Below are 115,343 nucleotides of genomic sequence, written 5' to 3' on the forward strand. Positions count from 1 at the left end.
TCCCTGCCCTATAAATCTTACTGGCTTTACTGGAGCTCCTATAAATAGAAGCAATAAGATTAACCCTCCTAAAATGGAGATCACTGCAATAGGGTCCAAAAGAAAAATCCTCCTTTCAGGAAACTTGTACTACTAATTTATGATTAGCGCGTACAAAAAAGACCTTGGAGGAGGACAAGTATTTTGTAATGATTGATTTTCTTTCCGCAATGGGAACAAACTACATTCTGACTCTTACATTTCTCTTTTTAGCTTCCCTGAAAAGAAAAAAGTACTTAGCTTCGGCCAGCTTCGCCTGGCTGATTGCTTCCGGGGATGGATCAAAGCTCTTTTCCACTAGCGATTTCTGGTTGTTCCAATCTGTTTTCAATCTGTTCAGCTGCTCCAAAAGCTTCTCATCAAACTCGCTTCGAAGCCATCCTTTCCTGCGAAAAAACATAAATTCCGCCTCCGTACTTAAACTTCTCTTCTGCCTTCTAATGCTTTTGATAGCGTTACTTCATCAGCATACTCTAAGTCTCCGCCCACTGGCAGGCCATGGGCAATCCGGGTAGCCTTTATGCCGGATGGCTTAATCAGGCGGGAGATATACATGGCTGTTGCTTCCCCTTCGATATTAGGATTGGTGGCAAGAATAATTTCCTGTACTGTTTCATCCTGAAGCCTTTTCAATAAATCAGGAATATTGATATCTTCCGGCCCTATTCCATCCATCGGTGAAATGGCTCCGTGAAGGACATGATAAAGTCCGTTATATTCCTTCATCTTTTCCATGGCAATAACATCTTTCGGATCCTGGACCACACAGATTACTGACCGGTCGCGTCTCTGGTCCTCACAAATATAACACGGGTCCTGATCAGTGATATGGCCGCAGACAGAGCAGTAAGATAAATTTCTTTTCGCATTGACAAGCGCCTTGGCAAAATCCAGCACAGTATCTTCTTTCATACTTAAAACAAAAAACGCCAGACGCGCAGCCGTTTTTGGGCCGATTCCGGGCAATTTCATAAAGCTGTCAATCAGCTTTGATATTGGTTCAGGATAGTGCATGTATAATTCCTCCTATATGAAAAGGAAAAGCGCCGCGAGCATGACGGACTGATGAAGATTCCCATCAGTCTATGTTCGCTGGCGCTCAGCCTGTCCGTTCTTTCGTGCATAACTCTATTATAGATAAAACATGCAAGAAAGCACTCGTTCAGGACGTTTTATTAAAACATTCCCGGCAGGTTCATTCCTTTAGTAAATTGGCCCATTGTGTCGTTTGTTAAGTCATCCGCTTTTTTCAGTGCATCGTTCGTTGCCGCCAGAACAAGGTCCTGAAGCATATCAATATCTTCCGGATCAACAACTTCTTCTTTGATGTTTACTTCTAATACTTGTTTATGTCCGGATACAATGACAGTCACCATTCCGCCGCCAGCTGTTCCTTCAATTCTTTTTTCGCCAAGCTCTTCCTGTGCCTGAGCCATCTTCTTTTGCATTTTCTGCATTTGTTTCATCATATTTTGCATATTTCCCATTCCACCGCGCATTTTACATACCTCCAGCTATTTTCTATTCTTTAATTTCAATTAGTTCAGCGCCAAATAATTTGACCGCTTCAGCCACATGGGGCTCTTCCTCATTTCTGCCGAAGCCCTCACCAGACTCATCTCCGTCACGCTGGCTGCGCAGGAAATCCTCCCTGACACTTTGCCATTGTTCATCCGGAATGCCAACCAGCTGCAATCTCTTGCCTAATAGCTCAAACATGACATTCGCCAGTGTATCCAGGAATTTCGCATTATCCATGGCCATCTGACAGTGGATTTCATATTTGAACTTTACGATAAGAGCTGTTTCGGATGCGGCAACAGGTTCTGCTTCATTGAGAAGCGCTGCCTGAGAGCGCATCTGGTTTTGAACAAGCAGATTCAGCATTTCACCCCAGCGGCTTTTTACAGCCACCAGGTCGTTTTTCGTTGCCTGCTTCAGGACTTCATTCACTTTTCCTACTGGTGCCTGGAATCCTTTACGTGAACTTCTCTGCGGTTTTTTCTGTACAGCAGGAGCTCCATCATCTTTTACCGCTATGCCGTTTTTCTTTAATTCCGCCAGCTCATGCTGAAGCTGTTCGATTTTTTGCATCAGCGGCTTGATGTCTGCAGACTGTCCTGATTTCTCTCGCTGTTCAAGCTGGCACAGCTTCACAATCGCCACCTCCAGGAAAATCCTCGGATGGTTGGTCCATCGCATTTCCTGCTGGGCTTTGTTCAGCACCTCAATCAGTTCATAGAGCTCTTCCGGCTCCACTTCCTGGGCAAGCTGCTGGAATTCTTCATCAAGCATGACTCTTTCCAATGATTCCTCCAGCCTTGGAGCTGCTTTATATAAGAGCATATCCCGGTAATACAGGATAAAGTCTTCTATAAAACGGGCTGGATCTTTCCCCTGAAAAAGGAGCTCTTCCAGAAATCCCAGCCCGGATGCGGCATCCCTGTCTTTAACCGCTCTTGCCAGCTTATTCAGAAACCCTTGTGACACAGCACCTGTTACAGACAGGGCATCTTCAACTGTAACACGATCCTGGCTGAAGGAAATTGCCTGGTCAAGCAAGCTAAGGGCATCACGCATACCGCCTTCTGCGGCTCTCGCAATGATCTGCAGTGCCTGGTCCTCATATGCTGCACCTGTTTCATCCGCAATCAGCTTCATTCTCCCTGTTATCGCCTGAGCCGTAATCCGTTTAAAATCGAATCGCTGGCACCGGGAAATTATCGTCAGTGGAATTTTATGAGGCTCTGTAGTGGCTAAAATAAATATGACATGCTTAGGCGGCTCTTCAAGCGTCTTTAACAGGGCATTGAAAGCGCCAATGGAAAGCATATGTACCTCATCGACGATGTAAACCTTATACTTTACAGCGTTCGGGGCATATTTCACTTTGTCCCTGATATCCCTGATTTCTTCTACACCATTATTGGATGCAGCATCAATTTCAATGACATCAGGAATAGAACCGTCTGTAATGCCTCTGCAGGCAGCACACTCATTGCACGGTTCAGTAACCGGAGCCTTCTCGCAGTTAACAGCCTTTGCGAGAATTTTAGCTGCACTTGTTTTACCTGTTCCGCGGGGGCCGGAAAACAGATAGGCGTGTGATATCTTCTCCTGAAGCAGGGCGTTTTGCAAAGTCTTTGTCACATGTTCCTGTCCGACGACATCGATAAACTGCTGCGGACGCCAAACACGATATAAAGCTTGATAACTCACTGACACGCCCCCTTCCTATGTATAGTCCTTTATCTATTATAACGTATCTATTTTCCTTTTTACAAAACCTAGAGCGAAATAAATTACAACAAAAAACCCATCCTGCAAAAGGATGAGTTTTATTTACAATATAAACTGCCGTGCACCTTCCGTCGACTGACGCCCATAGGCGTTACTTAAGCAGTTAGCTCGGCCCAGGCAACCCTGCGGCACATGGGAGCTTCCACTTAATGCTGCTTCCTTCCGGACCTGACATGATTCATGGATTCCCATTGCGCAGGACCCGGGCGTCAACACCACTTACTTAAGGCAGGCCCTACAGGACATCAGCCTCGGGAAGGGATTCAGCCTCGCTAGAGCGGATTGCGAGTACAGGGCACCGCTACCTCCCCGCCTAGCACGGCAAAGTTGATACCATATTTAGTTGCGTCTTTGTCCGACGCATTTATAAGTATACTAACATTTAGGTGAAAAAGCAATGCCTAACCATTGTCAATTCCTGTATCAAGTTCCATCTGCAGCAATTGCCTTCTTTTTTCTCTTCTTTCTTGCGCTTTCGCAACCCTCTGAAAAAGCTCGAAAGCATCTCGCCGCATTCTTCTTCCAACACCCCTGGCACAACTTCACTCTGGTGATTGAACCGCTCATCCTGCAATAGATTCATAAGCGTCCCGGCACAGCCTCCCTTTGGATCCTTAGCCCCATACACCACCTTTTTGATGCGCGAGAGAATAATGGATCCCGAACACATCGGACAAGGCTCTAAGGTAACATAAAGAACAGCATTCTCCAGCCGCCAGGTTCCGAGGTTTTTGCATGCCTGATCAATGGCAAGCAGTTCTGCATGCGCAATCGCAGTCTGATTCACTTCTCTCAGATTATGTGCCCGGGCAATGATTTCCCCTTCCAGAACAATGACTGCCCCAATTGGAACTTCTTCCAGACCTTCCGCCAGCTTTGCTTCTTTAATGGCCTCCTGCATATACAGTTCATCTTCAGTGAATGATGCTTGCCTCATTATATCTTCATTCCTTCTCTTAACATCTGTGTAAAAGCCGCCCCTTTTACAAAAAATAACCTTAAAGGAGCGATACCATGAAAAATCCGCAAGCCTATAGACCGGCTCTTATCATTATTGACATGATTAACGACTTTAATTTCCACCATGGAAGGATCCTTGCTGACAAAGCTTTGAATATCGCAAAACCCATCAATACATTAAAGACCGCTTTCTATGAGCAGGATCTCCCTGTCATTTATGTGAATGATCATTATAATCTCTGGCAGGCTGATCTGGATACAATTACGACTCATTGCCGCAATCCTATCAGTGCACCTATCCTTCATGAGATGCACCCATCGCCGGATGATTATTTTTTAATAAAACCTAAGCATTCCGCCTTTTATGGCACTGCCTTAAATACCCTTCTGCACCAGCTCGGCGTCAATATGCTTGTCATGACAGGCATCGCTGGCAATATCTGTGTCCTATTTTCGGCCAATGATGCCTATATGAGAGAATATAATTTACATATACCGCATGACTGCACCGCTTCTAATGATGACCACGATAATGAAAATACCTTAAAGATGATGGAAAAAGTATTAAAGGCCAATATATCTTCTTTCTCTGAAAACAATTATAACATTTCTTCTATGTTTCCTTCATAAAATGGCAGTAGTGTTCTAAGACGTGTTTTTCAGGGAGGGAGATAGATTGCAGATTCATGTGGTTCAGCAAAACCAGTCTTTGTTCGGCATTGCCCAGGCATATGGAACGACGGTTGAAGATCTGATAGAGGCAAATGAAATTCCCAATCCAAATAATCTGGTGATCGGCCAGACACTTGTTATTCCGATAATAGGACGCTTTTATTGGGTTCAGCCCGGAGACAGCCTTTACTCAATTTCAAGAAGGTTCGGCATTTCTTATCAGCAGCTCGCATCTGTCAATGGGATTTCGGTGAGCCAGCCGCTGCAGGTGGGGTTCCGCCTTTATATCCCGCCACGCCCGAAAACGAACGCAGAGTTCAATGCCTATGTGGAGCCAAGAGGCGATACAGTCGCCCCTGAACTGGTAGAAAGCGCAAGAGAGGCTGCGCCTTATTTGACCTATCTGGCACCTTTCAGTTTCCAGGCCCTTCGAGATGGTTCTTTGAAGGAGCCGCTTCTGAATGATTTCCCGGCCATAGCGAGAGCCAATAATAATGTATTGATGATGGTTATTACCAATCAGGAAAACGATCAGTTCAGTGATGAACTCGGCAGGATATTGTTAAATGATATGGCGATTCAGAATAAATTCCTGGATAACATTACAGCCACAGCAAAAAAATATGACTTCAGGGATATTCATTTTGATTTCGAGTTTCTGCGCCCCGCTGACCGGGAAGCCTATAACAATTTTCTCAGAAAAGCGAAGGCAAGATTCGAGCAGGAAGGCTGGCTGATTTCTACAGCATTGGCTCCGAAAACAAGTGCAGAACAGCAAGGCCTCTGGTATGAGGCCCATGATTATAAAGCCCATGGGGAGATTGTTGATTTTGTCGTGATCATGACCTATGAATGGGGCTACAGTGGAGGCCCTGCAATGGCTGTTTCCCCGATTGGCCCAGTGCGGCAGGTTTTAGAATATGCCATTAGTGAGATGCCTTCTTCCAAAATTATGATGGGCCAGAACCTATATGGTTATGACTGGACGCTTCCTTTTGTTCAGGGCACCACTGCAAGAGCAGTCAGCCCGCAGCAGGCCATACAAATCGCTGCAGAAAATAATGCAGCCATTCAATATGATTACCAGGCGCAGGCGCCATTTTTCAATTACACAGCACCTGACGGCAAAAGGCACGAGGTCTGGTTTGAGGATGCCCGCTCCATCCAGGCCAAATTTGATTTAATCAAGGAACTGAAGCTGCGGGGAATGAGCTACTGGAAACTTGGCCTTTCTTTCCCGCAAAATTGGCTTCTGATTACAGAAAACTTCAACGTGACAAAAAGAGCTTGATCTCTCAGCAGCTGCCGCTTACAGGCAGCTTTTTTATTTTTCAGACTATATGCTCTTATTTTCTTATTTCCAGCTTAAATTCCATATCCCATCCACTCCATACTGTGATAAAATAAGCTTTGTGTCATTTTGGAACGTACCTATAAATGGTTTCTATAGATAAATAAGCAATGCAGGAGGACGATCAATATGGGGGGAATACCTTTTATTACAGTAGAGGGGCCGATTGGCGTTGGGAAAACATCTCTCGCTAAAGCGATTTCTGAAAAATTTCAGTATGCACTCTTAAAAGAAATTGTTGATGAAAATCCTTTTTTGGGTAAATTCTATGAAAACATTGAGGAATGGAGCTTTCAGACTGAAATGTTTTTCCTCTGCAACCGCTACAAACAGCTGGTTGATATCAACAATCACTACCTTGCTCAAAAAAAGCCTGTTGTGGCTGATTATCATATTTTCAAGAATCTTATTTTTGCCCAGCGCACATTAAATCAGAATGAGTATCAGAAGTATTTGAAGATCTATGACATTCTGACAGGTGATATGCCAAAGCCGAATGTCATTATCTATCTCAATGCAAGCCTTGAAACACTGCTCGATCGAATCGAGCTGCGGGGCCGTGAAATTGAAAAGAATATCAGTCCATTATATCTCGAGCAATTATCCCTTGATTATGAAACGGCTATGAATGAGTTCGAGAGGCAGCACCCGGATATTCCAGTGATCCGTTTCAATGGAGATCAGCTGGATTTTGTGAAAAATGAATCAGACTTAATGCATATATTCGATACATTGTCGACATCATTAAAAAAGAGGAGCATACACTTATGAATCTAAGGCAAAAATACGAGATTCCTTCGAACGCAGTGATCACGATTGCCGGAACCGTCGGAGTCGGAAAATCAACGATGACCAATGCGCTTGCGGACGCACTGGGGTTCCGAACCTCTTTCGAAAAGGTTGATACGAACCCTTACCTGGATAAATTCTATGCAGATTTCAACCGCTGGAGCTTCCACCTGCAGGTATACTTCCTGGCGGAACGGTTCAAGGACCAGAAGCGCATCTTCGAATATGGCGGCGGCTTTGTTCAGGACCGATCCATTTATGAAGACACCGGCATATTTGCGAGAATGCATTATGAAAAAGGCACCATGTCAAAGGTAGATTACGAAACTTACACCAGCTTATTTGATGCGATGGTGATGACACCTTATTTCCCGCACCCTGATTTGCTTATTTATCTGGAAGGATCCCTTGATGATATTCTTTCCCGCATCCAGGAGCGCGGCCGTCCGATGGAGCAGCAGACACCTATTTCCTACTGGGAAGAAATGCACCAGCGCTATGAAAATTGGATTAACAGCTTTAACGCATGCCCGGTCCTGCGCCTGAATATCAATGACTATGACATCATTCAGAATGAGCAATCCATTGAGCCGATTGTAGAGCGCATTTCTTACTTTTTAAGACAAACTCAATTATTAAAAAAATAACCGCCATTTAGGCGGTTTTTTGCTGTTTGATTAATGGCCCCGAGTACTTAGCAGAAATGAGAATCGCTGACGAAATTCTTTCCCCGGTCCTCCAAAAATATTTTTATCTGTCAATTTCAACAGAATGAAATTATATAACAAAAAAACCGCTGATCATCAGCGGTTTTATGTATCTCCAATTTTTATGCGCGTGTTAGATGTCAATTAAAATGGAGGAGGAAAGGGATTCGAACCCCTGCGCGGTTTGACCCGCCTGTCGGTTTTCAAGACCGATCCCTTCAGCCAGACTTGGGTATTCCTCCGCATCGACAAGAAATACTATATCATTTCTAAATAGGCATGTCAACATTATTTTTATAAAAAAAGAGCGGATCAAAACCCGCTCTTCAATTAAGGCTTTATAACTTCGCGATTGCCCATATACGGACGCAATACCTCCGGAATGATGACACTTCCGTCAGCCTGCTGATAATTTTCTAGAATAGCTGCCACCGTGCGGCCGATCGCAAGGCCAGATCCATTCAGTGTGTGCACATGCTCCGGCTTGCCTTTTGCCTCGCGGCGGAAGCGGATATTTGCACGTCTTGCCTGGAATCCTTCAAAGTTACTGCAAGAAGATATTTCTCTATACGTGTTATAGCTTGGAATCCAAACTTCGATATCGTATTTCTTCGCAGCTGTGAATCCAAGATCGCCCGTACACATGCTCATCACACGGTATGGAAGGCCAAGCATCTGAAGGACTTTTTCCGCGTGTCCTGTCAGCTTTTCAAGTTCCTCATAAGACTCTTCTGGCTTAACAAATTTCACAAGCTCGACTTTGTTAAACTGGTGCTGGCGGATAAGCCCGCGAGTGTCACGGCCGGCAGAACCCGCTTCAGAACGGAAGCATGCACTAAATGCCGCATAGTTTATCGGAAGCTCGTCTGCATTCAGAATCTCTTCCCTATGCATATTGGTGACAGGCACCTCAGCGGTTGGAATCAGAAAATAATCTTCGCTTTCAATTAGGAATGCATCTTCCTCGAATTTCGGAAGCTGTCCTGTTCCTGTCATGCTTGCACGGTTAACCATGTACGGAGGAAGAACCTCCTTATAGCCATGCTCGTCTGTGTGCAAATCAAGCATGAAGTTGAATAAGGCTCGCTCAAGGCGGGCACCAAGGCCTTTGTAGAATACAAAGCGGCTGCCTGTTACTTTGCTCGCACGTTCGAAATCAAGGAGATCAAGATCTGTCGCAACATCCCAGTGCGGCTTTGGCTCGAAATCAAATTCACGGACTTCTCCCCATTTGCGGATTTCCACATTATCATCTTCTGTTTCGCCGACAGGCACACTTTCATGCGGAATGTTCGGAATGCTCAGCAGCAATTGGTCCAATTCTTCCTCGACTGTACGGAGCTCCTCATCCAATGCCTTGATTTTATCGCCGACTTCTCTCATTTCAGCGATTAAATGGTCTGCATCCTGCTTTTCGCGCTTTAAGGCAGCCACCTGCTGGGATACTTCATTTCTTTTGCTCTTCAGCTGTTCTGCTTCTACAATTAGCTCACGTCTTTTTACATCCAGATCTTCGAATTTTCCAAGATCGGTTAAATCTTCGCCACGGTGCTGAAGCTTGTTTTTCACTTCTTCAAAATTGGCTCTTAAAAACTTAATGTCCAGCATTTTTTAGTACCTCCTGAAAATAGTTTAAAACACAAAAAACTCCCGTCCCCAAAAAAGGGACGAGAGTTACCCGCGTTGCCACCCTAGTTGAAAGCATGAGCTTTCCACCTTAAATCCATAACGGTTTTAACCGAAAGCATTTACTTTTCCCGAGTAGTACCGGGTGTTCCATGCTTTGCTCGAGGATGGATTCACAGGGTTTATTCACCGGTTTCCACCAGCCACCGGCTCTCTTTTAGAACAAAGTCCTGTTACTAGTTCCTCTCATTGCTTTTCAGCTATAAGAATTTTGTAATTCATAATGTACTACAATTATGTTCCATTTGCAACCAAAATATTCAAATTGTTAATTGCTTGGACTCTTTGATCATTTCAACGAAATAGCCTGTCAGGCGATGGTCATCCGTTAGTTCCGGATGGAATGAGCATCCGAGGAATCTGCCTTCGCGCGCCGCCACAATCCGGCCATTGTGCTTGGCCAGGATTTCAACATTCTCTCCAGCCTCCACAATATGCGGTGCACGAATGAATACAGCTGCAAAATCTTCTGCCACTCCGGCAATATCAACATCCGCCTCGAAGCTTTCGCGCTGGCGGCCAAATGAATTTCTTTCCACCTGGACGTCCATCACACCGATATGCGGTTCATCATAGCCAATGATATTATTCGCAAGAAGAATTAAGCCTGCACATGTCCCGAACATCGGCTTTCCTGATTGCGCAAACTCCTTAAGGCTGTCCATAAAATCATATTTATCAATCAAGCGTCTCATGGTCGTGCTTTCGCCGCCAGGCAAGATAAGCCCGTCTACCTCGTCAAGCTGCTCTTTGCGTTTGATGACTACAGCTTCGGCGCCGGATGCTTCTACAGAAAGAACATGCTCTCTGACCGCGCCCTGCAGCCCTAATACTCCAACCTTTATCATGTTCAATTCTCCTTACCAGCCGCGCTCCTGCATACGAGCTTCAGGAGCCAATGAAGAAATTTCAATTCCCTTCATCGGTGTGCCTAGTTCTTTTGAAAGTTCAGCAATTAATTTGTAGTCCTGGTAATGTGTAGTTGCTTCCACAATGGCACGTGCAAATTTCGCAGGGTTTTCAGATTTGAAGATGCCTGATCCTACGAACACTCCATCAGCACCAAGCTCCATCATTAGAGCTGCATCTGCAGGTGTTGCAACGCCGCCTGCTGCGAAGTTTACGACTGGAAGGCGTCCAAGGCTCTTGATTTCCAAAAGAAGCTCATATGGCGCTCCCAGAAGCTTAGCTTCTGTCATTAATTCATCTTCGTTCATGCCGACAACCTTGCGCACCTGTGCATTCACCTTGCGGATATGGCGGACAGCTTCAACGATGTTTCCAGTTCCAGGCTCACCCTTTGTGCGAAGCATGGAAGCACCTTCACCAATACGGCGTGCTGCTTCGCCTAAGTCACGGCATCCGCAAACGAATGGAACTGTGTAGTCTCTTTTATTAAGATGGTATTCTTCATCAGCAGGAGTTAAAACTTCACTCTCATCTATGTAATCGACACCCATCGCTTCAAGCAGACGAGCTTCTACAATATGGCCGATACGCGCTTTTGCCATTACCGGGATTGAAACTGCACCCATTACTTCTTCCATAATACGCGGATCTGCCATGCGTGCCACACCGCCGGCTGCACGGATATCAGAAGGAACGCGTTCAAGTGCCATAACTGCTACTGCACCAGCTTCTTCTGCGATTTTTGCCTGCTCGGCGTTAACAACGTCCATAATAACGCCGCCTTTTTGCATTTCTGCCATTCCCCGTTTAACACGATCTGTACCTGTCTTCATGTTTATCCCCCTTCATAAATACCATCTGCTTTGGATGGGTTAAATATTATGATAAAAATCATTTTTCAAAAAAAGGAAAATAGATTATTTTACTAGGAATTTTCCCTATTGAAAATATGCAATGAAAAAGGGCTCCTGTCAAGACAGGAAAGCCCTTTTTCTTAAAACCAACCTTTTACAGTTGAGGAAACACTTCCCCAAACATCCCCGAAGAAACCTCCGATGCTGCGCATAGTCAGCACGAACCAGTTTGCTTTTTCAACACTTTCAGCGGCTACGACATCCACTTGAATATTGCCTTTGCCTTTATCGGACAAGAACTCAATCTTCCCGTCCTCTTTCGATTCAATCGTTAGATAGCCGATTTTTTCTCCTTTTTTAATAGGAGCTGTCAATTCGCCGTTTTCATTTAATTTCTCTTTATCAAGAACAAGAACAGGCTTATAGTTTTCTTTTTCCCCGTTTCTTACAACCATTTCGATTGCATCTTTAGAAGAAATCTTTACTTTGTCCTCTTTGCCTTTTGTAACAGGCACTGTTTTCTGGCCTTTCACCTGATAGTTGGCAGGAACGATTTCTTCTTTCGTGAAGTTGCTGAAACCAAAGTCGAACATTTTTTTGTTTCATCGAATCTGGATTTGTAAGTAGCCTGACCATTCGCACCTTTAGCGTTCATGACAACACTGATGTAGCGGTTGCCATCTCTCATGGCTGTACCGGTAAAGCAGTATCCGGCAAAGTCAGTCGTACCTGTTTTAAGGCCATCTGCACCTTCATAGCCATATACTAGCTCTGGAAGCATCCAGTTCCAGTTTTCCATTTTAATTTCATCATCTGTACCCTCTCTGAACGTCTTTCTAGGGGTACTTGCTGTTTCCAATACTTCAGGGAATCGGTTAATCAATTCCTTGGCCAGCATCGCTGTATCTTTTGCTGACATCACGTTTTCTTCTTCAGGGCCTCCTGCAGGAGGAGATCCCTTTAAATCACGGTTGTTTAAACCGCTGGAATTGACAAATTTATAATCCTTTAATCCAAGCTCTGCAGCTTTTTCGTTCATCATTTTAACAAAGTTTGTCTCAGAACCGGCAATCGTTTCTGCAATTGCGATGGTTGCACCATTTGCAGAGTAGATCGCCATTGCTTCATACAATTCACGGATATTGTATTTTCCGTCTCTTCTTAGTGGGACATTTGATAAATTGCGATCCTGTGAAACTTTCCACACATATTCACTTACTGCATATTCCTGGTCCCACTTCACTTTGCCTTCTTCAACGGCTTCAAGAAGCAGGTATTCTGTCATCATTTTAGTCATACTGGCAATGCCCAGTACTTTATCCGCATTTTTTTGATATAAAATTTTTCCGGTCTCTGCATCTACTAAAATAGCAGCATCTGCATTAATGTTTAAGATATCTTCTGCATGAGCTTTATGTATACCAGGTAAAAGACCTAATATCATGACCAAGGCAAGGAATCCAGCGATAGACTTACGGTAAAATGTTTTCTTCAATTTACTGCCCTCCAACGTTTTAATACACTTTTGTTATTTTATCATAACTCTGGTGCAAAGAATAGATAGAGTAATTACCTATTCCTGCCTGCCCCGTGGCATGATTGTCCCATAGTTATGCATTAGTATTTTCCTAGGTTTGATCCCAGGATATTTTAGGATAAAATGACTCTGTTAAACTGGCTATGATTTCCGCTGCAGGATGCTAAAAAACTGCCATCATCTTTATCAGAGACGAAAAAAAGCAGAAAAGGTTTCCCTCTTCTGCTTTGTATTGATTATAGTGAGTAGTTTGGCGCCTCTTTTGTGATCTGCACATCATGAGGATGACTTTCTCTTAGGCCTGCACCAGTCATTTTAATAAATTGGGCATTTTCACGGAGGTCGTGAAGATCCTTTGTTCCGCAATAGCCCATTCCAGAACGGATACCGCCGACAAGCTGGTAGATGGTATCGGCTAATGGCCCTTTATAAGCAATGCGCCCTTCGATTCCCTCTGGAACAAACTTTTTATTATCTTCCTGGAAGTAACGGTCTTTTGAACCTTTTTCCATGGCTGCAACAGAACCCATTCCTCTGTATACCTTGAATCGGCGTCCCTGGAAAATTTCCGTTTCGCCAGGGCTTTCAGAAACTCCTGCAAGAAGGCTTCCAAGCATAACGGCATGTCCGCCTGCTGCCAATGCTTTCACGATATCTCCTGAATATTTGATTCCGCCATCGGCGATGATTGATTTGCCATGCTTGCGTGCTTCTGTTGCACAATCATATACAGCTGTAATTTGCGGTACACCTACACCTGCAACAACACGTGTTGTACAAATGGATCCAGGCCCGATTCCCACTTTCACGATATCTGCGCCTGCTTCAATCAAATCCTTTGTCGCTTCAGCTGTTGCCACGTTACCGGCAATAATGGCCAGGTCCGGATAAGCGTTCCGGATTTCGCGTACGGTATCAAGCACCCCTTTTGAATGTCCATGTGCTGTATCCACTACGATGACATCTACATGTGATTTAACTAGCATTTCAACACGCTTCATCGTGTCGCCGGTTACGCCGACCGCTGCACCTGCCAGCAGGCGTCCGCGCTCATCTTTTGCCGAGTTTGGAAACTCAATTACTTTTTCAATATCCTTAATGGTAATTAAACCTTTTAAAACACCTTCATCATCCACTAGCGGCAATTTTTCAATTTTATGCTGCTGCAGAATTTTTTCTGCCTCATCCAAAGTGGTACCAACTGGAGCTGTTACAAGATTTTCTTTTGTCATCACATCGGAAATTTTTATCGAATAGTCCTGAATGAATCGGAGGTCACGGTTAGTCAGAATGCCGACAAGCTTTTGTTCCTCATTATTATTAACGATTGGCACACCGGAAATCCGGTACTTGCCCATTAAATGCTCTGCGTCAAATACCTGCTGTTCTGGAGTTAGAAAGAATGGGTCAGTAATAACGCCGCTTTCTGAACGCTTTACTTTATCCACCTGATCAGCCTGCTGTTCAATGGACATGTTCTTATGGATAACCCCCAAACCGCCCTGGCGAGCCATAGCGATCGCCATTTCAGCTTCAGTTACCGTATCCATTCCGGCACTGATTACTGGAATGTTGAGTGCAATCTTTTCAGTCAAATTTACTTTAAGGCTGACATCACGAGGAAGCACCTCTGATTTCGATGGAACCAGTAAAACATCATCAAAAGTTAAACCTTCTTTTGCAAACTTAGTTTCCCACATCTTTTTTGACCTCCTGGACTCGAAAATATTATTAGTAGGTTATCAATTGGACAAAATACTGTCAAGGACGGATTAATATGTTGGATTTTTCAAAAGATTCGGAGGTTTCACTGTGATACATTCATTTGACCTTAAAAACTCCTTTTTATACTTCTTTTCTGCGAACACTTCACAGGAATTTTTAAAGAAATGCTACCAAAAGCAAAACCTGGATCAGGCTGAACAAAAGAGCTATGAAAACAGTTACCCTTTTATATACTATCTAGAACACGGACAAGTATACTACGAGCAGGCAGAGAAGGCACCATTGGTTATCAAGCCGATTCTCTTTTTTTATGGACTTGTTCACCTTGTCAAGGCCTGCATTCTGACAGTAGACCCTAATTATCCGGAAACCACTTCTGTTTTGGCACACGGGGTCTCCACCAGGAAAAGAAAAAAGCAGCAATATAATTTTTTTCAGGACGAAGTGAAATTTCAAAAAAGCGGGCTTTTCCCCTATATGGGAGAAAAATTGTTCCACATGAAACATTTGGAAGGCGAAAAAACAACGATGGGAGAGTTATTTGGCCAAATTCCCGAGCTTAACTATTTGTACAGCCAGACAGAGGGCCGAACTACTTTTCTTGAAGCAGAGCTGGAAAAGGATGTATTCATTTTGCCAAGAATGATCCTCGATCGCTTTCATATGACCGAGTCCCGCTTTGTTGAATACCTGCAGTCAAAATCAGACTTTAATATATGCTTTCAGGAGTCAGCGGGATTAGACCTTAAATTTTCTGCAAAAAACTTGAATACATATAATTATAAGCCCTTAAGATATAGTCTTGATGCCGGAAAGTTTTTCTTTCCGCTTGCTAAAGACGGTCTGATTGATTTTCCTGAACTTCTTATTCATTTCCTGCTGCTGTATAATTTAAGCATGATTGCCCGCTACGAAACAGAATGGTGGAGCGAACTCATCAAAATGATGCCTAATAAAGACTATCCTTTTATTCAGACTTTTCTACAGATTACATCCTCAAAGGGGCCATATCTGATTTATCAATATTTGGCTGATAAGAAACACTAAGCAGCTGGAAGATGATAGTGATCGCGGATTTCTTGTGCATGTGTAACCTGATTTTTGCGGGCAATTTAGGGATAGCGGAGTGGAAGGATGCTTACTTGTAGACTGGGGATTTATCTGAGGCATTCCGTAGGGCTTATCTGGCATGAATCGGATTTGATCCATCATGTATTGGATTTTATGTAACAGGTTTTTGATTTAACTAGCAGGAATTCGATTTTATCTCGCATGTTTTGATTTTTATTTCACATTTGGCACACTTCATCTTTGCTGCAAACAGATTTGACTTTTAAAACAGACGGCGGAATAAAGAGTGGCGCATATCATTTAATTTTGGCACATATATGAGTGAAAGTGGCGCATTTTTTTAGCTGAAGTGACGCATATATGCATTTTTCATAAAAAGATGAGTAAGAAGATATTTGGATTCAATAAATCATCCACATACAAAAAAAGAGCACCCATCAGGTGCTCTTTCATATGCCCGGCAGCGTCCTACTCTCACAGGGGGACAGCCCCCAACTACCATCGGCGCTGAGAAGCTTAACTTCCGTGTTCGGTATGGGAACGGGTGTGACCTTCTCGCTATCGCCACCGGACTATTTGGTTGAAGAAACTTCGTTCCCTCAAAACTAGATAATGTATGAAGAAGCATTTGCCGAGTATTAACCATATAACTTGGTTAAGTCCTCGATCGATTAGTATCAGTCAGCTCCACATGTCGCCACGCTTCCACCTCTGACCTATCAACCTGATCATCTTTCAGGGATCTTACTAGCTTGACGCTATGGGAAATCTCATCTCGAGGGGGCTTCATGCTTAGATGCTTTCAGCACTTATCCCTTCCGCACATAGCTACCCAGCGATGCCTTTGGCAAGACAACTGGTACACCAGCGGTGCGTCCATCCCGGTCCTCTCGTACTAAGGACAGCTCCTCTCAAATTTCCTGCGCCCACGACGGATAGGGACCGAACTGTCTCACGACGTTCTGAACCCAGCTCGCGTACCGCTTTAATGGGCGAACAGCCCAACCCTTGGGACCGACTACAGCCCCAGGATGCGATGAGCCGACATCGAGGTGCCAAACCTCCCCGTCGATGTGGACTCTTGGGGGAGATAAGCCTGTTATCCCCGGGGTAGCTTTTATCCGTTGAGCGATGGCCCTTCCATGCGGAACCACCGGATCACTAAGCCCGACTTTCGTCCCTGCTCGACTTGTAGGTCTCGCAGTCAAGCTCCCTTGTGCCTTTACACTCTGCGAATGATTTCCAACCATTCTGAGGGAACCTTTGGGCGCCTCCGTTACTTTTTAGGAGGCGACCGCCCCAGTCAAACTGCCCACCTGACACTGTCTCCCGCCCCGATAAGGGGCGCGGGTTAGAATTTCAATACAGCCAGGGTAGTATCCCACCGACGCCTCCACCGAAGCTGGCGCTCCGGCTTCTCAGGCTCCTACCTATCCTGTACAAGCTGTACCAAAATTCAATATCAGGCTACAGTAAAGCTCCACGGGGTCTTTCCGTCCTGTCGCGGGTAACCTGCATCTTCACAGGTACTATAATTTCACCGAGTCTCTCGTTGAGACAGTGCCCAGATCGTTACGCCTTTCGTGCGGGTCGGAACTTACCCGACAAGGAATTTCGCTACCTTAGGACCGTTATAGTTACGGCCGCCGTTTACTGGGGCTTCGATTCAAAGCTTCGCTTGCGCTAACCTCTCCTCTTAACCTTCCAGCACCGGGCAGGCGTCAGCCCCTATACTTCGCCTTGCGGCTTCGCAGAGACCTGTGTTTTTGCTAAACAGTCGCCTGGGCCTATTCACTGCGGCTCATCAGGGCTATTCACCCTAATGAGCACCCCTTCTCCCGAAGTTACGGGGTCATTTTGCCGAGTTCCTTAACGAGAGTTCTCTCGCTCACCTTAGGATTCTCTCCTCGCCTACCTGTGTCGGTTTGCGGTACGGGCACCTTTTCCCTCGCTAGAGGCTTTTCTTGGCAGTGTGGAATCAGGAACTTCGGTACTAAATTTCCCTCGCCGTCACAGCTCAGCCTGTGTGGTAACGGGATTTGCCTCGTTACCGGCCTAACTGCTTGGACGCGCTAATCCAGCAGCGCGCTTACCCTATCCTCCTGCGTCCCCCCATTGCTCAAACGGTAAAGAGGTGGTACAGGAATATCAACCTGTTGTCCATCGCCTACGCTTTTCAGCCTCGGCTTAGGTCCCGACTAACCCTGAGCGGACGAGCCTTCCTCAGGAAACCTTAGGCATTCGGTGGATGGGATTCTCACCCATCTTTCGCTACTCATACCGGCATTCTCACTTCTAAGCGCTCCACGGGTCCTTGCGATCCCGCTTCAACGCCCTTAGAACGCTCTCCTACCACTGACATCGTAAGATGTCAATCCACAGCTTCGGTGATACGTTTAGCCCCGGTACATTTTCGGCGCGGAGTCACTCGACCAGTGAGCTATTACGCACTCTTTAAATGGTGGCTGCTTCTAAGCCAACATCCTGGTTGTCTAAGCAACTCCACATCCTTTTCCACTTAACGTATACTTTGGGACCTTAGCTGGTGGTCTGGGCTGTTTCCCTCTTGACTACGGATCTTATCACTCGCAGTCTGACTCCCATGGATAAGTCTTTGGCATTCGGAGTTTGTCTGAATTCGGTAACCCGATGGGGGCCCCTAGTCCAAACAGTGCTCTACCTCCAAGACTCTTACTACATGAGGCTAGCCCTAAAGCTATTTCGGAGAGAACCAGCTATCTCCAAGTTCGATTGGAATTTCTCCGCTACCCACACCTCATCCCCGCACTTTTCAACGTGCGTGGGTTCGGGCCTCCATCCAGTGTTACCTGGACTTCACCCTGGACATGGGTAGATCACCTGGTTTCGGGTCTACGACCACATACTCATTCGCCCTATTCAGACTCGCTTTCGCTGCGGCTCCGTCTCATCAACTTAACCTCGCATGTAATCGTAACTCGCCGGTTCATTCTACAAAAGGCACGCTATCACCCATTAACGGGCTCTAACTACTTGTAGGCACACGGTTTCAGGATCTCTTTCACTCCCCTTCCGGGGTGCTTTTCACCTTTCCCTCACGGTACTGGTTCACTATCGGTCACTAGGGAGTATTTAGCCTTGGGAGATGGTCCTCCCTGCTTCCGACGGGATTTCTCGTGTCCCGCCGTACTCAGGATCCACTCTGGAGGGAACGAAGTTTCAACTACAGGGCTTTTACCTTCTCTGGCCGGCCTTTCCAGACCTGTTCATTTACCTCGTTCCTTTGTAACTCCGTGTAGAGTGTCCTACAACCCCAAGAGGCAAGCCTCTTGGTTTGGGCTAATCCCGTTTCGCTCGCCGCTACTCAGGGAATCGCGTTTGCTTTCTCTTCCTCCGGGTACTTAGATGTTTCAGTTCCCCGGGTCTGCCTTCTATACCCTATGTATTCAGGTAAAGATCCTATCCCATTACGGATAGGGGTTTCCCCATTCGGAAATCTCCGGATCAAAGCTTACTTACAGCTCCCCGAAGCATATCGGTGTTAGTACCGTCCTTCATCGGCTCCTAGTGCCAAGGCATTCACCGTGCGCCCTTTCTAACTTAACCTACTTCGGCCGCTGATCGACTGCGGATCTCTGCGTCAGCTCTCTCGCTCCGCTCCTCACGTACTGAAGTACGCTCCGGTGCTCACTCGGTCGCTTCCTTGATCTCCTTGCCGCTCATCGTCCTCATGGTTTGTGCTCTTACTTATTTTCAAAATAAGAGAAAAAACTAAGATGGCGATTACTCGGTTATTGCTTCTTCATTAACATTATCTAGTTTTCAAGGAACAAAAAATAACGAATGGATTCGTTATGGTTGGTGGAGCCTAGCGGGATCGAACCGCTGACCTCCTGCGTGCAAAGCAGGCGCTCTCCCAGCTGAGCTAAGGCCCCATTATATGAGATGGTGGGCCTAAATGGACTCGAACCATCGACCTCACGCTTATCAGGCGTGCGCTCTAACCAGCTGAGCTATAGGCCCACATAATAGGTAAAGTATTAAAATGTGAGAGGTTGAACTCTCAAAACTGAACGAACAAAACGCGTCACGTTTCATGTAAATATCCTTAGAAAGGAGGTGATCCAGCCGCACCTTCCGATACGGCTACCTTGTTACGACTTCACCCCAATCATCTGTCCCACCTTAGGCGGCTGGCTCCAAAGGTTACCCCACCGACTTCGGGTGTTACAAACTCTCGTGGTGTGACGGGCGGTGTGTACAAGGCCCGGGAACGTATTCACCGCGGCATGCTGATCCGCGATTACTAGCGATTCCGGCTTCATGCAGGCGAGTTGCAGCCTGCAATCCGAACTGAGAATGGTTTTATGGGATTCGCTTAACCTCGCGGTCTCGCAGCCCTTTGTACCATCCATTGTAGCACGTGTGTAGCCCAGGTCATAAGGGGCATGATGATTTGACGTCATCCCCACCTTCCTCCGGTTTGTCACCGGCAGTCACCTTAGAGTGCCCAACTGAATGCTGGCAACTAAGATCAAGGGTTGCGCTCGTTGCGGGACTTAACCCAACATCTCACGACACGAGCTGACGACAACCATGCACCACCTGTCATCCTGTCCCCCGAAGGGGAACGCCCTATCTCTAGGGTTGTCAGGAGATGTCAAGACCTGGTAAGGTTCTTCGCGTTGCTTCGAATTAAACCACATGCTCCACCGCTTGTGCGGGCCCCCGTCAATTCCTTTGAGTTTCAGCCTTGCGGCCGTACTCCCCAGGCGGAGTGCTTAATGCGTTTGCTGCAGCACTAAAGGGCGGAAACCCTCTAACACTTAGCACTCATCGTTTACGGCGTGGACTACCAGGGTATCTAATCCTGTTTGCTCCCCACGCTTTCGCGCCTCAGCGTCAGTTACAGACCAAAGAGTCGCCTTCGCCACTGGTGTTCCTCCACATCTCTACGCATTTCACCGCTACACGTGGAATTCCACTCTTCTCTTCTGCACTCAAGTTCCCCAGTTTCCAATGACCCTCCCCGGTTGAGCCGGGGGCTTTCACATCAGACTTAAGGAACCGCCTGCGCGCGCTTTACGCCCAATAATTCCGGACAACGCTTGCCACCTACGTATTACCGCGGCTGCTGGCACGTAGTTAGCCGTGGCTTTCTGGTTAGGTACCGTCAAGGTACCGGCAGTTACTCCGGTACTTGTTCTTCCCTAACAACAGAGTTTTACGATCCGAAAACCTTCATCACTCACGCGGCGTTGCTCCGTCAGACTTTCGTCCATTGCGGAAGATTCCCTACTGCTGCCTCCCGTAGGAGTCTGGGCCGTGTCTCAGTCCCAGTGTGGCCGATCACCCTCTCAGGTCGGCTACGCATCGTTGCCTTGGTGAGCCGTTACCTCACCAACTAGCTAATGCGCCGCGGGCCCATCTGTAAGTGATAGCCGAAACCATCTTTCAGCTTTCCCTCATGTGAGGAAAAGAATTATCCGGTATTAGCCCCGGTTTCCCGGAGTTATCCCAGTCTTACAGGCAGGTTGCCCACGTGTTACTCACCCGTCCGCCGCTGACTTCAGGGAGCAAGCTCCCATCTGTCCGCTCGACTTGCATGTATTAGGCACGCCGCCAGCGTTCGTCCTGAGCCAGGATCAAACTCTCCATATAAGAGTTGATTAAGCTCATAAGTTGTCTTTTCAAAAAAGACTAAAGAATTAACGTTGACGTTTTTGTTCGTTCAGTTTTCAAAGATCAATCTGCCGCTTGAGGCGACTTAATTAATATATCATTTCTGATAATCAATGTCAACAAGTTTTTTTATCTCATCAAATGATGATGTTCATCTCTTGCTGACTTGAATTAGTATACCAGCTCTTATCTATTAATTGCAAGCACTTTTTAATAGAATCTATATCTTTTTTCAAAAGTAAGGTCTGTTTAATTTGTCTGTTGTATTCAGCATCGAGTCTTAGCAGAGCCAAATAAAAAAGACCGCGGTATGCAGTCATTTTAATACTTCATCAATATATAACTGGCGGTTTTTCTCTAATTGAATTATTTCGCCGGTTTCTACCAGTTTCACAAGCGGTCTCGTAGGTGATTTACCTTCTATAAAAAGTATTTCTGCCGTCTGGCCATCTGAGAGCTTCACCATACTGCCAATGGAAAAGTTCATGATGCCGGAACCCAGAGCTTGAATGGATGGGATGTCATATTTGCCGAAGCTATCCTGAATCAGCATTTCAAGCACTTTAAATGGAGATTGTTTCCGTCTGTAGAGTCTTTGAGAGGTCATGGCATGAAATGCATCCGCTGCGGCAATGATTCTCCCAGCCTGATTGATTTTGCTGCTTTGTTCTCCAAACGGATAGCCGCTGCCATCCAGCCGCTCATGGTGCTGGATAATGCCGATTTTAGTGCTTTCTCTTAATAGTGATATATTCTGAACCATTTTAAAGCTAAGGGTTGAATGCCTTTTTATTTCTTCAAATTCTTCGGAGTTTAATGAAGTGCTTTTATGCAGGATGGATGGGTTTATCTTCGCCATGCCTGCATCTGCCAGGCAGCCTCCCAGGGCAAGCTGGACAATTTCCCCCTTATTCAAACTCAGTTTTTTCCCTATAAAGGCACTGATCATTCCCACGGCAACAGAATGCTGATATAAATAATCTTCATTCGTAGAAAGGTGATGCAGGGAGAAGATTCCGGAGGGGCTTTTCTCCATTTTTTCAATCAGCGGAATCATAATATTTCTTATTTTTGCAATATCCACCGGAAGACCTGATTGCCAGGACACAAATTCTCTTTTGAAGTTTTGAACACCTGTTAAGAATGTATTTAAAAAACCTAATTCATTTGATTCTGTCAGTTCCTCAGCTTCTTCCAAGCTTCCTGCAGAAGCAAAAGGCTTTCCGTTAACCATGGTGGTTTCAACTTCCGCTTCATCAATCAGGAATATTTTCATAATATCCAGCAGTTCCTTCGTCAGCACTGTTTTTTGGCTGATAATAGGGCGATTCGTCAAACTGAAAACATCCTGTGTTAAAATACAGCCCTCTCTTAATTCCTGTATTGGTACTCGCACCATTTCCACACCCCATATGTAATGAGTCTTTTATACTATTTTACATTATTTGGACAAAAAAAGGAACACAAATCTGTGTTCCTTAAAATTTATTCTTCGCTATTATCTCCATTTACTTCTTCTTCAGGAAGTGAATTGGCATCTTCAAGAGGCTTTGTTAATTCTTCTTCATCTTTTTCCTCTTCTTTTTCAACTTTTGCTACAGTGGATACCGCTTCGTCAGCATCTTCATTTATACGGATGAGTCTGACACCTTGCGTGTTTCTTCCCATAGTGGAAATATCGTTCACTGCCATTCGGATTAGTACGCCGCCTGTTGTAATAAGCATAACGTCTTCTTCTCCTGTGACAGCTTTCATGGAAACGAGGCTTCCGTTCTTATCTGTGATGTTGCAGGTCTTGATTCCTTTACCGCCTCTTCCCTGAACACGGTATTCTCCGGCAGGAGTGCGTTTTCCATAACCGTTTTTGGTTACGATCAGGATCTGGCTGTCATCCTCAAGGACTTCCATCCCAACAACTTCATCACCGGCACTTAAGCTGATTCCTTTAACACCAGTAGCTGTTCTTCCCATTGAACGAACATCTTCTTCTGGGAATCGGATCAGCATGCCATGGCTGGTTCCAATAATGATCTCCTTGCTGCCATCTGTCAGACGCACCGAAATTAATTCATCATCTTCGCGAAGATTCAGGGCAATTAAGCCATTATTACGGATATTGGCAAAGGATGATAATGGTGAACGCTTGGAAATCCCTTGTTTAGTGGTGAAGAACAGGAACCAATCATCGGCAAATTCTTCAACAGGAATAATTGCATTTACCCACTCATCTTTGTCCACTCCAAGAAGGTTAATGATTGGTATTCCTTTCGCAGTACGGCTGAATTCAGGAATTTCATACCCTTTAGCGCGATACACCTTCCCTTTGTTCGTGAAGAAAAGGATGGTATCGTGTGTGGAAGTGGTAATGAGGTGTTCAACAAAGTCATCCTCATTGGTTCCCATTCCCTGGATTCCCCGCCCTCCGCGTTTTTGGGCACGGTAAGTGGAGACAGGAAGACGCTTGATGTATCCCTTATGAGTTAAAGTAAGAACAATATTCTCACGCGGAATTAGATCTTCGTCTTCAATTTGTTCGATGCCGCCGGCAACTATTTCTGTACGGCGTTTATCGTTGAATCTCTCTTTTACTTCGGTTAACTCTTCTCGGATAATTTCCAATACTTTTTCTTCATCAGCCAAAATAGCTTTTAATTCGGCAATCAATGCGACAAGGCTTGAATATTCGTCTTCAATCTTTTCGCGCTCTAAGCCAGTCAAACGCTGGAGACGCATATCTAGGATCGCCTGGGCCTGCTTTTCAGAAAGATTGAACTTGGTCATTAAGCCTTCACGTGCGATATCGGTTGTTTGAGAACTGCGGATAAGGTTGATTACTTCATCCAGATGATCAAGGGCAATCCTTAAACCTTCCAAAATGTGTGCACGGGCTTCTGCCTTTTTCAATTCGAATTCTGTTCTGCGGCGGATTACAACCTTTTGGTGATCCAGATAATGCTGCAGACACTGTTTGAGATTCAGAACCTTAGGCTGGCCATCTACAAGCGCAAGCAGGTTTATCCCGAAGCTTGTCTGCAGAGCCGTCTGTTTATAAAGGTTGTTCAGCAGAACATTGGCATTCGCATCTTTACGGACCTCGATCACAATGCGCATACCGTTTCGATCTGATTCATCACGCAGGTCGGTAATGCCATCAATTCGTTTATCCCGAACCAGTTCGGCAATTTTTTCAATCAGTTTAGCTTTATTCACTTGGTAAGGAATTTCATTAACAATGATAACTTCTTTTCCGTTGGACTTCTGCTCAATTTCCACTTTGGCCCTTAATGTAATGGAACCGCGGCCTGTTTCGTAAGCTTTGCGGATGCCGCTCCGTCCAAGAATGAGACCGGCAGTCGGGAAGTCTGGACCTGGAATGATTTCCATGAGTTCCTGAACAGTGAGATCCGGCTCCTGGCTGATGGCAAGGACTCCATCAATTACTTCGCCAAGCTGATGTGGCGGAATATTGGTCGCCATACCAACTGCAATTCCAGACGTTCCGTTTACGAGAAGGTTTGGGAAACGCGCAGGCATAACAACTGGTTCTTTCTCAGCACCATCATAGTTATCCTGGTAATCAATCGTGTCTTTATTAATATCGCGCAAAAGCTCCATAGAGATTTTGGACATGCGTGCCTCAGTATAACGCATCGCAGCTGCAGCGTCACCATCGACAGACCCGAAGTTTCCGTGTCCATCAACAAGCATATAGCGATAGTTGAAATCCTGAGCCATACGCACCATCGTGTCATATACTGCGGAGTCACCGTGCGGGTGATATTTACCGATTACTTCCCCAACGATACGGGCTGATTTTTTAAATGGTTTATCAGAATGCATTCCTAAATCATGCATTGCATATAAGATTCTTCGGTGAACCGGCTTTAAACCATCCCGTACGTCCGGAAGGGCACGTGAAACAATTACACTCATGGCATAGTCCAGGAATGATGAACGCATTTCCTGGCTAATATTAATTTCTTTTACTTGAGAATTCGGTGTATCGGCCATTTAAAGGAACCTCCTTTAAAGAGACGCAGGATGAACTGTCATCCGTTTGTCACTTCGTTTAGCTGAAACCTGTATGGTCTTTCCATACAGCTTCTGCTTTTTTCATAAATTAGACGCACTTGGGGCATTAAATAAAAAGAATAAACCAATTATGTAAAAGCAGGATAGAGAACCTCTATCCTGAAAGAAAGCGAAGGCGCGCTGCCGTGCTTTAGGTTTGCTTTTACAATTAAATATCCAAATTCTTTACATAAACCGCATTTTCTTCGATAAAGTTCCGGCGAGGCTCTACTTTGTCACCCATTAGGATTTCAAACGTTTCGTCAGCTTCGATGGCATCCTCAAGATTTACCTGGAGAAGGGTTCTTGATTCCGGATTCATTGTCGTTTCCCAAAGCTGGCCCGGGTTCATTTCCCCAAGTCCCTTATAACGCTGAATTCCCGGCTTAGGCTGGCTCGGAAGTTCACCAAGAATCTTATCCAGCTCGCGGTCATTATAGGCATATTCAATCTTTTTGCCCTGCTGGATCTTGTAAAGAGGCGGCTGGGCAATATAGATATAGCCAGCTTCAATAATCTGCCTCATATAACGGTAAAAGAACGTTAATAATAACGTGCGGATATGTGCACCATCGACATCTGCATCCGTCATGATGACAATTTTATGATAGCGGGCCCTGGAGATATCAAAATCTTCGCCTATCCCGGTTCCGATTGCGGTAATAATCGCACGGACCTCATTATTGGACAGGATTTTATCCAGGCGGGCTTTTTCTACGTTCAGGATCTTTCCTCTTAGGGGAAGGATCGCCTGGAAATGACGGTCACGCCCCTGCTTGGCAGATCCGCCCGCAGAGTCACCCTCAACCACATAAAGTTCGCTTATAGAAGGATCTTTAGATGAACAGTCAGCGAGTTTACCAGGCAAGCTGGATACTTCAAGAGCACTCTTTCTTCTTGTAAGCTCCCTTGCTTTTTTGGCGGCCAGTCTTGCTCGTGCTGCCATAAGCCCTTTTTCGACAATTTTTCTGGCTACCGTCGGATTTTCGAGCATGAATTTTTCAAGAGCTTCAGAGAAAATTGTATCGGTTGCTGCACGCACCTCTGAGTTTCCAAGCTTCGTTTTCGTCTGCCCTTCAAACTGAGGATCAGGATGTTTAACGGATACAATAGCCGTTAAGCCTTCACGGACATCTTCACCGGAAAGGTTTGCGTCACTCTCTTTAAAGACGCCATTCTTGCGTGCATAGTCGTTGATAACCCTTGTTAAGGCTGTCTTAAAGCCGGATTCATGCGTACCGCCTTCATAGGTGTGAATATTATTGGCAAAAGAATAGATATTGCTTGTAAATCCATCATTATACTGGATGGATACTTCAACAGTGATGCCTTCGCGTTCACCATCAATGTAAATAGGCTCTTCATGAAGAACTTCCTTCGTTCTGTTCAAATGCTCAACGTACGATTTAATTCCGCCCTCGTACATATATTCACTTTTCTTGTTTTCTTCACGCTTGTCCTCAATCGTGATCTTTAATCCTCTGTTTAGGAATGCCAATTCACGGATTCGATTTGCAAGTGTTTCATAATCATATTCAAGCGTTTCAGTGAAGATTTCACTGTCCGGCTTAAAATGGATGGTTGTTCCAGTATGATCTGTTTCCCCAATCACTTCCAGATCGGCACTAGGGACTCCGCGCTCAAACTTCTGATAATATTTCTGTCCATCACGATGAACAAATACTTCGAGCACAGTTGAGAGAGCATTAACTACAGAAGCACCAACACCATGCAGACCACCGGAAACCTTATATCCTCCGCCTCCGAATTTACCGCCTGCATGCAGAACCGTCATAATGACTTCTACTGCCGGTCGTCCCATTTTTTCGTGGATTCCGACTGGAATACCGCGTCCGTTATCCACTACCGTAATACTATTATCCTTTTCGATAATCACATTGATTTCAGAACAGTAGCCTGCCAGTGCTTCATCAATACTATTATCGACTATTTCCCAAACAAGATGGTGAAGCCCTTTGGCACTTGTTGAACCGATATACATTCCCGGACGCTTCCGAACTGCTTCCAGACCTTCCAGTACCTGTATCTGATTCTCATCATAGGATTGTTCCTGCACTGCCTTTTGCTCCATTGCCACATCGGTCACCTACACTTTCCATTTCACTAATCTATAAAAAAGCCTGGCTTTAAGATGAGCCAAACTGTAGTTTTCACTGACTTGCCTTTCGTTCCATCAGGGAAGTTCTTCCGGCAGTCCTGCATTTCTTTAAAATTCGTGAACACTTAATTTATGGGATCGTTTTTTTAATGTACCTGAGGATAGCGGAGAAAAATAGATCTTTTCTGTTGTGACAACCACAGATTTATAGGAACCTTTTGCGAGGTTCACTACTGACTCCTCCAGGTCCTCCTTACGTTCTTCCGCATACTCGGAAGCAAGGGCTGTTTCTTTATCAATAATGGCGACAATATCCCTTGCCCGGACCAACACATCTTCACCTATATGGATGTACATGCGATCACCTCACTGAATCTTCTTGATTCTCCCTGCCTCAACACTGAACGCTGCTGCTTCTTTAAGCGTCTGGTGGTCTATTCCATCAACGCTAGTAGTAGTGACAAACGTCTGTACTTTCCCTTGAATGGTATTTAATAAATGAGATTGGCGATAATCATCCAATTCCGAGAGGACGTCATCCAGCAGCAGAATGGGATATTCTCCAATTTCAGAATGGATCAGTTCGATTTCGGCAAGCTTAACCGACAGAGCTGTCGTTCTTTGCTGCCCCTGTGAACCGAATGTTTGCACATCTCGCCCGTTCACATGGAAAATCAGGTCATCGCGATGCGGTCCAAACATGGTGACACCGCGGTCTATTTCCCTGTTTTTCACTTTCGCAAATTTATCCTGGTATACTTTAACCATTTTCGACAAATCTTGTTCTTCTGATACCTCGGCAGAAGGCTTGTACTCAATTTTCAAGGTTTCAAGCCCTCTTGAAATTCCTTCATGAATCGGCTGTGCCCAATTCTCGAGGAGTCTGAGGAACTCGTAACGCTTTGAAACAATCTTTGCAGCCATTTCAATAAATTGCTCTGTTAAAATCTCAAGCATGGTATGGTCGGTCTGCTTTTTGATCTGGAGCATTTTCAGGTAGTGGTTGCGCTGCTGGAGGATTTTCTGATACTGGCTGATATCATGCAAATAGACAGGTGAAACCTGCCCAATCTCCATATCAATAAAACGACGCCTTATTTGAGGGCTCCCTTTCACAAGGTGGAGATCTTCAGGCGCGAACATCACAACATTCATATTGCCGACATACTGGCTTAATTTCTGCTGCTCTATATGATTGCATTTGGCTTTTTTGCCTTTTTTGCTGATGACTAATTGCATGGGCAGGGATCCTTGCCTTTTTTGGACCCTTCCTTCTATTTTAGCATATTCCTGATCCCAGCGAATAAGATCTTTGTCATTTGATGTCCGATGGGACTTTGCCATGGCCAGGACATAGATCGATTCCATGACATTTGTTTTTCCCTGGGCATTCTCTCCCAAAATTACATTCACTTTATTTTCGAAATTAACTTCAAGCTCTTCGTAATTCCGGTAATTTTTTAATAGCAACTGCTCTATATGCATAGACGCTACATCCTTTTAGATAATAAGAAAAGCGGAGGCGCCTTGCCCACCCACGACAAGCACAAGACGAGCCTCAAGAAAAGGCGTTCTTTGCCTTTTTGGGAGGATTGGCTTGTGACCTCGAGGGGGGCGCCGGAGCTAGACAGTTATCGAAGTTCAAAATTATAAACTTTTTAATTAATTTACTTAGCGGGCTAGACGATCGTAAATTCACCCACATCCGGAATTTCGATTTTATCCCCGGTTCTTAGCTTTCTTCCCCGTCTTTGATCCTGTTCCCCATTGACGAAGACTTCGTATTCACTCAGGAACCATTTGGCCATCCCGCCTGTTTGAATAACATCAGCGGCTTTTAAAAATTGGCCCAGCGTAATATATTCTGTATCAATTTGAATTTCCGTCATATTTTCACTCTTTTCCATTGTCCGACTTAAAGTGCTGCAGTGATTTCTGCACTTTGGCAAAACAATTTCAGAATGGTATCTAATATTCTATTTTACTAAATAAATCACAGATACACAAAGAAAACTCGCCTGCAGCTGGTTATTTTCATTATTCCCCTGCAATTGGCCAATATTCTTGCAGACAGGGGGACAGTTTTAGATATCTGCTTCACCAAAAAAGTAAGCCGCCGGCACAACCGGCAGCTTTTTTCTTAATACGTCCTTACTGGCAGGATCAATTGCAGTATTGATTCATCGTTTAAAGGTTTGATGATAAATGGTCTCATAGCGCCGGTGAAGCTGATTGTAATTTCAGAGCCTTCAAGTGCTTTTAGGGCATCCATCATGAATTTCGCGCTAAAGGAGATTTTTAATTCTTCGCCTTCTATGGATTTGCTCTGCACTTCTTCGACAACTTTTCCAATTTCAGGAGTGTTGGATGAAATTTCGATTACACCGCCATCAATTGTTGATAGTTTGACCACATTGTTTCGGCCTTCTTTCGCCAATAAAGATGCACGGTCAATAGCCTGCAGGAACTCCTTTGTATTGACGATAACATCTGTTTTGCTGTCTGAAGGGATCAATCTGGATGTATCCGGGTAATTTCCTTCCAGCAGCCTTGAGAAGAACAGCAGATGTTCGGCCTTAAAGAGAACCTGGTTTTCGGTAATAACGATATCGATTAAATCATTGTTGTCATCAAGAATTTTGCTTAACTCACTTAAGCTTTTTCCTGGAATGACTACATTGTAGCTTTCGCTGGCATTTGTTTCGATTTGAGCTTTTCTTAGGGCTAGCCTGTGACTATCTGTTGCAATACAGGTTAATGTCCCGTTTTCCACCTTCCAGTTTACACCTGTCAAGATAGGGCGTGTTTCTGAGGTGGACACTGCGAATACCGTTTGGCGAACCATTGCTTTTAATAAGTCTGTAGGAATTTTAAACACATTCTCTTCCTCGATTTGAGGCAGATGAGGATATTCCTCAGCATCCAGACCATTAAGATTGAATTCGGATTTACCTGAACGGATGACTGTCTGCAAATGGTTTTCAACGCTGATCTCTACAGTGTCAGTCGGTAGCTTCTTAACGATTTCGCTGAAGAACTTCGCTTGGAGCACAATAGCACCAGCCTGTTTGATCTCGACGATTTCATCTCCGGCTTCTTCTTTAGGTATAAAAGATTCGATTGAAATATCAGAGTCGCTTCCCGTTAATGTGACCCCTTCTTCAGATGCAACGATTTTAATTCCCGTTAAGATGGGAATAGTCGTTCTGCTTGTTACAGCTTTCATAACATCCTGGACGCTTTGGACCAAACGGTCGCGCTGGATAATAAATCTCATTTTTTAAATCCTCCAAGCATATTTTAATGGCGTATTGAATATATATATATTTTTTATAAAAAAATAGTAGAAGTACTAGTAGGGCCTGTTAGTATGTGGATAACTGCATTTTTCGAAAGGAAACACAGCCTATCCACATGTGGACAGACTGTGTGTAAGTTTGGTCAAGTTATACACATTATACCTTGAGCATTTCATTGATTTCTTTCAGCTGCTTCTCAAATTGCGAATCTGCCTGAAGCATCTTTGAAATTTTTTCATGGGCATGAATGACGGTCGTGTGGTCCCTTCCGCCAAATTCCTCCCCTATTTTTGGAAGAGAAAAGTCGGTTAATTCCCTTGAGAGATACATGGCAATCTGACGGGGGAATGCGACAGACTTTGTTCGTTTCTTCGCCTTAAAGTCCTCAAGCTTTACGTTAAAGTGTTCCCCAACTACCCTTTGAATTTCATGGATCGTAATGACCTTCGGTTTGGAGCTTGGAATAATATCCTTTAATGCTTCTGCCGCAAGATCTGCATTAATATCTTTATTTATTAAAGAGGAATAAGCTACTACACGAATCAGAGCGCCCTCAAGCTCACGGATGTTGGAATCAATCTGATTGGCAATGTACAGCATAACCTCATTAGGAATATCAAGTCCCTCCGCTTTGGCCTTTTTGCGGAGAATCGCGATTCGCGTTTCCAGGTCCGGCGGAGTTATATCTGTAATAAGGCCCCATTCAAATCTGGAGCGAAGCCTGTCTTCCAATGTCGGAATTTCTTTTGGAGGACGGTCACTTGAGATGATGATCTGCTTGCTTTCTTCATGCAATGTATTAAAAGTATGGAAAAATTCTTCCTGCGTCTGTTCTTTTCCAGCCAAAAACTGAATATCATCGATAAGAAGAACATCCACATTTCGATATTTATCGCGGAAATCACCCGCTTTGTTATCTCGGATCGAGTTAATGAATTCATTTGTAAATTTCTCGGAAGATAAGTATACGACTTTAGCTGATGGATTATGATCTAATACATAATGGCCGATTGCATGCATAAGGTGAGTTTTTCCGAGTCCAACTCCCCCGTAAATAAATAAAGGATTGTATGCCTTGGCCGGTGCCTCGGCTACAGCAAGTGAAGCTGCGTGGGCGAAGCGGTTTCCGGACCCGATGACAAACGTGTCGAATGTATACTTCGGATTCAGCATCGTTAATGGCAGTTCAGGCTGTTCTTCCTCCGGCTTTTTCTTTTTTGGCGGAAGAGGAAGATCGACTTCTTCTTCACTTTGATTTTGCGGAATGATGAATTTTACTCCTAATTCTTCACCGGTAATGTCATAAAGAATTCCGGAGATCAGCTGGGAATAACGCTCTTCAAGCCAGTCACGGGCAAACTCATTCGGGGCCTTAACGATTAAAGTGTCTCCCTGCAGAGAATGCGCTTTTGTCGATTTTAGCCATGTATCAAAACTTGGTTTGCTGATTTTCTTCTCAATATTGGCCAGAGCATTATTCCAAAGATCCGCAATGTTTTCCAATGATATCCCTCCTTTTCCATCTATATTTGGGAATTTAGATTACTGTCCAGCTCCGGTGCCTTTTGAAGGCCCCCTCGCTTTTCTTTGTTTCGAGCCACAAAAACGATAGGTTATACACGCTGTATAACCCTTAAGTTTATAAATATACGAAACTGTTTATGTGGAAAAATATATAATAAGGAAGTAAAGTGGAATTTCGACAGTATCCACTGTCTGTGGACAAACTTTTACAAACCCCTTGGATAACCTGTCCACATGTTATCCACAATCTGTGGATAATGAAGATATGCACAATGATTTATTAAGTGTTAAAACACAATTATGATAACAGATAATGCTTTTGTCTGCAATGCTTTTTAAACCTTTATCCACAACATGCCATCCCTGTTCATAAAAATTGTCCACAGCCTCTGGTTGTGTGAAAAACTTGTCAATATGTGATGTGGATAATGAAAATGCTGTCGAAATTTTATCCACAGACCTGTTTTTAGAGAAGATCCAATTCAAAGGGACTTCGGAATATCAGATGGAGAGATGCCATTTTTTCATGGCCAGATCGTCTGGCGACCGGAGGAACTTGCAGTCTCAAAAAGTAACTTTTACTATGAACTAATGAGAAAAACGTGGAAAAATGAAATTTAAGGATGACATTCATGCGAAAAGAAGGTAAACTTTCTGAGTGGGTTCTTTCAGATTTGTAAAAAAGAAAAAAGAGCAGCTAAGAGAGAAGCCAGGTTCATACTCCAATTTTTTTGCCATTGAAGGCAGATTGACTTATATGCATAGTTGACAATTTTCTAGTTACATCTATATAATTAGAAAGACTGTCTTTAACAGCAATTCCTCAGGGAGGTGTCATATATGAAAAGAACTTATCAACCAAACAAGCGTAAAAGAAGCAAGGTTCATGGTTTCCGCAGCCGCATGAGCTCTCCGAACGGACGTAACGTTCTAGCTCGCCGCCGCCGCAAAGGAAGAAAAGTATTATCTGCTTAGGCCACTGAAACGTCAGTGGTCTTTTTTTCCATGTAAAGATAAATGTTCAAGGCGCTCTGCGCTTTTTTGAAAAGGTGATGACATGAAAAAAGAGTTCCGTGTAAAAAAATAAAGAATTTCAAGAGGCCTTTAAAAAGGGAAAGTCATTCGCCAACCGTCAATTTGTCGTTTACATCTTGAGAAAAGAGGAGCAGAATCATTTCCGCATCGGCCTTTCTGTCAGTAAAAAAATCGGCAATGCCGTTATGAGGAACCAGATCAAAAGGTATATCCGCCAGGCATTCTTAGAACTGGAGGAGGAAATAAAGCCGCAATATGATCTGATTGTCATTGCGAGGAAACCGGTGGCAGAAATGGATTTCCATGAAGTGAAAAAGAGTTTGATCCATGTATTGAAGGTTTCGCGGGTTTTGAATAAACCGAGACTTGGAAATACTAAAAATCAATAATCTTTATCTATCTTTATTTTGAAGCACTTCATTTTAAAAGATGTTAAAATAAGATACATATGAGCTTGTGCCCTATGACCGGGGACAAGCAAATGAAATCCATACTATTATCAGGAGCAATTAAGGAGGAAAAAACGGTTGAAGAAACGAATATTCCTATTAATCGGTTTAGTGTTTGTGATGGCCCTTTTATCGGGCTGTACAGAAATCAACCAGCCGATTACGTCTGAAAGCGAAGGCTTTTGGAACGAGTATATTGTCTACCCGCTTTCGCTGTTTATTATTAAGGTAGCAGAATTTGCAGGCGGCAGCTATGGACTATCGATCATTATTGTGACGATCATTATCCGTCTGGTCATCCTGCCATTAATGATTAAACAAACGAGAAGTTCAAAAGCGATGCAGGCGATTCAGCCAGAAATGCAGAAGCTTCGTGAAAAATACAGCTCTAAAGACCAGAAAACCCAGCAGAAGCTGCAGCAGGAAACAATGGCTTTATTCCAAAAACACGGCGTTAATCCGCTTGCCGGATGTTTCCCGTTAGTGATTCAAATGCCGATCCTGATCGGTTTCTACCATGCCATTACACGTACGCGCGAAATTGCAAACCATAATTTCCTTTGGTTTGACCTTGGTTCTCCAGATCCAATTTACTTATTGCCTTTAATTGCAGGTGTGACAACGTTCATTCAGCAGAAAATGATGATGGCCGGCACTCAGCAAACTGGGCAAATGGCTGCACAAATGAAAATGATGCTTTACCTTATGCCGATTATGATCGTTATTTTTGCCATTAACTTCCCGGCAGCTCTTTCTTTATACTGGGTAGTGGGTAATATCTTCATGATCGTTCAAACGTATTTCATTAAAGGTCCGGACCTGAAAGCCGCAGCGGCCGGAAATGCAGGAGGAGCCAAAAAGTGAAACAAGTAACTGCTACAGGACATACCGTCAAGGAAGCAGTAGAGTCAGCTTTAGCTCAATTAAACACAACAGAAGACCGCATAGAGATTACTATTGTTGATGAAGGTAAAAAAGGCATTTTCGGGATTTTCGGATCCCGGCCGGCAGTGGTGAAAGCTGTGAAAAAGCCTGATCCGATTGAGGAAGCCGAAAAATTCCTCAAAGACGTCAGCGGGAAAATGGGCGTGTCCATTGAAATTGAAACATTAAGGGACGGAAAAAATGTTCAATTTATCCTATCCGGTGAGAAGATTGCCCTTTTAATCGGAAAAAGAGGACAAACGCTTAATTCCCTCCAGTATTTGACACAGCTGGTCATTAACCGATATGCCGAGCAATACTTAAATGTGGTGCTCGATGCAGAGGATTACCGAAAAAGACGCCAGGATACCCTGATTCAACTGGCTGAAAGGCTTGCTCAAAAAGCTTTGAAGACGGGAAAAGAAATTGCGCTGGAACCTATGCCTTCATATGAACGCAAAGTGATCCATACCGCCCTCGTAAATAATAAGCGAATCAAGACATATTCTGATGGCAATGACCCGCATCGGCATATCGTCATTGCACCAGCCAGAACAAGATAGCAGGAAAAGCGGAAACGCAGTTATCGACGTTCAAAATATAAAAAATTTCTTATTTTGCAAAATCCCAATCTATTTACGGATTGGGATTTTTTTGTCGCACTTTGTCATCTCCCTGCAAATTATTAAATCTCAATTGGTTTTATTGTTATTCACATGTGGATAAGTTAAAATAGAGCATATTAATTATGAGACGTGTGGATAATTTTTTTCACTGGCTGTATTCAAGCGGGCTGTTGATAAGTATCATGCTGACTGATGGACAAGCCGGAACTGCGGGCTGATATGCTTTTCTAAAAAAGCCATGTGATATTCTATTAATTTGGGGAATCGATATTATTATTCATTTTGTATATAGATCAATGAAGTATGAAAAGAGAGGTGAACAAATTGGAATTCGATACAATAGCCGCGATATCTACTCCGATGGGGGAAGGAGCCATTGCCATTGTCCGCCTGAGCGGTGACCAGGCTTTTGAAATTGCGGACCGGCTGTTCAGAGGGGTGGGAGGCAAGCGTCTAAAGGATGTTGCTTCCCATACCATTCATTATGGGCATATTATGGACCCCAAAACCGGACAGATTGCTGAGGAAGTAATGGTATCGGCCATGAAGGGGCCGAAGACATTTACTAAAGAAGATGTCATTGAAATCAACTGCCATGGCGGACTGGTTTCCGTAAACCGCGTGCTGCAGCTTTTGCTGAATAATGGCGCACGCCTGGCAGAGCCGGGTGAATTTACAAAGCGCGCCTTTTTGAACGGGCGGATTGATTTATCCCAGGCAGAAGCGGTTATGGATTTAATCCGCGCCAAGACGGACCGGGCTATGAACATGGCACTTGGCCAGATGGAAGGAAGGCTGTCAAAGCTTATTCAGAAGCTTCGGCAGGAAATTCTGGAGATCCTTGCTCACGTAGAAGTCAATATCGACTATCCGGAATACGATGATGTCGAAGAAATGACCCATCAAATGCTGATGGAGAAGGCTTCTTATGTAAAGCAGGAAATCGAAAAGCTTCTTCAGACTTCACAGCAGGGGAAAATACTGCGTGAAGGACTTTCAACGGTCATCGTCGGGCGGCCAAACGTTGGAAAATCTTCCTTATTGAATAGCCTTGTCCATGAGAATAAGGCGATTGTGACAGATATTCCGGGCACCACCCGTGATGTCATCGAAGAATACGTGAATGTAAGAGGAGTGCCTCTCCGCCTGGTTGATACAGCCGGCATTCGTGAAACGGAAGATATTGTGGAACGGATCGGTGTAGAAAAATCAAGGCAGGTATTAAAGGAAGCAGATTTGATTTTGCTTGTGCTCAATTACTCGGATGAATTGACCTCTGAGGATGAAAATATATTTAAAGCCGTTGAAGGCATGGATGTCATTGTAATTGTCAATAAAACCGATCTTGACCAAAAAATCGACATGAATCGCGTCCGTGAGCTTTCCAAACATCATAAACTGGTTACAACTTCTTTATTGGAGGATCAGGGAGTCGACGATCTTGAGGAAGCTATTGCTTCTCTATTTTTTGCAGGCTCCATCGAAGCCGGGGATATGACATATGTATCCAATACCCGCCATATTGCCCTATTGAACCAGGCGCAAAATGCCATTGACGAAGCGATGCAGGGTGTTGAGATGGGAACCCCAATTGACATTGTGCAAATTGATTTGACGAGAACATGGGAGCTGCTTGGTGAAATTATTGGCGATAGCGTCCATGAAAGCTTGATCGACCAGTTATTCTCGCAGTTCTGTTTAGGAAAATAGATGATTTAAGCAGGCTGTGTCAGCTGACGCAGCGGAAATAGATTTTTTAACTTTTGCAATCGGCCGGCTCAGCCTCTGTTTAGCTTGTGCCTGCCTGATTGCTGCAAAGGAGGCCGCATCATGACATATGAAGCTGGAAGTTATGATGTCATAGTAGTCGGAGCCGGACACGCGGGTGTGGAAGCAGGCCTTGCTTCGGCCCGTCTCGGCGCAAAGACATTAATGATTACAATCAACCTGGATATGGTAGCCTTTATGCCCTGCAACCCCTCAGTAGGAGGCCCTGCAAAAGGGATTGTGGTAAGGGAAATCGATGCACTTGGCGGAGAAATGGGCAAGAACATTGATAAAACCCATATTCAGATGCGCATGCTCAATACAGGAAAAGGCCCTGCAGTCCGTGCCTTAAGAGCTCAGGCCGATAAGTTCACGTATCAGCATGAAATGAAAAAAACGCTGGAAAATGAACCAAATCTGACATTAATTCAGGGAATGGTTGAACGGCTGATTGTCGAAGATGGAGAATGCAGGGGCGTCGTCACCCAGACAGGTGCCGTTTATCATTCAAAAGCAGTAGTCATTACGACAGGAACCTTCTTAAGAGGGGAAATCATCCTCGGTGAGCTGAAGTACTCAAGCGGTCCTAATAACCAGCAGCCATCCATTAAGCTCTCAGAGCATTTGCAGGAGCTTGGCTTTGATCTGGTCCGTTTTAAAACAGGAACACCGCCGCGCGTTAATAGCCACTCCATTGATTACAGCAAAACGGAAATTCAGCCAGGCGATGACGTGCCAAGAGCTTTTTCCTATGAAACCACAAAGTATATTACAGATCAGCTTCCTTGCTGGCTTACGTATACCAGTGAAGAAACGCATACATTGATCGACAATAATCTTCATCGCTCGCCAATGTATTCCGGTATGATCAAAGGGACAGGACCTCGCTATTGCCCGTCGATTGAGGATAAAGTTGTCCGTTTTAATGATAAGCCGCGCCATCAGATCTTCCTGGAGCCTGAAGGCCGCAATACACAGGAAGTGTATGTGCAGGGGCTTTCAACAAGCTTGCCGGAGGATGTACAGCAGAAGATTCTCAGAACCATTCCTGGACTTGAAAATGTACAGATGATGCGTGCCGGCTATGCGATTGAGTATGATTCCATCGTACCAACGCAATTATGGCCGACACTTGAAACCAAAAAGGTTAAAAACCTCTATACTGCCGGCCAGATTAACGGGACATCCGGCTATGAAGAAGCTGCCGGCCAGGGGCTAATGGCAGGCATGAATGCCGGATTAAAATCACTGGATAAGGAAGAAGTCATTTTAAGCCGTTCAGATGCTTATATTGGCGTCCTGATTGATGACCTTGTGACCAAAGGCACGAACGAGCCTTACCGTCTATTGACTTCTAGAGCGGAATACCGTCTGCTGCTTCGCCATGATAATGCCGACCTGCGCTTAACAGAGCTTGGCCGCAAAGTAGGGCTGATCAGTGAAGAACGCTATGAAAAATTCCTGATGAAAAAGCAGGCGATTGAAGAAGAGAAAGCACGTCTGCAAGGCATCATCATCAAACCGACTTCTGATGTGCAGGAGCTGATCAAAAGCCAGGGCGGAAGCGAGCTGAAGGATGGCATCCGCGCATCTGATTTGCTGAAGCGTCCGGAAATGACATATGAGCATATCCAGCAGGTAGTTCCGGCTGAGAGCACGCTTGATCCGGATGTAACCGAACAGGTAGAAATCCAGATCAAGTATGAAGGCTATATTGAAAAGTCACTTCAGCAGGTAGAGCGCCTGAAGAAGATGGAAAACAAAAAGATCCCTGAAAACATCGATTATGATGATATTAACGGACTGGCTTCCGAAGCAAGGCAAAAGCTTAAGGAAGTAAGGCCGCTATCTCTCGCGCAGGCTTCACGGATTTCCGGTGTAAACCCTGCCGATATCTCTATTTTGCTTGTTTATTTAGAGCAGGGCAGAATTGCACGAGTTTCAGCGGAGTAAAAGGGAAAATCCGATCATGTCTGAGAACCGAAAGGATTTATAAATGAATACCGAACAATTTACAGAAATGCTGGCGGCGAAGGGGATTGCCCTTTCGCCACAGCAATTGCAGCAATATGACACCTACTATTCCACACTGGTGGAATGGAATGAAAAAATGAATTTAACAGCCATCACGGAAAAGGAAGATGTTTATCTTAAGCATTTTTATGACTCGATAAGCGCTGCTTTTTACTTTGATTTCAACCAGCCGTTAAAGGTTTGTGATGTCGGTGCCGGTGCCGGTTTTCCAAGCATACCGATTAAAATTGCTTTTCCAGGTTTACATATTACGATCGTTGACTCTCTTAATAAGCGCATTGGATTTCTGGAACATTTGGCAAAGAAGCTGGAGCTTGATAATGTGCGCTTTATCCATGACCGTGCGGAAACCTTTGGCCAGAACAAAGAATACCGTGAGTCTTTTGATGTTGTGACAGCACGGGCTGTTGCCAGATTGTCCGTTCTAAGCGAGCTGTGTCTGCCTCTGGCAAAAACAGGCGGCACATTTGTGGCCATGAAGGGTGCCAGTGCAAAAGAGGAACTGGATGCCGGCAAAAAGGCTATCTCGGTTCTTGGCGGAACACTCGTGGATTCCCACACGTTCACCTTGCCTGAAGAAGAGAGTGAGCGGAATATTTTAATCATTAAAAAAGAAAAGAGCACTCCTAAAAAGTACCCGCGGAAGCCGGGGACACCCAATAAAACACCAATTGAATAGGGTGCGCAATCTGCCATTGTATGACATAATGGTTTAAACTAATCGATTTTTCCAGATATTTATATTGCTCCTGTCCAGCAGGATTTGTCATGATGATAGAGAATATGTAATAGGGAGTTTCGTAAAGGTGGTGCAGGGTGATGAAGCATTCTTTCTCACGCTTTTTTGGCCTAGGCGAAAAGGGAGAACAAGTTACAGCGGAAAAACCAGCAGAAGAACAATTGGATATTGAAGACTTAAGCGACAGAGAAGAAGTTAAGAAGATACCTATTGATCAAATCGTCCCCAACCGTTTTCAGCCAAGAACGGTGTTTGATGATGAGAAGATAGAAGAGCTTTCTCGGACCATCCATACACATGGTATCATCCAGCCGATTGTCGTACGGGAATTTGAGGATGGCCAGTTTGAAATCATAGCAGGTGAACGCAGATACCGGGCCATGAAAAAGCTGGGCTGGGAAGAAGCTCCGGCTATCGTAAAAAATTTAAGTGATACAGAAACAGCTTCAGTGGCTTTAATTGAAAACCTTCAAAGGGAAGAACTGTCTCCAATTGAAGAAGCTGTTGCCTACGGAAAGCTTTTAGAACTGCATAATCTGACACAGGAAGCGTTGGCACAGCGCCTTGGAAAAGGCCAGTCAACCGTTGCAAACAAGCTTCGGCTGCTGAAATTGCCGCAGCCTGTCCAGGATGCGTTATTAAACAAATCAATCACAGAGCGGCATGCCCGTTCGCTCATTCCGCTGAAGGACCCAGAGAAGCAGGTCGCCCTGCTTCAGGAGATAGTGGAGAAGAATCTGAATGTGAAGCAGACAGAAGACAGGGTTGTCAAAATTCTCGAACAGAAAAATCCAAAGCCGAAGCCGAAGCGAAAGGCGTTCAGCAAGGATATGAGAATTGCGGTCAATACGATCCGCCAATCATTATCCATGGTTTCTGACAGCGGCATTAATCTTGATTCGGAAGAAGAAGAATTTGATGAATTTTATCAAATTACGATTAAGATTCCTAAAAAGAAATAATTTTTTAACGCGAGAGATGAAGCAGGGCCTCCCTGTTTTGTTTTTCGCGTTTTTTTTGAAGGACGATAAAAAGACTATTAGAATCTTCTTATTTTTTACAAAAAAATTATTCTGTCCTGTTTTTCGTGATAAAATAGACTACGTGATTTAACCATTCTAATAAATTCGCAGATAGATAGATCGTAATACTGATAGATGAAAGCAGGTGACACCGTGGGCAAGATTATAGCCGTTGCGAACCAGAAAGGCGGAGTCGGCAAAACGACCACTTCCGTCAATCTTGGCGCATGCCTGGCATACATAGGCAAGAAAGTGCTGCTGGTCGACATTGATCCGCAGGGGAACGCCACAAGCGGAATTGGCATTGAAAAAGCTGATGTCGATCATTGCATCTATGACGTTCTCGTTGATGATGTGGAAGCATCAAAGGTTATAAAATCAACTTCGGTAGAGAATTTATATGCAATCCCGGCAACCATTCAGCTGGCAGGTGCAGAAATTGAATTGGTGCCGACCATCTCGCGGGAAGTAAGATTAAAGAGGGCTCTTGAAGAAGTAAGAGCAAACTTTGACTATGTTATTATCGACTGTCCCCCTTCTCTCGGATTACTGACAATTAACTCGCTGACCGCTTCGGATGCCGTCATCATACCAGTGCAATGCGAGTACTATGCGCTTGAGGGTCTGAGTCAGCTTCTGAATACGGTCCGTCTTGTGCAGAAGCATCTGAATCATGATTTGAAAATCGAAGGCGTACTGCTGACGATGCTTGATGCCCGTACAAATCTTGGCATTCAGGTCATTGAAGAAGTGAAAAAGTATTTTCAGGATAAAGTATATAAAACAATCATTCCCCGCAATGTGCGGCTGGGAGAGGCTCCAAGCCATGGAGAACCTATCATTACTTATGATCCGAAGTCACGCGGAGCTGAAGTATATTTAGAACTGGCAAAGGAAGTGGTTTCAAATGGCTAAAGGTTTAGGAAAAGGTCTGAATGCTTTTTTCAATAATATTGAAACCGAAAAAGAAGAAACCGTACAAGAAGTCAAAATAAAGGACATCCGTCCAAACCCTTATCAGCCGCGCAAAGTGTTTGAAAAGGAAGCCATCGAGGAATTGAAGCAGTCCATCCTTGAACACGGAATTCTGCAGCCGATCATCGTCCGAAAAAGCATCAAAGGCTATGAAATTGTAGTTGGGGAGCGCCGCTACCGGGCAGCAAAAGAAGCAAATCTTGAAAGAGTTCCTGTTGTCATACGGGAATTGAATGAACAGCAGATGATGGAGCTCGCTGTTCTTGAGAATCTGCAGCGTGAAGACTTAACTCCAATTGAAGAAGCGGCTGCATACCAGCTGTTAATGGAGAAGCTCAAGGTGACACAAGAGGAGCTGGCAAAGCGCCTGGGAAAAAGCAGGCCGCATATTGCCAACCATATTCGCCTGCTTTCCCTTCCTCCGAAAATTCAAGGTTTGATTTCTGACGGGAAAATCTCCATGGGTCATGGCAGAGCCCTATTGGGCCTGCGGAAAAAAGAGAAACTGCAGGCGCTCGTTGAAAAAACAGTTAAAGACGGCTTAAATGTCCGTCAGCTTGAACAGCTGATTCAGCAGCTGAATGATGTTTCACGTGAAACGAAAAAGCCAAATGCTCCAAAAGACATTTTTATTAAGGAACGCGAATCCTCCCTCCGAGAAAGATTCGGAACCACGGTCCATATTAAACAGTCCAAAAACAAAGGGAAAATAGAGATTGAATTTTTCTCAAAAGAAGATTTGGAACGCATTATGGAACTTTTAGAAACCAATTCGTAAGCCATCTTAATGATGGTTTATTTTTTTACAGGTATTCAAAAAAAGATTGTAGGTCAGTACCTTTCGTGGTAATTTTAATAGAAAATAATTCGCATTGCGAAATAATTAGGTGAAGAATATGTTTTTGCTAGGAACGCTTGTGAATGGATTATTGATAATTATAGGAACACTGCTGGGGAAATTGCTTCATCGCATTCCTGAGAGTATGAAGGGGACGGTGATGCATGCGATCGGCCTTGCTGTCATGGTGCTCGGCCTGCAAATGGGTCTTAAAAGCGAGAACTTCCTGGTTGTGATTTTAAGTCTTGTTTTCGGAGCAGTTATTGGAGAATACTTTGCTCTCGAAGATAAGCTGAACAAACTTGGCGATTGGCTCGAAAGCAAAATCGGCTCAAAAGGCCAAGGCAGCATTTCGCAGGGCTTCGTAACGGCTACGCTTATCTTTGTCATTGGTGCTATGGCCATTATCGGCGCGCTCGACAGCGGTATCCGGGGCGACCACTCGGTTCTTTATACCAAATCGATTATTGACGGCTTCACCTCCCTTATCTTAACGACTACATTAGGGATTGGTGTGCTCTTTTCAGCTTTTCCGGTCATGCTTTATGAAGGACTCATTGCCCTTTTTGCCACCCAAATCGACCGGTTTGTCCCCCAGCTTCTTATGGACAGCTTTATCAAGGAAATGACCGCGACAGGCGGAATCATGATCTTTGCGATTGGTCTGAATCTGACAGGGATAACAAAGATCAGGGTTGCGAACCTGCTTCCTGGAATTGTGGTTACGGGGATTATTGTGTCGGTTGTTTATTTTTATGGGCTTTATTTTTAGGTGATGGGGATTTAGTTGTTGGTGCTGTGATGTGAAGCATGTGCACTGGAATTTATTGTGCTAGCGGTAGCTTAACAAATTGGGTGCAGCGCATAAACTAATGAAATTGCGCATGTACCTGATACGAGCGCGAAAATCTGCTATGAGCGCACGAAAAGAAGAGAGAACGGCGCATAAACCGGGTGAGAGCGCAAAAGCATCTTCAGATAGCGCATAAAAAAACCGAATCAGTGCGAAAACCTGTAAAAAGAGCGCGAAAAGATGGTAGAACGGCGCCTAACCGGGTGAGAGCGCAAAAGCATCTTCAGATAGCGCATAAAAAAACCGAATCAGTGCGAAAACCTGTAAAAAGAGCGCGAAAAGATGGTAGAACGGCGCCTAACCGGGTGAGAGCGCAAAAGTATCTTCAGATAGCGCATAAACTTACTGAATCAGCGCGAAAATCTGTAAAAAGAGCGCGAAAAGAAGAGAAAACGGCGCATAAACCAGATTGGGAGTGCTAATGCATCTACATACAGCGCATAAACTCATCGAACGAAACCCTGTCAGAACAGCGCAATGCCACCCCTCCCATCCCCAGCTAACCAAAAAAGCCGCAGGCCCAATTCCCCTGCGGCTTTCCTATTCATTAAGGTGTTTGTTCACGGTTTAGTTCCCACTTGAATGCAGGCCAAGCTGGTGCAGTCTGGTGGGTCAGGCTTGCTTCATAGATGCCGCCTGCGATGGTTTTGGCCATTTTCAGGACGAGGTTGAGTCTTGTGTTCTGGAGGACGAAGAATTCCATAAATCCGCTGACGTTGACGATGCCGGTTATGTGCATGTCCCCTACTTCCGGCAGGTCTTTATTGACTCCGGCGCCAGGCTTGACGGGCCCTTCTCCGATTTGGATGACTCCGACGCTTTTTAAGCGGCCCAGGCAGGCGTCGATCCCGATGATAAAGGGATTGAAATGCTTCTTTTTGATTTCGTTCAGTTTTTCTTCCAGGTTTACGGCATGGATCGGGTCCTCCAGTGTTCCGTATACATGGAAAGATGAAATGGATTTTTCCTCGAGGAGTGTGCCGACCAGCGGACCTAATGAATCGCCTGTAGAGCGGTCTGTGCCAATGCAGACAAAAACGATGGGACGGCAGCTGATGCCCGCAGGCAGAATATTCTTCAGTTCAGCAGCCAATTTTTCAGCAGAGTTTGTTTCTTCATGCGAGATTCTGGCAGAAGCCCCGCCTTTCTTGTCAAACAAGTTTGGTTTGAAGTTCATATAGGTCCACTCCCTCTTTATTCCTTGCCATGCCCGAAATACAAGTATTTATACGTTTTTAACAGTATACGGAAATTTTGTGTAATCTATACATACCTGTATTATTTAATCGTTAAACAATCGAGTTTTAAACTGTAAAGTCATGAGAAAAATTGATAAAATTATTTTGTTTTACAGAGGGATTCGCACTGAGAGGCAAGATGCAGTATAATTTCATAAAAGTAAAGGATTGAAATTTTGAACGCGATAACTGTCTAGCTCCAGGCGCCATCGGCTCTCGGGTCTAAGCTTGTCTAGTTTCGGCTCCTAGGGACTCGAGGTCATAAGCCGTTCCCTTCCAGAAGGAAAAAACACCTTCTTACAGGGACCGTCTTATGCTAGTCATCCCTGGGCAGTCGCCTCAACTTTTCTTTCAATCCGTCCAAAAGGTTAAAGAACACCTTACAGCCGGCTCGTCTTATGCTTGTCGCCGATAAGCAGGAGCCTTCCGCTTTTCTATATTTTCACTAAAGTAAAGCAGGTGAAATCATGAGTCCTATTGAAAAAATGATTAACAGTATGATAGATAAGCTTTCTAATGAACAGACATGGATAAATATCGGAGAAGGCATCTTTAAAATTTTTGCGATTCTGATCGTTACGAGCATCCTGATCAGGATTGGCAAGCTGGCGATCCGCAATATTTTTAAAGTGAGGGCACCTTCAAGGCTCCGAATCTCAGAGCGCAGGGAAGCTACCCTTCTGAAGCTGCTTGAGAATATGCTTACGTATGTGGTGTTTTTCGTTGCGGCGATCATGATATTATCGGTGCTGACGATTGATGTAAAAGCCCTTTTGGCCGGTGCCGGAATCGTCGGGCTGGCTGTTGGGTTTGGGGCACAAAGTCTTGTAAAGGATATCATCACCGGGTTTTTCATCATTTTTGAAGACCAGTTCTCGGTGGGGGATTATATCCGGATTGATCAATTTGAAGGAACGGTAGAAGAAATCGGATTGCGGACAACAAAGATTAAAAACTGGACAGGTGAAGTTCATATCCTTCCGAACGGAAGCATTATGCAGGTCACTAATTTTTCCATAAATAACAGCGTTGCCTTTGTGGATGTCAGCATTGCTTATGAAGGCGATATTGTGAAAGCTGAAAGAGTTCTTCAGGAATTATTCGAAAAGCTGCCGGGCAAATATGAGGATATGGTCAAGCCGCCGGAAATTCTCGGCATCCAAAATCTGGCTGCTTCTGATGTGGTGCTGCGCGTGGTTTCAGAAACGCTGCCAATGAGGCACTTTTATATTGCACGGCAGCTGCGGAAAGAAATTAAGCTTTGTTTAGATGAGCATGGCATTGAAATTCCGTTCCCGCGACTTGTTATGTATACACGGAATGATCAGGCAAAGGAAAATCCTAAACTGAATGCGGAGGGATAAATATGGAGCAAAAGGAATTTGATCTACACGATGTGGTGGAAATGAAAAAGCCTCATCCATGCGGGGTTAACAAATGGAAAATCATCCGAATGGGAGCAGATATCCGCATTAAGTGCGAAGGCTGCGGCCACAGCGTGATGATTCCAAGAAGGAATTCGCCCGCAAAATGAAGAAAATTCTTGTTAAGCATGAGGGGTAAATAGATAAATACGGGGAGATGAGGGTTTTGGCGGATACATTCAAGTCAGCCTGTCCCCTTAACTGCTGGGACAGCTGCGGCTTTCATGTAACAGTTGAAGACGGTAAGGTGACAAAGGTAGATGGCGATCAGGACCATCCAATAACAAAGGGGAAAATTTGCGGCCGCGGCAGAATGCTTGAAAGCAGGACCAATTCTCCGGAGCGCCTGCTTCATCCGATAAAGAAGGTGGATGGAGAATTTGTGCGAGTTTCATGGGAGCAGGCTTTGCACGATATTTCCCTGAAAATGAAAGAGCTAAAAGAAACAGCTGGGACCACTTCGGTCCTGCACAGCCATGATTATGCCAATGGAGGCTTGCTGACGAACCTGGGTCAGCGCTTTTTTAACTGCTATGGCGGAGTGACTGAGCTGACGGGATCCATCTGCTGGGGAGCCGGCATCGAGGCTCAGAGCTGGGATTTCGGAGATGCGTATAGCCACGGGCCTGAAGATATTTTAAACAGCAAACATATTGTTGTCTGGGGCAGAAATGTCGCGCGCACCAATATGCACCTGTATCAAAAGCTGCAGGAAGCAAAGAAGCAAGGTGCCAAGCTGTATGTAATTGATCCGATTTTTAATGCGACGGCTAAAATAGCGGACCGCTATTTTTCCATCAAGCCGGGAATGGATGGATGGCTTGCGGCCGGCATCATGAAGGAAATGCTCCGTCTGGGCGCAGAAGATAGAAGTTTCATAGATAAGTATTCTATTGGCTTTGAAGACCTGAATGAACTGCTGAGCAGTGTGACACTTGAGGAAGTGGCAGAAAAAACGGAAGTGCCTGCAGAGGTGATGACCGAGCTTGCGATGGTCTATGGGGACCGCCCCGTTTCCACTTTCTTTGGCCTGGGCATGCAGCGCTACGAAAACGGCGGAAACACGATCCGGCTGATGGATGCTTTAATTGCTGTGAGCGGAAATATTGGCATCCCGGGCGGAGGCGCAAACTATGCCAACAGGCAGGTTGGGCAAAGCTTTGATGGGGCAGCCCTCACCCTCCCTGAACGGAAAACGGCTTTCAGGCAATTTACGATGATGCGGCAGGCAGAGGGAATATTAACAGCAAAAGACCCTGAGATTAACATGATTTTCGTTACGTGTGGAAACCCTTTAACTCAGGTCCCTGACTCATCAAGGGTACGCGAGGCTTTTGCATCTGTTGAGACAGTCGTCGTGATGGATCAGTTTATGACAGATACGGCCAAAATGGCTGATTATGTGCTTCCGGTTGCCACAGTTTTTGAACAGGAAGATGTCTATTACTCTTCCATGTACCATCACTTTGTCAATCATGGTCCGAAGCTGGTTGAACCGCCAGGGGAAGCGAAGACTGATTTATGGGTTTGGACTGAGCTTTCTAAGCGTCTTGGATTCGGAGCCGATTTTGATTTTACAAGAGAAGAGTTTATCAGCATGGGCCTCGGTTCACTAAGTGAGCATGGGATCACATTGGATAGCTTAAGGAATTCCCACCATAAGGAACTCCCGGTTGATACGGTGCCCTGGGCAGACCGGCAGTTCAAAACGCCAAGCGGCAAGTATGAATTCACCTCTGCTGCGGCGTTCCGAAAGGGTTCCGAAAGCAGGCTGACACTCGCTCTTCCCCGGGAAACCAAGTGGACGGACAAGGAGCGTGCCAATCAGTTTCCTTATACACTGCTGACGATTCATCCGCTTCGCTCCAATCATTCGCAGCATTATCACCTTTTGAAGCCTGAGCCAAAGGCAAAGGTGGAAATTGCCGACAATATTGCTGAGAAGCTTGGCCTGCAGGAGAACGATTATGTCAAAGTGTGGAATGACCGAGGGGAAATGAAGGGCTTTGTCCATATAATGAAAAAGCCCATCCGGATACCATCAATATTGATGAGGGCATTTGGTCAAAATTTGGCGGTCCCGTCAATAATCTTACTTCCAGCCGCGAATCGGACAATGGCCTTGGAAGCACTTTGTACGACTGCCTTGTTAATATTGAGAAGATATAAAATTGGGTGACAGGCACCTATACCAGTTCAGCAAAGTGGTATAGGTGCCTGTCACCTTTTCTTTACATTTCAACGGCAACTATCTATAATTGTTAGAGGCTTGTTTAAATGAGAAACAATCGTATTTTTTTAAACATAAGAATCATAACTTTGAATTTCGATAACTGTCTAGCTCCAGCGCCTACCCCCTCGAGGTCACAAGCCAAACCTCCCAGAAAGGTAAAGAACACCTTTCCGTTAGGTTCGTCTTGTGCTTGGGGCCCACAGGATGTGGGTCATGCAGACGTTGCCACAGGACGTGGCGTTCTTAGTCTGCGTTCCTTTGGAACCAAGGCGCTTGCGCTTTTCTTATGATGAATAAAGTTGAGGAGTGACTTGGATGGCTTTAACAGCTGGTATTGTAGGTTTGCCGAACGTCGGAAAGTCTACGTTGTTTAATGCAATTACCCAGGCAGGAGCGGAGTCTGCGAACTATCCGTTCTGTACAATTGATCCGAATGTGGGAATTGTTGAAGTGCCTGATCACCGTTTGAATAAATTAACTGAATTGGTTCAGCCGAAAAAGACTGTGCCAACGGCTTTCGAATTTACGGATATTGCCGGCATCGTAAAGGGTGCGAGCAAAGGGGAAGGTCTTGGGAATAAGTTCCTGTCTCATATTCGTGAAGTAGATGCCATCTGCCAGGTTGTCCGCTGTTTTGCGGATGACAATATTACACACGTTGCAGGGAAAGTTGATCCAATCGACGATATTGAAGTCATCAACCTGGAATTGATTCTGGCTGACCTGGAATCGGTTGAAAAGCGAATTGGCCGCGTGAGCAAGCTGGCAAAGCAGAAAGATAAAGATTCTGTGTTTGAGCTTGAAATTCTGGAAAAATTAAAAGAAGCGTTTGAAGCAGACAAACCGGCGCGTACAGTTGAGTTTACAGAGGAACAAATGAAGCTTGTAAAAGGTCTTCATCTGCTGACAATTAAACCTGTGCTTTACGTGGCGAATGTTAGCGAAGATGATGTAGCTGATCCTTCTTCAAACGAATATGTGCAGCAGGTTAAAGAATTTGCTGCAAAGGATAATGCGGAAGTAATTGTCATCTGTGCAAAAATTGAATCTGAAATTGCGGAGCTTGATGGGGAAGAAAAAGAAATGTTCCTTCAGGAGCTTGGCATCGAAGAATCGGGCCTTGATCAGCTGATTAGAGCAGCCTACAATCTTCTTGGACTTGCAACTTACTTCACAGCCGGTGTACAGGAAGTCCGCGCCTGGACATTCCGCAAAGGCATGAAGGCTCCCCAGTGTGCGGGAGTTATTCACTCAGACTTTGAAAAAGGCTTCATCCGTGCAGAAACGGTTTCCTATGAAGACCTTGTCGCTGCAGGCAACATGACAGCTGCCAAAGAAGCAGGAAAAGTCCGCCTTGAAGGAAAAGAATATATTGTTAAAGACGGAGATGTCATGCACTTCCGCTTTAACGTTTAATTTACTGAGAACCTCTATATTAGGGGTTCTTTTTTTCTATGCAACAGTATGATGTTGATTTCAAGTGCGGTGACCGATAAAGCAGCCGGTCATCTCTGCTGCAGCGAAATCGATCTTCAGAATTAAAGCTCGAAAAGATATCCTCTCTCAAATAAACTTCCATCTAGCAATTAACTCCAGTGATATTGCTTTTGCATAATTAATGTGCTATAATTTCAACTTGTGAGTAATGAATATATTGCTCCTTGCCCTTTTGAAGGGCCGTTAGACCAAAAGGAGGTGAAAGTGATGAGAAAGTACGAAGTTATGTACATCATCCGCCCAAACATTGAAGATGAGGCTAAAAAAGCCCTAGTTGAGCGTTTCAACACAATCTTAACTGACAATGGTGCGGAGGTTTCTGAATCAAAGGATTGGGGTAAGCGTCGCCTTGCATACGAAATCAATGATTTCCGCGATGGCTACTACCAGCTAATGAACGTTAATGCTGAAGCAAAAGCAGTTGACGAGTTCACTCGTCTAGCTAAAATCAGCGAAGACATCATCCGTTACATCGTTGTTAAAGACGAAAAATAATAGATAAAGCCATTTTTACCGAGAGGAGTTGATTCTGATGATGAACCGTGTTGTTCTTGTCGGACGTTTGACAAAGGATCCTGATTTGCGGTATACCCCGAACGGAGTTCCTGTCGCTTCATTCACTCTTGCCGTGAATCGTACTTTTACGAATCAGCAAGGTGAACGGGAGGCAGACTTTATCAACTGTGTGGTATGGAGAAAGCCAGCTGAAAACGTAGCGAACTTCCTTAAAAAAGGAAGTCTTGCAGGTGTAGATGGCCGGATTCAGTCCCGCAGCTATGAAGGCCAGGATGGAAAGCGTGTTTACGTGACAGAAGTCCAGGCTGAGAGTGTGCAATTCCTTGAGCCTAAGAATAGTTCTGGCGGCCAGGGAGGCAATCCGAACTACGGCGGTCCAAGAGATCAGGATTTCCCATTTGGAAATAACAGCAATCAGAATCAACGCCAGGATAATCGTAATCAGGGCGGCTATACTCGCGTGGATCAGGACCCATTCGCAAATGACGGCCAAATCGACATTTCCGATGACGACCTGCCATTCTAATAGTGCCTGATTATGAACGGAAATATATAATCAAAAAGCTAAAGGAGGTAACTGACCATGGCTGGAGGACGCAGAGGAGGACGTGCTAAACGTCGTAAGGTTTGCTTTTTCACTGCAAACGGAATCACTCACATCGACTACAAAGATGTGGATCTTCTAAAAAAATTCATCTCTGAGCGCGGTAAGATTTTACCACGTCGTGTAACTGGCACTAACGCTAAATACCAACGTAAATTAACGATTGCTATTAAGCGTGCGCGCCAAATGGCATTACTGCCATACGTTTCAGGTGAATAATAAATATGAAAAGACGCTGGTATCCGGCGTCTTTTTTTATTATGCTTTCTTCTTTAATGCAGGATTGTATTAAAGTGCAAACCTGATGAAAAAGCCGGCATTCCCTCTTCTGAAATCACGAAGGTTGAACCTGCATTTAATACTAGCTACAATAGACTTTATGAGTTGTCTTATTTGGAATGGTTCAAAAAGCAGGGAAAATGATTTCCCCCTTTTTGGATACACAGTTTGAGGGGTGTATCAATGAATAATGTACATAAATTAACAGAGGGTGCAGTGCTTCTGGCTGTTTTTGCAGTGCTTCTTCTGATTTCGCTCTATGTGCCGTTTCTCGGTACCATTTCGGTTTTCTTCCTGGCTCTTCCGTTTATTATGTTTGCAGCAAAAAATAACCGGATGTATGCAATCGTATTTCTAACGGGAGGCATCCTGCTTTCTCTGATTATCGGTTCGTTTATGGCTCTGCCGCTTGTGCTGACATTTGGACTGACCGGGACGGTAATTGGCATTTTTATAAGTGAAAAGAAAGGACGGATGCCTTCCTTTATTGCGGGCACCCTTGTATTCCTTGCAGCCCTGCTGATCCTGTATGCGGCGGCAGTTGCTCTTTTTAATGTAAATATTATTCAAGAAGGCATCGATATGATGGAGGAGTCCATCCAAATTTCAGAAGGAGTGCTTGAAGGCTTTGGCCAGAATGCGGATAAAGCAGTCGAGCAATTTACAGAAGGCCTGAAAATGATTGAGACGCTGACGCCAAGCTTATTCGTCATGACATCGGTTATTTCCGTTTTTGTCATCCAGCTTGTCTCCTTTCCGATTGCCAAAAGATTCGGCATTAAGGTTGAAAGCTGGAAGCCGTTCAGGGAAATGAGCCTGCCGAAAAGCATATTATGGTACTATCTCATTACAATTATAGCTTCTTTCCTTTTTAATCCGTCAGAAGGAAGCTACTGGTTTATGGCGCTTGTAAATATTGCATTCATTCTGCAGATTTTCATGGTCATTCAAGGCCTGTCCCTGATTTTCTTTTTCAGCCATTTAAAGGGGTGGCCGAAAGCTGTGCCGGTCCTGGCCGCTGTATTTACATTTCTTATGCCATTTCTCCTTTATATTGTGAGGATATTAGGTATAATTGACTTAGGATTCGATTTAAGGCAAAGATTAGGAAAAAGTGATGAACAACACTACTGTTTAGGAGCTGAAAACATGCCTTCGTATTTAGAAAAGCGGTCCATACGCTATCCGATTTTTGGATTGATGGGCATAACAGTGGTGCTTCTCGGTATATTGGCGTACTACAATTGGCTTTTTGCACTAATTGGGCTGTTTCTTGTCATCCTTCCTTTCTACTATCTTTTTCAGCTGATTCAGAAGCATCGGAAGGAGACGGAAGAATACATCTCGACCCTTTCCTACAGGGTGAAAAAAGTCGGCGAAGAAGCTCTGATGGAAATGCCGATCGGGATCATGCTCATTAATGATGATTATTACATTGAATGGACCAATCCCTTTTTAGCATCCTGCTTCGATGAAGATACGCTAGTCGGAAGATCGCTTTATGATGTCGCGGATTCACTTGTTCCGCTGATCAAACAAGAAGTGGAAACCGAAATCATTACCCTTCATGACCGCAAATTCCGGGTAATCCATAAACCGGAAGAGCGCTTATTATACTTTTTTGATGTCACGGAACAGACCGAAATTGAAAAAATGTATCAGGAAGAACGGACGGTTATTGCCATTATTTTCCTTGATAATTATGATGAACTGACTCAGGGGATGGATGACCAGACAAAAAGCAGCCTCAATAGCCTGGTGACCCAAATATTGAATAAGTGGGCACAGGACAATGGGGTCTTCTTGAAGAGAGTCTCGTCTGAGCGGTTTATCGCCGTATTTAATGAACATATTCTGCAGCTTCTGGAAAAAGGAAAGTTCACGATTCTCGATGATGTCCGGGAGACCACTTCCAAGCAAAACGTTCCATTAACATTAAGCGTGGGCGTCGGAACAGGGGTTTCTTCCCTTCCTGAACTCGGTTCGCTGGCCCAGTCCAGCTTAGACCTGGCATTAGGCCGCGGCGGAGACCAGGTAGCCATCAAACAGACGAACGGGAAGGTTAAATTCTTCGGGGGAAAAACCAATCCTGTTGAAAAAAGAACCCGGGTCCGTGCACGCGTGATTTCCCATGCGCTGAAGGAATTGATTTCCGAAAGCGATAAAGTGATTATCATGGGCCACAAAAGCCCGGATATGGATGCGATTGGAGCGGCCATCGGTATTCAGAAAGTGGCTCGCCTGAATCAGCGTGAAGGCTATGTGGTTGTAAATTTCAATGAACTCGATACTGGTGTCAGAAGAATGATGAAGGAAATTGAAAAGAATGAAGAGCTCTTTTCTAAATTCATTACCCCGGAACAGGCGATGGAGATTGCAACAGACGATACCCTGCTCGTGGTCGTTGATACCCACAAGCCATCCATGGTGATTGAAGAAAAGCTGCTTCATAAAATTGAACATGTTGTCGTCATCGACCATCACCGCCGCGCGGAAGAGTTTATCCATAATCCTCTGCTGGTTTATATGGAGCCATATGCCTCTTCCACAGCAGAACTGGTAACAGAGCTTCTGGAGTATCAGCCGAAAAACGGCAGAATCGAAATGCTGGAAGCAACGGCCCTGCTTGCCGGGATTATTGTCGATACGAAGAGTTTTTCGCTGCGGACAGGATCCAGGACGTTTGATGCGGCTTCCTATCTGCGCGGACAGGGTGCAGATACCGTGCTAGTTCAAAAGTTCTTAAAAGAGGATGTAGATACCTACATCAAGCGGGCTAAACTGATTGAAACCGTTCAATTTTACAGAGAAGGAATTGCGATTGCAAAGGGACAGCCGGATCAGATATTTGATCAGGTTCTGATTGCCCAGACAGCAGATACCCTGCTGACGATGGATGGTGTGGTTGCTTCATTTGTCATTTCCAACCGCTCTGAAAACATGATAGGGGTCAGCGCGCGTTCCCTCGGGGATATCAATGTCCAGGTGATCATGGAAAACCTTGAAGGCGGCGGGCACTTAACTAACGCTGCCACACAGCTTCACGATGCAACACTTGATGAAGTTGAGGCCCGATTAAAAGAGGCTATAGATGAATACTTTGAAGGGAGAAAAAAGAATGAAAGTAATCTTTTTAAAAGACGTTAAAGGCAAGGGCAAAAAAGGCGAAGTAAAAAATGTAGCAGATGGCTATGCACATAACTTTTTAATTAAGCAAGGGCTTGCTGTTGAAGCAAACCAGGCCAATGTCAGCAGCCTGAATGCTCAAAAGAAAAAAGAGGCTAAGCTTGCAGAAGAAGAATTGGCTGAAGCAAAAAAACTAAAAGAAACACTTGAAAAGCTGACGGTTGAATTTACAGCAAAATCAGGTGAAGGCGGCCGCCTTTTCGGCTCCATCACAAGCAAGCAAATTGCAGAAGAACTTCAAAAGAAGCACAGCATCAAAATCGATAAGCGCAAAATCGAAATGGAAGACGCGATCCGCACGCTCGGATACACAAAGGTTCCAGTCAAGCTTCATACTGAAGTAACGGCAACATTAAACGTACATGTAAAAGAAGCTTAAAGTGAAACTGCAATTAGTTAGAATGCGATAAACTAATATTGGAAGTGGCTTTTGCCGATAAACATGTTAAAATAAAAGGGTTGATTAAAAATGTGATCAGTTTCGGCTGGTCACATTTTTTAAAGGGAAATTTAGAGATTTTTATATAGATATAGTATTGCTTTATAGATAACTGTCCAGCTCCACAGGGGACGCTTCGACAGCATTATCATCAAACGACTAAGAGCGTTAGCTTTTAGGAGGGGCGCCTGCCCTCGTGTTCACAAGCCAAGGCAATGAACGCCTTTCCGTGAGGCGCATCTTGTGCTTGGCGGGGGTGACTAAGGCGCTTGTGCATTTCTTATTAGGAGGTTTGAACAGATGAGTGATTTATTTGCGGATCGGCTCCCGCCTCAAAATATTGAAGCGGAACAGGCAGTGCTTGGGGCAATCTTTCTTGAACCCTCCTCTCTTACACAAGCATCAGAGATCTTGATACCCGAAGACTTCTACCGTGCGGCACACCAGAAAATTTTCAATGTAATGCTGAAGCTGAGCGATCAAGGAAAAGCCGTCGACTTAGTGACCGTGACAGAAGAGCTCAGTGCAGCGAAACTGCTAGAGGATACCGGAGGCGTCAGCTATTTAAGTGAATTGGCCGGCTCTGTTCCAACAGCAGCGAATATCGAGTACTATGCAAAGATCGTTGAAGAAAAGTCACTGCTTCGAAGGTTGATCCGGACGGCGACAGGCATTGCCCAGGACGGCTATACACGTGAGGATGAAGTAGAAGTTCTGCTGGGTGAAGCAGAGAAAAATATCATGGAGGTAGCACAGCGCAAAAACGCCGGTGCCTTTCATAATATTAAGGATGTTCTCGTCCGGACCTACGATAATATCGAGGAAATGCATAACCGTAAAGGGGATATTACAGGGATTGCGACTGGATTTACCGAACTGGATCGGATGACAGCCGGCTTCCAGCGAAATGACCTCATCATTGTCGGTGCCCGCCCTTCCGTGGGTAAAACTGCCTTCGCCCTGAATATCGCGCAAAATGTGGCAACGAAAACCGGTGAAAACGTCGCGATCTTCAGTCTTGAGATGGGTGCCGAACAGCTTGTTATGCGTATTCTCTGTGCAGAAGGCAATATTGATGCGCAAAGGCTTCGTACCGGCTCCCTGACGGATGAGGACTGGGGAAAGCTGACCATGGCAATGGGAAGCCTATCAAATGCAGGAATTTTTATTGATGATACCCCAGGTGTCAGAATCACAGATATTCGATCTAAGTGCCGCCGTTTAAAGCAGGAGCATGGGCTTGGCATGATTTTGATCGACTACCTGCAATTAATCCTGGGAAGCGGTCGTTCGGGAGAAAACCGTCAGCAGGAAGTATCTGAAATCTCACGTTCCCTTAAGCAATTGGCCCGTGAACTTCAGGTCCCTGTTATCGCACTGTCCCAGCTTTCCCGTGGAGTGGAACAGCGCCAGGATAAGCGCCCGATGATGTCAGATATCCGTGAATCGGGAAGTATTGAGCAGGATGCCGATATCGTGGCATTCCTATACCGAGATGACTATTATGACAAAGAATCCGAAGATAAAAACATCATCGAAATCATTATCGCCAAGCAGCGTAACGGCCCGGTTGGAACCGTTCAGCTGGCTTTCGTAAAAGAGTATAATAAATTCGTAAACTTAGAGAAACGCTTTGATGATTCCTTTGCGCCGCCTGGTGCATAAAGAGGGCCTGCATTTGCATGTCCTCTTTTTTATTGTCTTGCTCCAGGAATTTCTGATTTTCATATTTTCATGGTTTTACGAACATATTTTTATATTTTTATTAAAAATGTTCGTGTTTTATTGACTATCACACATCACCTTGATAAACTAAAGTGGTTGAAAAAAGTTACTTAATTAAAAATGTATTTATAGAATTTTAAAACCATGGGATTCCCGGAGGTGCTTTTTAATGTCATCAGTAGTAGTAGTTGGAACACAGTGGGGAGATGAAGGGAAAGGAAAAATTACAGACTTCCTTTCTGAAAATGCAGAAGTTATCGCACGCTACCAAGGCGGAAACAATGCAGGACACACAATTAAATTTAATGGTGAAACATACAAGCTTCATTTAATTCCATCTGGAATATTCTATAGCGATAAAATTTGCACGATCGGAAACGGAATGGTTGTCGATCCAAAAGCGCTTGTAAAGGAATTGGCGTATCTTCATGACAAGGGAGTTACAACAGACAACCTGCGCATCTCAAACCGCGCACATGTCATCCTTCCATATCACCTGAAGCTTGATGAAGTGGAAGAAGAGCGCAAAGGCGCTAACAAGATTGGTACAACGAAAAAGGGCATCGGCCCTGCTTACATGGATAAAGCAGCCCGCAACGGAATCCGCATTGCGGACCTTCTTGACCGTGAAGTGTTTGAAGAAAAGCTTGCGCGCAACCTTGAAGAAAAGAACCGCCTGCTTGAGCGCTTCTATGAAACAGAAGGATTCACAATCGAAGAAATCCTAGAGGAATACTATGAGTACGGCCAGCAGATTAAGCATTATGTCTGCGACACTTCTGTTGTGCTTAATGACGCATTGGATGAAGGCCGCCGCGTGCTTTTCGAAGGTGCACAAGGAGTTATGCTTGATATCGACCAGGGGACTTACCCATTCGTTACATCCTCTAACCCTGTGGCTGGCGGCGTAACAATCGGTTCTGGTGTCGGCCCTACAAAAATCAAGCATGTTGTTGGTGTATCTAAGGCCTATACGACTCGTGTAGGAGATGGCCCATTCCCAACTGAGCTTGATAATGAAATCGGCAGCCAGATTCGTGAAGTAGGCCGTGAATACGGTACAACAACTGGCCGTGCCCGCCGTGTCGGCTGGTTCGACAGCGTGGTTGTCCGTCATGCCCGCCGTGTCAGCGGTATTACAGACCTTTCTCTTAACTCCATCGATGTATTGACTGGAATTGAGACATTAAAAATCTGTGTAGCATACCGTTATAATGGAGAAGTAATCGAAGAATTCCCTGCAAGCTTGAAAGTACTGGCTGACTGTGAGCCTGTATACGAAGAGCTTCCAGGCTGGACAGAGGACATCACAGGCTGCAAATCACTTGATGAGCTTCCTGCGAATGCCCGCCACTATCTGGAGCGCGTTTCACAGCTGACAGGAATTCCATTATCGATCTTCTCAGTCGGTCCGGACCGCACACAAACAAACGTAGTCCGCAGCCCATGGAGACAGAACTAATACTTGATTGAAAAGCCCTAATGTGAATTAGGGCTTCAGTTTGTAGACAAAAAGAGTTCGGAATAGTCTCATTCCGAACTCTTTTTTCATTTTTTGTAGGACTTCAAGTAATTACAGAGAATTGCAGACCTCTCCGAGGTTATCATTTAGGCCATTTCTGGACCTTGCCAAGTCCAGGTGGCCATTTTCTTCAAATTCATGGCAGCGAAAGTAAGCATCGCCTGCATCGACATTTTTTTAAGTCCCCTGAGGGTTGTCCAACGCATGCCATGCTTTTCTTTTGCATCTGCGAATACTCGTTCAATTGTTTCTTTGCGTTTTTCATAGATCGGTTTGACGTCTTGATGGTGGCGAAGATGATCTGCTTCTTCCACATGTTCCTCCCACACATGACGTTGAATCAGTTTTTGATGTGCTTGACTCTGTGTGCATTGAGACAAGAAAGGGCATCCAGCACAAATTCGAGGATCTGATTTATATTGACGATACCCTTCCTTTGTAGTTGTAGTATATTTTAATATCTCACCAGTTGGGCAAATGTAACAGTCAAAATGCTCATCATAAACATACTCATGTTTTCTGAAGAAACCCTCTTTTGTGCGAGGTCGTGTGTAAGGTAAAGCAGGTGTGATGTCGTTTTTCAATAAGTAGCTCGTGATAGCAGGTGTTTTATAGGCTGCGTCTGCCGCAACAGCTTTTGGTTTACTAACTTTCTCAATAACTTGTTCTACCAATGGCTCTAAAATATGACTATCATGCGTGTTACCAGGGGTTACAATTGCGCCTAACACGAAGCCGTTGCGGTCTGCGGCCGCATGGAAAGAATAAGCGAACTGTTTTGTACGCTCATCTTTTACATAGTAGCCACTCTCTGGATCTGTTGTACTTTCCTTGATTTCTTTGTATTCTTCTTTATCAAACTTATCTGGTGGAAACGGCTTTTTTCCATGATCCTCGCGGTCTTGGTTAATCTCCTCTTGAAGGCGTTCTTGATAAGCACGGGTTTCTTTTCGAACAACTTTCTTTTCAAATTTGCGTTTATTTGCACTCGCTTTTACATGAGTAGAATCTACAAAAACGTGTTCAGCACTAATTAAATTCTTTTCAGCTGCGGTTTTTAAGATTCGGTAAAATATTTGTTCAAAGAGATCGGTGTCTTTAAATCGGCGCTCATAATTTTTACCGAAAGTTGAGAAGTGAGGAACTTTATCGTGAAAGCCATATCCTAAAAACCATCGATAAGCCATATTCGTTTTCAATTCTTCAATTGTTTGACGCATGGAGCGAATACCGAAGGTATATTGAATAAATGTGAGTTTAATTAATATTACAGGGTCAATACTTGGGCGGCCTTTTTCTGAATACTTATCTTTTACCAAGTCATAGATGAATGAGAAATTAATCGCCGCTTCAATTTTGCGGACCAAATGGTCCGCCGGTACAAGTTCGTCTAAAGCAACCATTTCAATTTGATCCCGTTGAATTGGATTATGTTTTGAAAGCATTTAAATCACCTCAAGCATTGTATTACTTCTATTTTAAAATAAAAAAGACTGCAGACAAGCACGATTTTCATCGAGTTTGTCGACAGTCTGAAGCCTAATGTGAATTAGGGCTTTTTGTTTTTTCTGGAGGGAGAGGGGAAATCAGAGCGAGTGAGTCCGAACTCAGTGCTGATTCGGACAGGAGAAGGAGAAATCCGAGCTGGCGAGTCCGAAATTGGCACGGATTCGGACAGGAAGAGGAGAAATCTGAGGGGAAGAGTCCGAAGTTGGCACGGATTCGGACAGGAGAAAGGGAAAACCGAGCGAATGAGTCCGAAGTTGGTGCTGATTCGGACAGGAGAAGGAGAAATCTGAGGGGAAGAGTCCGAAGTTGGCGCTGATTCGGACAGGAAGAGGAGAAAATTGAGGGAATGAGGCCCAACTTGGAGCACATTCGGACAGAGGAAGAGGAAATCCGAGCTGGCGAGTCCAAACCCGCCTCAGCTGGTTTAAATTTGGGAAAATAAATGGAAATTTAAGGAGTAAACGATAAAAAATGGGGAAAGGAATCCATATCAAGGAAAAGAACTCTTAATTTAGGGAAAGGACCTCTCCAACGGGCTGCTGTAGCGTGGGTTTAACCCTATCCTGCCGCAGTCTTCTCCTAAAAAGAAAGTTTTATAAAAAAGTTATTGCGCTTTTATAAAACTCTATGATATTATAAAAAGCGTCGCCAAGGTGGCAAGCTTGGTAACACATATAGTACGAGCCATTAGCTCAGTCGGTAGAGCAGATTGCAGCATCAGTGAATTTCTTCACCGAATAGCAATCTGTGACAAAGCACGCAGGGCTTTGGAACATCTGACTTTTCAGTATCAGGCTTTAGGCAACAATTATAGTACGAGCCATTAGCTCAGTCGGTAGAGCATCTGACTTTTAATCAGAGGGTCGAAGGTTCGAGTCCTTCATGGCTCACCATTTATATTTTATTTGGCCCCTTGGTCAAGCGGTTAAGACACCGCCCTTTCACGGCGGTAACACGGGTTCGAATCCCGTAGGGGTCATGGCGAATAACCGTCAGCAAACGGCTGGCAAGCCCAGCTTACTTGCTGACGGTTATTATTTGGTCCGGTAGTTCAGTTGGTTAGAATGCCTGCCTGTCACGCAGGAGGTCGCGGGTTCGAGTCCCGTCCGGACCGCCATTTACATAATCTGCTTCATCTAAAATCGATTGGAAAATCGGGAAGAAGCCAAATTTTGCTTAGGCAAAATAACTTAATAAGGCTCAGTAGCTCAGTCGGTAGAGCAAAGGACTGAAAATCCTTGTGTCGGCGGTTCGATTCCGTCCTGAGCCATCCCAAAAAGGAGTATGTAACCAAGCATGCTCCTTTTTGTTACATTCATGTAATACAAGCATGTTGGAGCTGCATGGCCGGTGTAATTTAGCACTCCCCAAACTCATCTTCTTTCGCACCCCTAACAAACCCCTATAAATAGGGATTATTTCCTATCTTCTTTTCGACAAAAAACTCTCTAAGCTTTGCCATTAATAGTCATAAAATGTCAGCTATTATACATTTTTGTTACATTCCCGAGTCTAGTAATCTATTTGCTTTGCTGTATGGTAAAGTAAATATTGTGAAAAATAAGGTTGACAAATTCGTAGTTACATAGCACTAAATGAAAGTGTCTTTTGTTACCGTAGTCTAGGGGGATGTAACCATGTTCAAATGGCTGAAGAAAGTAACCTCAGCATCAGAATCTACAGCAAAAAGCTTTAATAAAACCATAAATAGGACGATCGCAGCTGGTTTTGCAGCGGCGGCTTTAACTTTTGCAGGCGGTGTTTCCGCTTCTGCTAATGATGATAAGCTTGTGACGGTTTATTATGTCTATATGGGTGACGAATATATCGGAACGGTGTCGGATAAGAAAGTTATCGAAGATATGGCCGATAAAAAGATCAGTGAGGCAGAAGGTTCCCATAAGGGATTAAAGCTGGGGCTGGCAACTGAACTATCTTTCATTCCTGAACAGGTTTTTGAGTCAAGTTCAGAAGTGAATGAATTAGAAGCGGTTAATGGCTTAAAAGATAAGATGGAAGTACATGCCGAAGCAGCAGCATTAGTCATTGGCGGTAAGGAAGTGGCTTACGTTGAGAATGACGAGCAGGCCAAAGCGGCCCTTCAGAAAATCAAAACTTCCTATGTACCAGAGAAAGATTTAAAGGCTCTTGAGGAAAGAAAGGAATCTGCTAAAACTCCTTTACCTCAGCTGAAGGAAAATGAAACACGTCTTTTAGATGTCCGTTTTACGGAAGATGTATCCATCTCTGAAACAACTGTGAAACCGGATCAGATCATCAGTGCAGATGAAGCTGTGAAGCTTCTTCAAAAGGGAACCCTTGAGGAAAAGAAATATGAGGTTAAAGAAGGTGACGCACTAACCAATATTGCCAGTGCCCATAACCTTGATATGAACCAGCTGGTTGAGCTTAACAGCGGACTAAAGGAAGATTCCCTTATTAAAGCAGGGCAGGAATTAAATGTGACTGTCTACAAACCATATGTAAAAGTTATAGCAGATAAGGAAGTTTTCAAGAAAGAAAAAATCGATTATGAACAAGAAGTCATCGAAGACAGCAGCATGCCAAAAGGCGAAACGAAAGTAAAGCAAGAAGGCAAGGAAGGCGTACGCGCTGCAACCTATCTGATTTCTGAAGAAAACGGCCAAACGGTCAAAAAAGAAGTAAAAGAAGAAAAAGTTCTTGAAGACCCTGTGAAACAAATTGTCATCAAGGGAACCAAGGTCATTCCATCCCGCGGTGAAGGCAGCCTTGCTTATCCTGCAGTCGGGGGCTATATCTCAAGTAAAATGGGATACCGCTGGGGGAAAATGCATAAGGGAATTGACATTGCAAGACCTAGCGACCGGACGATAAAAGCTGCTGATAATGGAACGGTTGTTTCTGCGGGCAACGATGGCGGCGGCTATGGCAACAAAATCGTCATCGACCATAATAATGGCTTCCGCACGGTTTATGCCCATCTCGACTCAATCAGTGTCAGTGTTGGCCAAACTGTCTCAAAAGGCTCAAAGATCGGTATAATGGGGTCCACTGGGGATTCAACCGGTGTCCACCTGCATTTTGAAGTATACAAAAACGGAAAAATGCAAGATCCGCTTAAATATATAAATAAATAATTCCTGCTAAAAAGTCTCTAGCTTTCATGCTAGAGGCTTTTGTAGTTAAGAATAAGATAAAAATACAACACCAAAGATTTACAGGCCTTTACTAATAGATGAATTCCCACTGCTAAAATGGTAAAGTAAAGTAGATAACATATGTATGAAACTGACTTCTACTGCTCCATAAATAAATAAATAAATAAATAAATAAATGAGCAAGAAAAAGGAGATAGGTATGGATAAAAAAATTCTGGTTGTAGACGATGAGAAACCAATTGCAGATATACTGCAGTTCAATTTGAAAAAGAAGGCTATGAAGTGGTGTGTGCCTATGACGGCAATGACGCACTCGATAAAGTAGAAGAAATCAAGCCGGACCTGATTCTGCTTGATATCATGCTTCCGCAGCGGGACGGCATTGAGGTTTGCCGCGAAGTGCGCAAGAAATACGATATGCCGATCATAATGCTGACAGCAAAGGATTCTGAAATTGATAAAGTTTTAGGCCTTGAGCTCGGTGCAGATGACTACGTTACAAAGCCGTTCAGCACGAGAGAATTGATTGCGCGTGTGAAGGCTAATATGAGGCGCCATCAGCAAATAGCTTCCAAGACGGAAGAAGAGGACGAATCCAATGAAATTGAAGTTGGCTCCCTGATTATTCATCCGGATGCCTACGTGGTTTCCAAGCGCGGTGAGACGATTGAATTAACACACCGTGAATTTGAGCTTCTTCACTATTTGGCCAAGCATATTGGACAAGTCATGACGAGGGAGCATCTACTCCAGACCGTATGGGGCTATGATTATTATGGTGATGTCCGCACAGTGGACGTAACCGTAAGGAGACTGCGGGAGAAAATTGAGGATAATCCAAGCCACCCGACATGGATCGTGACAAGAAGAGGGGTCGGTTATTACTTGCGGAATCCTGAACAGGAGTAAAAGGGTACATGGAAAAGGTTGGTTTTTTCGGTCCATTCATTTGAAGTTTGTGATCATATATGTTCTTCTCATCCTGGTAGCCATGCAGATTATCGGGGTCTACTTTGTCAGGCAGCTGGAATCGACCTTACAGGAAAATTTCAAAGATGCCATTCAGGAGAGGGTCAATCTTCTTAGCTATTATGTGGAGGAACAAATGACCAAGGTAAGGCTTCCTGATGAGGAAACCCCATCCCAGGAGGAAGATATCAGAAGGCTATTAAGTGATTACAACTCGGCGGATATATCCGAAGTCCGTGTGGTTGATGAATCACTGAAAATACTTGGCACCTCCGATCCTGATAATCAGGGTGTTGTCGGGGGAGGTCTACTGACAATCTGATCAAGATGGCCATAGCCACCAGGGAGCCGGTAACGGAGGATCTGGTTGAGCAGGGACAACGGATATGGGTTCTCGTCACACCTATTAAAAATAACGGAGAAGTCAATGGAGCCATCTATCTGGTTGCAAAAATCGAGAACATCTATGAACAGATGAGGGAGATTAATAATATTTTCACTACCGGTATAGCCATTGCGTTAGCTATCACAGCGATCCTGGGCATACTTCTTGCCCAGACGGTGACACGCCCGATTTCAGATATGCGGAAACAGGCACTTGCCATGGCAAAAGGGAACTTCTCCCGAAAGGTTAAGGTTTATGGGTATGACGAAATTGGCCAGCTGGCCATTACCTTTAACAGTTTAACAAAGAAACTTCAGGAAGCTCATGCTACAACAGAAGGCGAACGGCGAAAATTATCCTCCGTTCTTTCCTATATGACCGATGGAGTTATTGCAACCGACCGCAAAGGGCGTGTTATTTTGATTAACGAGCCTGCAGCAAAAATGCTGAATGTTTCACGTGAAACGGTCCTGTCTTCCCCAATTGTTTCCCTGCTTGGTCTTGAAGAGGATTATAACTTTGAAGAGCTATTAAACGAGCGGGATTCGGTCATCCTGGATTACAGCAGCAAGTCGAAAACACTGATTCTCCGCGCTAACTTTTCGGTTATCCAAAAAGAAACTGGCTTTGTTAACGGCTTAATTACCGTTTTGCATGATATCACCGAGCAGGAGAAAATTGACATGGAACGCCGCGAATTTGTGGCGAATGTATCTCATGAACTCAGGACGCCGCTGACCACGATGAGAAGCTATCTGGAGGCTCTTGCGGAAGGCGCCTGGAGAGATGAGGAGATTGCCCCAAACTTCCTGGATGTCACCCAAAATGAAACAGAGCGGATGATCCGCCTGGTCAATGATCTGCTGCAGCTGTCTAAAATGGACAGCAAGGATTACCGCTTGACCAAGGACTGGACTGATTTCATTTTCTTCTATAATAGAATTATAGACCGTTTTGAAATGACGAAGCAGCAGAATGTTACGTTTGAAAGAAAGCTTCCGGACCATTCGGCTTTTGTGGAAATAGATGAAGACAAGCTCACCCAGGTGCTGGACAATATCATTTCAAACGCGCTTAAATACTCTCCGGAAGGCGGAAAGGTTACGTTCAGCATTGAGGAAAAAGATGAATTTATTGTTGTCAGCGTTTCAGACCAGGGTGTGGGGATACCGAAAGAAAATATTGATCAGATTTTTGAGCGTTTTTACCGGGTGGATAAAGCCAGGACAAGAAAGCTTGGCGGAACAGGCCTCGGATTGGCCATTGCGAAAGAAATGGTGGAAGCGCATGGCGGGAAAATTTGGGCAGCGAGTACAGAAGGGAAAGGGACAACGATTTCATTTAGCCTTCCATATGTTCGCTCGGAAGAGGATGATTGGGAATGAGTTATGAAAATATAAAAACCATCATACTGACCATTCTAGTAGTGACAAGCGCTCTCCTGACCTGGAATCTTTGGACCTACCAGCCGAACTTTGAACGGATTGAAAAAGAATCAAATACCGTTCAGGAAGTAACAATAGCGGAAAAAAGAAGTGAATCAGATTGTGAGACCGGACACTCTCTTATTCCATCTCGGGGAAAAAAGACTTTTGGAACTGTCAGCCCCGGCGAAATTGATAAAGTCATGAAAGAAATCAGCGGTTGGAATTTTGCTGACTTTGAAAATATTACAGAGGAAGCGGGCATTCTCCATGATGAAGGAAAAGCTGTTCTTGCGTTTCCGGATTCTGTTCCGATTGAATTATACAAATCAGTAATTAAAATTGCTGACAAGAATCTGCCTGATTTTCAGTTTGACCATATTGTCATTGATACTAGGCAATTGGAGAAAAAGGATGGAATAGTCGATTTTGTTTCTTTGGATAACCGGCAGGTGTATAGGAGCCGTGTGCCTGTTTCCTTTATTCAGAATTTCAAAAGCCAATTCTTCAATTTATCCGAGTACAACCCTGAATATAAAGCCTATTTTGCTTATAAGCCATCTGATGAAAGAACGATCTATCTGCCTTCACAGGATACAAAAATGGCGAGATATCAGTATTTGGAGAAAAAATTGGACTCTGAACAATATAAAAATGCTTTATTCAGCGACCCAAGTGTAGTGCAGAAAAGCTTTCAGCAATCAGAGGATGAGTATAATGATACCTTAAGCTTATTGAGGGTAAACTCAGACAAAAATACCCTTCAATATATAAAACCGGCTGCCGGGGATAACCCGACTTTTGCTTCAGGCGACCTGCTGAAAAGGAGCATTGATTATATTAACGGACATTCGGGATGGACAGACAATTACCAATTTGCGGAGATTGATGAGCTGAATCATAGAGTGGTATTCAGGATGTATGATTCTTCAGGTTATCCAATTTTCAGTGATGATCCGAAAATATCCGAAATCCGCCAGACTTGGGGGCAAAATGAGATTTATGAATATTATCGGAGCAATTTTCAGCTTGGTCTGAGTGCTGAACCCCCTCAGAAGTATCTCTAAGTTCCGGAACCCGCGTTTTGGAATACTTGTTAGGTCTGGAAGGGTTTGAGCCGGAATTACTGGAGAATGTAAAGCTGGGATATAAAATGATGCTGGTCAAGGAAGCTCAGACCACCTTCATCCGTCTGGAGCCTTCCTGGTATTACCGGTATGAAGGAACTTGGAAAAGCATTTCGCTTGATGAGACAGGGGGCATGAATAATGGATTGGAGTAAGATCAAAACAATCTTTATTTTAACCTTCCTGGTCCTGGATATTTATTTGATGTATGAGTTTTTCAAATTGAAGGAGGCCAGTGAATTTGAACCGATTGCACAGGCCACCCTGGAAAAACAGCTTAAGGATGCTGATATCACCTTTGATGAGCCCCTGCCGAAAAGCAACCCGAAAGACCGGTATTTGAGGGCTAAGCCGGTTGAATTTGATATTGAAGATCTTGAAGGAGATACAAGGCTGGAGGGCCAGGAAATTACGATTACAGAGGGGACTACTCTAAATTCAGTCCTGGACGAATCGATCAAGATCAGTGATAAATTCAGTCCTTCCGAATTATCTGCCTTTATCAAAAACAGGGTGTTATTCGGTGACCAATACCGCTTCTGGGAAAAACCAGAAAACAGTAATAGAATCACGTATTATCAGGAATTTGAAGGCAAGATGTTTTATATGAATTTAAATGGCGAGCTTACATTTTATTTGAATGATGAAAATGAAATTGTCTCTTATAAGCAGACGCTCCTGACAAAGATTGAGTCGAAGGAAGAAAGTGAAAAAGTTATTCAGCCGATAAAGGCCGTTGAAACACTTTACAAGAACGGCTCACTGCAGCCGAAGTCAAAAGTTACAAATGTAGAGCTTGGTTATTTTACCTTTGTGCATTTGAGCTCTTCGCAATTGTTAACGCCTGCCTGGCGATTTGTCATTAATGACGAGGAGAATTTATTTGTTGATGCCTTTGAGGGGAAAATCATTAAGCTGAACAACGAAGAGAAAAATAGTGGAGTGAGGAGAACATGTCTTTACAATTCAGCGTTCTCGCGAGCGGCAGTACTGGGAATGCAATCTTTGTCGAGACGGAGGAACATTCCTTTCTGGTTGATGCCGGATTAAGCGGAAAGCAAATGGAAGGTTTATTTCAGCATATTGGCCGGGACATCGGCAAGCTATCAGGGATACTGGTGACCCATGAGCATAGTGACCATATTAAGGGTGTCGGGATTCTTGCCCGGAAGTATAACCTGCCGATCTATGCGAATGAAAAAACATGGCTGGCCATGGACGGACTGATTGGACAAGTCCCGGTTGACCAGAAGTTCCATTTTGATATGGAAACGGTGAAAACATTTGGATCCCTTGATATTGAATCCTTCGGGGTTTCCCATGATGCAGCCGACCCGATGTTTTATGTGTTCCATCATAATGGGAAAAAGCTTGTGCTGATCACCGATACAGGCTATGTCAGCGACCGCATGAAAGGTCTGATTTCCAATGCGGAGGCTTATGTATTTGAAAGCAATCATGATGTCCAGATGCTTCGTATGGGCCGCTACCCGTGGAATATTAAGAGAAGGATCTTAAGCGATGTCGGCCATGTATCCAATGAGGATGCCGCCCTTGCGATGAGTGAAGTGGCGGGCGACCGGACGAAGAGCTTTTATCTGGCTCATTTAAGCCAGGATAACAATATCAAGGATCTGGCGAGAATGTCCGTATCCCAGACACTTGAAAGCCGCGGAATCCTTGTCGGCGAACAATTCGACCTTTATGATACAGATCCAAAGGTTCCGACAATCCTAACGGCAGTTTAATAAAAATATAAAGAGGAATACACAGAGAGACAGCCGTTTCCATGTATTCCTCTTTTTCTTTTTTGAAAAAATCTTAAAAAAGTATGAACAAAGTCGTAAGATTGCTGAAGCAGGTGCGTTTTTATTAGATTTTTGAAAACAGGAGAGTATAATATTGGGTATAAAGGAAGACTAAATTTTAGCATTTATATTTTAAAAGCCAGTGTTTTTGCAGATGAAAGAAAGGATGGGTGCAGTTTGGGCTATTATGATCAAGATCATCAGAACCGTTATAAAGGGCAAAAAGGCAACAAGGGCGGATATTTTCTGGCCAGCCTTGTTGGAGTCATATTAGGAGCCATCCTGGTCGTGGTTGCGGTGCCAAAGCTATCTGATTACAACGTGCTCCCTTATACGGTTGAACCGGATGAAGAGCTGCAGGATGAGGCAGCCGGGAATAACAATAACGCCAAAGTTCAGAATGTCTCACTTGATGTGACCACAGATGTAACCAAGGCGGTCGACAAAGCCGGGGATGCGGTCGTAAGCATTACGAACATCCAGACAGCCGGCTTTTGGTCGAATGAGGGAAATGGCAGTGCCGGCCAGCCAGCCGGAACAGGTTCCGGAGTTATTTATAAGAAGGAAGGAAATACAGCCTTCATCGTTACAAACCACCATGTGGTAGAAGGAGCTCAGGAGCTGGAGGTAAGTCTGCAGGATGGCACCAAGCTCCCGGCAAGACTGGTTGGCAGCGACATTTGGACGGATCTTGCTGTGCTTGAGGTAGAAGCAAAGGAAATTAAGACGGTTGCCGAATTCGGCGATTCTGAAAAACTGAAGCCAGGCGAACCAGTCATTGCGATCGGGAATCCTCTTGGACAGTTCTCAGGCTCTGTCACACAGGGAATTATTTCTGGCCTGGAGCGTGCCATCCCGGTTGATATCGATCAGAATGGAACAGTTGACTGGCAGGCTGAGGTACTGCAGACAGACGCCGCCATCAACCCGGGTAACAGCGGCGGGGCTTTAGTTAATATCAGCGGACAGCTGATTGGCATCAACTCCATGAAAATCGCTGAGAGTGCGGTAGAAGGAATTGGATTGGCGATTCCGATTAACTACGCACGCCCAGTCATTGATGACCTCGAAAAGTTCGGAGAGGTAAAACGTCCGTATATGGGCGTACAACTGGCATCGGTCAATGAGATTCCTGGCTACTACCAGCAGGAAGCGCTAAAACTGCCTAAGGATGTTAAATCTGGTGTGGCCATCACTTCAGTTGAACCGAACTCTCCAGCTGCACAGGCAGGACTGAAGGAAATGGATGTCATCGTCGAGATGGATGGACAAGAAATCAATGACATCATCGAATTGCGCCAGCATTTGTATACGAAGAAATCGGTAGGCGACCAGATGAAAATTAAGTTTTACCGCGACGGGAAAACTCAGGAAGTAACCATGAAGCTGAGCGGCGAGACATTATAATGGAACGACTAAATGGGAAAGCGGAAATCGCTTTCCTGTTTTTTATTGTTTTGTTAAGATGAGATGTGGATAACTTATATGTATACGAGAAAATAAAAATTATCCACAGATCGGATAAAAAAACAGGCTTCCAGCCTAAAAAGGAGCATGCTGAAAATGATTTACTGCTGTGACGAACACGTTGATCTGGCAATAGATATAGTGGTTGATGAGTACGAAACATTCCCGCAATTAACAAAACTTGAAGAGGATAAAAAGTTATCAACAACCTGTGAATATTGTCAAAATAACGCAATATATGTTGTAGCGAACGAATGATCCCATACAAGATGTGGATGAAAAATGTGGACATGTGGATAACTTCTGTGGATATCTTGTTTGTAAAGTGAGGACATGCTGTGAATATCTCAATTATTACGGTCGGAAAACTAAAAGAAAAATACCTGAAGCAAGGAATTGACGAATATCTAAAAAGACTGTCAGCCTATGCCAAAATGGATATCATCGAGGTTCCTGACGAAAAAGCCCCTGAAGAACTAAGTGAAACGGAAATGATTCAGGTAAAGCAAAAAGAGGGTGAGAGGATCCTGGCGAAGATCCATCCGGATGCTCATGTTATAGCACTAGCTATCGAAGGGAAAATGAAATCATCGGAAGAGTTGGCTGACAATCTTGATAAATTAGCTACGTATGGGAAAAGCAAAATTGCATTTGTCATTGGCGGGTCTCTTGGATTGAGCCAGGAGGTTTTGCAGCGGGCGGATGATAAGCTTTCTTTTTCGAAGATGACGTTTCCGCATCAGTTGATGAAGCTTATCTTGCTGGAGCAGGTTTATCGGGCGTTTCGGATTAATCGGGGGGAACCGTACCATAAGTAAGCAAGGTTTATTAGAAGTTTAAGCCGGCCAATGAAAATCCCCTCATCTAATAAAGTGAGGGGGATTTAAGTTTTTTCTACTTATTTAATCGCTTTGCTTACTTTTAACTTCTTCCCTTTGATGGTCGCATTTTCCATGGCTTGTAAAACTAATGAGCCTTTTCCATTCAGAATATCAACATAAGACATTTGATCATGGATGGTGATAATGCCGATATCATCTGCTGTGACTCCAGGGATTTTTGCGATCGTTCCGACAAAGTCAACAGCGCGGATTTTCTTCTTTTTCCCGCCGGTAAAATGGAGTTTCATAATACCTTGATTGATTCGGGCTGTTTTATTATTTCTTACAATACGCCTGTTGTTAAGTTTTTCTTCGAAAGCAGCTTTTCCACCAGCAACTTCAAGATGGCTGGGTGCTTCTCTAGCAGGTAGATCAAAGCCGATGTATCTTTCAATGGCTTTAATGAATTTTCCTTCAAAAGGTGTCGAAAACGTAATGGCCTTTCCTTTATTTCCAGCACGGCCTGTTCTTCCAGTTCGGTGTACATAGCTCTCTTTTTCCATAGGAACGTCATAGTTGATGACAAGTGTCACATTATCAATATCAATACCTCTGGCAGCTACATCAGTGGCCACGAGATAGCGGAAGTTCCCCAGTTTGAAACCTTCCATAACAGAGAATCGGTCTTCTTGCTCCAGCCCCCATGGAGTCTCTCACAAGGATATCCAGCTCTATCTAGTTCGCTATACACAGTATCAACGTGTTCTTTGGTTCGGCAGAAAATCAGGCAGCTGTCTGGATTTTCTACAACCGTGACGTCTTTAAGGAGTGAGATCTTTTCTTCATCTCTCACTTCAATTAAAGAATGTTCAATGGTATCGGCCGTCACCTTGGTCGATTCAATCTTAATCTGAATAGGATCTTTCATATATTTATGGCAAAGATTTTCAACATCTTTAGGCAGAGTTGCAGAAAAAACCATTGTTACTCGGTTTGAAGGCAGCTCTTTGATGATCGCTTCCACTTCATCGATGAAACCTCTATTAAGCATCTCATCAGCTTCATCTATGATAAGATACTTTATTTGATCCAAAATCAAGGTTTCTCGTTCAATATGGTCCATGACTCGTCCAGGGGTGCCAACGACTACATGAGTTTTTTGTTTCAATTCATCCTTTTGTTTCGAAAAAGGTTCTTTTCCATAAACGGCTACAGCTTTAATGCGTTTAAACCTTCCGATATTCGTAATATCTTCGCAGACTTGAACCGCAAGCTCCCTAGTTGGCGTAAGAATTAAGGCCTGTGGTTTTTTTCTTCCCATTCAACCATATCGGAAACAGGAATACCAAAGGAGGCAGTCTTTCCACTTCCTGTTTGAGCTTTTACGACAAGATCTTGATTTTTCATTGCTAATGGAATGACTTCACTTTGAACTTCTGTTGGGGTTTCGTATTTTAACACAGCTAGTGCTCTTTTTATTTCTTCGCTTACATGAAAATCCGCAAAACTTCTTTTATTCATTTTTAAACCTCGTTTTTTGTTTTTTCATCATATGTATAGAATTCTCTCCAAGAATTATTATATGCATTTTCTGAATATGGTTCATTATACTTGAAAAGTGCGGACAAAACGGCTTTTATTTTAAATTTTAAAAAGTAACAGATAAGGATGCGTTATTGACCTCAGATAACTTGAGGGAAAAAGATAATGAACAATACAATGCTTCTTTTTACAATAGTAATAAAAAATAACTCTGTTCTTTTAGGTAAGCCCAAAAACCTCTTTAGATATATTACGGAGAACCTTATCACCAATAGTGTTAAAACAAAAAGTTAAACTTGTCCTGGATAAACCCTTATTATATAGAAGTTTACAAAAATAAGGATACCGTTATTACGGTATCCTCATAAATTCAATTCATAGAAGAATTTTTAATAAGTTGTGCTAAATAAACCAGCCCTTCTTCTAGTTGATCCATTGAAGCATATGAATAGGAAATGCGAAGGTGCTGATCATCATTATTATCATACACACTACCTGGATTTAATAAAATTCCTTCTCGAAGGGCTGCGTTAAATAGCTTTCGGGTGGAAACACCTGTTAGTAATTTAAGCCAGATATAAAATCCACCTTTTGGGGTCTTCCATGTTGCTATATCGGAAAAATATTTCTCTAAAATTTGAATGGTGAAATCCCTTCTGAATCTTAATTCCTCTTTCGTTTCCTTTAAGAAGCCCTCATACATACCACTACGAAGCCATTTGTCTACAGCATATTGTGATAAGGAACTTGAGCCATAATCTGTTTGCATCTTTATATCTGCCAAACGTTCAATAACAGGTTCGGGTCCTACAATCCAACCGATTCGTAAACCGGGGCTCAATGTTTTGGACATGCTTCCTATATACAGGACATTTCCTTGTGTATCATTAGCTTTCAAAGGATTTGGCGGAGGGTTTTCAAACCATAAATCGCCATAAACATCATCCTCGATGATAGGTAAAGACTCCCTTTGACAAACCTTTATTAATTCAAGCCGCCTTTTTTCAGGCATTAATGTGCCGGTTGGATTGTGAAAAGTGGGTATCGTATAGAGTATAGCCGCATGATGCTGCCGCTTCATACGCCCAATTGAGTCACTTTTAATTCCTTCTTTGTCAAGTGGAATACCCAATAAATTCATTCCAGCCGATTGGAAAACGTGTACGGAGTTTAAATAGGATGGTGATTCATGAAGTATTGTTGAGCCTCTTTTTAATACTCCAATGGAAATCAATTGAAGCGCTTGTAGTCCTCCAGAAACAATTAAAATCGATTCGGGGAAGCTTCAATTCCCTTTGTTCTTAAATATGCACTAACGGTTTTACGTAAAGATAGGCTCCCTTTAGACTCCATGTATCCAAGCGATAAAGACTGCTCAGTATCTATTTGCAGTATTTGCCCCATTTTTTTGCTGGGTAACAAGTCTGGTGAAAGTTCTCCTGTCCCAAGCCTAATCATAGCAGGGTCTGCTTCTGCTTTATTAATTTCTTGGATGATATTTATATTTGGTTTATGAATACCGGATTTTACATAACTAATCCAATCTGGAGGAGGAGTGGAAGCAAGCAGGCTCCATGTATTGTTAATCACCCTAGTACCGCTCCCAACCTTAGATTCAATTAGTCCATCGGCAGCCAGTTCTTCAAGTGCAGTTACAATGGTACTGCGATTTACTTGAAATCGTTTTGCTAAATTTCTTTGTGGTGGTATTTTAGTGCCTAATGTCCATTCACCGTTCATTATTTTGTTTTTCATAAAATCATATATTTGCTGATGTAAAGGAACAACAGAATTTTTTTCTGGCTTCCAATCTAATTCAGACATAGGCTATCTCCAATCATTTTTTAAAATTATACCAAATGGTTGGTTAGACTCCCATCCAAATGGTTGGAGACATATGACTCGTCCTTAGCTATTCTAGATAAGAATAGGGGGAATCAAAATGGAACCATTATTTCATGGGATGATATTGGCATTTGGATTAATCTTACCTTTAGGAGTTCAAAATGTATTTGTATTTAATCAAGGAGCGACACACAACAAATTCACCTATGCTTTACCTGCAATTATTACAGCAGGGGTTTGTGATACAATACTGATTTATTTGGCTGTTGCCGGGGTATCCATTATTGTTTTTAGTTTTGAATGGTTAAAGGTTTTGTTATTTTTTGTGGGATTCCTTTTCTTAGTTTATATGGGTTGGATTATGTGGAAAAACACACCCGAAATAAACGCTAATCAAGAACAAAACCGTTTTTCTGCACGTCGTCAGGTTACTTTTGCCGCTTCTGTCTCATTACTTAATCCTCATGCTATTATGGATACTATTGGAGTTATAGGAACTAGTTCATTGGCTTATACAGGATATGAGAAATGGGTGTTTAGCGTGGCTTGTATAATGATTTCCTGGATCTGGTTCTTTTTCTTAGCAATTTCTGGAAGGAAAATTGGTCAATTTGATAAAAATGGTAAGTTCTTAAAATATATGAATCAAGTTTCCGCTCTTATTATATGGGCTATGGCTATTTATATGGGATATCAACTGTACTCATTATTAAGTTAGCATGAACTTTAGGAAGCTTTACCATAAATGCAAAGTGAACCGTATTATAAGCAGCTTTTAAATCCAATTAGTTACATGGTGGTCTTCCTTGATGTTTCATAACAGTTAGAACAAGATTATACTAATTTGTAATATGCTATATAAAAAGGGGGTCATAAAGTGAGGCAACTTTATATAAAGCAGAAGGTGTTTAGTCTTAGTGGCAAATTTACAGTAAAGGATGAGCAGGAGAACGATGTATATTATGTAGAGGGAAGTTTTATGCAAATTCCAAAGACATTCTCTGTTATGAATACAGCAAGAGATGAAATAGCTCTCATTACGAAAAAGGTGTTCAGCTTTTTACCGAAATTTTTTGTTGAGGTAAATGGCCGAGAGGTGCTGACGATTAAGAAGGAGTTATCCTTCTTTAAAGCACGATATACGATTGATGCGGCAGGGATTGAAGTACATGGTAATTGGTGGGATATGGACTTTCAGGTATTACAGCATGGCGAAGTTGCAGGGAAAGTGAGCAAGGAGTGGTTTACTTGGGGCGACAGCTACAAGGTTCAAATTTTAGATGAAGAGATGGAAGCTATCATAATTGCACTCGTTGTTGCAATTGATTGTGTGAAGGCCGACCAGGCAGCTGCTTCCTCCGCAGCGACACCATAACGTGGGAATAAATAATAAAAGGCAGAAGAATTAAAAAAAGTCCGGTGAACCATACACAAGAAATAACAATAAAAAAGTGCCCAACCCAGATGTTATAAAGGGAAAAGGCACTTTTCCTACTTTTTTATTTCTCTTTCTAATAAACCTCCCGATCCTCAGCCACTTTCAATACTCTTCCAGGAGAAAGATCATTATTAGTTCTTGTTCGCTGCAACCGTTCTTCAAAGTAAGCATTCAACTAAGGGTCAGTACAAATTTTTGTCCTCTGGTCATAAGAGTCCGGTACGTATTGCGTATAATTTGATCAGCTGCTGCTTGCGCTTTCTCAGAGTCCATTTTTGCTAGAGTTTTAATGCCACTTAAAGATTGATCTGTCTTGGCATGTGGATTACCTTGCCACTCTCATTTGTTAAGTCGGAATCAATGATGACACAGCATATTTAAACAATTCAAAAGGAACTTTTTACACTATTTCATGCCAAAATTCCTATTCAACTAAGTGCCAGAGTCCTTTAAGATGGAAATAGAAGAAAATGGAATTTATAATACGGAGCTGATTCTGTTGAAAATTCTTGAAGTAGATTCCTTGCTTGCAGGAATCCGTGAAACCAGCAATCAATTATCGATTCTTAAGGAGCAGGTAAATCAAGTTCAGTTGTCCATCCAGGAGCTGGTGTCTCTTGAAGATGCGTTCAAAGGACAGGGCGGCCAGGCCATACGCGCTTTTTATCAGGAATGCCACCAGCCATTCTTGCAATTCCTTGAATCCTGGATTGAGGAGTATCGATCCTATTTAAAGAGTTTCATAGGTTCATTGAGTAGTCTTGAACCCTCCCCTTCAGGCTTTATCCGCCAGGAATTTCTGGAGCATGAACTCAAACAGGGGCTGAGAACCACTCTGCAGATTACTGCTGAGCTGACACAGGAAGCGAATAACATCATGAAGTCCGTAAGCGATATTGTTGCGCTTCCGCGGCTGGAGGATGGCCGCTTTATTCAGGCAACAAAGAGCGCTGAGGACTCAAGCCGCGAAACCGTTGAGAAATTGGAGGACTTCGACCATCGGGAAACGGCTGCACTGGACCCTCTCCTGCAAGATCTATCCCTCATGAACCAATACATCCAAAAAGTCGCGGGCTTGTTTCAAAGCGGCATCTTATCTGTGGCCCAATACCAGCCTGAATCTCTCAACTGGAAGGATTTCCACGAGGAAATATCGAATCCCAATCCAGAAAGCGGGCAAAGTATTCTTCAAGATATAGCTGAAGGAGCCATTGAGGGGGCATCCAAGGCTGTAGGGGACACATGGGAAGGGCTGAAGTCGACCTATGAGCTGGGCAGAACCATCCTGGGACCATTTAGTCCGCTGTATTTAGGAAGTGAATTGCTGTTTAACCGTGACCAGCTGCTCGAAAACCAAAGGAAGCACCAGGAATTTTACTTAGGCATTATAAATGACCCTATAGTAAAAGTGCGCCGGGCTTTAGATATGCCGAAATATATATGGTCCGCTGTCACCACCGCCTGGGAGCGGGATGTCGTATATGGGGATGCCAAAAGCCGGACAGCCTTCTTTACCTATGGCCTGACTTCCCTGGGAATTGGCATTCTTGGGGATAAGGGGATTGGGAAAGCTGGAACCATTGCTAAGACGGTTGGCCAGGCTGGTAAAGGAGAGAAGGCACTTTCTATTTACACGCCGGTTCAGACACCGGCCATGGCTGGAGGGAGACTGGCTCAGGGGCCTGTGCCTTATAATGTTATTAATGATCCGTTGACGAAGATTAAGACGGTGACTGATGATGTGTTTGGGATTAAGGGTACGGGCAAAGCTGCGGGGCTAAAATCAAGAAAATTATCTTCTGAACAAATTGAATTAGATTGGCTAGATGACAAGTATACTGCTGTAGAAGTAAAAGGAACAGTTAATGTTGGAGGAAAGAAAGTAGATGTATCAAGAAGAGTGTACCAAATTGAGATTGATAAAAATTATGTACCTAATAATCCGAAGGCACTAGGAAAGTCGAATGGAGAATTAATGGAAAAGGGAAATCCCCATATATTGTAAAAGACGGAGTGGAAAGTAAAGTTGAATTACACCATTTAGTTCAAAAAGAACCTGGTGGAATGGTTGAAATTGCGGAGTTAACTCATGATAAATACGATTCGACGCTACATGGTTTAGTTGAAAATGGAAAAAGTTTTAGGAATAATCCAGAACTCGAAAAAATGTATAATAACTTTAGAAGTAACTATTGGAAAATGCGTGCTAGTGAGTAATAGGAGTGAGTTTAATTGATGAATGAAAGAATTATAAAGATGATCGAAAAATATGGTGAAGAAGATGATTTTTTTGGAGAAGTATCAGAAGAATATATTAATAAGGCTGAAGAAAGACTTAAAGTTAAATTTCCTCGAAGTTACCGCAATTTTATAAAAAAATATGGTTCGGGAGGAATATGTGGAGTGGAGCTTGAAGGTGTTCAGGGGAATTTAGGAGCATCTGTAGTTAATGCAACAGAGAGATGGAGAAAATTAGGGTTGGGTTTGAACTTAATTGTTTTAGAGGACTCGGGAGAATTTGTTAGATGTATGTATAGTGCAGATATTAAAGATGACAGAGTATTTAGTTGGGAAAGGGCGGGGACAGATTTACACCCAAGGTATAATACATTTGACGACTATGTAATAGACATATTTCAAGAAGGAATTGATAACTGGTAAAAAAACAATGAGGTGAATCCAAGGGATACTTATTAATCAATTGCACTTGATGTCAACTGGGACTGAACCCGTTTTCGGTACAGTAATGAAAGCACCTTTAACCAGCTACCAAAAATTAATAAAATAATAGGTATAGGATTTAAGGAATTGAATCTATCTAATTTTATAAAGGAATTCACAGGTGGGCTACAGGAGATGTTGGCTCACCTTTTGTTCTGTTAGGGAACTTAAAAGGGTCTATGATGACATGCCGAATTCTCTTTGCTTCGTAGCGGGATGTCGTAAATGGAGACGCCAAAAGCCGGACAGCCTTCTTTACCTATGGCCTGACTTCAATTGGGATTGGTATTCTTGGGGATAAGGGGATAGGAAAGCCAGGCACGATAGCCAAGACGGTTGGCCAGGCTGGTAAAGGAGAGAAGACACTTCCGATTTACAAGCCGGTTCAGACACCAGCAGTGGCTGGAGGACTGGCTCAGGGGTCGTTCCCATATAATGTTCTTTATGATCCTTTAACGAAGATCAAGAGGGTGACAGAGAAAGTATTTGGAGTTAAGGGTAAAAATCACTCTATTTATATTGACCAAATTGATTATGGAGCTTATTTGAAAAAGAACAAAGGTGAACCACCAAGTGATATGTATGATCCTCATGCCCATCATATTGTATTAAGAAAGGAAATGGGAAAGCTCAACAGGAATTAGTATAAAGAAGGACAGGAAATATTAAAAGAATATGACATTGATCCAATTTTGGGGCTTGAAAACCTGGTATGGGCACCAAATAGAGTCAAGGGTCAACATGGAATTGAAGCACTTAGGAATGGGCTACCAATGACGAATATACTGTGATTAATAATCATAAAGACTAGGTAACGCTAGGCATCAAAGCGAGCCAAGGATTCAAGCCGCGAAACGTTGAGAAACTGTATGACTTCGACCATCGGAAAACGGCTGCACTGGACCCTCTCCTGCATGATTTATCCCTCATGAACCAGTACCTCCAAAAAATGGCGGTCATATTCCAAAGCGGCAACTTATCTCTAACCCATTATCAGCCAAAAACTCTTTCCTGGAAGGATTTCCATGAGGAAATATCGAATCCCAATCCAGAAAGCGAGCAAAGTATCCTTCATGATATGGCTGAAGGAGTCATCGAGGGTGCATCCAAAGCTATAGAAGATACATGGGAAGGACTGAAGTCAACCTATGAGCTGGGACGGACCATCATGGGGCCGTTCAGTCCGTTGTTTTTGGGCAATGAATTTCTGTTTAACCGTGACCAGCTTCTTGAAAACCAAAGGAAGCATCGGGAATTTTATTTAGGCATTTTAAATGACCCCATAGGAAAAGCACGCCAGGCTCTGGATATGCCGAAATATATATGGTCCGCTGTCTCAAGTGCCTGGGAGCGAGATGTCATAAATGGTAGTGCCAAGAGCCGGACAGCCTTCTTTACCTATGGCCTGACTTCCCTGGGAATTGGCATTCTTGGGGATAAGGGGATTGGGAAAGCTGGAACCATTGCTAAGACAGTTGGCCAGGCTGGTAAAGGAGAGAAGGCACTTTCTATTTACACGCCGGTTCAGACACCGGCCATGGCTGGAGGGAGACTGGCTCAGGGGCCTGTGCCGTATAATGTTCTTAATGATCCGTTTACGAAGATTAAGGCGGTGACTGATGATGTGTTTGGGGTTAAGGGTACGGGTAAAAGTAATTTAGAAGTCCAATTTACCAAAGAACAACTTGCCACTAAACCGTCATATTCGCCTGCCCCGGATAAATGGACAAAGAAAGGCGGTAAAGTGACAATTGATGAAGATGGCACTTGGGTGTATACAAATAAAAAGGGACAGACTGTAAGGTATCCTGATGGTTATCCAGACTTCACTGAATATGCACATCCAACTGTTAAGCCGGTAGAAATTGAAATTGCAAATCCAACCAATCGTCCATTGGATTATAAAAATGCTAATGTAGAGGCAGGATTAAGTAAAGATTCTGATCCTCCTGTGCCCGCATTAGATAAGCCACCTGTGGGATATATCTGGCATCATCATCAAAATGGGAAAACGATGATTCTAGTAGATAAAGATATTCATAGACAATTTACTCATACGGGAGGAGTATCGACAGTTAATGGAAAAAAATAAGGGAGGATATAAAAATGGTCAAAATTGAAGGTTCTCATAAGAAACTTACTATAGAAGAAATTAAACAGTTTGAAATAGATAATGGTGTGAAATTAACAGAAAAATACACTGAATTTTTACTTAAATGGAATGGTGGATACCCGAAAGAAAGTATATTTACTATTTCAGATAAAATGGGAAAAAGTGTTTTGAATGTATTTAATGGTATAGGTGAAATGTACGATAATCTAGAAAAAGTTATAGATATATACGAATATAGGCTTGCTAAAGGCTTTATACCAATAGCAGATGATCCAGTAGGCAATGTTATATGCTTAGGTACGGAGGAACCTTTTTACGACAAGATTTATTTTTGGGATCATGAACAGGAACCTGAAGACCCAGATGATATGAGTAATATGTATTTTTTAGCAAATGATATTGATGAATTTTTAGATAATTTATATGAGGACACAGAAGAATAAAAAGAAGTATTAACATGAAGAACATTATACAGTTATTTTAAAGCACTTGATTGTTTAATAGGCAACAAGTGCTTTTGGTGAGAAATTTATGCTTTTGGACAACATAAAAAATGCTTATGAAATTCATAACTCATGATGGTTGTACTATCACAGTAATATATTTAATACTTCCTTTGTGAAAGAAGTACGATAAAAAGACGAGATGACATTTTAGAGCCCGAAAGCCTTGTTTGATGCTAAGGGTGCTAATAAAGATATTAAGAATTAAAGTGCAGCCATATTCTCTCTTTACTCAGTGGCACTCGCTTTCCAAGGGGCATCCGGAATAGAGATATGCCTGAGCCCACCTTACTGCCTATATACATTTCCAGAGTTCAGGCACCTGTGTAGTAATTCTAATTTAACGAAACTTTACGAAAAAGTAACAGCACCCCCTAATATAATGGAGAGGTGCTGTTTTGTAATTGCCTACATGTATTGTCTGTATCATTGTCCTTAGAGTTGAATTATTTCTAACCCTAATACTCCCCTCTAATTACAAAAAACGACCCCCGAATAACCCCCGCCAATTTAGACTTCCGCCTGGCAAACTTAAACTTCCCTTCTAATTCCTTTGGTATTTCCATTCCCTCAGAAAGTTTAAAACCAACAGCACGTTTCTTGGGGTCATCAACCGTATACATGACGTTGACACTAAGGCCATCCTCATAAAAGACGTAGGTCCATTTAATATTTTCGACTTGAAATTGGGAAGTTTCTAAAGGTTTGGCTGCAAACTCTATATCCCGTTCTTTTTTCAAGATATGGTTTACATAATCAAGGGTTTCCTGGCTTTCGCTGGCAGGTACAACGGTAAATTCATGCTTATATTTAGTCATGAAGTAACGGGCCTCATTTGCACGCAAACCAGCAAGGGCTTCCGCTGCCGGTGAAGACTCTAGACCAGCTGCAGACACATTTTTGAAATCAACAATATAGGACATTTTCATCCCGCCTTTTATTTCCTATTTCCTAACAACAGGAATCCACATTTCACCAAATACTAAGCCATTTCGCTGGCCCATTTCAACCGCTGCATTGGGCCCGCCAACATAGGCAACATTTGTTGCTTCCGGCAAGACTTGACCAAAGGCCATGCCGGTAAGCATATTGCTCAACATTTCAGCTGTCTCGGCTTCCCCTTTAACAACGATGTATTCTCCTTTAGGGAATTGGATCAGTCTGGATGCTTCTGGGAGCGACTCCTCTGTCATGACGCCGGCATAATGCATCATCTTGTTATTCACCGCTTCGTTCACGGTAAAAATGTAATCATTTGCGGCAATAGCTTTTAATTTATCAAGCCTGCCATCCTGTTTAACTGCCTGCCAAAAATCCGCCTTTTCCTTATTGATGCCGGCATAGTCTGTGTAATCGCTCTTCAGTTCAGTTCCGATGCCTAAAACCGTAAAGCCTTCTTTTTCTTCCAGAGTATAATCTGCCATAATCAAAACCTTCCTTCTCTAAAAATTGATCAAATGATTTATCTTTTCACTTGATGAGTTTATAATAACTTTAAATCATGTCAAAAAATGATACTGTTTAGGAGGTCCCCATGAAAAAAGTTGAACGGATTAATGTGATGATGCGGTATATCAATAACCGCGCCCACTTTACTATTTCTGAAATCATGCGGGAATTTAACATCTCCCGTTCAACGGCTATTAGAGATATTCGGGAAATTGAAGCCATGGGGATGCCGCTTGTCGCTGAAGTTGGCAGGGATGGGGGTTATTTTGTCATGAACAATTCTGTCCTGCCCACTGTCCGCTTTACTGATAATGAAATCAAAGCACTGTTTATTGCCTTTATGGCTACAAGAAACCTTCAGCTCCCTTATCTAAAGAGCCGTCAGTCTTTAGCTGAAAAATTAATCGGCCTCATCTCAGAAGCCCAGCAGGAAGACATTGTTCTATTAAATAAAATCCTGCTGTTTGAAGGGACCAACCCCAATAATCCCGACCTGCTTGAACTGTCGGACCTCCCTCATCCGATGCTGGAGAAACTCATCCAAACCCTTCTTTTGGATAGATATTTATTGATTACCATTAACGAAGAGAAGGAAATCAGGTCTTATCCCATTTATCTCTTGCACCTTTATCGTGAAAAAAGCATCTGGCTGATTGAAGGCTTTGACTTAAAGGAAGGAAAGAAACAAATTTTCCCCGTGGACAATCTCACCAGCGTCGAACCATATCCTGTGAACAAAAGAGTAAGCAGAAAAAATATTATAGAAAAAATAAGCAAGCAGGAGGAAGTAATCAATCTTGTCCTTGAACTCGGTCCACAGGCGATTGCCCAGTTCAAAAAATACCATCCTTTAAAAGTATCCATTTCTTATACAAATCCTTACCAAACGACAGCCGTTCTAAAGACTTTTATCAATGTCAATAATTCAGAAGAACTGACCGAAATGACCAATTGGCTGCTTTTCCTCGGAGGGGATATCAAGGTCAGGGAGATGCCGGAAGAAATCTTAGAAGGTTTACAAGAGAGATTAGGCTTATTCTGCCCATAAGCAGAGCTAGTTAAAACCTTGCATTTGCCAGGTTTGCAGAACCCCTAATGCTCTTTAATTTTACATACAAGCCAGATGCTCCTCAAGGCGCTCCATTGTCTGTTCGGCACCTGGGGCGGCATATGTTTTCACCTTAATCAAATACAGCGGCAGTTTCTTCAACAATTGTGGTATACGTTTTGCCATCCAGATCCTCAAAGGCCGCTGTGGCGAGAAAATGGGGAAATCCATCATGTTTGAAGACGATTCGCTTGGGTTTAACGACCTCAACAAAGACGTTGGTATTAGGAAAATCAACGCCATCAGGACCGTGCATGATAAACTGCCATGTACCGCCCGGTTTCATATCGAATGTTTGAGAAGTCAACGTAAAACCTTGAGGACCCCACCACTTTGACAGATGCTCTTCTTTCGTCCAAGAATCAAATACAAGATCAACAGGCGCATCAAATACGCGGGTCACTGTAATTTCACGGTCCCCTATTTGGGTTGTCATTTTGTTTGTTGAGTTGTTTTGGTTCATGTTGATCCCTCCAAGTTAAATTTGATTAAAACCATATCACTAATCCCTCTTGCCCATTAGCTATTCAGCCGCCATATTATTAATTTGCTAATCGTTTATCATTATCCTTCCGATAAACGGTGTGAGATTCTCCTGATTTAATTGTTAAATAGTCTTTGATAAGTTTAAGTGGCTTCTTACACTATTTCATCCTAAATGCAGCGTTATTAAGCAAGGTGTTTTAAGTATAAATAGAAAGGAGCAATTACTTCTCTCCTTTGATTAGGTCAGAAGTATTTTTGTATTTTAATATAGTATTTATTTGTGACTCTTTCCTGTTGTTAACATTGATATACAGCCATTTATTAAAATATTCCATTGTAATTATTAGTGGTATTTATTATTATAAATGAGTATTTTAGTACAAGATTAAGAATCTTTTTAACCAATATTTCTTGATATTTCAATATTTTCAACAAAGGAGGATATGGAGTGGCAAACAAAGAATTGAAGAGAGGCTTAGAATCACGTCACATTCAGATGATTGCTCTGGGTGGTACGATTGGTGTCGGCTTATTTATGGGATCAGCAAGCACCATTCAATGGACAGGACCGTCTGTGCTTCTTGCTTATATAACTGCAGGGATTTTTATCTACTTCATCATGCGTGCCATGGGGGAAATGTTGTATTTAGAGCCTAACACGGGGTCCTTTGCCACATTTGGCTATAAGTATATTCATCCATTGGCTGGGTATTTGACTGCCTGGAGCAACTGGTTTCAATGGGTAATAGTCGGGATGGCTGAAATTATTGCCGTCGGTGCCTACATGCAATACTGGTTTCCTGACTTGCCTGCGTGGATACCGGGTATCATTGCCATGGTGATGCTGGGAGCCGCGAATTTAATATCCGTTAAATCATTTGGTGAATTTGAATTTTGGTTTTCCTTGATTAAAGTTGTAACGATCATCTTAATGATCATTGCCGGTTTTGGGCTTATTTTCTTCGGAATTGGCAATGGAGGTGAGGCAATTGGTTTTTCTAATCTTTGGGAGCATGGCGGATTCTTTACAGGCGGATGGACAGGCTTTTTCTTTGCCCTATCCCTTGTAATTGGAGCGTATCAAGGCGTTGAACTAATTGGAATTACAGCAGGGGAAGCAAAAGACCCCAGGAAAACGCTTACGAGTGCAATTCAAAGTATCATTTGGCGGATTTTGATTTTCTATATAGGGGCTATTTTGGTGATTGTAACTGTATATCCTTGGGATCAGCTTCAATCGGTCGGAAGCCCATTTGTGGCTACTTTTGCAAAAGTAGGAATTACTGCGGCTGCAGGAATTATTAACTTTGTTGTTATTACAGCGGCGATGTCCGGCTGCAACAGCGGTATTTATAGTGCAGGTCGTATGCTTTATACGTTAGGAGTAAATGGGCAGGCACCTAAATTCTTTACGAAAATATCTTCTCAAGGTGTACCGATTGTCGGTACTATGGGTGTACTGATTGGTTTAGCGGTTGGTGTTGTTTTAAGCTATATTGCACCAGAAAATTTATTTGTCTATGTATACAGTGCAAGTGTTCTTCCAGGTATGGTTCCATGGTTTGTCATCTTAATCAGCCAAATTAAGTTTAGAAAAGCAAAAGGAGCTGAAATGGACAAGCATCCATTCAAAATGCCTTTTGCTCCTGTGACCAATTATTTAACCATCGCATTTTTATTGATGGTATTAGTGGGAATGTGGCTGAATGATGATACCCGGATCTCGCTGATCGCAGGTATTGTTTTTCTGGGAATTGTAACTTTAAGTTATTTCGCTTTTGGAATAGGAAAGCGTGTACCACGAGATTCTGGAGAAGATAAAGAAGCAGCTTAATAGAGAAGAATTCCTTCAGCATATTGAGCTGATATGCTCATTGAAAGAACATTAAACCAAAGATGATTCAACGTGCAATTCTGCAGATAAATTGATAAAAGCATTATAATTATTACCACCTTGATAGACTAAATGTCTCTTAAGGTGGTCTTTTTTATCTGCTCCTATTGGCGCTCGCGGATAATCTATGTGTCTAATGGAAGGCAGTGCCTCCCTCTAAAATAAGAACTCTTATCCCGCAATATCCTAAAGGTGTTCACATTGAAGGATTTTCATTTAGATCTGTGGAATTCTGTATTCAGAAAGCCAAATTTCAGGTTTCTCCCCCACAAACATCCGGGGAGGCACACAGGTAACGGAGAAAATTTATTTCAGGGGGATCACATGATCGAATTCAAAGAAATAGACCGGCATAATTTTTTTGATGTAATTGATTTGCGTGTAGCAGACGAGCAGAAATTGTTTGTAGCGCCGAATGTGTTTTCGCTTGCACAGGCAAAGGCATTTCCGGAGTGTATTTGTTTAGCGATCTATCAGGATGTTAGTGGGCTTTACGATGTATTGCATAGATTCTGACGATAAGGAATATTGGATATACCGCCTGATGATTGACGCGAAGCACCAGTCAAAAGGGTATGGAAAAGAGGCCATGGAGAAGCTGATCGAGCGGATTAAACAGGATCAAGAGCATAAGGTGATTTATTTAAGCTTTGAGCCAGAAAACAATCTGGCGAAGGGGTTGTATGAAAAATTGGGCTTTGAAGCCGATGGCCGGATAATTGATGGGGAAATCGTTTATAAGATAACGTATTAATCAAAAGAGCTCCTTCTGAGGGGCTTTTATTAATTCAGGCTTGCCGTTATTTTCATGGAGGTGAATCAATTGACAGGGGAGTTTAAAAAAAGAAAAAATGGATGGTATTGATCATTTCGGTCGGCTTGTTAATTGCTGGACTGCTCGATATTAAGTATCAAGGACTATTCTTTCAGCTATTGCCAGAATCTATTCAATCAAAGATAGCTGATATTTATTAAGCAAATAGAAAAGTCGGCCTTTAATAGGTTAAATGAAAGTAGTGTTGACAAAATGTCAACACTATTTGTATATTGATAGAAGCTGAACATGTTGGAAAGGAAAATGAGTATGGCAGATAAAAGCAATGAAATAGGCCAGCTGCTTAAGAGCTTACTGAAGGAGCGGTCTTTATCCATGAGGAAATTCAGTCAGATGACTGGAGTCGATACGGCGGTCATATCAAAAATTATTAATGGAAAACGAAAAGCGAACCCCGAGCATTTGGAGCGGTTTGCGGATTATTTTGGAGTATCAATCTCCCGGTTTTATGAGAGCGCAGGGTACCCTATAGATCCAAAGCAGACGGAACTGAATGAGTCGATTGGCTATATTCAGGCTGTTCTTGAATCCACAAGTTTAGTAGATAAAGAGTTTCGGCTGGAAGATGTGAAGCAGGAACTTGAAAAATACCAGCAGTTCTCTCAAACCAAGGAAGGGGCCAAAACCATTCAGTCCAAGTTTGAGGAGAAGGTGGAGAAAGTGGGGAGCATCGGTCCCTTTATTCATTATTTAAAGGACATGTACGGGAAATTCTCTATGCGGAGCGGGAATAAGCTGGAGCTTGCTATGATGGGCGGGGCACTCCTCTATTTTATCACGGCCGTTGACTGTATCCCGGATTATGTCTTTCCGGTCGGTTATATAGACGATGCACTGGTCATCAATTGGGTGATGAATGGACTGTCGCTGAAAAAATAAATTGCGGAAAATAAGTAGGATGGGAGAAAAAATGAGCAGACAAAATCGCTATAAAAGAAAAAGCAGAGTGCTTAAACTGACTGCAGCATTGCTGGCAGTGAGTGCGGCTGTGATCGGATACTTTGTCTATCAATACCAGGCGGGAATAAGCATGGCAGAACCGGTTGAACAGCAGGAATATGAGTTCCATGGGGAGAAAAGCCTCGACGATAAAATCAATGTACTTCTATTGGGAGTCGATGCACGGCCGGATGAGGGAAAATCCCGCACTGACTCCATCATGGTCGCCCAATACGATCCGAAGGAAGGGACAGCCAAGGTCATCTCGATCATGCGGGATATTTACACAGAAATTCCCGGATATAAGAACTACAAAATTAACACTGCCTTTTATCTGGGCGGACCGGAATTGCTGCGGGAAACCTTGAAAGATGACTTTGACTTGGATATTGAGTATTACGCCCTGATCGATTTTACAGGCTTCGAGAAAATGGTGGATGCTCTTGCCCCTGATGGCATTGAAATGGATGTTGAAAAAAGATGTCAGCTAATATCGGCGTGTCCCTTGAGCCCGGATTGCAAAGGCTGAACGGGAAGGAATTATTGGGATATGCCCGTTTTCGCAAGGATGCAGAGGCCGATTTCGGACGGGTAAGGCGCCAGCAGCAGGTCATCAATGCACTAAAGGACGAGTTTTTAAGTGTTAGTGGTGTGGTAAAGCTGCCGAAGCTGATAGGAACTGCTCAGCCCTATATTCAGACGAATCTTCAAGGCGCAGAACTTCTCGCTATCATGAAGGACGTCGCTATGCACAGGCCTGATAAGGTGGAAACACTGACCATTCCCATCCAGAATTCTTATACAGATGTAAGGTATGAGGGGGTAGGGCTGGCACTGGATATTGATTTTGAGACAAATAAAGAGGCAATCCGATCCTTTTTGGAGGGGGACTCCAGGAAATCAGGGATAGACGCATCCAGCGGGCAAAGAGATTGAGGAGAACTTCAACATGGGAAATACATATTTGAAACGGCTGGATAAATCGGTCTTGTTCATTATTTGTACATTTAGCATCATGAGTATCCTTTTTATTTACAGCAGCCAGGGGACCGGTCAGTACGGAGACCAGAACTTTGCGCTTAAGCAGGGAGTCAGCTATATGATTGGGTTCGTCCTGCTGATGGCTGTTGCTTATCTGGATGCAGACCAGCTGGAGAGAATTGCATGGCCCCTCTATCTTGTTTGTTTTGCGTCCATCGTTCTTTTGCCGCTTATGCCTCCTGCAGTGGCGCCGTCTATTTTAGGGGCGAAAAGATGGTATAGCCTCCCCTGCTTGGCTCTATACAGCCATCTGAGTTTTTTAAAATCGCTTTGCTTCTGTTAACATCCAGATTAGCTTACAAACACAATTTGCTTTACCAGGTGAGGACGGTTTGGACTGACCTCCTGCTGATTGGCAAAATCCTTCTGGCGACAATCATTCCATCCATCTTTGTCTATCAGCAGCCTGATACCGGCATGGTTGTTCTTTACTTGGCCGGCAGCGCCACCGTCCTCTTTCTGTCCGGCATTCAAAAGAAGATTCTAGCAGCCGCGTGCTTTTTCCGGCGGCAGGCACAGCCATCCTCATGTATGTCTACTTTCAGTATCCATCCGTCTTCTATGATCAGCTGATTCCGTTATTAAAGCCCCACCAGCAGGAGAGAATCCTGGGATGGCTTTCGCCAAGTGAATATGCAGATCATGCATATCAGACGAATAAAGCCATACTGGCGGTGGGAAGCGGGGAATTAAAGGGAAATGGATTTGGCGGCGGAACAGTCTATATTCCTGAAAAGCATACAGATTTCATCTTTGCCACCATTGCGGAAGAAGGCGGGTTTATAGCTGCTGCTGTTGTTCTCAGTTTATTCTTCGTCCTATTGTACCGGATGGCTGTAATCGGCGATCATGCGGAATCGCCCTTTGGTTTGTATATTTGCTCGGGGGCGATAGCGATGTATACCCTGCAAATCTTCCAAAACATCGGGATGACAATCGGGGTCATGCCAGTCAAAGGGATTTCACTGCCCTTATTGTCATATGGGGAAGCTCATTGCTGTCCAATATGATATTCATGGGTATCCTATTATCGATACGAAAGCCGTACCGGAAATATATGTTCGAAGCAAAATAGACGGCAAGCTTCTTTTGAGCTTGCTGTTTTTTTACTTGGATAACACTGAAAAAGAGCATTCCCGAAAAGGGCATGCTCCGCTAACCTGCCAAACTCCCTTCAGTAATTTCCTTCGCATGAACAAGTTTCCTATAAATAACCGCCAGGATCAATGCTGGTATCGTGCAAACCACCATCCCGATAAACGCGTATCTTGGTTCCATTTCATATAAATACCCGCCAAAAATCGTGAAGATGGCTGTGCTCCAGCTAAGAGCGAGTGCAGAGTATATTCCTTGTGTAATCGGCACCTGTTCATGGGGAACGTATTTGATTAAGTATTTCATAAAGGCATAGTGTGCCATGGCAAATGAAAAGGCATGAAGTGTTTGGGCAACCGTAAACATAATCACATGCGGAAAAGCAAATACGAGTATCCAGCGTGCGGTTGAGCCCAATGCTGCCAATGCCAGTAAAGAGCCGATTGAAAATTTGCGGAAAGTCCGGTCGGCAATGAAAAAGAATAGGATTTCTGCAATCACGGCAATGTTAATGATCAGGCCGATTAAATATTGGGGAGCCTGAATTTCCTGCAAATAAATATAGCCATAGTTGTAATAAGAAGCATGTGCTGCCTGCAGTAAAATGACTATGACGAGCACCAGGCCGAAGTGCTGGATGCTGAATAATTTCTTTATGGCGCCTTTTGTCTGGACGCTTTTGGGTTTTTCCGATAAAACGTCCGGCGTATTCATTAAACCGAGGCACAGAAATACGATCATGCCGAGCAGCAGAGCCCAGAATATGGCATCATCCCCAAATGCCCCTGTGAAGAAAGTCAGGATCATGCCGGATACAACGAATCCAATTGACCCCCATGAGCGGCTCTTTCCGTAATCTCTTAATTGCTTACTCTGTACAAGAATGCCTGCAGCACTATCCAATGCTGGCATCAGAGCAGGGTAAAAGAAGTGTAAAAACAGCGTAACCACCAGCAGGCTTGTAAAAGAATTGGCCGGGATATAGCAGAGAATGGCAATCAGTGTGCCGATTCCCATCCCGTTAAGCAGGGTTCTACTGCTGAATTTTCCTGATAAATAGGGAAAGGCAAAGAGTGTGGAAAGGCCCCGTACAGCCAAACCTAGACTCATGATCAAACTCGCTTGTGAAACGGTCATTCCTTTTATATGGATCAGCCACCCTGTCCAATAGGGCAGAAAAACACCCCAGGTCATAAAGAAACTGAAAAACTGTCTGCCCATCCAGCTCTGTGTATTCATTAAATATCCCTCCGATATTTGCATGATATCAGGAAGATTCGTACAATAATATGAGATATCTCATATTTCGGGGTGGAGAATGGAAATTTATAATCAGGAAAAAAGGCAGCATTACCTGGAGCAGTACTCCATTTCGCATTTATTTTCTTTTCAGGTTGAGGAGTTTATGGAAGTACGCGAATATAAGCGGGATGAATGGATTATTCGCGAAGGCATGAGGCCAGATTATTTGTATTATGTTATCGAGGGTAAAGCCAAAATCTATGTAACATATCAAAATGGCAAGGTTTCTTTGATCAATTTTATTAATGCCCACGATTATATCGGCGAAATGGAGCTATTACATGAAGTGTACTATACAAAGGGGATTCAAGCCTCCACGAAGACAATCTGTTTTGCGATGCCTTTGCATAAATACCGCAACAGGCTCCTTGAAGATACGACCTTTCTTCGTGAACTCACCAAGTTTTTAAGTATGAAAGCAACGAAAATGGCTGAAAAGTACTCCCAGAGCCTTTCCTTTCCGCTAGAAAACCGACTGGCGGATTTCATTCTGCAAACCGCTGATGGGGAGGTCTATAAGGAAAAACATGTAACCGTCTGTGATTTTTTAGGGGTATCTTATCGCCACCTATTGCATGTTCTTGTACAGTTTTGCGATAAAGGATACCTGCAGAAGGAAGGGCGGCAATACCTCATTCGGCGGTCAGATGAACTGCACCGGCTTGCTGATGTGCTGAAAAATGACTTACATTAAAAGGAATAAGTCTGAACCAGACGCAACTTCGGACAGGAGAGTGGGAAAACCGAGAGAGAGAGTCTGAACTTGGTGTAACTTCGGACAGGAGAGCCGGAAAACCGGGAGATAGAGTCCGAACTTGGTGTAACTTCGGACAGGAGAGCCGGAAAACCGAGAGAGAGAGTCCGAACTTGGTGTAACTTCGGACAGGAGAGGCGAAAAACCGGGAGATAGAGTCCGAACCGGGCGCAACTTCGGACAGGAGAGCCGGAAAACCGGGAGATAGAGTCCGAACTTGGTGTAACTTCGGACAGGAGAGTGTGAAAACCGAGAGAGAGAGTCCGAACTTGGTGCAACTTCGGACAGGAGAGGCGAAAAACCGGGAGATAGAGTCCGAACCGGGCGCAACTTCGGACAGAAGAAATGGGAATCCAAGGGGAGTAGTCCGAACCCAATGCTCGTTCGGACAAAAGAGGCAGAAGTCATTCTGAACCTTTTACGCAATCCCTCAAGAACGCGAGTGAACCTTTTCCCCTTGTACCCAGACTTCCCGAATATGCTCCGGACGGACGAGATACATGACTTTTTGAAAAATATCATCTAACGCTTCACTTTCGGTAAAGATGGGGAGGCTTGCTCCCGGCACTTTCGTATCGACTATTTGAACGTCCCATGCATAGTTCTCCTGAATTCGCCCAATAGGCAGACTTAAGCTTTCTCCGCCGCCGGCTGTAGCCAGGTAAAAGGCTTCATGGATGGAAAGCCGGGAGTCCGGCACTCCCCGTTCCTCTGCAGGAAGAGCAGAATTTACTCCGTCCTCCAGCATTCTGGAGGAGACAACAGCCTGTTTGGCATTATCATAAAGACTTGGAGTTGCGCCAGCTGAAATATCAGTCCCTAATCCAATATCAATTCCCTTGGCCATAAAGCGCTTGATTGGAATCACGCTATTGGCAAAGTAGGCATTGGACAGCGGACAATGGCTGATTGCGGTGCCTGTACTGGCAAATAGCTCTGCATCATGGTCATCCAGGAAATTGCAATGTGCCATTACCGATTTTTCGCCTAATAATCCGAAATCATGCAGGGCTGCTGCATCATGCTTGCTGAAACGTTCCTGTACATAGATGTGAGCCCAGTCACTTTCGCTGCAGTGGGATTGAATATGTGTATCATATTTGGCAGCCAGTTCACCCAGGCCCTTTAGTGCTTCATCTGAACAGCTTGGTATGAATCGCGGTGTAACGACAGGATACACGCCTTGTTTGACCGTTTTGGCCAGCTCCTTTACCGCTAAAATAAACTCCTCCGTATCGGCTAACGCTGTTTTCGCATCTGCATCCCGATAATAGTCTGGATTTTGTTCAGGATCATCCATGACGACTTTACCCACTAAGCCCCTTTGCCCTTTTTCCGCACATATTTTCGCTAATAATAAACTTGCCTGTTTATGAACGGTAGCAAAGTAAAGGACCGTCGTGGTTCCATTTGCAAGCAGTGTATTCACGAGATCTTCATAAACCTTCTTGGCAAAAGCCAAATCTGCATATTTGGACTCTAATGGAAATGTGTATGTGTGGAGCCAGTCATAGAGGGGAATATCCAAAGCTGTCCCTGATTGAGCCCATTGCGGAGCATGGACATGCAAGTCCACAAAACCAGGAAGGAAATATTGCCCGTCTGCTAAGCGGTGAAAGTTCTCCTGTCCTTCATAGGCAGCCAGCAGGGATTGGTAGTCCTCATGCTCAGGATCCGCGATTTTTTCAATTATCCCATTTGAATTCACGAAAAATAAGTAATCTTTTAAAATATTTATTTTCTTAGGAGAATGACTAGAAAAAGCGGTTCCATGAAAAATATACGTATATTTACTCATATATACCTTCCTAACGTTCGTGTTTTGTGCTACTATAGTCATTGTAAAGGAAAGAGTAAACTCAGTCTAGCAGAAAAGTATTGTAAAAAATCTTGTTGTCATTTACAGGAAAGTTATTGTAAGATAATTTCAATCAAAAAATTAAATAGTGTTTTTCATATAATCGTAGGGATATGGCCTACAAGTTTCTACCCGTTTACCGTAAATAAACCGACTATGAAAAGCAGGAACAGGATGGACAAAGACTCACTTGGAATTCGTCTGTTCTTTTCGTACTTCGATTTTTTAAGCTCGAGGTATATGCTTTTTTACATTTGGGAGAGAGCATATACGTTGGGCTTTTTCTATTGGTCTGTTTAAAGAAACAGTGATTATATGGATATCATAACACCAACAGGGGGTTCTAATGATGGATGCAAGGACTGAAAAACGAAAAACAAACAGCAGTAAAACGGGAAAAGAGGTTTCAGTTGGACAATCCATTTTTCTGGGGCTGCAGCAAGTATTGGCGATGGATCTTTTCATTCCGCCGATGATTCTAGCAGGATTATTGTCCTTTTCCGTTCCGGATAGTGCTCTGTTAATACAAATGACCTTTATTGCCTGCGGAATTGCCACAATCATTCAAGCAGGATTTGCTATGAAGCTTCCAGTCATGCAAGGGCCATCCTTTGTACCGCTTAGTGCACTGGCAGCCATCGGAACAACTTCTGGAATCGGTGCGATGATTGGCAGTTTGATCCCCGGAGCTTTGCTTGTTGCCTTATTGGGCTACCCGCTTAAAGTATTCAGCAAGGTCGTCAGGAAATTCATCCCTCCGATTGTAGCGGGGACAGTCATTGTCGTTGTTGGGCTTTCATTAATGCCGAGTGCGATCAATTCTATCTACTCGGCACCAGGAAACTTTGGAGAAAATATATTCGTTGCAGCTGTGACAGCGGCTGTGCTGATTTTCTGCATGTATATTGGCGAGAAGTCCCAATCGAAACAACTGGGACGTGGTTTACGGTTAGTAAGGTGACAGGGGAAAAACTGGATGATAAACGTTTAAATGGCGGGGCATTTGGAGAAGGGCTGGGCTGTTTTATTGGTTCCTTCTTTGGGGGAACACCGGTAACAGGCTACTCATCCAATGCCGGCATCATTGCCATCACAGGAGTGAAAAGCCGCAGGCCAATTATCGCAGGCGGTGTGATTATGATTATCCTGGGCATGATGCCAAAGCTGATGAATTTAATAGCATGCATTCCCGGGGTTGTCATCAACAGTGTGTTTGCCATTTTATGCGTAGTCATCATGATGAATGGATTCAAAGTGATTAAGGAAGTGGCCTTTACAGAACGGAATATGCTTGTGATCGGTGTGCCGATTATGCTTGCCCTGTTTGCCGTGCTAATGCCTGCTGATGTGTTAAAAGGGCTGCCTGACATTGCAACCTATTTTGTCTCATCAGGTACAGCCATCGGAGCGATTACAGCGCTGGTTCTAAATCTGGTTCTGCCGCAAAAGCTTGAAGATAGTGTAAAAACAAATGAAGTAACAGTACATGTCAATTAAAGTCGCGAAGGGAAGTGTCGCTATGCAGCAAGATCGATTATGGAATGAATGGCATCCAGTATGCAAAGCAGAGGAATTACTGGAGGATCCCAAACAGGTATTTGTCCTTGGGGAGCGTGTCGTCATTTTCCGCAATGAAAAAGGGGTTCACGCATTTAAGGATCTTTGTATCCACCGGGGGGCAGCCCTTTCCCTTGGAAAGGTGAAGAACGGAAATCTGGTCTGCGCTTATCATGCCTGGGAATACGATTGTACAGGTGCCTGTGAGAAGATTCCTGCCCTGCCGAGCGGCAGAGCCATTCCAAGTAAAGCAAGAGCAACCGTTTACCATTGTGAGGAGTATCTGGGGCTGATCTGGGTTAACTTAGGGGAAGATCCGGCGCCGCTTGTTTCCTTTCCTGAATATAGCATGGAGGGGTACCGGACTGCAATTTGCGGCCCCTATGAGGTAAAAGCAAATGCCCCAAGAATTATTGAAAATTTCCTGGATGTTTCGCATCTTATGTTTGTACATGAAGGCCTGCTTGGAGATGAGGATCATGCGGAGGTTGTCGATTATAAAGTTGAATTTGTTGATAATCGCTTAATTACTAGTAAAATCCCGGTCTATCAGCCGAACCCTGACGGACGCTCCAAAGGCGGGTATGCTGACTATGTGTATGAAATCCTTAATCCAACTACCGCCCGTTTTACAAAAACAACGGAAGGATCGGATGATGAGCTGACGATTCTGCTAGCTGTCAATCAAGAGGATCATGAGCAGGCCAAGGCATTTATGCTGTTGACCAGAAACTATGATCTGGACATGCCGGATGAGCCTTTTATTGAATTTCAGGATACGATTTTTTATCAGGATTTAGATATCGTCCAAAGTCAAAAACCAGAGCTTCTGCCGCTTGACTTACAGGCAGAGCTGCATCTTAAGTCAGACGCCCTTACTATTGCCTATCGCAAATGGCTAAATGAGCTGGGTGTGGAGAATGGCACAAATCCCATTCAGGATGAAGCACGGAAAAAAGTATTAGTGCAATAATGATCAGTGCCAGCTCCCCGCTATGCTGCAGCTTACAGGGGGCTGGCACTTCTTATCCACTCCTTAATTGTTTAAAAAAGTTTGAGGAAAGACTTGCGCAAAAACAAAAGCACTGATATATTTTAAATGTGAAGCATTTCACAAATAACTATATCGATATTTTTTTAGTTTAATATGTGAATTAATTCACATAGATTTAATCACCTAAATAAGATGAAATCAATAGAATATTTTTTTATGATCTCATGTGAAATATTTCACAATTAATTATTGGAGGAACTTATTATGAATTTAACATTAGGAAACAAAATTGTATTAGTAGGAAATGGCGCTGTTGGATCAAGTTATGCTTATGCCTTATTAAATCAGGGCTTATGTGATGAGTTAATCATTATTGATGTAAATGAGGAGAAAGCAAAAGGAGATGTCATGGATTTAAACCACGGCATTGCCTATGCTCCAACGGCTATGACGATTAGATATGGTTCTTATAAGGACTGTAAGGATGCCGCTCTTGTGGTGATCTGTGCAGGGGCAGCGCAAAAACCGGGAGAAACACGGCTGGATCTCGTGAATAAAAACGTTAAGATCTTCAAATCCATTGTAGAGAGCATTATGGATTCTGGATTTAATGGGATTTTCTTAGTTGCAGCAAATCCAGTCGATATCTTATCTTATGCAACCTGGAAATTCTCTGGCTTGCCTAAAGAAAGAGTCATCGGGTCTGGAACCATCCTGGACTCTGCCAGATTCCGCTATTTATTAGGGAAAGAATTTGATACGGCAGCCGTAAGTGTCCATGGGTATATTATCGGTGAACATGGCGACTCCCAATTCCCGGTATGGAGCTTTGCCAATATTGCCGGAACCCCGGTAGCTGAGAGATTAACAGAAGAAAGAAAAGAAGAAATTGCTGTCCAAGTCCGGGATGCTGCATATGAAATTATTAACGCAAAAGGTGCAACCTACTATGGAATTGCGATGGGGCTGGTCAGAATAACAAAAGCCATCTTACGAAATGAGAATGTGGTATTGCCGGTTGGAGCATTGTTAGAAGGAGAATATGGCCACAGTGATGTGTTTGTCGGGATTCCGTCACTTATCACAAGAAACGGTGTGAAAAATATTGTTGAGCTGTCATTGACAGAGGATGAAAAAAGGAAGTTTGCTAGATCTGTTCAAACCTTAAAAGACATCCAAAATTCAGCATTATGACGAGTTGACATCTTAGATCCAAAGGGGCAGATCATATGTTAGTGGAAACGTTCAATCCTTTTCATAACCTGGCTATTTCCTCCCTGGTGGCAGCTATACCGATTCTGTTATTTCTGATTTGCTTGACGGTATTGAAAATGAAGGGTATTCATGCAGCACTAGTAAACTTAGCTGTCACTTTTTTCATCGCTCTTATCATCTTTAAATTGCCATTCGGAGAAGCGGCAGGAAGTGTTATTCAAGGTGCTGCATCAGGAATTTGGCCAATTGGCTGGATTATTGTCATGGCTGTATGGCTATATAAAATTTCGGTGGCATCAGGCAAGTTTGATATTTTGCGCGGAAGCATCGCAGGAATTTCCCAGGACCAGCGCATTCAATTTCTTCTGATCGGATTTTGCTTTAATGCCTTTCTCGAAGGAGCTGCCGGCTTCGGCGTACCGATTGCCATTTGTGCCGTGCTGTTAGTGTCACTGGGCTTCAAGCCTTTACAGGCAGCCATGCTCTGTCTCATCGCAAACGGTGCTTCAGGCGCCTTTGGTGCGATTGGAATACCGGTCGGCATTGTCGATACGTTTGGGATTCCAGGGGTTACTTCCATGGATGTGTCGATCATGACAGCTCTGACACTGCCGATTATTAACTTTACCATTCCCTTTTTATTAATATGGCTCATTGACGGGTTTAAAGGAATTAAGGAAGTATTCCCGGCTATCCTGATCACAGCTGGGGTTTACACTTTGGCACAAGCAATCATCACGATATTTATAGGCCCGGAGCTTGCTGATATTATTCCTTCCTTATTAGCAATGGGTGTATTAGCGTTATTTCTGAAAAAGTGGAAACCAAAAAATATCTTTTTGCTCAATGGGAAAGAGTGTCGATTTGAACAGCATTCCTTAGGTAAAATTGTTAAAGCATGGTCACCATTTTATCTATTGACCCTATTTATTTTAATATGGAGTTTCCCGGCTTTTAAAGGTCTTTTTGCTGAAGGGGCCTGCTGAAGTTCACAGTCATTAACTTCGATATACCCGGATCTTCTCTTAGTGTCAGCATCAGTTTAATAGGTGCTACTGGAACAGCAATCTTACTGGCAGGCCTAACGACAATTGCAACGACTCAAGGCATCAGTATAGGTGAAGGATTCAAGCTTCTCAAAAAGACAGTTTCAGAGTTTTGGATTCCGATTATCATGATTTGTGCCATTATCGGGATTTCAAAGCTCATGACGTACGGAGGAATGACCGTCACTTTGGGTGAAGCCGTTGCAACCACTGGAACTATATTTCCACTGTTATCACCCGTTTTAGGCTGGATTGGGGTGTTCATGACAGGATCTGTCGTGAACAATAATACTCTATTTGCGCCCATCCAGGCGACTGCCGGTCATGTGATCGGAACCAACTCATCCTTATTACTCTCTGCCAATACGGCTGGAGGCGTGATGGCAAAGCTCATCTCTCCTCAGTCCATCGCCATTGCCACAGCAGCTGTTGGCGAGACAGGAAAAGAAGCCGATTTGACGAAAATGACATTGAAATATAGCTTTGGATTGCTGGTGTTTGTTTGTATTTGGACATTGATATTGTCATTATTTTTCTAGTTTCCTCATAAAAAAGAGACATGCTTAGCAAAAGCCTGTCTCTTTTCATTTCAGGTGCTTGGGGAATCCAAAAAACATGGATCAAACTCTAGGATACTTTTACACTATTTCATGCCAAAATTCCTATTCAACTAATTGCCCGAGTCCTTTAAGATAAAAATAGAAGAAAATGGAATTTATTGAAAGTTCTTGAAGTAGATTCCTTGCTTGCAGGAATCCACGAAACCAGCAATCAATTATCCATCCTTAAAGATCAGGTAAGTCAAGTTCAGGTATCCATCCAGGAACTGGTGTCTCTTGAAGATGCGTTCAAAGGACAGGGCGGCCAGGCAATACGGGCTTTTTATCAGGAATGCCACCAACCATTTTTGCAATTCCTTGAATCCTGGATTGACGAGTATCGATCCTATTTAAAAAGTTTCATAGGTTCATTGGGTAATCTTGAACCCTCCCCTTCAGGCTTTATCCGCCAGGAATTTCTGGAGCATGAACTCCAACAAGGGCTTAGAAACACTCTTCAGATCACTGCTGAGCTGACAGAGGAAGCGAATGAGATCATGAAGTCCGTAAGCGATATTGTTGCGCTTCCGCGGCTGGAGGTTGGCCGCTTTATCCAGGCAACAAAGAGCGCTGAGGACTCAAGCCGCGAAACAGTTCAAAAATTGGAGGATTTTGACCATCGGGAAACGGCTGCACTGGACCCTATCCTGCATGATCTAAACCTCATGAACCAGTACATTCAAAAAATAGCGGGCATGTTCCAAAGCAGCAGCTTATCTCTGGCCCAATATCAGCCTAAATCTCTAAACTGGAAGGATTTCCACGAGGAAATATCGAATCCCAATCCAGAAATCGGGCAAAGTGTTCTTCAGGATATAGCTGAAGGAGCCATTGAGGGGGCATCCAAAGCTGTAGGTGATACATGGGATGGGCTGAAGTCGACCTATGAACTAGGCAGAACCATTATGGGACCGTTCAGTCCGCTGTTTTTGGGCAGTGAATTGCTGTTTAACCGTGACCAGCTATTAGAAAACCAAAGGAAGCACCAGGAATTTTACTTAGGCATTTTAAATGACCCTATAGGAAAAGTGAGCCAGGCTCTGGATATGCCGAAATATATATGGTCCGCTGTCACCAGCGCCTGGGAGCGGGATGTCATAAGTGGAGATGTCAAAAGCCGGACAGCCTTCTTTACCTATGGTCTGACTTCCCTTGGAATTGGCATTCTGGGGGATAAGGGGATTGGGAAAGCTGGAACCGTTGCCAAGACGGTTCGCCAGGCTGGTAAAGGAGAGAAGGCACTTCCGATTTACACGCCGATTCAGAGACCTGCCTTGGCGGGAGGACTGGTTCAGCGCCCGGTGCCTTATAATGTTCTTCATGACCCTTTGACGCAGATAAAGACTGTGACGGAGAAAGTGTATGGGGGCAAGGGTACGAAGGATACCGTAAAAATTGATTATGATTTAGCTAAAAATTATATTAGAGATGTTGAGTCGAAAACAGGATTGAAACTTCATAAAAGACAAATTGAAAAATTAAAGGATGCTTTAAGGGATAATAAATATGAAAAGATGACCCCATTGGAAACTATAAAACACAGAAGTAAATTCAATGGTGTAAAAAATAAATTGATTGATGAATGGGAAGTGAACACGGGGCAAACATGGCCAAGGTATACTGAGGAAATTTATGATAAAAAAGGGAGGTTAGCAAGGGATATAGGTCAACCCTATGATGCTCACCATATAATAGAAAATAATTTTGGTGGTCCTCACGAATGGTGGAATATACATCCTGCTAAATTTCCTGATGAACATCAGGCAGGGATTCATGGTAAAGGGTCTCCATCAAATAAATTATTTCCAAGGAGGTAGTTTTAATGGCTAAATTTGATTTTGTGAAAAATGGTAAGCATAAATTTATTAAACTACAAGAAAGTGAACTGTTAAATGCAGAAGAGAGACTTGGTTTACGTTACCCAATGAACTTAGAAATTTTTACTTAGAAGTTGGCTATGGCTTTATAAAAGGAATCAATGGTAATGCGATAAATAGAATTATGGATCCAGACACTATAGCTGATATAACGCTTAGAGAAGATATTTACGAGTTTGATCCAGATTTAGAAAATATATATGAAGAGGAAGATAAATTAGTGTTTTTTGAAAAAAACGAGGGGGTATATTTAACGCTTGACTTAAACACTTCTAATTATACTCCTGTTTATTTCTTTGGGATAAAAATAGCTGATTCATTAGAGGAATTTATAAGAAAGATTGATGAGGACGATGAATACTTTATGGCTATGGTTGATTAATAGTGTAGAATTTAAGTAATATATACTACTGTAAATAGGAGGTTAAAGTTCACCTGGCGGGAATGGTTATACGTGAAAAAACGATATTAAATTCCTTGAACTGATATTTCCCTAAATACTTCATTTTAAGAATCGCCAAACATGGTTGGTTCTTCCCTTTTATATCCTTAAATATGTTTTCAAATCCATTATTTGAATTATTAATTGCAGTAAAGTAATGAAATATTAAAGAGTTTATTGCTTAGATTAATGACTGATTATATAGTTTTTTCTGTATTGTAAATTAAAATTATGACCATCTTGATTGGCCAAAGCCATTTAAGGTGGTCTTTTTTTGCTACTCGAAAAACCAGAAGGATCCCCGCGCCGAATGTGAAACACAATCAACATTCACTTTTTTGTCCTCTTGAAGCCAGACCATAAGAGCAAGAATGAGGACGAAATGAATATCGTTCCTTGTTAAAATGAGTCCAACAACTTTAGGAGGAGATAATAATGAAAAAAATACAGAAATTTAATGAGCTGCATTTTTCAAATGAACTTTTATTCCTGGGAAACGCCTGGGATTTGCTTTCCGCCTTAACACTTGAAAAAGCAGGATTTAAAGCAATTGGTACGACCAGCTGGGGGATTGCTGATTCACTGGGATATGCAGACGGAGAATTAATTGATTTTGATAGACACTTAGCGATTATCAAAACCATAGCGGAAAATGTGAAAATTCCTGTTTCTGCTGATATTGAAGCGGGCTACGGGGAAGATATCCCAACAATAATTGAGCATGTCATAATGACAGCAGATGCAGGGGTGGCCGGCATCAATATTGAGGATTCCTTCAAAAAGCAGAAAGGATTAAAGGAGATTTCCTGGCATTGCAGCCTTTTAGAAAGGATAAGAGCCGCGTTAGAAAACAATGGCTATAAGGATTTTTATATTAACGCCAGAACCGATACGTATTTACAGAAACAAAATCCGCTTCCAGAAACGATAGAACGGGCAAAAGCATATGTGGAGAGCGGTGCCAGCGGAGTTTTTGTACCGGGTTTAATAGAAGAAGAGGAGATTAAAGCCATCACGAAGAATGTCAGTGCCCCGCTCAATGTCTTATCTTTACCGGGACTGACCAATTGTAATAAGCTAGAAGAATTAGGTGTGAGGCGTTTTAGCTTTGGAAATGCCCTGTCTGATAAAGTGATTGCATATATAGAAAAGAATGCACGTGAACTGGCAGAGTCTAGGGATACTGCCATCTTGTATAATAACTAGCAGAAGCGCAGGAAGGAAGTGGAGTTAATGGCGGCGAATATCAATCTGTCATTTGAAGAGATGTGGGAGAAAATCATTGCTTGTGATCGCAAATATGATGGCTTATTTTATACAGCAGTCAAAACAACGAAGATATATTGCCGCCCTTCCTGCAGATCGAGAAAACCCAAAAAATAAATGTAGCATTTTACGCAGAAAAGAATGTAGCGGAAGAATCGGGTTACCGCCCCTGCAAAAGATGCCAGCCAGAAGTGGAGCAATCGCCGCATATTGCCCTAGTCAGAGATATTATTACATTCCTGGTCAATCACTACAAACAAAATCTGGCATTAAAAGACATAGCGGATCAAATCGGTTTAAGTCCCTTTTATCTTGAGCGCTTATTTAAACAGGAAACCTCTGAAACTCCGCGTGCTTATTTAGAAAAGATTCGTATCGATAAAGCCGCCCACCTCCTTAAAAGCACTTCGCTGACAAATCTGGAGATTTGCTATGAGGTGGGGTTTCAAAGTCCTTCCAATTTTTATAAAGTGTTTCGAAGCCAGAAAAACTGTTCCCCGAGTGAATATCGGAAGGAATTCCTGAATGAATCGGACCGTTTATGAAGCTTATATGGATATTTATCCTGTCATAAACAGTTGGTTAACTATTATAAATAAGGATCCTTATAAAAAGCAGCTGATTAACATATATTTTTATATTAATCAGCCCCTGAGATTTTCTGTAAATAAGCCGTAAGATTCCTATTTTTACTGAACATAACTGCAGATTTTACTCCTTCAATGGACATGGGTTTCGTATGATTACCAGTGAAGAGACACAGACTCGATTGGCAGAAATCAGGACATATTTTCCAAGTGGAGAAGACCGTAAAGTCCTTAAGAAGGACAGCATGAATCGAATTTCTCTGTCCTTTTTAGCGGGAAAATATATACAAAGCACTTGTGGAAGCCAATTACTATTTGCATCCAGCGTATACTTAATAAAAATGTTCTCTTATAACTACGCCCACCACATTTGACCAGCAGATTCCTTTACTATGATTGGCTTTAGGTTTTCCACTGCTTTTGTAAATCCTTCATCAATCGACATTAATCCGTCTTCATGTTCGATGCTTACTACATAATCATATCCATAAAGCCGGAGTGTACTAATTATATCTGCCCATTCTTTTTGATCGTGTCCAAATCCGACTGATCTAAAATACCATGAGCGGTCACGCATTTGGGAATAGTCTGTCATGTCTGTAAGACCATTTTTGTTCATGTTGGGCTGGTCAAAAGTGATATCTTTCGCATGAAAATGATGGATGGCATTTTCCCTTCCTAGGATCTTAATGGCTTCAATCGGGTCAATACCTTGCCACCATAGATGGCTAGGGTCAAGGTTAGCACCAAGGGCAGGCCCGCAAGCTTCTCTTAACCGGAGCATGGTAGCTGGTGTATGAACGGAGAATCCCCCATGCAGTTCTAAGCCAATTTTCACATTATGCGCCTGTGCAAAATCATTTTTTTCTTTCCAATAAGGAATTAATTTTTCTTCCCACTGCCATTTTAAAACCTCTTGGAAGTCATGGGGCCAAGGAGTTACGGGCCAATTTGGATAAAGGGCATTTTCATGATCGCCGGGGCAGCCGGAAAAAGTATTTACGACAGGAACTCCTAGTTTGGATGCCAGACGAATCGTTTTTGTAAGCAGTTCGTCAGCAGGGTCAGCGGTTTTCTTCTGTGGATGAAGTGGATTGGCATGGCAGCTGAAAGCGCTAATAATTAATCCATAATCGTCAATCCTTTGTTTGAAGTTTTGCAATCCACTGTCATCATTTAATAAATCATCCACTTTACAGTGAGCATCGCCAGGATATCCGCCTGTACCTATTTCAATGGCTTCAATGCCTTTGGAAGATACATAGCTTAACATGTCTTCAAGACTTTTATCGGAAAATAATACGGTAAAAACCCCTAATTTCATTTTAAAGGACACTCCTCACAATTTGTTTTCGGAATAGTTAAAAATGTAATCCATTACATTTTTAACATATAAAAGTTTTTCAAGTAAATCAACTGTTTTATTTTGACGAAAAATACTTATTGACAGATAATTCGGAACAAATTACTATAAAAATGTAATCGATTTCAAGGAACTATGTACTATGTAGAAGGTAGGACATTAATATGGCAAACATTCAACAGGTCGCTAAACAAGCGGGTGTTTCAGTTGCAACAGTATCAAGAGTGCTAAACGGACGAAAAACCGTATCCGGAAAAACAAGAATGAAAGTCGAAGAGGCAATTAAAAAGTTAAATTATGAACCTAGTATGTTAGGGAGAAATCTCAGAAATTCTGAAAGCCGGCTCCTGTTAATTTTAATTCCAACCATTTCGAACCCGTTTTATTTAGAAATTATTAAAGGAATTGAACAGGTTGCGATTAGCCAAAATTATAATATTCTCTTGTGCGAGACTGATTCGGATCCGGAGAGAGAGAATATTTACTTTGATTTAGTTCGTAAAAAGATGGCAGATGGAATTATTTCGATGGACCCTGCTGTCAATGGAAAAACACTGAAAAAACTTGCAGAAAATTACGCGATTATTCAATGCAGTGAGTATGAAGAAGGCAGTGGCATTCCCTATGTAACCATCGATAATGAAGAAGCTTCTTACCGGGCAGTCAAGCATCTGGTTCAAATAGGCCATAAAAAAATTGCTCTAATTAATTCGGATGAAAAATATCTATATGCCCGGCAGCGTAAAATGGGCTACAATCGGGCGTTAGAAGAGAATGGAATTGCGTTAAAACCTGAATACATCATCCCTACCCAGCATTTAGGATTTGAAAATGGGCAGCAGGCAATGAAAAAGATCTTAAACTTAGAAGAACGGCCAACTGCGGTATTTGCAGTATCTGACCTTTTAGCCATCGGGGCCCTAAAAGAAATAAATGCCTCTGGATTGCACGTTCCCAGCGATATGGCGGTAGTCGGTTTTGACAAAATAGATTTTTCAAATATGACAAATCCCACTCTCACCACCATCGCACAACCGATGCATAAGATGGGTACCGTAGCAGCGAAAATGCTGATTGATAAGATTAAAGGGATAGAAGTTGAAAGTATCATATTAGACCATGATTTAGTGATACGGGAGTCCACATCAAGATAATACAGCTAAGATCAGCGCTCTGCTATTAACAGAATCCACTAGTTTAATAGTAGACCGCTGACCTTAGATGTAAATGTAATCGATTACAATGCATTCAGGGAGCGCTTTTCTAATTTAACAAAGGGGTGGATGGTTTGAAGAGATTTCTAGTCTTGATTTTGTCTTTAGTCACAATGTTTAGTTTGGCTGCGTGCAGCAGTGAGGCAGGAAGTTCCAAAGGTGAAGAAGAGGATGATACATTAAAAATTGGTATTTCATTACCATCCTCTACACATGGCTGGATGGGAGCTTTAATTGACAGTGCTGAAAAGGAAGCAAAGGCATTGAAAGAAAGTGATGGCATTGAATACGTTATGACTAATGCTGCTGATCCCAATAAGCAGGCAAATGACGTGAATGATCTAATTGCTCAAGATGTGGATGTTATCGTAATGCTCCCAATTGAGTCTGCTGCACTTTCTCCAGTTGGACAAAAAATTAAAGAGGCAGGCATTCCTTTAGTGATTGTGGACCGTGAACTGGAAAACGATGCAGCTACTGTGGTTGTAAAAGGCGATAACGAAGGTATTGGTGTAAATGCCGGTAAATACTTTGTAGAAAAGCTGAATGGAAAAGGAAAAGTAGTTGAAATAACTGGACCGCCAAGTTCCGTGACAGAACAGCGCGGAGCAGGCTTTAAAGAAGCAATGGAAAGTTCCGACATTGAGGTTATCGCTTCACAAAGCGGGGATTTCTCAACTGAAAAATCATTGGAAGTTATGCAAAATATCTTACAGGCGCATCCTCAAATCGATGCTGTTTTTACACAGGACGATGGAATGGCTCTTGGTGTATTGCAAGCCATTAAAGAAGCCGGGCGTAAAGATATTCAATTTATTACTGGTGCTGGAGGCGGAAAGGCTGTATTTGAAGACATTCAAGCAGATGGGCTGATTTCAGCAACATTTTTGTACTCTCCAACAATGGTTGAAGATGCGATACAAATTGCAGCAGACATTGCAAAAGGGAAAGACCCGGCAGAAGCAATGGTCGTGAAAGAAGCTACTCAGGTTACCAAGGATAACGTTGATGAGTTCTACGATCCAGAATCAAAATTTTAAATAATGGTGTGGAGATACAATGATTGTGAATACAGTTATTGTGTTTCCTCTTTTCCTATAAAGGAGGGACGAAAGACCATGACTACAAGTCCTTTTTTGAAAATGAGCAGCATTGAAAAATCGTTTAACGGGGTACCTGTTCTGAAAGATGTAACGTTAAATGTACAGAAAGGCGAGATCCATGCATTGTTAGGAGAAAATGGTGCCGGAAAATCTACTTTGATGAACATATTAGGCGGCGTTCATCAGCCTGATAGCGGCACCATTCACATCAATGGCCAGGATGTGAAAATGTCTAATCCCAGAGTATCACAGGAGCAGGGAGTCAGCTTTATCCATCAGGAACTAAATGTAGTATCCGATCTTAGAGTCTATGAAAATATGTTTTTAGGTTCAGAACTGCGAAATAAATTTGGATTCTTAAAAGTACAGGAGATGTGCCGGTTTACGAATGAAATATTAGCAAAGCTAGGTGTGGATATCGATCCCAGGGAATATGTCAGAAATCTGGAAACCTCCTACAAACAATTAATAGAAATATCAAAGGCGCTGCTGCATAAATCAAAGTTAATCATTATGGACGAACCTACAACATCGTTAGCGGAACATGAAGTCAGCCGTTTGTTTGATTTAATGAGGAACTTGAAGAACTCAGGCGTGTCCATTATTTATATTTCTCATAAGTTAAAGGAAATCAAGGAAGTCTGTGACCGTTACACGGTGCTGCGTGATGGAGAACTTGTTGGTACCGGCAGTATTGAAAATGAAAATTTAGATACGATTACCAAGTTAATGGTTGGTAAATCTATTTCTCAAGATAGATTGGTTCAAAAGCATTCGTATGGACCAGTGATTTTAGAAGTGACTGACTTAACAAGTCCAGGATTATATAAAGACATTAGCTTCACCCTTCGAAAAGGTGAAATATTAGGCTTTACCGGCTTGGCTGGTGATGGCAGGACAGAGCTCTTTGAAAGCTTATTTGGATATCGGAAAAAGTACACGGGTGAAATTAAAATCAATAAACAGCCAGTAAAAATAGATAATCCGCGCAAAGCAGTAGAAGCAGGATTAGGGCTTGTTCCAAAGGATCGGAAAGAAAATGCAATCATTAAAGATTTAAGTGTCATTCATAATATGAGCTTAACGTCCATTGGACATTTTGAGAAGTCGGGTTTTATTCAGGAAAGGCAAGAAAAGGAGAAATTTCAATATTATAAGGACAAACTGAACATCAAAGTTCACAATCCGCGTATTACAATCGATAAGTTAAGCGGCGGCAACCAGCAAAAGGTCATCATTGCTAAATGGCTGGAGGTGGATACAGATATCATCATTTTTGACAATCCAACACAGGGGATTGATGTGGGAGCTAAGCAAGAAATTTATCAGCAAATCGTTTCATTGGCAGAACAAGGAAAAGCAGTGATTATCTTATCCTCAGAAGCACCGGAAGTACAAAAGATTTGTCATCATATTTATGTAATGTACCAAGGAGAAATCACAGCCCGATTTAAGGGAGAAGAAGCATCAGAAGATGACATTATGAGTTATGCAACTGGCTCAAAAAGGAGGCCGAAAAAATTGGCTAATATTAATACAATGAAACAACCCAATCAGCAAACGTCAACAGCAAAAAGTCGCCTCTCTTGGCTATGGTCTGAGTATAGCGTCATTATTGCCTTCTTAATTATTTTTCTTGCAGCCTCGATAATGAGTCCCAGATTTCTAGATATCAATAATCAGCTGAATATATTGATGCAAGTTTCGATTATTGGAATTGTGGCTTTAGGTATGACGATTGTTATGCTATCGGGCGGAATTGACTTATCGGTTGGATCAGTGCTCGTTTTAGTTGGTGTCATTACCGTATTGGCCTTAAATGCAACTGGAAGTATTTTGATTGCGGTATTAACAGCATTCATAGCAGGTACATTCGCGGGGTTTTTAAATGGATTAATGGTTGCGAAAGGCAGAATTGCCTCGTTTATTGCAACCCTTGGGATGATGGCTGCCGCAAGATCCATTGCTTTATATATTGCTGAAGGCGGCAGTATTTCCGGAGAGGTCCCTAGTTTTACTGCCATTTCCAATAGCGACTTATGGATATTTGATTATCCTGTTATTATTTTCTTTGTTATGACAGCACTTGTATATATATTAATGCATAAAACCAGATTTGGCCGTTATGTATATGCCCTTGGCAGTAATGAAAAAGCTGCCCTTCTATCAGCAATCCGAGTCGACCGGGTAAAAATTGGTGTCTATAGCCTGGTAGGTTTACTTGTAAGTGTAGCAGCCATCATAGAAACGTCCCGGTTGAATTCGATTTCTTCTTCAAGCTCAGGAGTTCAATATGAATTGGATGCGATTGCTGCAGTTATCATTGGCGGCACTAGAATGACGGGTGGACGCGGCAAGATTATGGGTACATTTTTTGGTGTCCTAATCTTAGGTATTCTGAATAACATGATGAACTTAATGAATGTTTCCCCACACCTCCAAGGATTTGTTAAGGGGTTAATCATCATCATTGCAGTTGTATTCCAAAAGAGAGAGTAGGAGGGAAACCTTTGGGTATTAAAGTAGGAATTATTGGGTGTGGGTCGATCACTAAATTACGCCATGCACCCGAATACAGGGATAATCCATACGTGGATGAAATCGTTTTTTTTGACCGGAATTTACAGAGGGCGACCGAACTCGCGAACCAGTTTGGCGGCAGTGTAGCTCAAACAGCAGAAGAGTTATTGGCTGATCCAGCAGTTGAGGCCATTAGTGATTGTTCTTCAAACGAGTTTCATCATATCTTTTCTGCAAATGCATTACTAAGCGGAAAGCATGTTTTATGTGAAAAACCGATTTCTTTATCAGTTGAGCAAGCAAACAAGATTATCGAAGCTCAAAAGGAATCCGGGAAAAAGTTAATGGTTGATCATAACCAGCGTTTTACTCGGGCACATCAGAAGGCAAAAGAAATCATTAAAAATGAAGAACTTGGAAAAGTACTTACTTTTAGAACAACCTTTGGACACTCTGGACCGGAACAATGGGGTGTCAATAAATCAAACTCTACATGGTTCTTTAAAAAGGAACGGTCAGGTCTGGGTGTGGCAGGAGATTTAGGGATTCATAAGATCGATTTAATCCATTATTTATTAGATGATGAGATCGAACAAGTCAGCGCATTTCAAGGTGCGCTCGACAAAGTCAATGAAAAGGAGAACCCATTGAAGTATGTGATAACATCGTATGCAGTTTAAAAACAAAAAAGGCCGTCTTGGGACAGCTGCCTTTTCTTGGACTTATTACGGAGAAGAAGACAACAGTACCGTCATTTATTGCGAACAAGGTATTTTGAAGATTTATCATAGTGATAAATACCAAATAGAAATCATGAATAAAAATGGTGAAAATATTTTTTTTGAACTAGAGAAAATCCAGACAAACGAGAATCAAACAAATAGCGGTGTGATTGATGCCTTCATTGATTGTATTCGTCTCGACCAAGACCCGCTTGTGACAGGAAGCGATGCGCTTTCCTCGCTAAAAGTTATATTAGGCATTATGGAAGCAGCAGAAAAAGGCTGTGTTACAACAATTTAAACATATTTCAAAAACAACAACCGAGTTCCCTAAAATACTCGGTTGTCTTCGTTTACTTATTTCTATAGGCTAATCTCCTCAATAAAACTTCCAATGGTCCATTCAAATCCTTTTTTCCAATTCCCAAGCCAATAGAAGAGAAAGACACCATATTCCCACAGCAATAACCGCTGCAGTACCATTGCTTACACGGCCACCTAAATCAAGAGCAACCGGCGATAAAAAGAGGACAAGCATCGTCTCGTTCCACACATAGAAGGTTAATGAGCGCTTCCCTAAAGCCATTAAAGAAAGGGTAAGACTCCCAGGCTTTTTTACCTTGGTCCCAATGATCCCGAAAATCGCGGCATATGCCAAGCCTCCTGCAATTCCTGTTAAAATGTGTAAGCCGTTCATCAAACCAGCTGTAAATGGGCTTGGATGCCATAAGGTCCCCAGCAGCGATAAAGGCAGTGCCCCTAATAAAGAAACGGTTAATCCTAAAACGGTAATCAAATAAATGATTTTTAAATGCTGCTCTGGCTTGATTAATAACTGATACCTGGCGATCCACATGCCGAGCAGGACGGAAGGGAGAACCGGGAACATTAAATGAATGAGAATAGGAATAGAAGGAAAAGTATATAGGCCTATCAAAGCTGTGCCAAGGTAGGTGTCTGCGGCTGAAACCTCTGGAGGGAAACCATAGCCTCCGATTTCCAGCATGTTGAAGCCCCACATGATTGGGCCAAAAATTATATAGAATAAGGTGATAAAAATAAAGGTTCGAATCAGTGTCTTGATTTCACGTGCTAAAAGCCAGCTGACGAGCAGCCCTGCTGTCCCGTAGGCCATAAGAATATCCTGGCCTCCAATGATGACAGCCAAAACAATCCCAAATAGAATCAAATACCAGGAACGCCTTCTTATCGTCTTAATGGCTTCTTTTTCTCTTATTCCTTTAGATATTCGACTGTCAAATGCAAGAACAAGCCCATATCCGAATAAAACGGCAAACATCGCCCTTGCTCTATTATCAATAAAAAATTGGCCCAAAAAATTAACGATTTGGTCAAGGAAGGTAACAGCCTCTACTCTTTGCATAATCCCGGGTTCAGAGGTATACAAGTAGAGGGGGGCATGGGCAAGTGCAATTAGCAGAAGCATCGTACCTCGTGCTAAATCCAGTGAAACAGCACGTTTTTTGGACCAGCTGTTCTCATGCTCGATTGATTGGACATGCTGATTTTCTCCTTTGTCTTATATATATACTCCTTGCTTGATTCTTTATTTTGCAGGTCGATTAAACAATAAGCTTCCCAATCATTTTAATAAGCCCTATAGGGATAGGTGAGTTTACTTTAAGCATTCTTTCTTCTATGGCTAAAATCAGTGAAGCAAGCTATTCCGGTTTAAAGGGCTGAGTAAATTCAGCCATTTGCTGGCCTTCCATTTAATCCATAATAAGAGCTTCCTCTGTCCCTTTGTCTGCCATCCGGTAATAAGGAACCTGTTCATTTCGAGCATTAAAGGCAATTTCAATTAAGGCAATTAAATAGTAGGTCGTATTTAAATTTATGTCAATTGCATAAGATAGTTGGCAAAGTGCAGTTAAATAATAAGGGAGAAGCTGGCACTCCATATAGCCAATATATTATTGTCCCATAACCATTGCTTATTCCCCTTTTCCGGATTATAGTGTATACGAAGGATAAGTCATTACAAAACCTATATATATCTGAAAGGTTTATATAAAGGAGAAGAGTATATGTTAGCAGCAACGAACAGCTTCAGAATTGAAAAAGACTTCCTGGGTTCTAAGGAAGTTCCGGTTGATGCCTATTACGGTGTTCAGACGCTTCGCGCGGTTGAGAACTTTCCGATTACAGGCTACCGGATCCACCCGGAGTTAATCAAGGCAATGGCAATGGTGAAAAAGGCTGCGGCCTTGGCGAATATGGAGGTTAAGCGCCTTTATTCAGGCATTGGAGACCCGATCGTACAGGCAGCTGATGAAATGATTGAAGGACTATGGCATGATCAGGTTATTGTTGACCCGATCCAGGGTGGTGCCGGGACGTCCATTAATATGAATATTAATGAAATCCTTGCAAACCGTGCGATTGAAATTATGGGCTATGAAAAGGGAGATTATTCTCATTGCAGCCCAAATACCCATGTCAATATGTCCCAATCGACGAATGATGCCTTCCCGACTGCAATGCATATCTCTGTATTAAATCTGCTGGATCAGTTAATCCCGACCATGGAACATATGCATTCCGTTTTCCTTGAAAAATCAAAGGAATTCAACCATGTAATTAAAATGGGACGGACTCATCTGCAGGATGCGGTTCCAATCAGGCTTGGCCAGGAATTTGAAGCTTACAGCCGTGTCATTGCGCGTGACATTAAGCGCATTCAGCAATCCAAACAGCACTTATATGAGTTGAACATGGGAGCAACAGCTGTTGGAACAGGGCTAAATGCCATCCCTAAATACATTGATTTGGTAGTGAAGCACATTGCCGACATCAGCGGTCTGCCATTTACAGGGGCTGATCATCTTGTAGATGCCACGCAGAATACGGATTCTTACACGGAAGTTTCCGGTGCCTTGAAAATCTGCATGATCAATATGTCCAAAATCGCGAATGATTTGCGTCTAATGGCGTCTGGCCCAAGAGCCGGCCTTGGGGAAATATCGCTTCCAGCAAGACAGCCGGGTTCTTCCATTATGCCGGGTAAAGTAAACCCTGTTCTTCCTGAGCTGATTAACCAGGTGGCATTCCAGGTCATCGGAAACGACCATACCATCTCTCTTGCTTCAGAAGCAGGACAGCTCGAACTGAATGTCATGGAGCCAGTCCTGATCTTTAACCTTCTGCAATCGATCAGCATTATGAACAATGCATTCAATACGTTTACAGAGCATTGTGTAAAAGGAATCGAAGCCAATGAAGAGAGATTAAGGGAATACGTTGAGAAAAGTGTGGGCATCATCACAGCGGTAAACCCTCACCTCGGCTATGAAGTCGTATCAAGAATCGCGAGGGAAGCCATTTTAACAGGCTCTCCAATCAGGGAACTATGCCTGAAATATGATGTGCTGACAGAAGAAGAACTGGATTTAATTCTCGATCCATATGAGATGACAGATCCTGGCATCGCAGGTGCTGCGCTGCTGGAAAGAGACTAAACTAAAAACGCTTGCCCCCTATGCTAAGCAGCTGGCGGGGGCAAGCGTTTTTTCTTCTCTATTAATTTAGCTCAGGCGCCGCTTTATTCATTCCAATTTGTGTGGAAGGTTCCTTCTAAATCAGTCCGTTCATACGTATGGGCACCGAAGTAATCACGCTGTGCCTGCAGCATGCTCGCATTGGAGTTTCCTGTCCGATAGCTATCGTAATAGGAAAGAGATGAGCTCAAGCACGGTAAAGCGATGCCGGATTGAATGCCTTCGCAGACAATTTTACGCAGTCCGTTCTGATAGTCCCTGATTCTTTCTGCAAAGTAAGGGGAGACTAACAAATTGGCCAGGTTCGGCTGCTCTTGGTAGGCCTCGCTTATGACATTTAAGAATTCCGCACGAATGATGCAGCCGTCGCGGAAAATCAGGGCAATATCCTTCAGAGGCAGATTCCAGCCATACAGTTCGGATGACATTTTATATTGCGTAAATCCTTGCGCATAGGCGCATACTTTTCCCATATATAAAGCTTGTCTGATGTATTCAATCCACTCTTCTTTTTCGAGGGCTGTCTGATTCTTCTCTGGACCTGTTAAGAGTGTTTCTGCTGTCACACGCTCTTCTTTTAAAGCAGAGATATAACGGGCAAATAAGGATTCTGTGATGATCGAGGTTGGAATTCCATTATCGATGGCTTGCAGGCTGGTCCATTTTCCGGTTCCTTTTTGCCCTGCTTTATCGAGAATGACATCGATTTGCGGCAGCCCTGTACGCTCATCCTTTTTCCTTAGAATATCTGCCGTGATTTCGATTAAATAGCTCTTCAGCTCGCCTTGATTCCATGTTTCAAAAATATCAGCGATTTCCTCAACTGATAATCCTAATTTATGTCTTAAAAAGGTATAGGCTTCGGCAATTAGCTGCATATCCGCATACTCAATTCCATTATGTACCATTTTAACGAAATGGCCTGCCCCTTTTGGTCCAATATAGACACAGCAAGGAACACCATCAACCTGTGCAGCTATCTTCGTAAGAATAGGAGCGGCTTTATCATAGACCTCTTTGTCTCCGCCAGGCATGATGGAAGGTCCTGTTAAGGCACCGACTTCACCGCCTGAGATTCCAATTCCTAAATAACCAATTCCTTTTGATTTCAGTTCATCATATCTTCTTCCTGTATCTTCATAATGTGAGTTTCCGCCATCCATGATGACATCACCTTCTTCAAGGAAGGGGATCAAGCTGGAGATAACAGAATCAATAGCTTTCCCTGCGGTAACCATTAAAAAGATTTTTCTTGGTGTTTCCAGGGAATTTACAAAATCCCCGATTTCGTAATAAGGGTTAATGGTTTGCCCATCCAGTTTTTGTACAAGTTTATCGGTTAAGTCCCTTGTGTAATTATATACTGCCACTTGCTCTCCGTTATTGGCCATGTTTAAAGCGATATTGCTGCCCATTACTCCTAAACCAATAACACCAATTGTATTTAACATAGTTCTTGCTCCCTTTTTCAGATTAATAGGCAATGGAACCCTCTCAGGAAGTAGGGTTCCATTGCCTTATATAGTTTATACAAATAAGCTTAGCAAT

At 43.1% G+C, this 115,343-nt stretch carries 82 protein-coding genes, 7 tRNA genes, 3 rRNA genes, 1 other RNA gene, 19 pseudogenes, 1 riboswitch and 1 other annotated feature (2 of these 114 running past the window's edge); of the genes and pseudogenes, 72 read left to right on the top strand and 40 right to left on the bottom strand.

Features of this window, described 5'->3' with window-relative positions; genetic code table 11:
• The 7 genes from M5V91_RS22285 to tadA all read right to left on the bottom strand — a co-directional run.
• Positions 1-99 carry the 5' end (the start) of a pro-sigmaK processing inhibitor BofA family protein gene (locus M5V91_RS22285; RefSeq protein WP_009336777.1) on the bottom strand. The gene continues 165 nt to the left of window position 1, outside the view, so 99 of the gene's 264 nt are visible here — the first part of the coding sequence; its start codon is at positions 97-99; the stop codon falls past the left edge of the window.
• A gap of 121 nt (positions 100-220) precedes the next feature.
• Positions 221-439, bottom strand: coding sequence for a YaaL family protein (locus M5V91_RS22290; protein ID WP_009336776.1), 219 nt, complete (start codon positions 437-439; stop codon positions 221-223).
• Between the two features lie 17 nt (positions 440-456).
• On the bottom strand, positions 457-1,053 hold the full coding sequence (gene recR, locus M5V91_RS22295; protein WP_009336775.1) for a recombination mediator RecR: 597 nt from the start codon (positions 1,051-1,053) through the stop codon (positions 457-459).
• A 161-nt stretch (positions 1,054-1,214) separates the two neighbouring features.
• Complete coding sequence (locus M5V91_RS22300; protein WP_009336774.1) at positions 1,215-1,538, bottom strand: YbaB/EbfC family nucleoid-associated protein; 324 nt, start codon at positions 1,536-1,538, stop codon at positions 1,215-1,217.
• A 22-nt stretch (positions 1,539-1,560) separates the two neighbouring features.
• Positions 1,561-3,258 (bottom strand): DNA polymerase III subunit gamma/tau, encoded by a 1,698-nt coding sequence (gene dnaX / locus M5V91_RS22305; protein ID WP_009336773.1) that lies wholly within the window; start codon positions 3,256-3,258, stop codon positions 1,561-1,563.
• 138 nt (positions 3,259-3,396) lie between these two features.
• Positions 3,397-3,661, bottom strand: an RNA gene (gene ffs, locus M5V91_RS22310) — signal recognition particle sRNA large type.
• A gap of 60 nt (positions 3,662-3,721) precedes the next feature.
• Positions 3,722-4,276, bottom strand: coding sequence for a tRNA adenosine(34) deaminase TadA (tadA, locus tag M5V91_RS22315; protein WP_284521500.1), 555 nt, complete (start codon positions 4,274-4,276; stop codon positions 3,722-3,724).
• A 77-nt stretch (positions 4,277-4,353) separates the two neighbouring features.
• Between tadA and M5V91_RS22320 the strand changes: the two genes are divergently transcribed.
• The 4 genes from M5V91_RS22320 (at position 4,354) to M5V91_RS22335 (ending at position 7,758) form a co-directional block, all read left to right on the top strand.
• Entirely contained in the window at positions 4,354-4,929 is a 576-nt protein-coding gene (locus tag M5V91_RS22320) for a cysteine hydrolase family protein (RefSeq protein ID WP_071157669.1), read from the top strand.
• A gap of 46 nt (positions 4,930-4,975) precedes the next feature.
• Positions 4,976-6,262, top strand: coding sequence for a LysM peptidoglycan-binding domain-containing protein (locus M5V91_RS22325; protein ID WP_009336770.1), 1,287 nt, complete (start codon positions 4,976-4,978; stop codon positions 6,260-6,262).
• A gap of 189 nt (positions 6,263-6,451) precedes the next feature.
• On the top strand, positions 6,452-7,093 hold the full coding sequence (locus M5V91_RS22330; protein WP_009336769.1) for a deoxynucleoside kinase: 642 nt from the start codon (positions 6,452-6,454) through the stop codon (positions 7,091-7,093).
• Positions 7,090-7,758 carry a deoxynucleoside kinase gene (locus tag M5V91_RS22335; protein ID WP_009336768.1) on the top strand — a complete coding sequence of 223 codons (669 nt, stop codon included), beginning with the start codon at positions 7,090-7,092 and terminating at the stop codon, positions 7,756-7,758. Before M5V91_RS22330 ends, M5V91_RS22335 begins: the two co-directional genes overlap by 4 nt.
• A gap of 210 nt (positions 7,759-7,968) precedes the next feature.
• Here the strand turns inward: M5V91_RS22335 and M5V91_RS22340 are convergent.
• The 6 genes and pseudogenes from M5V91_RS22340 to guaB form a co-directional block, all read right to left on the bottom strand.
• Positions 7,969-8,060: transfer RNA gene (locus M5V91_RS22340), tRNA-Ser, on the bottom strand.
• Between the two features lie 88 nt (positions 8,061-8,148).
• On the bottom strand, positions 8,149-9,426 hold the full coding sequence (serS, locus tag M5V91_RS22345; protein ID WP_071157667.1) for a serine--tRNA ligase: 1,278 nt from the start codon (positions 9,424-9,426) through the stop codon (positions 8,149-8,151).
• A gap of 52 nt (positions 9,427-9,478) precedes the next feature.
• Positions 9,479-9,703 (bottom strand) — a binding site (T-box leader).
• A 61-nt stretch (positions 9,704-9,764) separates the two neighbouring features.
• Complete coding sequence (pdxT, locus tag M5V91_RS22350; RefSeq protein WP_009336765.1) at positions 9,765-10,352, bottom strand: pyridoxal 5'-phosphate synthase glutaminase subunit PdxT; 588 nt, start codon at positions 10,350-10,352, stop codon at positions 9,765-9,767.
• A gap of 12 nt (positions 10,353-10,364) precedes the next feature.
• The gene (gene pdxS, locus M5V91_RS22355) at positions 10,365-11,246 is read right to left on the bottom strand and encodes a pyridoxal 5'-phosphate synthase lyase subunit PdxS (protein WP_009336764.1); all 882 of its coding nucleotides are present in this window, start codon (positions 11,244-11,246) and stop codon (positions 10,365-10,367) included.
• 161 nt (positions 11,247-11,407) lie between these two features.
• Positions 11,408-12,762, bottom strand: a pseudogene (locus M5V91_RS22360) (D-alanyl-D-alanine carboxypeptidase family protein).
• Between the two features lie 278 nt (positions 12,763-13,040).
• Positions 13,041-14,504 (bottom strand): IMP dehydrogenase, encoded by a 1,464-nt coding sequence (guaB, locus tag M5V91_RS22365; RefSeq protein WP_009336762.1) that lies wholly within the window; start codon positions 14,502-14,504, stop codon positions 13,041-13,043.
• Between the two features lie 112 nt (positions 14,505-14,616).
• On the opposite strand from guaB, the gene M5V91_RS22370 reads away from it, so the two are divergent.
• Complete coding sequence (locus tag M5V91_RS22370) at positions 14,617-15,576, top strand: YaaC family protein (RefSeq protein WP_019383450.1); 960 nt, start codon at positions 14,617-14,619, stop codon at positions 15,574-15,576.
• A gap of 479 nt (positions 15,577-16,055) precedes the next feature.
• Here M5V91_RS22370 and rrf read toward each other — a convergent pair.
• The 13 genes from rrf to dnaA form a co-directional block, all read right to left on the bottom strand.
• Positions 16,056-16,172 (bottom strand): 5S ribosomal RNA (gene rrf, locus M5V91_RS22375).
• 79 nt (positions 16,173-16,251) lie between these two features.
• A 23S ribosomal RNA gene (locus M5V91_RS22380) occupies positions 16,252-19,185 on the bottom strand.
• A gap of 253 nt (positions 19,186-19,438) precedes the next feature.
• Positions 19,439-19,514 (bottom strand) — tRNA-Ala (locus M5V91_RS22385).
• An 11-nt stretch (positions 19,515-19,525) separates the two neighbouring features.
• A tRNA-Ile gene (locus M5V91_RS22390) sits at positions 19,526-19,602 on the bottom strand.
• Positions 19,603-19,691: 89 nt separating this feature from the next.
• Positions 19,692-21,240 (bottom strand): 16S ribosomal RNA (locus tag M5V91_RS22395).
• The 16S, 23S and 5S rRNA genes sit together here with 2 tRNA genes alongside, the layout of an rRNA operon.
• A gap of 337 nt (positions 21,241-21,577) precedes the next feature.
• Complete coding sequence (locus tag M5V91_RS22400) at positions 21,578-22,660, bottom strand: HD-GYP domain-containing protein (protein ID WP_019382468.1); 1,083 nt, start codon at positions 22,658-22,660, stop codon at positions 21,578-21,580.
• An 86-nt stretch (positions 22,661-22,746) separates the two neighbouring features.
• Positions 22,747-25,272, bottom strand: coding sequence for a DNA gyrase subunit A (gene gyrA / locus M5V91_RS22405; protein WP_009332496.1), 2,526 nt, complete (start codon positions 25,270-25,272; stop codon positions 22,747-22,749).
• Positions 25,273-25,501: 229 nt separating this feature from the next.
• Positions 25,502-27,424 carry a DNA topoisomerase (ATP-hydrolyzing) subunit B gene (gyrB, locus tag M5V91_RS22410; protein WP_019382469.1) on the bottom strand — a complete coding sequence of 641 codons (1,923 nt, stop codon included), beginning with the start codon at positions 27,422-27,424 and terminating at the stop codon, positions 25,502-25,504.
• Positions 27,425-27,559: 135 nt separating this feature from the next.
• Positions 27,560-27,808 (bottom strand): extracellular matrix regulator RemB, encoded by a 249-nt coding sequence (gene remB, locus M5V91_RS22415; protein WP_009332494.1) that lies wholly within the window; start codon positions 27,806-27,808, stop codon positions 27,560-27,562.
• Positions 27,809-27,817: 9 nt separating this feature from the next.
• Positions 27,818-28,936, bottom strand: a complete 1,119-nt coding sequence (recF, locus tag M5V91_RS22420; protein WP_019382470.1) for a DNA replication/repair protein RecF — start codon at positions 28,934-28,936, stop codon at positions 27,818-27,820.
• Between the two features lie 194 nt (positions 28,937-29,130).
• A complete protein-coding gene (gene rlbA, locus M5V91_RS22425) occupies positions 29,131-29,340 on the bottom strand; it encodes a ribosome maturation protein RlbA (protein ID WP_019382471.1) in 210 nt (69 codons plus the stop codon).
• A gap of 251 nt (positions 29,341-29,591) precedes the next feature.
• Positions 29,592-30,728 carry a DNA polymerase III subunit beta gene (gene dnaN, locus M5V91_RS22430; RefSeq protein WP_009332491.1) on the bottom strand — a complete coding sequence of 379 codons (1,137 nt, stop codon included), beginning with the start codon at positions 30,726-30,728 and terminating at the stop codon, positions 29,592-29,594.
• A gap of 178 nt (positions 30,729-30,906) precedes the next feature.
• Complete coding sequence (gene dnaA / locus M5V91_RS22435) at positions 30,907-32,253, bottom strand: chromosomal replication initiator protein DnaA (protein ID WP_009332490.1); 1,347 nt, start codon at positions 32,251-32,253, stop codon at positions 30,907-30,909.
• An 861-nt stretch (positions 32,254-33,114) separates the two neighbouring features.
• Here dnaA and rpmH point away from each other — a divergent pair.
• The 11 genes and pseudogenes from rpmH to M5V91_RS22490 all read left to right on the top strand — a co-directional run bounded on the left by rpmH (position 33,115) and on the right by M5V91_RS22490 (position 43,455).
• Positions 33,115-33,249 (top strand): 50S ribosomal protein L34, encoded by a 135-nt coding sequence (rpmH, locus tag M5V91_RS22440; protein WP_019382473.1) that lies wholly within the window; start codon positions 33,115-33,117, stop codon positions 33,247-33,249.
• Positions 33,250-33,331: 82 nt separating this feature from the next.
• Positions 33,332-33,698 (top strand): annotated as a pseudogene (gene rnpA / locus M5V91_RS22445) (ribonuclease P protein component).
• 138 nt (positions 33,699-33,836) lie between these two features.
• Positions 33,837-34,622, top strand: coding sequence for a YidC family membrane integrase SpoIIIJ (gene spoIIIJ / locus M5V91_RS22450; RefSeq protein WP_019382475.1), 786 nt, complete (start codon positions 33,837-33,839; stop codon positions 34,620-34,622).
• A complete protein-coding gene (jag, locus tag M5V91_RS22455) occupies positions 34,619-35,245 on the top strand; it encodes an RNA-binding cell elongation regulator Jag/EloR (protein ID WP_009332487.1) in 627 nt (208 codons plus the stop codon). The genes spoIIIJ and jag overlap by 4 nt, the downstream gene beginning before the upstream one ends.
• A 387-nt stretch (positions 35,246-35,632) precedes the next feature.
• Complete coding sequence (gene mnmE / locus M5V91_RS22460; RefSeq protein ID WP_009332486.1) at positions 35,633-37,018, top strand: tRNA uridine-5-carboxymethylaminomethyl(34) synthesis GTPase MnmE; 1,386 nt, start codon at positions 35,633-35,635, stop codon at positions 37,016-37,018.
• Positions 37,019-37,138: 120 nt separating this feature from the next.
• Entirely contained in the window at positions 37,139-39,028 is a 1,890-nt protein-coding gene (gene mnmG / locus M5V91_RS22465; RefSeq protein WP_251174374.1) for a tRNA uridine-5-carboxymethylaminomethyl(34) synthesis enzyme MnmG, read from the top strand.
• A gap of 43 nt (positions 39,029-39,071) precedes the next feature.
• Positions 39,072-39,788, top strand: coding sequence for a 16S rRNA (guanine(527)-N(7))-methyltransferase RsmG (rsmG, locus tag M5V91_RS22470; protein WP_009332484.1), 717 nt, complete (start codon positions 39,072-39,074; stop codon positions 39,786-39,788).
• Between the two features lie 140 nt (positions 39,789-39,928).
• On the top strand, positions 39,929-40,810 hold the full coding sequence (gene noc, locus M5V91_RS22475; RefSeq protein ID WP_009332483.1) for a nucleoid occlusion protein: 882 nt from the start codon (positions 39,929-39,931) through the stop codon (positions 40,808-40,810).
• A 213-nt stretch (positions 40,811-41,023) separates the two neighbouring features.
• Positions 41,024-41,785 carry a ParA family protein gene (locus M5V91_RS22480; RefSeq protein ID WP_009332482.1) on the top strand — a complete coding sequence of 254 codons (762 nt, stop codon included), beginning with the start codon at positions 41,024-41,026 and terminating at the stop codon, positions 41,783-41,785.
• Entirely contained in the window at positions 41,778-42,623 is an 846-nt protein-coding gene (locus M5V91_RS22485) for a ParB/RepB/Spo0J family partition protein (protein WP_009332481.1), read from the top strand. The genes M5V91_RS22480 and M5V91_RS22485 overlap by 8 nt, the downstream gene beginning before the upstream one ends.
• Positions 42,624-42,741: 118 nt before the next feature.
• Positions 42,742-43,455: a DUF554 domain-containing protein gene (locus tag M5V91_RS22490; protein ID WP_009332480.1), complete on the top strand. Its 714-nt coding sequence runs from the start codon at positions 42,742-42,744 to the stop codon at positions 43,453-43,455.
• Positions 43,456-44,083: 628 nt separating this feature from the next.
• Here M5V91_RS22490 and yyaC read toward each other — a convergent pair.
• Entirely contained in the window at positions 44,084-44,713 is a 630-nt protein-coding gene (gene yyaC, locus M5V91_RS22495) for a spore protease YyaC (RefSeq protein ID WP_206841016.1), read from the bottom strand.
• A 528-nt stretch (positions 44,714-45,241) separates the two neighbouring features.
• Between yyaC and M5V91_RS22500 the strand changes: the two genes are divergently transcribed.
• The 12 genes and pseudogenes from M5V91_RS22500 to M5V91_RS22555 all read left to right on the top strand — a co-directional run bounded on the left by M5V91_RS22500 (position 45,242) and on the right by M5V91_RS22555 (position 58,139).
• Positions 45,242-46,138: a mechanosensitive ion channel family protein gene (locus M5V91_RS22500; protein WP_071158137.1), complete on the top strand. Its 897-nt coding sequence runs from the start codon at positions 45,242-45,244 to the stop codon at positions 46,136-46,138.
• Positions 46,135-46,337, top strand: a pseudogene (locus M5V91_RS22505) (DUF951 domain-containing protein). The gene M5V91_RS22500 and the pseudogene M5V91_RS22505 overlap by 4 nt, the downstream one beginning before the upstream one ends.
• 27 nt (positions 46,338-46,364) lie before the next feature.
• Positions 46,365-48,367: pseudogene (locus M5V91_RS22510) on the top strand (molybdopterin-dependent oxidoreductase).
• 379 nt (positions 48,368-48,746) lie between these two features.
• Positions 48,747-49,847, top strand: a complete 1,101-nt coding sequence (ychF, locus tag M5V91_RS22515; protein ID WP_009332475.1) for a redox-regulated ATPase YchF — start codon at positions 48,747-48,749, stop codon at positions 49,845-49,847.
• Positions 49,848-50,135: 288 nt separating this feature from the next.
• Positions 50,136-50,423: a 30S ribosomal protein S6 gene (rpsF, locus tag M5V91_RS22520; RefSeq protein WP_009332474.1), complete on the top strand. Its 288-nt coding sequence runs from the start codon at positions 50,136-50,138 to the stop codon at positions 50,421-50,423.
• A gap of 37 nt (positions 50,424-50,460) precedes the next feature.
• Complete coding sequence (ssb, locus tag M5V91_RS22525; protein ID WP_009332473.1) at positions 50,461-50,970, top strand: single-stranded DNA-binding protein; 510 nt, start codon at positions 50,461-50,463, stop codon at positions 50,968-50,970.
• Positions 50,971-51,027: 57 nt separating this feature from the next.
• Entirely contained in the window at positions 51,028-51,267 is a 240-nt protein-coding gene (rpsR, locus tag M5V91_RS22530) for a 30S ribosomal protein S18 (protein WP_009332461.1), read from the top strand.
• A gap of 243 nt (positions 51,268-51,510) precedes the next feature.
• Positions 51,511-52,350: pseudogene (locus M5V91_RS22535) on the top strand (YybS family protein); the annotation flags it as partial.
• Positions 52,351-52,476: 126 nt separating this feature from the next.
• A complete protein-coding gene (locus M5V91_RS22540) occupies positions 52,477-54,474 on the top strand; it encodes a DHH family phosphoesterase (RefSeq protein WP_284522298.1) in 1,998 nt (665 codons plus the stop codon).
• Positions 54,446-54,892 (top strand): 50S ribosomal protein L9, encoded by a 447-nt coding sequence (gene rplI, locus M5V91_RS22545; RefSeq protein WP_009332458.1) that lies wholly within the window; start codon positions 54,446-54,448, stop codon positions 54,890-54,892. Before M5V91_RS22540 ends, rplI begins: the two co-directional genes overlap by 29 nt.
• Positions 54,893-55,252: 360 nt before the next feature.
• The gene (gene dnaB, locus M5V91_RS22550) at positions 55,253-56,617 is read left to right on the top strand and encodes a replicative DNA helicase (RefSeq protein WP_009332457.1); all 1,365 of its coding nucleotides are present in this window, start codon (positions 55,253-55,255) and stop codon (positions 56,615-56,617) included.
• A gap of 229 nt (positions 56,618-56,846) precedes the next feature.
• Entirely contained in the window at positions 56,847-58,139 is a 1,293-nt protein-coding gene (locus tag M5V91_RS22555) for an adenylosuccinate synthase (RefSeq protein ID WP_251174373.1), read from the top strand.
• A gap of 146 nt (positions 58,140-58,285) precedes the next feature.
• Here M5V91_RS22555 and M5V91_RS22560 read toward each other — a convergent pair whose 3' ends face one another.
• Positions 58,286-59,644, bottom strand: coding sequence for an IS1182 family transposase (locus M5V91_RS22560; protein ID WP_284521487.1), 1,359 nt, complete (start codon positions 59,642-59,644; stop codon positions 58,286-58,288).
• Positions 59,645-59,794: 150 nt separating this feature from the next.
• On the opposite strand from M5V91_RS22560, the gene M5V91_RS22565 reads away from it, so the two are divergent.
• From M5V91_RS22565 to rlmH, 15 genes and pseudogenes are all read left to right on the top strand, one after another.
• Complete coding sequence (locus M5V91_RS22565; RefSeq protein WP_251174372.1) at positions 59,795-59,998, top strand: hypothetical protein; 204 nt, start codon at positions 59,795-59,797, stop codon at positions 59,996-59,998.
• Positions 59,999-60,525: 527 nt separating this feature from the next.
• A tRNA-Lys gene (locus M5V91_RS22570) sits at positions 60,526-60,601 on the top strand.
• A 14-nt stretch (positions 60,602-60,615) separates the two neighbouring features.
• Positions 60,616-60,687, top strand: a tRNA-Glu gene (locus M5V91_RS22575).
• Between the two features lie 61 nt (positions 60,688-60,748).
• Positions 60,749-60,825 (top strand) — tRNA-Asp (locus M5V91_RS22580).
• A gap of 80 nt (positions 60,826-60,905) precedes the next feature.
• A tRNA-Phe gene (locus M5V91_RS22585) sits at positions 60,906-60,978 on the top strand.
• A 367-nt stretch (positions 60,979-61,345) separates the two neighbouring features.
• On the top strand, positions 61,346-62,827 hold the full coding sequence (locus M5V91_RS22590) for a M23 family metallopeptidase (RefSeq protein WP_251174371.1): 1,482 nt from the start codon (positions 61,346-61,348) through the stop codon (positions 62,825-62,827).
• 220 nt (positions 62,828-63,047) lie between these two features.
• A pseudogene (gene yycF, locus M5V91_RS22595) lies at positions 63,048-63,757 on the top strand (response regulator YycF).
• An 8-nt stretch (positions 63,758-63,765) separates the two neighbouring features.
• Positions 63,766-65,587, top strand: a pseudogene (gene walK, locus M5V91_RS22600) (cell wall metabolism sensor histidine kinase WalK).
• Complete coding sequence (locus M5V91_RS22605; protein ID WP_284521501.1) at positions 65,584-66,693, top strand: YycH family regulatory protein; 1,110 nt, start codon at positions 65,584-65,586, stop codon at positions 66,691-66,693. Before walK ends, M5V91_RS22605 begins: the two are co-directional and overlap by 4 nt.
• Before the next feature lie 17 nt (positions 66,694-66,710).
• Entirely contained in the window at positions 66,711-66,908 is a 198-nt protein-coding gene (locus M5V91_RS22610; protein ID WP_284521502.1) for a two-component system activity regulator YycH, read from the top strand.
• A complete protein-coding gene (locus M5V91_RS22615; protein ID WP_284521503.1) occupies positions 66,895-67,803 on the top strand; it encodes a two-component system regulatory protein YycI in 909 nt (302 codons plus the stop codon). The genes M5V91_RS22610 and M5V91_RS22615 overlap by 14 nt, the downstream gene beginning before the upstream one ends.
• Positions 67,707-68,501, top strand: a complete 795-nt coding sequence (gene yycJ / locus M5V91_RS22620) for an exodeoxyribonuclease YycJ (RefSeq protein ID WP_009332448.1) — start codon at positions 67,707-67,709, stop codon at positions 68,499-68,501. The genes M5V91_RS22615 and yycJ overlap by 97 nt, the downstream gene beginning before the upstream one ends.
• 237 nt (positions 68,502-68,738) lie before the next feature.
• Entirely contained in the window at positions 68,739-69,968 is a 1,230-nt protein-coding gene (locus M5V91_RS22625; RefSeq protein WP_251174370.1) for a S1C family serine protease, read from the top strand.
• A gap of 156 nt (positions 69,969-70,124) precedes the next feature.
• The gene (locus tag M5V91_RS22630) at positions 70,125-70,286 is read left to right on the top strand and encodes a CxxH/CxxC protein (RefSeq protein ID WP_009332445.1); all 162 of its coding nucleotides are present in this window, start codon (positions 70,125-70,127) and stop codon (positions 70,284-70,286) included.
• Between the two features lie 80 nt (positions 70,287-70,366).
• Positions 70,367-70,846 (top strand): 23S rRNA (pseudouridine(1915)-N(3))-methyltransferase RlmH, encoded by a 480-nt coding sequence (rlmH, locus tag M5V91_RS22635; protein ID WP_009332442.1) that lies wholly within the window; start codon positions 70,367-70,369, stop codon positions 70,844-70,846.
• An 80-nt stretch (positions 70,847-70,926) separates the two neighbouring features.
• Here rlmH and M5V91_RS22640 read toward each other — a convergent pair.
• A pseudogene (locus tag M5V91_RS22640) lies at positions 70,927-72,370 on the bottom strand (DEAD/DEAH box helicase).
• A 391-nt stretch (positions 72,371-72,761) separates the two neighbouring features.
• A pseudogene (gene pdxR, locus M5V91_RS22645) lies at positions 72,762-74,215 on the bottom strand (MocR-like pyridoxine biosynthesis transcription factor PdxR).
• Between the two features lie 118 nt (positions 74,216-74,333).
• On the opposite strand from pdxR, the gene M5V91_RS22650 reads away from it, so the two are divergent.
• Positions 74,334-74,954: a LysE/ArgO family amino acid transporter gene (locus M5V91_RS22650; protein ID WP_251174367.1), complete on the top strand. Its 621-nt coding sequence runs from the start codon at positions 74,334-74,336 to the stop codon at positions 74,952-74,954.
• Positions 74,955-75,113: 159 nt separating this feature from the next.
• On the top strand, positions 75,114-75,611 hold the full coding sequence (locus M5V91_RS22655; protein ID WP_251174366.1) for an LURP-one-related/scramblase family protein: 498 nt from the start codon (positions 75,114-75,116) through the stop codon (positions 75,609-75,611).
• Between the two features lie 255 nt (positions 75,612-75,866).
• On the opposite strand, the pseudogene M5V91_RS22660 reads toward M5V91_RS22655, so the two are convergent.
• A pseudogene (locus M5V91_RS22660) lies at positions 75,867-75,992 on the bottom strand (DNA/RNA helicase domain-containing protein); the annotation flags it as partial.
• A gap of 136 nt (positions 75,993-76,128) precedes the next feature.
• Here M5V91_RS22660 and M5V91_RS22665 point away from each other — a divergent pair.
• The 6 genes from M5V91_RS22665 to M5V91_RS22690 all read left to right on the top strand — a co-directional run bounded on the left by M5V91_RS22665 (position 76,129) and on the right by M5V91_RS22690 (position 80,951).
• On the top strand, positions 76,129-77,679 hold the full coding sequence (locus M5V91_RS22665) for a ribonuclease YeeF family protein (protein ID WP_284521504.1): 1,551 nt from the start codon (positions 76,129-76,131) through the stop codon (positions 77,677-77,679).
• Positions 77,680-77,687: 8 nt separating this feature from the next.
• A complete protein-coding gene (locus M5V91_RS22670; protein WP_284521505.1) occupies positions 77,688-77,891 on the top strand; it encodes an HNH/ENDO VII family nuclease in 204 nt (67 codons plus the stop codon).
• Between the two features lie 18 nt (positions 77,892-77,909).
• A complete protein-coding gene (locus M5V91_RS22675) occupies positions 77,910-78,335 on the top strand; it encodes an SMI1/KNR4 family protein (protein WP_026041605.1) in 426 nt (141 codons plus the stop codon).
• A gap of 530 nt (positions 78,336-78,865) precedes the next feature.
• Positions 78,866-79,039 carry a hypothetical protein gene (locus M5V91_RS22680; RefSeq protein ID WP_157888563.1) on the top strand — a complete coding sequence of 58 codons (174 nt, stop codon included), beginning with the start codon at positions 78,866-78,868 and terminating at the stop codon, positions 79,037-79,039.
• Positions 79,040-79,323: 284 nt separating this feature from the next.
• Positions 79,324-80,487: an HNH endonuclease gene (locus M5V91_RS22685; RefSeq protein ID WP_099049181.1), complete on the top strand. Its 1,164-nt coding sequence runs from the start codon at positions 79,324-79,326 to the stop codon at positions 80,485-80,487.
• Between the two features lie 14 nt (positions 80,488-80,501).
• Positions 80,502-80,951, top strand: coding sequence for an SMI1/KNR4 family protein (locus M5V91_RS22690; protein ID WP_251174363.1), 450 nt, complete (start codon positions 80,502-80,504; stop codon positions 80,949-80,951).
• A 518-nt stretch (positions 80,952-81,469) separates the two neighbouring features.
• Here the strand turns inward: M5V91_RS22690 and M5V91_RS22695 are convergent.
• Both M5V91_RS22695 and M5V91_RS22700 read right to left on the bottom strand, forming a co-directional pair.
• Positions 81,470-81,934 carry a DUF8821 family protein gene (locus tag M5V91_RS22695; RefSeq protein ID WP_009332427.1) on the bottom strand — a complete coding sequence of 155 codons (465 nt, stop codon included), beginning with the start codon at positions 81,932-81,934 and terminating at the stop codon, positions 81,470-81,472.
• Between the two features lie 21 nt (positions 81,935-81,955).
• Positions 81,956-82,435, bottom strand: coding sequence for a GyrI-like domain-containing protein (locus M5V91_RS22700; RefSeq protein WP_009332426.1), 480 nt, complete (start codon positions 82,433-82,435; stop codon positions 81,956-81,958).
• Positions 82,436-82,545: 110 nt separating this feature from the next.
• Between M5V91_RS22700 and M5V91_RS22705 the strand changes: the two genes are divergently transcribed.
• Positions 82,546-83,508, top strand: coding sequence for a helix-turn-helix transcriptional regulator (locus M5V91_RS22705; protein ID WP_251174362.1), 963 nt, complete (start codon positions 82,546-82,548; stop codon positions 83,506-83,508).
• Between the two features lie 60 nt (positions 83,509-83,568).
• On the opposite strand, the pseudogene M5V91_RS22710 reads toward M5V91_RS22705, so the two are convergent.
• Positions 83,569-84,031: pseudogene (locus tag M5V91_RS22710) on the bottom strand (SRPBCC family protein).
• A 471-nt stretch (positions 84,032-84,502) separates the two neighbouring features.
• On the opposite strand from M5V91_RS22710, the gene M5V91_RS22715 reads away from it, so the two are divergent.
• The 6 genes and pseudogenes from M5V91_RS22715 to M5V91_RS22740 all read left to right on the top strand — a co-directional run bounded on the left by M5V91_RS22715 (position 84,503) and on the right by M5V91_RS22740 (position 89,838).
• Positions 84,503-85,888, top strand: coding sequence for an amino acid permease (locus M5V91_RS22715; protein ID WP_019383523.1), 1,386 nt, complete (start codon positions 84,503-84,505; stop codon positions 85,886-85,888).
• 384 nt (positions 85,889-86,272) lie between these two features.
• Positions 86,273-86,464, top strand: a complete 192-nt coding sequence (locus tag M5V91_RS22720) for a hypothetical protein (RefSeq protein WP_251174361.1) — start codon at positions 86,273-86,275, stop codon at positions 86,462-86,464.
• Positions 86,445-86,702 (top strand): GNAT family N-acetyltransferase, encoded by a 258-nt coding sequence (locus tag M5V91_RS22725; protein WP_251174360.1) that lies wholly within the window; start codon positions 86,445-86,447, stop codon positions 86,700-86,702. The genes M5V91_RS22720 and M5V91_RS22725 overlap by 20 nt, the downstream gene beginning before the upstream one ends.
• Before the next feature lie 324 nt (positions 86,703-87,026).
• Positions 87,027-87,662: a helix-turn-helix domain-containing protein gene (locus tag M5V91_RS22730; protein WP_251174383.1), complete on the top strand. Its 636-nt coding sequence runs from the start codon at positions 87,027-87,029 to the stop codon at positions 87,660-87,662.
• 31 nt (positions 87,663-87,693) lie between these two features.
• Positions 87,694-88,658 (top strand): annotated as a pseudogene (locus tag M5V91_RS31000) (LCP family protein).
• 13 nt (positions 88,659-88,671) lie between these two features.
• Positions 88,672-89,838, top strand: a pseudogene (locus M5V91_RS22740) (FtsW/RodA/SpoVE family cell cycle protein).
• A gap of 80 nt (positions 89,839-89,918) precedes the next feature.
• Here the strand turns inward: M5V91_RS22740 and M5V91_RS22745 are convergent.
• On the bottom strand, positions 89,919-91,097 hold the full coding sequence (locus M5V91_RS22745; RefSeq protein ID WP_019383529.1) for an MFS transporter: 1,179 nt from the start codon (positions 91,095-91,097) through the stop codon (positions 89,919-89,921).
• A 79-nt stretch (positions 91,098-91,176) separates the two neighbouring features.
• On the opposite strand from M5V91_RS22745, the gene yeiL reads away from it, so the two are divergent.
• Positions 91,177-91,854: a transcriptional regulator YeiL gene (yeiL, locus tag M5V91_RS22750; RefSeq protein WP_071158171.1), complete on the top strand. Its 678-nt coding sequence runs from the start codon at positions 91,177-91,179 to the stop codon at positions 91,852-91,854.
• A gap of 490 nt (positions 91,855-92,344) precedes the next feature.
• Here yeiL and guaD read toward each other — a convergent pair whose 3' ends face one another.
• A complete protein-coding gene (guaD, locus tag M5V91_RS22755) occupies positions 92,345-93,712 on the bottom strand; it encodes a guanine deaminase (RefSeq protein ID WP_251174359.1) in 1,368 nt (455 codons plus the stop codon).
• Positions 93,713-93,847: 135 nt separating this feature from the next.
• Positions 93,848-93,949: riboswitch (purine riboswitch) on the top strand.
• A gap of 169 nt (positions 93,950-94,118) precedes the next feature.
• On the opposite strand from guaD, the pseudogene M5V91_RS22760 reads away from it, so the two are divergent.
• The 8 genes and pseudogenes from M5V91_RS22760 (at position 94,119) to M5V91_RS22795 (ending at position 103,313) form a co-directional block, all read left to right on the top strand.
• Positions 94,119-95,269: pseudogene (locus M5V91_RS22760) on the top strand (solute carrier family 23 protein).
• 22 nt (positions 95,270-95,291) lie between these two features.
• Positions 95,292-96,302: an aromatic ring-hydroxylating dioxygenase subunit alpha gene (locus tag M5V91_RS22765; RefSeq protein ID WP_019380491.1), complete on the top strand. Its 1,011-nt coding sequence runs from the start codon at positions 95,292-95,294 to the stop codon at positions 96,300-96,302.
• A 285-nt stretch (positions 96,303-96,587) separates the two neighbouring features.
• The gene (locus M5V91_RS22770; RefSeq protein ID WP_019380492.1) at positions 96,588-97,517 is read left to right on the top strand and encodes an L-lactate dehydrogenase; all 930 of its coding nucleotides are present in this window, start codon (positions 96,588-96,590) and stop codon (positions 97,515-97,517) included.
• 35 nt (positions 97,518-97,552) lie between these two features.
• Positions 97,553-99,123 (top strand): annotated as a pseudogene (locus M5V91_RS22775) (L-lactate permease).
• A 179-nt stretch (positions 99,124-99,302) separates the two neighbouring features.
• Positions 99,303-101,000, top strand: coding sequence for a ribonuclease YeeF family protein (locus M5V91_RS22780; protein ID WP_284521506.1), 1,698 nt, complete (start codon positions 99,303-99,305; stop codon positions 100,998-101,000).
• A 5-nt stretch (positions 101,001-101,005) separates the two neighbouring features.
• Positions 101,006-101,442: pseudogene (locus M5V91_RS22785) on the top strand (SMI1/KNR4 family protein).
• A gap of 495 nt (positions 101,443-101,937) precedes the next feature.
• A complete protein-coding gene (locus M5V91_RS22790) occupies positions 101,938-102,708 on the top strand; it encodes an isocitrate lyase/PEP mutase family protein (protein ID WP_217026042.1) in 771 nt (256 codons plus the stop codon).
• Between the two features lie 27 nt (positions 102,709-102,735).
• Positions 102,736-103,313 (top strand): annotated as a pseudogene (locus tag M5V91_RS22795) (bifunctional transcriptional activator/DNA repair enzyme AdaA).
• Between the two features lie 397 nt (positions 103,314-103,710).
• On the opposite strand, the gene M5V91_RS22800 reads toward M5V91_RS22795, so the two are convergent.
• Positions 103,711-104,679: a sugar phosphate isomerase/epimerase family protein gene (locus M5V91_RS22800; protein ID WP_251174355.1), complete on the bottom strand. Its 969-nt coding sequence runs from the start codon at positions 104,677-104,679 to the stop codon at positions 103,711-103,713.
• Positions 104,680-104,882: 203 nt separating this feature from the next.
• On the opposite strand from M5V91_RS22800, the gene M5V91_RS22805 reads away from it, so the two are divergent.
• From M5V91_RS22805 to M5V91_RS22820, 4 genes and pseudogenes are all read left to right on the top strand, one after another.
• Positions 104,883-105,872: a LacI family DNA-binding transcriptional regulator gene (locus tag M5V91_RS22805; RefSeq protein ID WP_217026039.1), complete on the top strand. Its 990-nt coding sequence runs from the start codon at positions 104,883-104,885 to the stop codon at positions 105,870-105,872.
• Positions 105,873-105,997: 125 nt separating this feature from the next.
• Positions 105,998-106,972: a substrate-binding domain-containing protein gene (locus M5V91_RS22810; protein WP_284521507.1), complete on the top strand. Its 975-nt coding sequence runs from the start codon at positions 105,998-106,000 to the stop codon at positions 106,970-106,972.
• A gap of 78 nt (positions 106,973-107,050) precedes the next feature.
• Positions 107,051-109,534: an ATP-binding cassette domain-containing protein gene (locus M5V91_RS22815; protein ID WP_284521508.1), complete on the top strand. Its 2,484-nt coding sequence runs from the start codon at positions 107,051-107,053 to the stop codon at positions 109,532-109,534.
• A gap of 11 nt (positions 109,535-109,545) precedes the next feature.
• Positions 109,546-110,578: pseudogene (locus M5V91_RS22820) on the top strand (Gfo/Idh/MocA family protein).
• 52 nt (positions 110,579-110,630) lie between these two features.
• Here M5V91_RS22820 and M5V91_RS22825 read toward each other — a convergent pair.
• Positions 110,631-111,724: pseudogene (locus M5V91_RS22825) on the bottom strand (DUF418 domain-containing protein).
• 601 nt (positions 111,725-112,325) lie between these two features.
• Between M5V91_RS22825 and aspA the strand changes: the two are divergent.
• Positions 112,326-113,756 carry an aspartate ammonia-lyase gene (gene aspA / locus M5V91_RS22830; RefSeq protein ID WP_251174351.1) on the top strand — a complete coding sequence of 477 codons (1,431 nt, stop codon included), beginning with the start codon at positions 112,326-112,328 and terminating at the stop codon, positions 113,754-113,756.
• 83 nt (positions 113,757-113,839) lie between these two features.
• Here the strand turns inward: aspA and gnd are convergent, their stop codons facing one another.
• Both gnd and M5V91_RS22840 read right to left on the bottom strand, forming a co-directional pair.
• The gene (gene gnd, locus M5V91_RS22835; RefSeq protein ID WP_217026036.1) at positions 113,840-115,246 is read right to left on the bottom strand and encodes a decarboxylating NADP(+)-dependent phosphogluconate dehydrogenase; all 1,407 of its coding nucleotides are present in this window, start codon (positions 115,244-115,246) and stop codon (positions 113,840-113,842) included.
• A 75-nt stretch (positions 115,247-115,321) separates the two neighbouring features.
• Positions 115,322-115,343: the final stretch of a GntP family permease gene (locus M5V91_RS22840; RefSeq protein ID WP_019380510.1), read on the bottom strand. Its footprint extends 1,325 nt past the window's final position; 22 of the gene's 1,347 nt are visible here — the last part of the coding sequence; its start codon lies off the right edge, out of view — the gene reads right to left on this strand; its stop codon occupies positions 115,322-115,324.

This window comes from Cytobacillus pseudoceanisediminis, from assembly GCF_023516215.1.
GTDB lineage: Bacteria > Bacillota > Bacilli > Bacillales > Cytobacillaceae > Cytobacillus > Cytobacillus pseudoceanisediminis.

Coding starts and splice junctions, on each gene's coding strand:
- M5V91_RS22290 (WP_009336776.1), bottom strand. CDS start 439: ATGTTTTTTCGCAGGAAAGGATGGCTTCGAAGCGAGTTTGATGAGAAG.
- recR (WP_009336775.1), bottom strand. CDS start 1,053: ATGCACTATCCTGAACCAATATCAAAGCTGATTGACAGCTTTATGAAA.
- M5V91_RS22300 (WP_009336774.1), bottom strand. CDS start 1,538: ATGCGCGGTGGAATGGGAAATATGCAAAATATGATGAAACAAATGCAG.
- tadA (WP_284521500.1), bottom strand. CDS start 4,276: ATGAGGCAAGCATCATTCACTGAAGATGAACTGTATATGCAGGAGGCC.
- M5V91_RS22320 (WP_071157669.1), top strand. CDS start 4,354: ATGAAAAATCCGCAAGCCTATAGACCGGCTCTTATCATTATTGACATG.
- M5V91_RS22330 (WP_009336769.1), top strand. CDS start 6,452: ATGGGGGGAATACCTTTTATTACAGTAGAGGGGCCGATTGGCGTTGGG.
- M5V91_RS22335 (WP_009336768.1), top strand. CDS start 7,090: ATGAATCTAAGGCAAAAATACGAGATTCCTTCGAACGCAGTGATCACG.
- serS (WP_071157667.1), bottom strand. CDS start 9,426: ATGCTGGACATTAAGTTTTTAAGAGCCAATTTTGAAGAAGTGAAAAAC.
- pdxT (WP_009336765.1), bottom strand. CDS start 10,352: ATGATAAAGGTTGGAGTATTAGGGCTGCAGGGCGCGGTCAGAGAGCAT.
- pdxS (WP_009336764.1), bottom strand. CDS start 11,246: ATGAAGACAGGTACAGATCGTGTTAAACGGGGAATGGCAGAAATGCAA.
- guaB (WP_009336762.1), bottom strand. CDS start 14,504: ATGTGGGAAACTAAGTTTGCAAAAGAAGGTTTAACTTTTGATGATGTT.
- M5V91_RS22400 (WP_019382468.1), bottom strand. CDS start 22,660: ATGGTGCGAGTACCAATACAGGAATTAAGAGAGGGCTGTATTTTAACA.
- gyrA (WP_009332496.1), bottom strand. CDS start 25,272: ATGGCCGATACACCGAATTCTCAAGTAAAAGAAATTAATATTAGCCAG.
- gyrB (WP_019382469.1), bottom strand. CDS start 27,424: ATGGAGCAAAAGGCAGTGCAGGAACAATCCTATGATGAGAATCAGATA.
- remB (WP_009332494.1), bottom strand. CDS start 27,808: ATGTACATCCATATAGGTGAAGATGTGTTGGTCCGGGCAAGGGATATT.
- recF (WP_019382470.1), bottom strand. CDS start 28,936: ATGCATATAGAGCAGTTGCTATTAAAAAATTACCGGAATTACGAAGAG.
- rlbA (WP_019382471.1), bottom strand. CDS start 29,340: ATGACGGAAATTCAAATTGATACAGAATATATTACGCTGGGCCAATTT.
- dnaN (WP_009332491.1), bottom strand. CDS start 30,728: ATGAGATTTATTATCCAGCGCGACCGTTTGGTCCAAAGCGTCCAGGAT.
- rpmH (WP_019382473.1), top strand. CDS start 33,115: ATGAAAAGAACTTATCAACCAAACAAGCGTAAAAGAAGCAAGGTTCAT.
- mnmG (WP_251174374.1), top strand. CDS start 37,139: ATGACATATGAAGCTGGAAGTTATGATGTCATAGTAGTCGGAGCCGGA.
- rsmG (WP_009332484.1), top strand. CDS start 39,072: ATGAATACCGAACAATTTACAGAAATGCTGGCGGCGAAGGGGATTGCC.
- noc (WP_009332483.1), top strand. CDS start 39,929: ATGAAGCATTCTTTCTCACGCTTTTTTGGCCTAGGCGAAAAGGGAGAA.
- M5V91_RS22485 (WP_009332481.1), top strand. CDS start 41,778: ATGGCTAAAGGTTTAGGAAAAGGTCTGAATGCTTTTTTCAATAATATT.
- M5V91_RS22490 (WP_009332480.1), top strand. CDS start 42,742: ATGTTTTTGCTAGGAACGCTTGTGAATGGATTATTGATAATTATAGGA.
- yyaC (WP_206841016.1), bottom strand. CDS start 44,713: ATGAACTTCAAACCAAACTTGTTTGACAAGAAAGGCGGGGCTTCTGCC.
- M5V91_RS22500 (WP_071158137.1), top strand. CDS start 45,242: ATGAGTCCTATTGAAAAAATGATTAACAGTATGATAGATAAGCTTTCT.
- ychF (WP_009332475.1), top strand. CDS start 48,747: ATGGCTTTAACAGCTGGTATTGTAGGTTTGCCGAACGTCGGAAAGTCT.
- rpsF (WP_009332474.1), top strand. CDS start 50,136: ATGAGAAAGTACGAAGTTATGTACATCATCCGCCCAAACATTGAAGAT.
- ssb (WP_009332473.1), top strand. CDS start 50,461: ATGATGAACCGTGTTGTTCTTGTCGGACGTTTGACAAAGGATCCTGAT.
- rpsR (WP_009332461.1), top strand. CDS start 51,028: ATGGCTGGAGGACGCAGAGGAGGACGTGCTAAACGTCGTAAGGTTTGC.
- M5V91_RS22540 (WP_284522298.1), top strand. CDS start 52,477: ATGCCTTCGTATTTAGAAAAGCGGTCCATACGCTATCCGATTTTTGGA.
- rplI (WP_009332458.1), top strand. CDS start 54,446: ATGAAAGTAATCTTTTTAAAAGACGTTAAAGGCAAGGGCAAAAAAGGC.
- dnaB (WP_009332457.1), top strand. CDS start 55,253: ATGAGTGATTTATTTGCGGATCGGCTCCCGCCTCAAAATATTGAAGCG.
- M5V91_RS22555 (WP_251174373.1), top strand. CDS start 56,847: ATGTCATCAGTAGTAGTAGTTGGAACACAGTGGGGAGATGAAGGGAAA.
- M5V91_RS22560 (WP_284521487.1), bottom strand. CDS start 59,644: ATGCTTTCAAAACATAATCCAATTCAACGGGATCAAATTGAAATGGTT.
- M5V91_RS22590 (WP_251174371.1), top strand. CDS start 61,346: ATGTTCAAATGGCTGAAGAAAGTAACCTCAGCATCAGAATCTACAGCA.
- M5V91_RS22605 (WP_284521501.1), top strand. CDS start 65,584: ATGAGTTATGAAAATATAAAAACCATCATACTGACCATTCTAGTAGTG.
- M5V91_RS22615 (WP_284521503.1), top strand. CDS start 66,895: ATGGATTGGAGTAAGATCAAAACAATCTTTATTTTAACCTTCCTGGTC.
- yycJ (WP_009332448.1), top strand. CDS start 67,707: ATGTCTTTACAATTCAGCGTTCTCGCGAGCGGCAGTACTGGGAATGCA.
- M5V91_RS22630 (WP_009332445.1), top strand. CDS start 70,125: ATGATTTACTGCTGTGACGAACACGTTGATCTGGCAATAGATATAGTG.
- M5V91_RS22650 (WP_251174367.1), top strand. CDS start 74,334: ATGGAACCATTATTTCATGGGATGATATTGGCATTTGGATTAATCTTA.
- M5V91_RS22665 (WP_284521504.1), top strand. CDS start 76,129: ATGGAAATAGAAGAAAATGGAATTTATAATACGGAGCTGATTCTGTTG.
- M5V91_RS22675 (WP_026041605.1), top strand. CDS start 77,910: ATGAATGAAAGAATTATAAAGATGATCGAAAAATATGGTGAAGAAGAT.
- M5V91_RS22685 (WP_099049181.1), top strand. CDS start 79,324: ATGAACCAGTACCTCCAAAAAATGGCGGTCATATTCCAAAGCGGCAAC.
- M5V91_RS22690 (WP_251174363.1), top strand. CDS start 80,502: ATGGTCAAAATTGAAGGTTCTCATAAGAAACTTACTATAGAAGAAATT.
- M5V91_RS22695 (WP_009332427.1), bottom strand. CDS start 81,934: ATGTCCTATATTGTTGATTTCAAAAATGTGTCTGCAGCTGGTCTAGAG.
- M5V91_RS22700 (WP_009332426.1), bottom strand. CDS start 82,435: ATGGCAGATTATACTCTGGAAGAAAAAGAAGGCTTTACGGTTTTAGGC.
- M5V91_RS22705 (WP_251174362.1), top strand. CDS start 82,546: ATGAAAAAAGTTGAACGGATTAATGTGATGATGCGGTATATCAATAAC.
- M5V91_RS22720 (WP_251174361.1), top strand. CDS start 86,273: ATGATCGAATTCAAAGAAATAGACCGGCATAATTTTTTTGATGTAATT.
- M5V91_RS22725 (WP_251174360.1), top strand. CDS start 86,445: ATGTATTGCATAGATTCTGACGATAAGGAATATTGGATATACCGCCTG.
- M5V91_RS22730 (WP_251174383.1), top strand. CDS start 87,027: ATGAGTATGGCAGATAAAAGCAATGAAATAGGCCAGCTGCTTAAGAGC.
- M5V91_RS22745 (WP_019383529.1), bottom strand. CDS start 91,097: ATGAATACACAGAGCTGGATGGGCAGACAGTTTTTCAGTTTCTTTATG.
- yeiL (WP_071158171.1), top strand. CDS start 91,177: ATGGAAATTTATAATCAGGAAAAAAGGCAGCATTACCTGGAGCAGTAC.
- guaD (WP_251174359.1), bottom strand. CDS start 93,712: ATGAGTAAATATACGTATATTTTTCATGGAACCGCTTTTTCTAGTCAT.
- M5V91_RS22765 (WP_019380491.1), top strand. CDS start 95,292: ATGCAGCAAGATCGATTATGGAATGAATGGCATCCAGTATGCAAAGCA.
- M5V91_RS22770 (WP_019380492.1), top strand. CDS start 96,588: ATGAATTTAACATTAGGAAACAAAATTGTATTAGTAGGAAATGGCGCT.
- M5V91_RS22790 (WP_217026042.1), top strand. CDS start 101,938: ATGAAAAAAATACAGAAATTTAATGAGCTGCATTTTTCAAATGAACTT.
- M5V91_RS22800 (WP_251174355.1), bottom strand. CDS start 104,679: ATGAAATTAGGGGTTTTTACCGTATTATTTTCCGATAAAAGTCTTGAA.
- M5V91_RS22805 (WP_217026039.1), top strand. CDS start 104,883: ATGGCAAACATTCAACAGGTCGCTAAACAAGCGGGTGTTTCAGTTGCA.
- M5V91_RS22815 (WP_284521508.1), top strand. CDS start 107,051: ATGACTACAAGTCCTTTTTTGAAAATGAGCAGCATTGAAAAATCGTTT.
- aspA (WP_251174351.1), top strand. CDS start 112,326: ATGTTAGCAGCAACGAACAGCTTCAGAATTGAAAAAGACTTCCTGGGT.
- gnd (WP_217026036.1), bottom strand. CDS start 115,246: ATGTTAAATACAATTGGTGTTATTGGTTTAGGAGTAATGGGCAGCAAT.